General features: G+C 61.6%; 84 protein-coding genes, 2 tRNA genes and 3 pseudogenes. 44 read left to right on the top strand and 45 right to left on the bottom strand.

Going from position 1 to position 91,358, the window contains the following annotated elements:
- Window positions 1-165 precede the first annotated feature (165 nt).
- The 6 genes from DGA31_RS25630 to hemA form a co-directional block, all read right to left on the bottom strand.
- The gene (locus DGA31_RS25630; protein WP_056841702.1) at window positions 166-684 is read right to left on the bottom strand and encodes an acyloxyacyl hydrolase; all 519 of its coding nucleotides are present in this window, start codon (window positions 682-684) and stop codon (window positions 166-168) included.
- 116 nt (window positions 685-800) lie between these two features.
- Window positions 801-1,616: a glutamate racemase gene (gene murI / locus DGA31_RS25625; RefSeq protein WP_056841703.1), complete on the bottom strand. Its 816-nt coding sequence runs from the start codon at window positions 1,614-1,616 to the stop codon at window positions 801-803.
- Window positions 1,617-1,620: 4 nt separating this feature from the next.
- Window positions 1,621-2,373, bottom strand: coding sequence for a molybdopterin-synthase adenylyltransferase MoeB (locus DGA31_RS25620; RefSeq protein WP_109514407.1), 753 nt, complete (start codon window positions 2,371-2,373; stop codon window positions 1,621-1,623).
- Window positions 2,367-3,200, bottom strand: a complete 834-nt coding sequence (prmC, locus tag DGA31_RS25615) for a peptide chain release factor N(5)-glutamine methyltransferase (RefSeq protein ID WP_056841705.1) — start codon at window positions 3,198-3,200, stop codon at window positions 2,367-2,369. The genes DGA31_RS25620 and prmC overlap by 7 nt, the downstream gene beginning before the upstream one ends.
- Window positions 3,201-4,283 (bottom strand): peptide chain release factor 1, encoded by a 1,083-nt coding sequence (prfA, locus tag DGA31_RS25610; protein WP_056841706.1) that lies wholly within the window; start codon window positions 4,281-4,283, stop codon window positions 3,201-3,203.
- A complete protein-coding gene (gene hemA / locus DGA31_RS25605; RefSeq protein WP_056841707.1) occupies window positions 4,280-5,557 on the bottom strand; it encodes a glutamyl-tRNA reductase in 1,278 nt (425 codons plus the stop codon). The genes prfA and hemA overlap by 4 nt, the downstream gene beginning before the upstream one ends.
- A gap of 225 nt (window positions 5,558-5,782) precedes the next feature.
- On the opposite strand from hemA, the gene DGA31_RS25600 reads away from it, so the two are divergent.
- The 8 genes from DGA31_RS25600 (at window position 5,783) to ychF (ending at window position 12,678) form a co-directional block, all read left to right on the top strand.
- Window positions 5,783-7,507 carry a tetratricopeptide repeat protein gene (locus DGA31_RS25600; protein ID WP_082481833.1) on the top strand — a complete coding sequence of 575 codons (1,725 nt, stop codon included), beginning with the start codon at window positions 5,783-5,785 and terminating at the stop codon, window positions 7,505-7,507.
- Between the two features lie 4 nt (window positions 7,508-7,511).
- Window positions 7,512-8,129, top strand: a complete 618-nt coding sequence (gene lolB / locus DGA31_RS25595) for a lipoprotein insertase outer membrane protein LolB (RefSeq protein WP_056841709.1) — start codon at window positions 7,512-7,514, stop codon at window positions 8,127-8,129.
- A 2-nt stretch (window positions 8,130-8,131) separates the two neighbouring features.
- A complete protein-coding gene (ispE, locus tag DGA31_RS25590; protein ID WP_056841710.1) occupies window positions 8,132-8,980 on the top strand; it encodes a 4-(cytidine 5'-diphospho)-2-C-methyl-D-erythritol kinase in 849 nt (282 codons plus the stop codon).
- Between the two features lie 38 nt (window positions 8,981-9,018).
- Window positions 9,019-9,093 (top strand) — tRNA-Gln (locus DGA31_RS25585).
- 47 nt (window positions 9,094-9,140) lie between these two features.
- Window positions 9,141-10,082, top strand: coding sequence for a ribose-phosphate pyrophosphokinase (locus DGA31_RS25580; protein WP_056841711.1), 942 nt, complete (start codon window positions 9,141-9,143; stop codon window positions 10,080-10,082).
- A gap of 138 nt (window positions 10,083-10,220) precedes the next feature.
- Complete coding sequence (locus DGA31_RS25575) at window positions 10,221-10,829, top strand: 50S ribosomal protein L25/general stress protein Ctc (RefSeq protein ID WP_056841712.1); 609 nt, start codon at window positions 10,221-10,223, stop codon at window positions 10,827-10,829.
- Window positions 10,830-10,972: 143 nt separating this feature from the next.
- Window positions 10,973-11,557 carry an aminoacyl-tRNA hydrolase gene (gene pth, locus DGA31_RS25570; protein WP_109514406.1) on the top strand — a complete coding sequence of 195 codons (585 nt, stop codon included), beginning with the start codon at window positions 10,973-10,975 and terminating at the stop codon, window positions 11,555-11,557.
- A gap of 20 nt (window positions 11,558-11,577) precedes the next feature.
- Window positions 11,578-12,678 (top strand): redox-regulated ATPase YchF, encoded by a 1,101-nt coding sequence (gene ychF, locus DGA31_RS25565; RefSeq protein WP_056841714.1) that lies wholly within the window; start codon window positions 11,578-11,580, stop codon window positions 12,676-12,678.
- A 152-nt stretch (window positions 12,679-12,830) separates the two neighbouring features.
- Here ychF and DGA31_RS25560 read toward each other — a convergent pair whose 3' ends face one another.
- Genes DGA31_RS25560 through DGA31_RS25550 form a run of 3 tightly spaced genes read right to left on the bottom strand, consistent with a single transcriptional unit; the run spans window position 12,831 to window position 17,143 of the window.
- A complete protein-coding gene (locus DGA31_RS25560; protein ID WP_109514405.1) occupies window positions 12,831-14,495 on the bottom strand; it encodes a N,N-dimethylformamidase beta subunit family domain-containing protein in 1,665 nt (554 codons plus the stop codon).
- Window positions 14,495-15,841, bottom strand: a complete 1,347-nt coding sequence (locus DGA31_RS25555; RefSeq protein ID WP_109514404.1) for an MFS transporter — start codon at window positions 15,839-15,841, stop codon at window positions 14,495-14,497. The genes DGA31_RS25560 and DGA31_RS25555 overlap by 1 nt, the downstream gene beginning before the upstream one ends.
- Before the next feature lie 45 nt (window positions 15,842-15,886).
- Window positions 15,887-17,143, bottom strand: a complete 1,257-nt coding sequence (locus DGA31_RS25550; RefSeq protein WP_109514403.1) for an MFS transporter — start codon at window positions 17,141-17,143, stop codon at window positions 15,887-15,889.
- Window positions 17,144-17,245: 102 nt separating this feature from the next.
- Between DGA31_RS25550 and DGA31_RS25545 the strand changes: the two genes are divergently transcribed.
- Entirely contained in the window at window positions 17,246-18,214 is a 969-nt protein-coding gene (locus tag DGA31_RS25545; RefSeq protein ID WP_109514402.1) for an AraC family transcriptional regulator, read from the top strand.
- 35 nt (window positions 18,215-18,249) lie between these two features.
- Here DGA31_RS25545 and DGA31_RS25540 read toward each other — a convergent pair whose 3' ends face one another.
- From DGA31_RS25540 to DGA31_RS25530, 3 genes are read right to left on the bottom strand one after another with little or no spacing between them, the layout of a single operon-like run.
- Window positions 18,250-18,969, bottom strand: coding sequence for a type 1 glutamine amidotransferase (locus tag DGA31_RS25540; RefSeq protein WP_109514401.1), 720 nt, complete (start codon window positions 18,967-18,969; stop codon window positions 18,250-18,252).
- A 31-nt stretch (window positions 18,970-19,000) separates the two neighbouring features.
- Window positions 19,001-19,894, bottom strand: a complete 894-nt coding sequence (locus DGA31_RS25535) for a dihydrodipicolinate synthase family protein (protein WP_109514400.1) — start codon at window positions 19,892-19,894, stop codon at window positions 19,001-19,003.
- 40 nt (window positions 19,895-19,934) lie between these two features.
- The gene (locus tag DGA31_RS25530) at window positions 19,935-20,717 is read right to left on the bottom strand and encodes an aldolase (protein ID WP_109514399.1); all 783 of its coding nucleotides are present in this window, start codon (window positions 20,715-20,717) and stop codon (window positions 19,935-19,937) included.
- A 132-nt stretch (window positions 20,718-20,849) separates the two neighbouring features.
- Here DGA31_RS25530 and DGA31_RS25525 point away from each other — a divergent pair, with 132 nt between their 5' ends.
- Window positions 20,850-21,386, top strand: coding sequence for a helix-turn-helix domain-containing protein (locus DGA31_RS25525; protein ID WP_109514398.1), 537 nt, complete (start codon window positions 20,850-20,852; stop codon window positions 21,384-21,386).
- Between the two features lie 48 nt (window positions 21,387-21,434).
- Here the strand turns inward: DGA31_RS25525 and DGA31_RS25520 are convergent, their stop codons facing one another.
- Together DGA31_RS25520 and DGA31_RS25515 are read right to left on the bottom strand one after the other, a co-directional pair.
- Window positions 21,435-22,889 carry a TrkH family potassium uptake protein gene (locus tag DGA31_RS25520; protein ID WP_109514397.1) on the bottom strand — a complete coding sequence of 485 codons (1,455 nt, stop codon included), beginning with the start codon at window positions 22,887-22,889 and terminating at the stop codon, window positions 21,435-21,437.
- A 175-nt stretch (window positions 22,890-23,064) separates the two neighbouring features.
- Window positions 23,065-24,093, bottom strand: a complete 1,029-nt coding sequence (locus DGA31_RS25515) for a hypothetical protein (RefSeq protein ID WP_109514396.1) — start codon at window positions 24,091-24,093, stop codon at window positions 23,065-23,067.
- A 326-nt stretch (window positions 24,094-24,419) separates the two neighbouring features.
- Here DGA31_RS25515 and DGA31_RS25510 point away from each other — a divergent pair, with 326 nt between their 5' ends.
- Complete coding sequence (locus tag DGA31_RS25510; RefSeq protein WP_109514409.1) at window positions 24,420-26,060, top strand: methyl-accepting chemotaxis protein; 1,641 nt, start codon at window positions 24,420-24,422, stop codon at window positions 26,058-26,060.
- A gap of 86 nt (window positions 26,061-26,146) precedes the next feature.
- Window positions 26,147-26,818, top strand: coding sequence for a hypothetical protein (locus DGA31_RS25505; RefSeq protein WP_109514395.1), 672 nt, complete (start codon window positions 26,147-26,149; stop codon window positions 26,816-26,818).
- Between the two features lie 97 nt (window positions 26,819-26,915).
- On the opposite strand, the gene DGA31_RS25500 is transcribed toward DGA31_RS25505, so the two are convergent.
- Window positions 26,916-27,263, bottom strand: a complete 348-nt coding sequence (locus DGA31_RS25500) for a helix-turn-helix domain-containing protein (protein WP_109514394.1) — start codon at window positions 27,261-27,263, stop codon at window positions 26,916-26,918.
- Window positions 27,264-27,402: 139 nt separating this feature from the next.
- Complete coding sequence (locus tag DGA31_RS30395) at window positions 27,403-27,918, bottom strand: helix-turn-helix domain-containing protein (protein ID WP_241509651.1); 516 nt, start codon at window positions 27,916-27,918, stop codon at window positions 27,403-27,405.
- A gap of 134 nt (window positions 27,919-28,052) precedes the next feature.
- Between DGA31_RS30395 and DGA31_RS25490 the strand changes: the two genes are divergently transcribed.
- Window positions 28,053-28,433, top strand: coding sequence for a hypothetical protein (locus DGA31_RS25490; RefSeq protein WP_109514393.1), 381 nt, complete (start codon window positions 28,053-28,055; stop codon window positions 28,431-28,433).
- Between the two features lie 37 nt (window positions 28,434-28,470).
- Here the strand turns inward: DGA31_RS25490 and DGA31_RS25485 are convergent, their stop codons facing one another.
- The 3 genes from DGA31_RS25485 to DGA31_RS25475 form a co-directional block, all read right to left on the bottom strand.
- Entirely contained in the window at window positions 28,471-30,114 is a 1,644-nt protein-coding gene (locus DGA31_RS25485; RefSeq protein ID WP_109514392.1) for an ABC-F family ATP-binding cassette domain-containing protein, read from the bottom strand.
- A 192-nt stretch (window positions 30,115-30,306) separates the two neighbouring features.
- Window positions 30,307-30,591: a hypothetical protein gene (locus tag DGA31_RS25480; protein ID WP_109514391.1), complete on the bottom strand. Its 285-nt coding sequence runs from the start codon at window positions 30,589-30,591 to the stop codon at window positions 30,307-30,309.
- A 22-nt stretch (window positions 30,592-30,613) separates the two neighbouring features.
- Window positions 30,614-30,988, bottom strand: a complete 375-nt coding sequence (locus DGA31_RS25475) for a hypothetical protein (protein WP_056841730.1) — start codon at window positions 30,986-30,988, stop codon at window positions 30,614-30,616.
- Between the two features lie 91 nt (window positions 30,989-31,079).
- On the opposite strand from DGA31_RS25475, the gene DGA31_RS25470 reads away from it, so the two are divergent.
- From DGA31_RS25470 to DGA31_RS25450, 5 genes are all read left to right on the top strand, one after another.
- Entirely contained in the window at window positions 31,080-32,186 is a 1,107-nt protein-coding gene (locus DGA31_RS25470) for a saccharopine dehydrogenase family protein (protein WP_109514390.1), read from the top strand.
- Window positions 32,183-32,665: a DUF2269 family protein gene (locus tag DGA31_RS25465; protein WP_109514389.1), complete on the top strand. Its 483-nt coding sequence runs from the start codon at window positions 32,183-32,185 to the stop codon at window positions 32,663-32,665. The genes DGA31_RS25470 and DGA31_RS25465 overlap by 4 nt, the downstream gene beginning before the upstream one ends.
- Window positions 32,666-32,779: 114 nt before the next feature.
- A complete protein-coding gene (locus tag DGA31_RS25460) occupies window positions 32,780-33,955 on the top strand; it encodes a hypothetical protein (RefSeq protein WP_109514388.1) in 1,176 nt (391 codons plus the stop codon).
- Window positions 33,952-34,677 carry a ferritin family protein gene (locus DGA31_RS25455; protein ID WP_109514387.1) on the top strand — a complete coding sequence of 242 codons (726 nt, stop codon included), beginning with the start codon at window positions 33,952-33,954 and terminating at the stop codon, window positions 34,675-34,677. Before DGA31_RS25460 ends, DGA31_RS25455 begins: the two co-directional genes overlap by 4 nt.
- Window positions 34,678-34,852: 175 nt before the next feature.
- On the top strand, window positions 34,853-35,536 hold the full coding sequence (locus DGA31_RS25450) for a hypothetical protein (protein ID WP_152035080.1): 684 nt from the start codon (window positions 34,853-34,855) through the stop codon (window positions 35,534-35,536).
- A 53-nt stretch (window positions 35,537-35,589) separates the two neighbouring features.
- On the opposite strand, the gene DGA31_RS25445 is transcribed toward DGA31_RS25450, so the two are convergent.
- The 3 genes and pseudogenes from DGA31_RS25445 to DGA31_RS25435 all read right to left on the bottom strand — a co-directional run.
- A complete protein-coding gene (locus DGA31_RS25445) occupies window positions 35,590-36,474 on the bottom strand; it encodes an Ig-like domain-containing protein (RefSeq protein WP_109514385.1) in 885 nt (294 codons plus the stop codon).
- Window positions 36,475-36,746: 272 nt separating this feature from the next.
- The gene (locus tag DGA31_RS25440) at window positions 36,747-38,390 is read right to left on the bottom strand and encodes an acetolactate synthase large subunit (protein ID WP_056841743.1); all 1,644 of its coding nucleotides are present in this window, start codon (window positions 38,388-38,390) and stop codon (window positions 36,747-36,749) included.
- Window positions 38,391-38,607: 217 nt separating this feature from the next.
- Window positions 38,608-38,760, bottom strand: a pseudogene (locus DGA31_RS25435) (aldehyde dehydrogenase family protein); the annotation flags it as partial.
- A 113-nt stretch (window positions 38,761-38,873) separates the two neighbouring features.
- Between DGA31_RS25435 and DGA31_RS30390 the strand changes: the two are divergent.
- From DGA31_RS30390 to DGA31_RS25410, 5 genes and pseudogenes are all read left to right on the top strand, one after another.
- Window positions 38,874-39,203 (top strand): annotated as a pseudogene (locus DGA31_RS30390) (DJ-1/PfpI family protein); the annotation flags it as partial.
- Window positions 39,204-39,409: 206 nt separating this feature from the next.
- Window positions 39,410-39,664 carry a helix-turn-helix domain-containing protein gene (locus tag DGA31_RS30385; protein ID WP_241509653.1) on the top strand — a complete coding sequence of 85 codons (255 nt, stop codon included), beginning with the start codon at window positions 39,410-39,412 and terminating at the stop codon, window positions 39,662-39,664.
- A 225-nt stretch (window positions 39,665-39,889) separates the two neighbouring features.
- Window positions 39,890-40,978: an RHS repeat-associated core domain-containing protein gene (locus DGA31_RS25420; protein WP_109514383.1), complete on the top strand. Its 1,089-nt coding sequence runs from the start codon at window positions 39,890-39,892 to the stop codon at window positions 40,976-40,978.
- A gap of 193 nt (window positions 40,979-41,171) precedes the next feature.
- Window positions 41,172-42,179 carry an RHS repeat-associated core domain-containing protein gene (locus tag DGA31_RS25415; RefSeq protein ID WP_109514382.1) on the top strand — a complete coding sequence of 336 codons (1,008 nt, stop codon included), beginning with the start codon at window positions 41,172-41,174 and terminating at the stop codon, window positions 42,177-42,179.
- Between the two features lie 343 nt (window positions 42,180-42,522).
- Window positions 42,523-43,533, top strand: a complete 1,011-nt coding sequence (locus DGA31_RS25410) for an RHS repeat-associated core domain-containing protein (RefSeq protein ID WP_109514381.1) — start codon at window positions 42,523-42,525, stop codon at window positions 43,531-43,533.
- A gap of 281 nt (window positions 43,534-43,814) precedes the next feature.
- Here the strand turns inward: DGA31_RS25410 and DGA31_RS25405 are convergent, their stop codons facing one another.
- The 4 genes from DGA31_RS25405 to DGA31_RS25390 form a co-directional block, all read right to left on the bottom strand.
- Window positions 43,815-44,771 carry a 2-hydroxyacid dehydrogenase gene (locus tag DGA31_RS25405; protein WP_109514380.1) on the bottom strand — a complete coding sequence of 319 codons (957 nt, stop codon included), beginning with the start codon at window positions 44,769-44,771 and terminating at the stop codon, window positions 43,815-43,817.
- A gap of 136 nt (window positions 44,772-44,907) precedes the next feature.
- Window positions 44,908-45,672 carry an SDR family oxidoreductase gene (locus DGA31_RS25400; protein WP_109514379.1) on the bottom strand — a complete coding sequence of 255 codons (765 nt, stop codon included), beginning with the start codon at window positions 45,670-45,672 and terminating at the stop codon, window positions 44,908-44,910.
- A 38-nt stretch (window positions 45,673-45,710) separates the two neighbouring features.
- Window positions 45,711-46,403: a fumarylacetoacetate hydrolase family protein gene (locus DGA31_RS25395; RefSeq protein WP_056841756.1), complete on the bottom strand. Its 693-nt coding sequence runs from the start codon at window positions 46,401-46,403 to the stop codon at window positions 45,711-45,713.
- 119 nt (window positions 46,404-46,522) lie between these two features.
- A complete protein-coding gene (locus DGA31_RS25390) occupies window positions 46,523-47,875 on the bottom strand; it encodes an MFS transporter (RefSeq protein WP_109514378.1) in 1,353 nt (450 codons plus the stop codon).
- A 555-nt stretch (window positions 47,876-48,430) separates the two neighbouring features.
- Between DGA31_RS25390 and DGA31_RS25385 the strand changes: the two genes are divergently transcribed.
- The gene (locus DGA31_RS25385) at window positions 48,431-49,351 is read left to right on the top strand and encodes a helix-turn-helix transcriptional regulator (protein ID WP_109514377.1); all 921 of its coding nucleotides are present in this window, start codon (window positions 48,431-48,433) and stop codon (window positions 49,349-49,351) included.
- Between the two features lie 183 nt (window positions 49,352-49,534).
- On the opposite strand, the gene DGA31_RS25380 is transcribed toward DGA31_RS25385, so the two are convergent.
- Window positions 49,535-50,431: a LysR family transcriptional regulator gene (locus DGA31_RS25380; RefSeq protein WP_206606850.1), complete on the bottom strand. Its 897-nt coding sequence runs from the start codon at window positions 50,429-50,431 to the stop codon at window positions 49,535-49,537.
- Between the two features lie 114 nt (window positions 50,432-50,545).
- On the opposite strand from DGA31_RS25380, the gene DGA31_RS25375 reads away from it, so the two are divergent.
- Both DGA31_RS25375 and DGA31_RS25370 read left to right on the top strand, forming a co-directional pair.
- On the top strand, window positions 50,546-51,484 hold the full coding sequence (locus DGA31_RS25375) for a 2-hydroxyacid dehydrogenase (protein WP_056841759.1): 939 nt from the start codon (window positions 50,546-50,548) through the stop codon (window positions 51,482-51,484).
- A 57-nt stretch (window positions 51,485-51,541) separates the two neighbouring features.
- Window positions 51,542-52,891 carry an MFS transporter gene (locus tag DGA31_RS25370; protein WP_056841760.1) on the top strand — a complete coding sequence of 450 codons (1,350 nt, stop codon included), beginning with the start codon at window positions 51,542-51,544 and terminating at the stop codon, window positions 52,889-52,891.
- A 220-nt stretch (window positions 52,892-53,111) separates the two neighbouring features.
- Here DGA31_RS25370 and DGA31_RS25365 read toward each other — a convergent pair whose 3' ends face one another.
- Both DGA31_RS25365 and DGA31_RS30950 read right to left on the bottom strand, forming a co-directional pair.
- Window positions 53,112-53,459, bottom strand: coding sequence for a cupin domain-containing protein (locus tag DGA31_RS25365; protein ID WP_109514375.1), 348 nt, complete (start codon window positions 53,457-53,459; stop codon window positions 53,112-53,114).
- A 65-nt stretch (window positions 53,460-53,524) separates the two neighbouring features.
- Window positions 53,525-54,487, bottom strand: coding sequence for a methyl-accepting chemotaxis protein (locus DGA31_RS30950; RefSeq protein ID WP_421958009.1), 963 nt, complete (start codon window positions 54,485-54,487; stop codon window positions 53,525-53,527).
- A 1,527-nt stretch (window positions 54,488-56,014) separates the two neighbouring features.
- Here DGA31_RS30950 and DGA31_RS25355 point away from each other — a divergent pair.
- A tRNA-Met gene (locus tag DGA31_RS25355) sits at window positions 56,015-56,091 on the top strand.
- A 190-nt stretch (window positions 56,092-56,281) separates the two neighbouring features.
- On the opposite strand, the gene DGA31_RS25350 is transcribed toward DGA31_RS25355, so the two are convergent.
- Entirely contained in the window at window positions 56,282-58,228 is a 1,947-nt protein-coding gene (locus DGA31_RS25350; protein WP_109514373.1) for a putative bifunctional diguanylate cyclase/phosphodiesterase, read from the bottom strand.
- A gap of 522 nt (window positions 58,229-58,750) precedes the next feature.
- On the opposite strand from DGA31_RS25350, the gene DGA31_RS25345 reads away from it, so the two are divergent.
- The 4 genes from DGA31_RS25345 (at window position 58,751) to ycaC (ending at window position 61,113) form a co-directional block, all read left to right on the top strand.
- Window positions 58,751-58,978 carry a type II toxin-antitoxin system Phd/YefM family antitoxin gene (locus DGA31_RS25345; protein WP_056841764.1) on the top strand — a complete coding sequence of 76 codons (228 nt, stop codon included), beginning with the start codon at window positions 58,751-58,753 and terminating at the stop codon, window positions 58,976-58,978.
- Complete coding sequence (locus tag DGA31_RS25340) at window positions 58,975-59,349, top strand: type II toxin-antitoxin system VapC family toxin (RefSeq protein ID WP_109514372.1); 375 nt, start codon at window positions 58,975-58,977, stop codon at window positions 59,347-59,349. Before DGA31_RS25345 ends, DGA31_RS25340 begins: the two co-directional genes overlap by 4 nt.
- A 481-nt stretch (window positions 59,350-59,830) precedes the next feature.
- Window positions 59,831-60,337, top strand: coding sequence for a hypothetical protein (locus DGA31_RS25335; protein WP_109514371.1), 507 nt, complete (start codon window positions 59,831-59,833; stop codon window positions 60,335-60,337).
- Window positions 60,338-60,471: 134 nt separating this feature from the next.
- Complete coding sequence (ycaC, locus tag DGA31_RS25330) at window positions 60,472-61,113, top strand: isochorismate family cysteine hydrolase YcaC (protein WP_109513803.1); 642 nt, start codon at window positions 60,472-60,474, stop codon at window positions 61,111-61,113.
- Between the two features lie 329 nt (window positions 61,114-61,442).
- On the opposite strand, the gene DGA31_RS25325 is transcribed toward ycaC, so the two are convergent.
- Window positions 61,443-61,634, bottom strand: coding sequence for a hypothetical protein (locus DGA31_RS25325; protein ID WP_056841768.1), 192 nt, complete (start codon window positions 61,632-61,634; stop codon window positions 61,443-61,445).
- On the bottom strand, window positions 61,631-62,068 hold the full coding sequence (locus DGA31_RS25320) for a helix-turn-helix domain-containing protein (RefSeq protein WP_109514370.1): 438 nt from the start codon (window positions 62,066-62,068) through the stop codon (window positions 61,631-61,633). Before DGA31_RS25320 ends, DGA31_RS25325 begins: the two co-directional genes overlap by 4 nt.
- A gap of 189 nt (window positions 62,069-62,257) precedes the next feature.
- Here DGA31_RS25320 and DGA31_RS25315 point away from each other — a divergent pair, with 189 nt between their 5' ends.
- Both DGA31_RS25315 and DGA31_RS25310 read left to right on the top strand, forming a co-directional pair.
- Window positions 62,258-63,004 (top strand): class I SAM-dependent methyltransferase, encoded by a 747-nt coding sequence (locus DGA31_RS25315; RefSeq protein ID WP_109514369.1) that lies wholly within the window; start codon window positions 62,258-62,260, stop codon window positions 63,002-63,004.
- Between the two features lie 208 nt (window positions 63,005-63,212).
- Window positions 63,213-63,734 (top strand): cysteine hydrolase family protein, encoded by a 522-nt coding sequence (locus tag DGA31_RS25310; RefSeq protein ID WP_109514368.1) that lies wholly within the window; start codon window positions 63,213-63,215, stop codon window positions 63,732-63,734.
- A 3-nt stretch (window positions 63,735-63,737) separates the two neighbouring features.
- On the opposite strand, the gene DGA31_RS25305 is transcribed toward DGA31_RS25310, so the two are convergent.
- Window positions 63,738-64,100 carry a response regulator gene (locus DGA31_RS25305; RefSeq protein WP_109514367.1) on the bottom strand — a complete coding sequence of 121 codons (363 nt, stop codon included), beginning with the start codon at window positions 64,098-64,100 and terminating at the stop codon, window positions 63,738-63,740.
- A 24-nt stretch (window positions 64,101-64,124) separates the two neighbouring features.
- A complete protein-coding gene (locus DGA31_RS25300; RefSeq protein ID WP_109514366.1) occupies window positions 64,125-65,570 on the bottom strand; it encodes an ATPase domain-containing protein in 1,446 nt (481 codons plus the stop codon).
- 473 nt (window positions 65,571-66,043) lie between these two features.
- On the opposite strand from DGA31_RS25300, the gene DGA31_RS25295 reads away from it, so the two are divergent.
- Window positions 66,044-67,450, top strand: a complete 1,407-nt coding sequence (locus DGA31_RS25295) for a diguanylate cyclase domain-containing protein (protein WP_109514365.1) — start codon at window positions 66,044-66,046, stop codon at window positions 67,448-67,450.
- A 45-nt stretch (window positions 67,451-67,495) separates the two neighbouring features.
- Here DGA31_RS25295 and DGA31_RS25290 read toward each other — a convergent pair whose 3' ends face one another.
- Window positions 67,496-69,136 carry a methyl-accepting chemotaxis protein gene (locus DGA31_RS25290; protein WP_109514364.1) on the bottom strand — a complete coding sequence of 547 codons (1,641 nt, stop codon included), beginning with the start codon at window positions 69,134-69,136 and terminating at the stop codon, window positions 67,496-67,498.
- Window positions 69,137-69,347: 211 nt separating this feature from the next.
- Here DGA31_RS25290 and DGA31_RS25285 point away from each other — a divergent pair, with 211 nt between their 5' ends.
- Together DGA31_RS25285 and pcsA are read left to right on the top strand one after the other, a co-directional pair.
- Entirely contained in the window at window positions 69,348-71,342 is a 1,995-nt protein-coding gene (locus DGA31_RS25285; protein ID WP_109514363.1) for a metallophosphoesterase family protein, read from the top strand.
- Window positions 71,343-71,417: 75 nt separating this feature from the next.
- Window positions 71,418-72,137 (top strand): phosphatidylcholine synthase, encoded by a 720-nt coding sequence (gene pcsA / locus DGA31_RS25280; RefSeq protein ID WP_109514362.1) that lies wholly within the window; start codon window positions 71,418-71,420, stop codon window positions 72,135-72,137.
- A 141-nt stretch (window positions 72,138-72,278) separates the two neighbouring features.
- On the opposite strand, the gene DGA31_RS25275 is transcribed toward pcsA, so the two are convergent.
- A complete protein-coding gene (locus DGA31_RS25275) occupies window positions 72,279-73,490 on the bottom strand; it encodes a sugar transporter (RefSeq protein ID WP_056841778.1) in 1,212 nt (403 codons plus the stop codon).
- Between the two features lie 380 nt (window positions 73,491-73,870).
- On the opposite strand from DGA31_RS25275, the gene DGA31_RS25270 reads away from it, so the two are divergent.
- Complete coding sequence (locus DGA31_RS25270; RefSeq protein ID WP_109514361.1) at window positions 73,871-74,305, top strand: universal stress protein; 435 nt, start codon at window positions 73,871-73,873, stop codon at window positions 74,303-74,305.
- A 3-nt stretch (window positions 74,306-74,308) separates the two neighbouring features.
- On the opposite strand, the gene DGA31_RS25265 is transcribed toward DGA31_RS25270, so the two are convergent.
- Window positions 74,309-74,650: a zinc ribbon domain-containing protein YjdM gene (locus DGA31_RS25265; protein ID WP_056841808.1), complete on the bottom strand. Its 342-nt coding sequence runs from the start codon at window positions 74,648-74,650 to the stop codon at window positions 74,309-74,311.
- Window positions 74,651-74,822: 172 nt separating this feature from the next.
- Here DGA31_RS25265 and DGA31_RS25260 point away from each other — a divergent pair, with 172 nt between their 5' ends.
- The 3 genes and pseudogenes from DGA31_RS25260 (at window position 74,823) to DGA31_RS30940 (ending at window position 77,285) form a co-directional block, all read left to right on the top strand.
- Window positions 74,823-75,512: an HD domain-containing protein gene (locus DGA31_RS25260; RefSeq protein WP_109514359.1), complete on the top strand. Its 690-nt coding sequence runs from the start codon at window positions 74,823-74,825 to the stop codon at window positions 75,510-75,512.
- A 99-nt stretch (window positions 75,513-75,611) separates the two neighbouring features.
- Window positions 75,612-76,427 (top strand): annotated as a pseudogene (locus tag DGA31_RS30945) (MCP four helix bundle domain-containing protein); the annotation flags it as partial.
- Window positions 76,422-77,285 (top strand): methyl-accepting chemotaxis protein, encoded by an 864-nt coding sequence (locus tag DGA31_RS30940; RefSeq protein WP_421958008.1) that lies wholly within the window; start codon window positions 76,422-76,424, stop codon window positions 77,283-77,285. The pseudogene DGA31_RS30945 and the gene DGA31_RS30940, both read left to right, overlap by 6 nt.
- A gap of 308 nt (window positions 77,286-77,593) precedes the next feature.
- On the opposite strand, the gene can is transcribed toward DGA31_RS30940, so the two are convergent.
- On the bottom strand, window positions 77,594-78,229 hold the full coding sequence (gene can / locus DGA31_RS25250; RefSeq protein WP_056841782.1) for a carbonate dehydratase: 636 nt from the start codon (window positions 78,227-78,229) through the stop codon (window positions 77,594-77,596).
- A gap of 243 nt (window positions 78,230-78,472) precedes the next feature.
- Between can and DGA31_RS25245 the strand changes: the two genes are divergently transcribed.
- Complete coding sequence (locus tag DGA31_RS25245) at window positions 78,473-78,877, top strand: hypothetical protein (protein ID WP_056841783.1); 405 nt, start codon at window positions 78,473-78,475, stop codon at window positions 78,875-78,877.
- On the opposite strand, the gene rimI is transcribed toward DGA31_RS25245, so the two are convergent.
- Both rimI and DGA31_RS25235 read right to left on the bottom strand, forming a co-directional pair.
- Entirely contained in the window at window positions 78,878-79,330 is a 453-nt protein-coding gene (gene rimI / locus DGA31_RS25240) for a ribosomal protein S18-alanine N-acetyltransferase (RefSeq protein ID WP_109514357.1), read from the bottom strand.
- Window positions 79,323-80,144 carry an energy transducer TonB gene (locus DGA31_RS25235; RefSeq protein WP_109514356.1) on the bottom strand — a complete coding sequence of 274 codons (822 nt, stop codon included), beginning with the start codon at window positions 80,142-80,144 and terminating at the stop codon, window positions 79,323-79,325. Before DGA31_RS25235 ends, rimI begins: the two co-directional genes overlap by 8 nt.
- Before the next feature lie 177 nt (window positions 80,145-80,321).
- Here DGA31_RS25235 and mksB point away from each other — a divergent pair, with 177 nt between their 5' ends.
- The 3 genes from mksB to mksF are packed head-to-tail and all read left to right on the top strand — an operon-like array spanning window position 80,322 to window position 85,076.
- Window positions 80,322-81,599 (top strand): Mks condensin complex protein MksB, encoded by a 1,278-nt coding sequence (gene mksB, locus DGA31_RS25230; protein ID WP_109514355.1) that lies wholly within the window; start codon window positions 80,322-80,324, stop codon window positions 81,597-81,599.
- Entirely contained in the window at window positions 81,589-82,263 is a 675-nt protein-coding gene (mksE, locus tag DGA31_RS25225) for an Mks condensin complex protein MksE (RefSeq protein ID WP_056841787.1), read from the top strand. Before mksB ends, mksE begins: the two co-directional genes overlap by 11 nt.
- Window positions 82,260-85,076: an Mks condensin complex protein MksF gene (gene mksF, locus DGA31_RS25220; protein ID WP_056841788.1), complete on the top strand. Its 2,817-nt coding sequence runs from the start codon at window positions 82,260-82,262 to the stop codon at window positions 85,074-85,076. The genes mksE and mksF overlap by 4 nt, the downstream gene beginning before the upstream one ends.
- A gap of 80 nt (window positions 85,077-85,156) precedes the next feature.
- Here mksF and DGA31_RS25215 read toward each other — a convergent pair whose 3' ends face one another.
- From DGA31_RS25215 to DGA31_RS25195, 5 genes are all read right to left on the bottom strand, one after another.
- A complete protein-coding gene (locus DGA31_RS25215) occupies window positions 85,157-86,074 on the bottom strand; it encodes a ketopantoate reductase family protein (protein ID WP_109514354.1) in 918 nt (305 codons plus the stop codon).
- A 28-nt stretch (window positions 86,075-86,102) separates the two neighbouring features.
- Complete coding sequence (locus DGA31_RS25210; protein ID WP_109514353.1) at window positions 86,103-87,101, bottom strand: 3-hydroxybutyryl-CoA dehydrogenase; 999 nt, start codon at window positions 87,099-87,101, stop codon at window positions 86,103-86,105.
- The gene (locus tag DGA31_RS25205; RefSeq protein ID WP_109514352.1) at window positions 87,101-88,207 is read right to left on the bottom strand and encodes an NAD/NADP-dependent octopine/nopaline dehydrogenase family protein; all 1,107 of its coding nucleotides are present in this window, start codon (window positions 88,205-88,207) and stop codon (window positions 87,101-87,103) included. Before DGA31_RS25205 ends, DGA31_RS25210 begins: the two co-directional genes overlap by 1 nt.
- Window positions 88,208-88,302: 95 nt before the next feature.
- The gene (locus DGA31_RS25200) at window positions 88,303-89,277 is read right to left on the bottom strand and encodes an AraC family transcriptional regulator (protein WP_056841792.1); all 975 of its coding nucleotides are present in this window, start codon (window positions 89,275-89,277) and stop codon (window positions 88,303-88,305) included.
- 84 nt (window positions 89,278-89,361) lie between these two features.
- Entirely contained in the window at window positions 89,362-90,717 is a 1,356-nt protein-coding gene (locus DGA31_RS25195) for a spinster family MFS transporter (RefSeq protein WP_056841793.1), read from the bottom strand.
- Window positions 90,718-91,358: the final 641 nt, after the last annotated feature.

The following is a 91,358-nucleotide window of genomic DNA, read 5'->3' as shown; positions in this document are numbered from 1 at the left end:
GGCGCGGCGCCGTCGCACAGCAAACACCCGATCTGTAGGAGCGCGCTTGCCCGCGACCGGCTGCGTCAGCAGTCGTAAAATTTCAGCGTTTCACACATTTTTGCGAGCGCTACGCACTCGGTCGCGGGCAAGCGCGCTCCTACGGGGATACCTGCAAAAGGTGCTTCAGAACGGCATCTTGTAATGCAGGGCAAAGCTTTCAGCGCCGTCATTGGGCTGCTTGATGCCGGCATTGGAGTAGTGAGTGGCACGGATGCCCACTTCGTGGCCGCCCTTGAAGCGCAGGCCGAAACCGATACGGTCTTCGAAGTTGAACGAGCTGCCCAGCTTGTTATCTTCAAGCTGCGTATTGGCAAAGGCGGATACACCAATACCGGCCTCGATGTAAGGCTTCACGCTGTCACCGGCAAACTCGTAGACAAAGACCGGCGAGAACGACAGCGAATGGTTACTGGAGGTCTTGTCACCTTCCCAGAAGGTATAGGCCGCATCCCAGTAGCCGGTCAGGCGACCCACGTCGCTCTGCAGCCAGCTCTTGTCCCAGTCAAACTGCACGCCCAGACGATACGTCATGGTCGAATCGCTCGTTTGACCTACCGAAAACTCTACACCGTCAGCCTGTGCTGCGGCGACCTGCCCCATCGTTGCGGCCACAAACGCAGCCACGCAAAAAAGTCGCTTCATCAGAAACACCCTGTATCGATCACACCGTTATAGTTTTGAAGCTTGCTCACCACGGATTTATAGAAATCTGTTACAGAACATTAGTTCAAGTTCGTGCAAAGAATTTCACATTTTTTTTACAAATCGAAGCTTCGCACACTGTCAGAACTTTTCCACAGAGTCGGTAGGATTTTTCTGAAATTTTCTACATCGGCGCTCGTCCAGAACAGCGTGTCCCGCGCAGGCCCACTGGCTGCCAGATCACGCTGAGCCAGCAACCGTTGCAGTTGCCGGGCCACAGCGGCACCGGTGTCGATGAGCGTCACGCTGTCGGGCACCATCTGGCGCAGCAGGGGCTTGAGGAAGGGATAGTGGGTACAGCCCAGAATCAGCGTGTCGCAACCTTGGGCCAACAGGGGCTCGACATAGCCCTGGAGCAATTGCCGGATGGCCGGGCTGTGCAGGTCGCCGGTCTCGATCAGTTCGACCAGCCCGGGGCAAGGCTGGGTGATTACCCGGACATCGGCGGCAAACCGGTCGAGCAAGGCGGCAAACCGTGCGCTCTGCAAGGTGCCAGTGGTCGCCAGTACACCGACGATGCCGCTGCGCGTGGCTTCGGCCGCCGGTTTGACCGCAGGTTCCATGGCCACGATCGGCCAATCAGGGTAGCGCTCGCGCAGTGGGGCTGCGGCCGCTGCCGTGGCCGTGTTGCAAGCCAGCACCAGCGCCTTGGCACCCTGGGCATGAAAGAAACCGGCAATGGCCATGCAGCGCTGAATGATGAAATCCGGCGTTTTTTCGCCGTACGGAACATGCCCGCCATCGGAGAGATAGCACAGCGATTCGGCCGGCAGTTGCCGGCCAATCTCGGCCAGCACCGACAACCCGCCGACACCGGAATCGAACACCGCCACCGGCGCTTCGCGGCCATGGCTCATCTGCACGTCGGTCATGAATTCAGGACACTCCGCCACACACTGCACAGGCCGGGTCACGGCGTACTTTCAGTTCCCGGAAACGGGTGCCCAGGGCGTCGATCAGCAACAACCGACCCACCATGGGCTCACCGAATCCGGCCAGTAATTTCAAGGCTTCCAGGGCTTGCAGGCTGCCAACCAGCCCGACCAGCGGCCCCACCACGCCCGCCTCGCTGCAGGTCAATTCAGCCTCGACACCATGCCCGTAGAGGCAGTGATAACAAGGACTGTGCGCCTGCCTGGGGTCGAATACCGACAACTGCCCTTCCAGGCGAATCGCCGCGCCGCTGACCAGAGGCTTGCGTGCCGCGACGCAGGCCGCATTTACCGCCTCACGGGTCGAGAAGTTGTCGCAGCAATCGAGCACCAGGTCGACCGCCGCCACGGCCGCGGCCAGGGAGTCGGCATCCAGCGCTTGCCGGTGCGCCACCAGGCGCACCTGGGGATTGAGCGCCGCCAGCCGGGTCATCGCCGAGTCGACCTTGGGCCGGCCGACGCTGTGGCTGTCATGCACGACCTGGCGTTGCAGGTTGGTCAGGTCGACGCTGTCGAAGTCGGCCAGGTGCAGCTCTCCGACCCCGGCGGCGGCCAGATACAGCGCCACCGGCGAGCCGAGCCCGCCCAGGCCGACGATCAGCACGCGGCTGGCCTTGAGGCGCAACTGGCCGTCGATATCGATGTGTTGCAGCAGGATCTGCCGGCTGTAACGCAGCAGTTCCTCGTCACTCAGCACGGCAGGCTCCCGAAGGTGATGCGCTCGTGATCGCCCAGGTCGCGGCGAGTCTGGATACGCTCATAGCCATGGCGCAACAGCAGCGCTCGCACGGCCGCCCCCTGGTCGTAACCGTGTTCGAGCATCAGCCAGCCGCCGGCCTTCAGGTAGCCGGGCGCCTGCTCGATGATCAGGCGCAGATCGTCCAGGCCATCGCGACCGGCCACCAGCGCACTGCTGGGCTCGAAGCGCACATCGCCCTGGCTCAGGTGCGGATCGGTGTCGGCAATGTACGGCGGGTTGCTCAGGATCAGGTCGAAACGCTCACCTTGCAGGGCGTCGAACCAATGGCTTTGCAGCACCCGGGCATTGTCCAGGCGCAGGCGCTGGCGATTGCGCTCGGCCAGGGCCACCGCTTCCGGCACGCGGTCCACGGCGGTCACCTGCCAGGTGCTTTTCTCATGGGCCAGGGCCAGGGCGATGGCGCCTGTGCCGGTGCCCAGGTCCAGCACCCGCGCTGCGGCAAAGCCCGGCACGTGCTCCAGGGCCGCTTCGACCAGCATTTCGGTCTCGGGGCGCGGAATCAAGGTATGCGGCGCCACTTCCAGGTCAAGCTTCCAGAAGCCTTGCAGGCCCAGAATGTAAGCCACCGGCTCACCGTTGCGCCGCCGCGCCAGGTAGCCGGAAAAGGCCAGGGCCGCCTCGGTGCTGACGATGCGCTCGGGCCAGGTGTGCAGGAAGCTGCGCGGCTTGCCCAGCGCGGCGGCCAGCAGCAGCTCGGCATCCAGGCGCGCGGTCGGTGAATCGGGAAGCTCGGCGCTTCTTAACAGGCTGGCAATGATCGTCATTTATTCACCCAGTGCCGCAAGTTGATCTGCCTGATATTCGGCCAGCAGCGGCTCTATCACTGCATCGACACCACCGCTCAGGACTTCATCCAGCGAATACAGGGTCAGGTTGATGCGGTGATCCGTCACTCGCCCTTGGGAGTAGTTATAGGTACGAATGCGCTCGGAACGGTCGCCCGAGCCCACCAGCAGCTTGCGCTCGGAGGCAATGGCATTGGCCGCCGCACTGGTCTGGATGTCGTTGAGTTTGGCAGACAGCCAGGACATCGCACGGGCGCGGTTCTTGTGTTGTGAACGCTCTTCCTGGCATTCCACGACAATGCCGGTGGGCAAGTGCGTGATGCGGATCGCCGAGTCGGTCTTGTTGATGTGCTGGCCACCGGCGCCCGACGCCCGATAGGTGTCGACCCGCAGGTCGGACGGGTTGATCTCGATGGCCTGCTGTTCATCGGGCTCGGGCAGCACCGCCACGGTGCAGGCCGAGGTGTGCACCCGGCCCTGGGATTCGGTTTCCGGCACACGCTGCACGCGGTGGGCGCCGGACTCGAACTTGAGCTTGCCATAGACACTGTCGCCTTCGACCCGGGCAATGATCTCTTTATAGCCACCGTGCTCGCCTTCGTTCTCCGACAGCACCTCGACCCGCCAGCCCCGTCGCTCGGCGTAGCGCGAGTACATGCGAAACAGGTCACCGGAAAAGATCGCCGCCTCGTCACCGCCGGTGCCGGCACGGATTTCCAGGAACACGTTGCGACCGTCGTTGGGGTCCCTGGGCAGCAGCATGCGTTGCAGATCCGCTTCAAGCGCCTGCAGTTGCTGTCTGGCCTCGCGGACTTCCTCGGCGGCCATCTCGCGCATGTCCGGGTCGTTGTCCTTGAGTAGCGCCTGGGCGCCCTCCAGGTCGGCCTGGACCTTGACGCGTTGCCGGTAGACTTCGATGACCGGCTCGACCTCGGCGTATTCGCGCGAATAGGCACGAAATTTCGTCTGGTCGCTGATCACTTCCGCGTCACCCAACAGCGCGGTCAGTTCCTCGAAGCGGTCGCTGAGCACATCCAGTTTATTGAGCAGTGAAGCTTTCATTGCGGGGGTTTATCCGTCGAGCCCTCACCGAGGGCAAATAGTTCCTGGGCCATGGCCAGCGCATCGACGCGGCCCTCGGCAGACAGTTTCTTGAGCTGCACGCTGGGGGCATGCAGCAATTTGTTGGTCAGGCCACGCGCCAGCTGGACCAGCACATCCTCGGCATTGGCGCCGTTGGCCAGCAGGCGCTGGGCCTTGCTCAGCTCATCGTCGCGCAGCCGTTCGCTCTGTTGGCGGTAGGCCTTGAGGACATCCACCGCAGCCAGTTCGCGCAGGCGCGACATGAACTCGCCGGCACCGACCTCGACCAGCGCCTCGGCGGCCAGGGCAGCGCCCTGGCGGGACTTGAGGTTCTCGGCGACCACTTCATGCAGGTCGTCGACGGTGTACAGGTAAACGTCGTCCAGCTCGCCGACTTCGGACTCGATATCGCGCGGTACGGCAATGTCGACCATGAAAATGGGCTTGTGCTTGCGCAGCTTGAGCGCGCTCTCGACCGCGCCCTTGCCCAGGATCGGCAACTGGCTGGCCGTGGAGCTGATCACGATATCGCTGTTGACCAGCTCGGCCGGAATATCCGACAGCAGCACCGCATGGGCACCGAACTCGGCCGCCAGGATGCTGGCGCGTTCGAGCGTGCGGTTGGCGACCACGATGCGCTTGACCCCCAGGTCGTGCAGGTGCCGCGCCACCAGCGTGATGGTTTCACCGGCCCCGATCAGCAGCGCCTGGCTGCGTTGCAGGTCGCTGAAGATCTGCTTGGCCAGGCTGACGGCGGCAAACGCCACCGACACCGGGTTCTCGCCAATGGCCGTGTCCGTGCGCACCTGCTTGGCCGAACTGAACGTGGCCTGGAACAGACGCCCCAGCAAGGGTCCCACCGTACCGGCCTCACGGGCAACCGCATAGGCCGATTTCATCTGCCCCAGGATCTGCGGTTCGCCCAGCACCAGCGAGTCGAGCCCCGAGGCCACGCGCATCATGTGCCGCACGGCGGCGTCGTCTTCATGCACGTAGGCACTGGCGCGCAACTCTTCGAGGCTGAGCTGGTGATAATCGGCCAGCCAGGCCAGGATCGCATCAGGGGCCAGGTGCTCGTGCTCGATATACAATTCGCTGCGGTTGCAGGTCGACAGGATCGCCGCTTCCCGGCTGTGGGTGCGGCGGCAAAGCTGTTGCAGAGCCTCAACCAACTGCTCGGGCGTAAAAGCCACGCGCTCGCGGACGTCTACCGAGGCAGTCTTATGGTTGATACCAAGTGCAAGGAAGGCCATTCAGGGTCGCTGGTTGTGACATGAAGCCGGCAATTGTCCTACTTCGATAGACTTAGAACAACCACCGCATATTATTGTCCCACTAGAATCGGGGCCGGATGGCACAGCTGATGGCACCCGCAACGCCGCTCGCCGGCCCCACCAGCAGATTTTCAGGCGGCTGTGGGTTTTGCCGACAGCCTTGTGTCATGATGCGCCAAACCGCAGGTAGCCGCTCCTCCTTATATGACTAGATCTTCAGCGCTGTTCCTCGCCCTCGTTCTGCTCGGCGGTTGCCAGTCCATGGCCACGCCCGAAACGCCGGCGCAGGCCCAGAAAGACTCGACTCCAGCGCCCGAAGCCAAGCCGACGGTCTACGGCTCGTTCACCCAGGAGGCCATGTTCAGCCTGCTGAGTGCGGAGCTGGCCGGCCAACGCAATCGTTTTGACATCGCCCTGGACAATTACGTGACCCAGGCGGTCAATACGCAAGACCCGGCGGTCTCCGAGCGGGCCTTTCGCATTGCCGAATACCTGGGCGCCGACCAGGCCGCACTCGACACCGCCCTGATCTGGGCCCGCAACGATCCGGGTAACCTCGAGTCGCAGCGCGCGGCTGCCATCCAGCTGGCCCGTGCCGGCCGCTACGACGACTCGATGCTGTACATGGAGCGCGTCCTGCAAGGCCAGGGCGACACGCACTTCGACTTTCTCGCCCTGGCGGCCGCCGAAACCGACACCGGCACCCGCAACGGCCTGATCAAGAGCTTCGACCGCCTGCTGGCCAAGTACCCCAGTAACGGCCAGTTGATTTTCGGCAAGGCTCTGTTGCTGCAACAGAACGGCGAGTCCGAGCAATCGCTCAAGCTGCTGGAAGACAACCCGCCCAAAGAGGGCGAGATCGCACCGATCCTGCTGCGCACCCGCCTGCTGCAAAGCCTGGGGCGCGGTGACGAAGGCTTGCCGATCCTGGAAAAAAGCATCAGGAAATACCCCGACGACAAGCGCTTGCGCCTGACATATGCACGCATGCTGGTCGAACAGGACCGCATGAATGACGCCAAGATCCAGTTCGCCAACCTGCTCAAGCAATACCCGGACGACGATGACCTGCGCCTGTCGCTGGCCCTGGTCTGCCTGGAAGCCAGGGCCTGGGACGAGGCCGCCGGCTATCTTGAGGAACTGGTGGCACGCGATGCGCATGTCGACACCGCGCACCTGAACCTTGGCCGCATCCAGGAAGAGCGCAATGATCCGCAGGGCGCGCTGAACGAGTACGAGCAGGTCGGCCCTGGCACGGACTTCCTGCCGGCACAACTGCGTCAGAGCGATATCCTGATCAGTAATGGCAACGCCGCCGAAGCCTCGCGCCGCCTGGGCGAAGCCCGTGACGCACAGCCGGAGTTCGCCATTCAGCTGTACCTGATCGAAGCCGAGACCCTGACTGCCAACAACCTTGCCGACCGTGGCTGGCAAGTGCTGAACAAGGCGCTCAAGCAGTACCCGGACGACCTGAACCTGCTGTACACCCGCGCCATGCTGGCGGAAAAGCGCGACGACCTGAAGCAGATGGAGACCGACCTGCGCGCGATCCTGGCGCGTGAGCCGGAAAACGCCATGGCCCTCAACGCCCTGGGCTATACCCTGTCCGATCGCACCACCCGCTATGCCGAAGCCCGCGACCTGATCGAAAAGGCCCATCAGCTCAACCCCGATGACCCGGCCGTGCTCGACAGCCTGGGCTGGGTCAACTACCGGCTGGGCAACCTGGACGAAGCCGAACGCCTGCTGCGCATGGCGCTGGAACGTTTCCCCGACCATGAAGTGGCCGCCCACCTGGGTGAAGTACTGTGGGCCAAAGGTCAACAGCGCGAAGCCCGCAAGGTCTGGGCCAAGGCCCTTGAAGAACAACCCGACAGCCCGATCCTGCGCAGTACCCTACTGCGCCTGACCGGCTCAGAGACCCTTTGAATCCATGTATTTGCGCCACTTCATCGTTGTCACCCTCATTGCCCTGCTCGCCGGCTGTACCGGCCTGGGCTCTCGCGAAGCCCTGCAAGGCAAGGGCGACCCCGCGCAATGGCGGGTGCACAAACAGCAACTGACAGGCCTGGACGGCTGGCAGATCAACGGCAAGGTCGGCATCCGTGCGCCGAAAGACTCCGGCAGCGGCACGCTGTTCTGGCTGCAGCGCCAGGAGTACTACGATATTCGCCTGTCCGGCCCCCTGGGTCGCGGCGCCGCCCGGCTCACCGGCCGTGAAGGCGCAGTGAGCCTGGAAGTGGCCAACCAGGGCCGCTTTGAAGCCACCACCCCGGAAAGCCTGCTTGAAGCGCAACTGGGCTGGAAACTGCCCGTCTCGCACCTGGTGTGGTGGATTCGCGGGCTGCCGGCCCCCGACAGCAAGAGCCGCCTGACGCTGGACGACGACAGTCGCCTGGCCAGCCTTGAGCAGGATGGCTGGCAGGTCGAATACCTGAGCTATATCGAGCAGAACGGCTACTGGCTGCCCGAACGGGTCAAGCTGCATGGCCAGGACCTGGACGTGACCCTGGTGGTCAAGGACTGGCAACCGCGCAAGCTGGGGCAATGAGCATGGCTGCACCGCAACTGATCCTGCCGGCCCCGGCCAAGCTGAACCTGATGCTGCACATCCTCGGCCGTCGTACCGACGGTTACCACGAGCTGCAGACGATCTTCCAGTTTCTCGACCATGGCGACGAACTGGGCTTTGCCCTGCGTGAAGACGACCAGGTGGTCCTGCACAGCGACATCGCAGGCGTAGCCCACGACAGCAACCTGATCGTGCGCGCCGCCCGTGCCCTGCAACAGCAATCGGGCTGCACACAGGGCATCGACATCTGGCTCGACAAGCGCCTGCCCATGGGCGGCGGCATCGGTGGCGGCAGCTCGGATGCCGCCACTACCCTGCTCGCCCTCAATCATCTGTGGCAACTGGGCTGGGATGAAAACCGCCTCGCTGCACTGGGCCTGAGCCTGGGAGCAGACGTGCCGGTGTTCATTCGCGGGCAGGCCGCCTTTGCCGAAGGCGTGGGCGAAATCCTGACCCCGGTAACCCCCGAAGAACCCTGGTATCTGGTACTGGTGCCACAAGTGGCTGTAAGTACTGCAGAAATATTTTCAGATCCTTTGTTGACACGTGATTCCAAGCCCATTAAAGTGCGCCCCGTTCCCGAGGGAAACGGTCGAAATGACTGTCAGGCAGTGGTTGAAAGGCGTTATCCAGAAGTCTCTAACGCATTGAAACAGCTCGGTAAATATACCGATGCAAAACTGACTGGAACTGGAAGTTGTGTGTTTGGGGCCTTCCCAAACAAAGCTGAAGCTGATAAAGTCTCGGCCCTTCTTGCAGATACCCTTACAGGGTTTGTAGCCAAAGGCAGCAATACTTCGTTATTGCACCGAACACTGCAAAATTTGTAACAGGAACAGAGTGCCAGGCACTCATCAGCATCACCTACAGGGGCGTCGCCAAGCGGTAAGGCAGCAGGTTTTGATCCTGCCATGCGTTGGTTCGAATCCAGCCGCCCCTGCCATTTTCTCTATACTCATCCAGGTTACCCTCAGCCTCCAGGTACTGCGCGTGTCCAAGATGATGGTCTTTACGGGGAATGCCAACCCCGATCTGGCTCGGCGTGTAGTACGTCAGCTGCATATCCCTCTGGGTGATGTCTCCGTCAGCAAGTTCTCCGACGGCGAAATCAGCGCTGAGATCAATGAAAACGTTCGCGGTAAAGACGTCTTCATCATCCAGCCGACTTGCGCACCGACCAACGATAACCTGATGGAACTCGTCGTGATGGCAGATGCCTTCCGCCGTTCCTCAGCGTCCCGGATCACTGCTGTGATTCCCTATTTCGGTTATGCCCGCCAGGATCGCCGCCCGCGTTCCGCACGTGTTGCCATCAGCGCCAAAGTGGTTGCTGACATGCTCACCGTGGTGGGGATCGATCGTGTGCTCACGGTTGATCTGCACGCTGACCAGATCCAGGGTTTCTTCGATATCCCCGTCGACAACATCTACGGTTCGCCCGTGCTGGTCGACGACATCGAGGACCAGCGCTTTGAAAACCTGATGATCGTCTCTCCGGACATTGGTGGCGTCGTGCGTGCACGTGCCGTTGCCAAGTCGCTGGGTGTCGATCTCGGGATCATCGACAAACGCCGTGAGAAAGCCAATCACTCCGAAGTGATGCATATCATCGGCGACGTCGAAGGGCGCACCTGTATTCTGGTCGACGACATGGTCGACACTGCCGGTACCCTGTGCCATGCCGCCAAGGCTCTGAAAGAGCATGGCGCGGCCAAGGTCTTCGCCTACTGCACACACCCTGTGCTGTCGGGCCGTGCGATCGAGAACATCGAAAATTCCGTGCTCGACGAACTGGTGGTGACCAACACCATCCCGTTGTCCGCCGCCGCACAAGCCTGCAGCCGTATCCGTCAACTGGATATCGCGCCGGTAGTCGCTGAAGCGGTTCGCCGCATCAGCAACGAAGAATCGATCAGCGCGATGTTCCGCTAAGGGCCCTGCCCGAAGCCTGCATCCCGCCTCGAAAAGCGCCCCGCCCTGACATTCGGTCAGGGCGGGGCTTTTTTGCCCGTATCGCCCTGGCGCTGGTCGCAAACGCCAGGGTGAATATGGCTATTTTGGAGATACAACATGAACGATTTTACTCTGAATGCTGAAGTGCGTTCCGACCTGGGGAAAGGTGCGAGCCGCCGCCTGCGTCGTCTCGCCAGCCAGGTTCCTGCCGTTATCTACGGTGGTGACAAGGCCCCTGAGTCCATCAGCCTGCTGGCCAAGGAACTCGCCAAACTGATCGAAAACGAAGCTGCTTTCAGCCACGTTATCTCGCTGAACGTCGGCGGCAAGAAGCAGGACATCGTGATCAAGGCCCTGCAGCGTCACCCGGCCAAGGGTCACGTACTGCACGCTGACTTCGTCCGCGTCGTTGCCGGTCAGAAACTGACCGCTCTGGTTCCGGTTCACTTCATCAACGAAGAAGCCCCGGTCAAGAAAGGCGGCGAGATCTCGCACACTACCACCGAGCTGGAAGTGAGCGTTCTGCCGAAAGACCTGCCTGAGTTCATCGAAGTTGACCTGGGCAACGCTGAAATCGGCACCATCATTCACCTGTCCGACCTCAAGGCCCCTAAAGGCGTCGAGTTCGTAGCACTGGCACACGGCACCGACCTGGCAATCGCCAACGTTCACGCGCCACGTGTTGCTGCTGAAGAAGAAGCAGGTGAAGAAGGCGCTGCCGAGTAATTTTCATTACCTGGTAACGCCGAGTTGCTCTGATAACATCGCGGGCCTGAATCGCAGCGTTTACACCGGTAAATGAGCCATTTTTGTCCACCGCCGCCCCGCGCGGCCGATGTTATCCACAACTCCAAGGAAGAGCCCCTGTCGTGAGCGCCATAAAACTGATCGTTGGCCTGGGAAATCCAGGCGCCGAATACGAACAGACCCGGCATAACGCAGGGGCTTTTTTCGTTGAGCGTATCGCTGCGGCTGAACGGGTCAATCTCGTCGCCGAGCGCAAATTCTTTGGCCTGACCGGGCGCTTCTCGCACCAGGGTCAGGATGTTCGTCTGCTGATCCCCACCACCTACATGAACCGCAGCGGCCAGGCCGTGGCAGCCCTTGCCGGCTTCTACCGCATCGGTCTCGATGAAATCCTGGTGGCCCACGACGAACTCGATCTCCCCCCAGGCGTTGCCAAACTGAAGGTTGGCGGCGGTCATGGCGGCCACAACGGCCTGCGCGACATCATCGCGCAGCTCGGTAACCAGAATACTTTCCATCGCTTGCGGGTCGGCATCGGCCACCCGGGCGATGCGAGCAAGGTGTCCGGTTTTGTCCTGGGTCGTGCGCCACGCGCCGAACAGGAAAAAATTGACGCCAGTATCGACTTTGCCCTCGGCGTGCTGCCGGACATCCTCGCCGGTGAATGGAACCGCGCGATGAAAAACCTGCACAGCCAGAAGGCCTGACATCACACGAGGGGAACACCATGGGATTCAATTGCGGCATCGTCGGCCTGCCTAACGTCGGCAAGTCCACCCTGTTCAATGCCCTGACCAAATCCGGCATCGCGGCAGAGAACTTTCCCTTCTGCACCATCGAACCGAACAGCGGCATCGTGCCCATGCCGGACCCACGCCTGGCGGCCCTGGCGGCGATCGTCAACCCCAAGCGCATCCTGCCGACCACCATGGAATTCGTCGACATCGCAGGTCTTGTGGCTGGCGCGTCCAAAGGTGAAGGCCTGGGCAACAAGTTTCTGGCCAACATCCGCGAAACCGATGCCATCGCCCACGTGGTGCGCTGCTTCGAAGACGAGAACGTGATTCACGTTTCCAACAGCGTCGACCCCAAGCGCGACATCGAGATCATCGACCTTGAGCTGATCTTCGCCGACCTCGACAGCTGCGAGAAGCAACTGCAGAAAGTCACGCGCAACGCCAAGGGCGGCGACAAGGAAGCCGTGGTCCAGAAAGGCCTGCTGGAACAGTTGATTGCCCACTTCACCGAAGGCAAGCCTGCGCGCAGCCTGATGAAGCACATGAGCGCTGACGAGAAAGCGGTCATCCGTGGCTTCCACCTGCTGACCACCAAGCCGGTCATGTACATCGCCAACGTCGCCGAAGACGGTTTCGAGAACAACCCGCTGCTGGACGTGGTTCGCGCCATCGCCGAAGAAGAAGGCGCGATGCTGGTGCCGGTGTGCAACAAGATCGAGGCGGAAATCGCCGAACTCGATGACGGTGAAGAAAAGGACATGTTCCTGGAGGCCCTGGGCCTGGAAGAGCCTGGCCTGAACCGGGTGATTCGTGCCGGTTACGAAATGCTCAACCTGCAGACCTACTTCACCGCTGGCGTTGAAGAAGTGCGCGCCTGGACCGTCAAGGTGGGCGCTACCGCGCCACAGGCAGCCGGTGTGATCCACACCGACTTCGAAAAAGGCTTTATCCGCGCCGAATGCGTGGCGTACAACGACTTCATCCAGTTCAAGGGTGAGGCCGGGGCCAAGGAAGCCGGTAAATGGCGTCTGGAAGGCAAGGACTACATCGTCAAGGACGGTGATGTGCTGCACTTCCGTTTCAACGTCTGATCGGCCCATCAAGTGTCAGGATGTGTTCTGAAACACTGAGAAACCCAAGTAAAACCGCGCCTTTGCGCGGTTTTACTGTTTCAGGGCAGCGCCTTTCGTTTAGGGCCCAGGCCGCTCACCCATTCAGGCCCCGTGGCTCGGATTCAAGGCGTTCAGCGGACCTCCTGTGCAGTGCGCAAGAAACGCTCAAGCACATTTTTTGTGATCGTCACCGTGTAAACGTCTGCCTGCTTGAGCCCATGTACCCATTCGCACGTGGCGGCGGTGAAGACTTCACCTCGACCTTTTTGAAAGTGCACCACCATGCCGGCCCCGCGGCTATGCACATCGATGCTGGCGTCGCTCAGGTCGGGCGCCAGGATGGACGCACGAAACCGGGCATCGCCATCGCCGAGCATGAATGAATAGACATCCTCGGACCGGCCATGCTCGGCATTGGTCGCCCAGCCCATGGCGAGAATTTGCAACCCGCAGGGCGCCCCATCCGTGCCGAGCGGTTCCGGGAGGCCGTTGATGAAGGTGTATTCCAGGCCATCCACCTCGTAGCCAAAAATGTTGGCTTCGTCTCCGAACATGTCCGCGTAGCCGAGGCCCGTCCCCATGAACGCCCAGTGCCCAGGCCTGAAGACCGTGTACCCGCGCGGGTTGCGCGGTGCCATGCCCCCAAAGCTGCCGTATATCCCGCGCAGCGCATTCACCCCGAAAGTCGTTGCCCCGGGGTCATTGACCCTCGGATCTTCCCAGGCCCCCGTCAACCGGTGAGGGTCGGTAGCCGCCACAGGATCGAGCGCACCGGCATCGTACTTGTAGGCCACCTGCCGGCGCCCCTCATCCTCCAGGCGAATCTGCCACATGAAATTGCCGGCGAAGCGCGCGACCTTGCCGCCCTCCTCGACAAAGGCGTCGACATGGTCGCGCATTTCCCGCGTCCAGTACTCATCGTGCCCGACGAAAACGGCACAGGCGTAGCCCTCAAGCGCATGCGGGTCATGATGCAAGTCGTCCTGGGTCAGGATATGCACCGGATAACCTTGCTGTTCGGCCCAGATCAAAAAGGGCCTCTCATAAGACGCCCACCCCGCCAGCGCGTAGTACTTGGCGTAGCCGTTAAGGCCCGCCCACTCGATGAACTCATAGCGCGCCGGGCCTGGCTGGCGGGGCCGGTTCGCGTTGACGCAACGTGGTGCATCCTCCGGCAGCCACACCTGCCCTCGCGCCCAGGGACGCTGTGCCGACAGCAAGGGTGAGCGGCCGCGCGGCGTACCGGGGTGAAGGCCAAAGTAATGATTGGCACCGCCCCAGTCGTTATAAGCGGCCCACGTCGATGTGGCCGCGACGAGCACCAAGGCATCGATACGCTTGCGCAGCGCCTTGACGATAAACAGATGATGCCCCAGGACGCTGCCAGTACCGTCCTGAACTTCCACTATATAGCCGCCCTGCTCGGCATCCGCCGGGATTGACCATTGCATGAAGACGGGCCATTGGCAGCCATGCTCATAGGCACGTTCAGGCAGAGGATGAAATCGCGCATCAAGGCTGTCGGTGGTGTGCAGCGTGCGGGCAATGGCGCCATCGCGATAGATCCTGAGCCTCACTTGCGGGCAGTTCGACGACAGATACAGGCAAACCGAATCACCCGGGCTGTAGGCGCGGCGATCCGAGTAGCACCAGGCGGCCGCCGGGCCGGACGCTGAAGGGACTTCAACCCAGGTCTCGCGTGCGGCCTGGCGCGGTCCTGAAATCTGGCTGACCGTCACGCCGGCGCCCGGTCGCTCACCTCGCGCAGCGGCTTTTTTCAGGTCTGTTGCGTTCATTAATGTGCACTCCCTTGATCGGCTGATTCTGCGGCTCGACAAGCCAATGGGTTTACGCTGAGTCGAGCACCAGGCGCCTTGATCTGCGCAAGATCGATGCCCGCCGTTTCGTCGATCAGCAACCCCGCCAGGACGGTGACTACGCCTAACCCGATGACATAGCTGACGTACAGATAGCCAAGGTCGGCGCCACCCAGATAGTTGTGCAGATAGGGGGCCGTGCCGCCAAAGATCGCCACGGACACCGACGAGACCAAGCCGACGCCCTGGGCCCGTGCCTGGGTGGGAACCTGCTCGGACAGCACCGCGGGGAAAATCGCCGCGATCAACGACCAGGCACCGAGCCCCAGCACCTGGGCCAGGAACAGCGTCCAGGGCTCAGTGGTCACCAGGATCGAGAGCGGATAGGTCAGCACGATCACGCCCACGCCCCAGGCAATGACCATGGGTCGGCGGCCTACCCGATCGGACAACATGCCGCAGACCGGCAACCAGCACACACAGAGGATCTGTGCGAGAAGACTGGCGACATAAGCGCCCGTAGCGTCCATACCTTGCGCAATCGCCGTCGAAGCGCCGAACGTGACCCAGGCGTAGTAAGTGACATTGGCTGCGGCTGCCAGCATGACGATGTTACGCGCGACGCGTAGCACCTCTGCGGTGGTCAGCTTGCGCGACGGCTGCGCTTGCCCCTGCTGCGCGACGAACACATCGGACTCCTGCGCGCTGCGGCGCAGAAACAGCGCATAAATGCCAAGTACGCCACCGATGGCGAAGCCAATCCTCCAGCCGTAGTCACCCATGGCCTGCGCCCCCAGCAGCCAGGTGAGTGTCGCCGCCACAGCCGTGGCCGCCATCACCCCGAGCGTCACCCCCACATAGACCGAACTCGACCATAATCCACGGTGTTTACTTGGGGCGATCTCGGCGACATAGGTGTAGGAGACGCCGGTCTCGCCACCATGGGCGAGCCCCTGCATAAGCCGGAAAAACAGCAACGCGACCGAGGCATACAGGCCGATGCTTTGATAGTCAGGGATCAGCGCGATGCCCAGGCTGCTGATCGCAAGCAGCAGCATGGTGAGCACCATGATGGTCCGGCGCCCCAGTCGGTCGCTCAGTCGGCCAAACAACCATCCGCCGACAGGGCGTGCGACAAAGCCAACCGCAAACACCGCAAGCGTCGCGAGCATCGCCGAGCGCGCATCGGTCTTGTCGAACAGATTGCGGGCCAGGTACACCGAAAAGGTGGCGTACAGGGTCCAGTCGAACCATTCAAGCGCATTGCCGATACCGGCTGCGCGCAACGACTTGAGGCGTCCTTGATGAGACGTCGTATTGTTCATGGAGTATCTCCTGGTGACGGGATCGAAGCGGTTGGACCAACCGGATCAAAGGTGCAACGCGGGCTTGGGCGGGTGAGCCCCCTGGACAGAAGGGGCCGGGACGCGGACACGCAGCGCAATCAGCAACGCGGCCAGCAGCATCAGCACAGCCGCCGCTATAAATACGCCTGCACTGCCACCGAGGCTGAACAGTGCACCGCCTGCGGCGGCGCCCGTGGCGATGGCCGACTGCACCGATGCCACCACCATGCCTCCGGCACTTTCCGCCTGATCAGGTACCGCGCTGGCGACCCAGTTCGACCACGCGACCGGCACACCACCAAAGGCCAGGCCCCAGATCGCCAGCAGGAGCGCCTGCCCTGGCAGCGAGGCCGGCAACAGCACCAGCGCCAGGGCTGCAACGCCGACCAGGGCGGGCATCAACACCAGCGTGGCCAGCGGGTGGCGCTCCAGCAGCTTCCCGGCCAACAGCGTACCGACGAAGTTCGCCACCCCGAACCCCAGCAACATCAGTGACAGTCCTTGCGGGCCAATGCCGGTAGTCCCTTCAAGGAAGGGCCGAACATAGGTGAACATCGCGAAGTGCCCGCTGTGCACCAGCACACAACCGAACATCCCCATGGCGATGCCTGGGCGCTGCAACACCTCAAAAACAGTGCGCAGTCTTGCCGGGCGGCGCGGCGCCAGGCGCGGCAGCGTGAGCGACTGGAACACCAGGGTCACCATGCCTACCGCCGCCGCTGCAAAGAATGCGCTGCGCCAGCCATACAGCCCGCCCAGATAGCTGCCCAGCGGCACTGCCACGACCGTCCCGACGGCAATGCCGCTGAAAATGATCGATAGCGCCCGGGGCAATAGAGCACTCGGCACCAAGCGCATCGCGACCGCCGCCGCCATGCTCCAGAACCCGCCAAGGGCGATACCCAGCAAGATGCGCATCAGCAACAGCACCGCGAAGCTGGAGGACATGGCGACCAACAGATTGGACGCGACCATCAACATGGAAAATCCCAGCAACACCCAACGTCGGTCGATGCCGCGGGTCAGGCCTGGCACCAACAAGCCGGCGAACAGCGCTACCACTGCCGTTACCGTTACCGCCTGGCCAGCCAGCGCTTCGGACACACCCAGGTCAGTCGCCATCAGCGTCAACAAACTGGCCGGCAGGTACTCAGCGGTCAGTAATCCGAACACCCCCAAGGCCAACGAGAAGACGGCCATCCACGCGGGGGTTGCAGGCTCTACATCCGAATCGATGCCGGGATGGCGGTCGGGTACGGCATTACATACACAATCGGTCATTGCACGAATCTCCCAATCTTCATTGCGAACCGAAGTCTAGGCGCCGAAAGCTGGATGATCTATGATCGAAAATCTCTGGTTTTTGACTGAAACACCTGACCGATGCCTGCTGATCAATTTGCTCTCTCCTCGGATCTCATCAACGAACTGTTGCGCGGCATGCGCCTGCGTGGTGTCCAGTACCGGCGTATCCAGGCGGGCCCTGCCTTCGGTCTGGGCTTCACGGAAAAGCCCGGGCATGCCTGGTTCCACTTCATGGCCGTCGGCAATGCGGTGCTGCGAATGGAGGACGACACCACCTACGCGCTGTCTGCCGGCAACGCCGTGTTTATCTCTCACGGCGCGGCCCATCAGCTGTTTTCTCATGCAGACCAGCCCGTTCAAGACATCGACGATCTGGACGGCGCGCCCCTCGGTGATACCGTCAGCGCAGTGGAAACCGGAACCGATGCCAGCGCCACGCCGAGTACCCTTTTGTTCAGTGCTTGTATGGAATTTGAACTGGGCAGTATCCACGGCCTTGGCAGGCTGATGCCGGGCCTGATGCTGATTGATGCCGGTGGCCAGCGTTACCCCGGCCTGGTGCCGATCCTGACTACCATGGAACGCGAGGTAAGCGCTGCACGTGTCGGCTTCGCCGGTATCCTTGCGCGTCTGGCCGACGTGGTGGCCGCCATGGTCGTGCGCGGCTGGGTGGAGTGCGCCTGCGGGAATGCTTCTGGCCTGGTCGCCGCCTTGCGCGATCCACGCCTGGCCGGTGCCCTGCTGGCGCTCCATCAACAACCGGGCCGCGACTGGACCGTTGCGCAGTTGGCAGAGCACTGCAATACCTCACGCTCGGCCTTCGCGGACCGCTTCCAGATGACGATTGGCATGGCCCCGCTGCGCTATGTCACCGAACTTCGAATGCGGCTTGCAAGCCAGTGGCTGACCCTCGAAAGGCTGCCGATCGAAGAGGTAGCGCAGCGTTTGGGCTATACCTCCCAGGCCGCTTTCAGCCGTGCATTCAAGCGTATTACGGGCAACACGCCCGGCTTGAGTCGCAAGGTGAGGCAGCACGCTGTGACTTGAAACCGGGCACACGCCGTCGAGAGGTGCCGGTCGCTTCATACCGCCCGGGACTGCTCGACCAGCCTGTCGAGAAAGACAAACAGCTTCTGATTCATTTGCACGTAATCATTGGCCCGCAGTGCCTCTGGCTGCTGTACGAAACGCGTGTGCCTTGATGTCAGCCATTCGTGGCCAGACGCCTGGATCAACCGTTCCACGACAGGCCGGGTGAGCTCCATATGGCACTGAAAACCGTACACCCGATCACTGTAAGCGATGATCTGGCGCGGACACCCCTCACTGTATGCAATGATCCTGGCGTCCGGCGTAAGCCCTGGCATGTCGCTGTGCCAGTGGCCGACGTCCAGGGTCTTCCCGAAGTGTGAACACTTCGGGTCAGCCAGGCCCTCCTCGGTCAGGAAGATCGGGAACTTGCCAATCTCCTTTTCAGGGCTGTGGCTGAACGCGGCCCCCAGTGCCTCACCGATCAATTGCGCTCCCAGGCAGACCCCGATAACGATCCGGCCTGCCGCGATGGCCTTGTTGATCAGTTCACGTTCGGCAAAGGCATTGAAGTGCGGGCACTGCGCCTGCGTCGTGGCCGGGCTTTGCGGACCGCCCAGCACCACCAGCCAATCAAACGAGCCGGCATCACCGGGCAGTGCATCGCCCTGATAAACACGCGAATAACTCGCCTGGAAGCCTCGGGCACTGACCCAGTCTGCAAAAGCACCGGGCGCTTCAAACGATTCATGCATCACGAAATGGACGTTCACGGTTTTACCCTCGCTTGCCGATTCAGGTTCATCAGACTTGCGACGCCAACTCGTCCAGCAACCCCTTGAGCAAGGCACACCCTTGAGCATCGAGCGGTTGCAGTGGCAGGCGCGGAGCACCGACCTCAAGGCCCTGCATCTTCAGACCGGCCTTGATCGTGGTCGGCAAACCGCGGCGCGTGATGTACTCCAGCATGTCGTACTGGCGATAGAACAGCGTCCGCGCCTGTTCCATCTGGCCGCTCTGAACCGCCTCCCACAGTGCCAGGTTCAACTCGGGGATAAGGTTGGGCGCCGCCGTGCACCACCCGGTCGCGCCGGCCACCAGCGCTTCGAGCGTCAACGGGTTGCAACCGTTATAAAAGGCCACCTCACCGTTCGTAGCCTTGAACAGGCGGTGCATGCGCTGAATGTCGCCTGTGCTTTCCTTGACCATGGTGACATTGCTCACTTCACGCACAATGCGCAGGATCAGGTCCACCGACAGGTCAGTGCCGCTGGTGCCAGGGTTGTTGTAGAGCATGATCGGAAGCTCGATGGCCGCGCCGATGGCCTTGTAATGATCGATGATTTCCGCGTCGGTCAGTTTCCAGTACGACACCGGCAGCACCATGACCGCTGTGGCACCACAGGATTCGGCCAAGCGGGCGCGCTGTACGGTGCGCGCCGTGGTCAGGTCTGAAACGCTGACGACGGTCGGGACGCGGCCGGCCACGATCTCCAGGCTGAAACGCACCACCGATTCCCATTCGGCGTCCGACAGGTAAGCCCCCTCCCCGGTGCTGCCCAAAGGCGCAATGGCATGCACGCCAGAAGCGATCAGTGTGTCGATGGACAGCCCCAGGGCAGGCAAATCAAGTGAACCATCGGCCTTGAACGGGGTGATGGTGTAGCCGACAACGCCACGAATTACGGAAGTAGACATGCAGGCACCTTGGTCATTTTGGTGAGTGAGTAGAGAGGAATCAGGCCAGGCAATCGCCGTGGGCACGCAGTGCGCGCCGCGCGTAGTAGTTGAAGGCGGCGCCGTGACGTTTGGCGGTGGAGATCCAGTCGTGAGCTTCCTGGCCCAATGCCTCGGGGATGGGACGGATCTCCCCGGCGCCCATGGCCAGCAACTGCATTCTGGCGGCGCGCTCGAACAACAAGGCCAGCACACAGGCTTCCTCCACCGAGCCGCCCGCAATCAGCAAACCGTGGTGAGCCAGCAGGATGGCGCGCTTGTCGCCGATGGCCCTGGAAATGATTTCGCCCTCTTCGTTACCCACCGGAATGCCCGGCCAGTCCTTGAGAAAGGCGCAGTCATCGAACAGCGGGCAGGTGTCCATGTGGGAAATGGCGAGCGGCACCTCCAGCATCGACAGCGTGGCGCTGTGCAGCGGATGCGTGTGGATAATGCAGTTCACGTCCGGGCGGGCGCGGTACAGCCAGCTGTGAAAGCGATTGGCCGGGTTGGCCATGCCCTGACCCTTGAGCACCTTGAGGTCTTCATCGACCACCAACAGACTGGAGCCTGAAATCTCGTCAAAGCCCAGGCCCAGGCGCTGCGTATAATAGGTCCCGGCCGTCTCGGCCCGTGCAGTAATCTGGCCGGCCAGTCCCGAATCATGGCCGCCGTCGAACAGAATCCGACAAGTCAGTGCAAGCTTTTGTCTTACGCTGTAATCGTTGTCGACCAGCGCGCTCTGCATCTGGTGTTCTGCGTGTTTGACGAGTTGGTCTTTTGGGGTGTGCAAGGTCGTGGACATGGTCAGTACCTGATCGAGGCAAGTCACAATTTCCGGGCAGTCGCGGCAACGACTGTTCAGGACACAAAACAATCATAATGACACTTTGTGTCATATACAACCCTTGTGTCATTTTTCAAGGAACAGCGTTGGATGGCGGTACAGCTGAGAATCTTGCGTAAGAAGATGGGCATGACCCTGGAGCAACTGGCCGAGCAGACCGGGCTGACCAAGAGTTACCTGTCCAAGGTGGAGAGAGGCTTGAGCTCGCCGTCCATTGCGGTGGCGCTCAGGCTGGCCAAGGCGCTGAACGCTCAGGCCGAGGAACTGTTCAGCACCGAAGCCTTGCCGGCCGAAGGTTACAGCCTGGTGCGTCGCCAGCAGCGTGAGCCCAATGATGCGGGGGTATCACCGGCTCATGTACCGCTGGCGCGCCATATCAGCCATCGGGCGCTGTTGCCGTTTCTGGTCTATCCGCCCCGCTCGTTTGGCCATTCGGCGTTCAAGGAACACCTCGGCGAGGAATTCATTTACGTGGTCAAAGGCCGTGTCGAAATCGACTTTGGTCACGAGCGACAGACGCTGGATGAGGGCGACGCACTGCATTTCAATGCGCAGAAATCCCACCGGCTGCGCACCGTTTCAGACGAACAGGCCGAGTTGCTGGTGGTGGTGCACAGCGCGCAGTAGCGGCCTGGACGGGCCGTCGCCGGACGCGCCTGCATGCGACAAGCAGGCTCAATACCTCCAGAAAACCGGGGTGATGAGCACCAGCACCGTCAGGATTTCCAGCCGCCCCAGCAACATGCCCACGGTCAGCAGCCATTTGGCTGCATCGGGCAGTGTCGAGAAATTGCCGGCCGGCCCGATGATCGTCCCAAGCCCCGGCCCGACGTTACACACCGCCGTGGCGGCACCGCTCAAGGCGGTGGTCCAGTCGAGCCCGATGAGGGCCAGGCCCAGGGCAATGACGGCAATGGTGATGGTAAAGAAAAACGAGAAGGTCAAAAGCGAGCGCAAGACCTCCTCGTCGATGGGATGACCGTTATATTTTTTCTGAATCACCGCACGGGGGTGGATCAATTGCTTCAAGCTGCTGACCAGCAGCGCGCCAGCAAGCTGAAAGCGAAAGATTTTCAGACCGCCCGCCGTAGAGCCGGAACAGCCTCCCACGAAGGTCAGATAGAAAAACAGCAAGACCGAGAAGCTGCCCCATAAGGTGTAGTCGCCAACAGCAATGCCCGTGGTGGTGACGACCGAGGTCACATTGACAGCCACGATACGAAACGCATCCCACCATCCGTAATCGCTATGGACACACAGCCAGGTTCCCACCGCCAGCGACGTAACGAGCAAGAACCCGAGGAACCCGCGCACCTGGTGATCGTTGATCAGCGCGCGCCGATGGCCGCGCAAGGTCGCGACGTACAAGGTGAATGGCAGGCTGCCCAGGATCATGATTGCCACGGCCACCCAGTGAATCGAGGGTTGCGTCCAATGCCCAAGCGAGGCGTCCGAGGTCGAGAAGCCCCCGGTCGAGATCAACGACATGGCGTGGTTGACCGCCTCAAACGGCGTCATGCCCGCGAGCCACAGCGCCAGGGTACCGATACCGGTCAGCCCCAGATACAGCAGCAGGATGTACTTGGCGGCCACATGCGAGCGCGGCGTCACTTTCTCGGACCAGTCAGAAGACTCTGTCTGGAACAGACGCATGCCGCCCACCCGCAACAGGGGAAGGATCGCGACCGCCATGCCGATAAAACCGATGCCTCCCAACCAATGCAGCATGGAGCGCCAGATCAACAAGCCCGGAGAAGCGCTATCCAGGCCGGTGAGCACCGTCGAGCCGGTGGTGGTGATGCCGGACATGGTTTCAAAGAATGCATCGGTGTAGCTGATATCACTGATGAACACCATGGGTAATGCCGCGAAGGTGCACACCACCACCCAACTGCCAGTGGTCAGCAGGTACATATCCCGCGGACGAAGCTGGCCGCTCTGCGGGCGCCCCCGCACGATCAGCAGGAGCCCACAGATGAGCGTAATCAGACCGGACCAGAGAAAGGCCGACACGTCGTCGCTACGCGCATGGACCACAAGCGTGATCAGGGGAACGACCATGCTGATGGCCAGCGTGATCAGAAAAATACCCAGGATAAAACCGATAAGCCGAAGTGCGGCGAAGGACATAACAGAGCATTCCAGATCATGACCGCGCAGTATCGGATGCCTGCTCCGGAGACGCTGTAAATTCGGCGTAAAATGTTACCGGCAATCCGCCATTTGCCGCAGGTCAGCAGGCGGCCTGGGGCTGTGCCGGGCCGGGCGGGCCTGCATCAGCTGGCGAGTCGTGGTGCAAACAGGCTCAGGCAGGGCCGAACACCGGCCTGGGGATACCGAGTGCGTTCTGCCGGGCCATGATCTGCTCGTCGAGCTTGCGCTTGCCTGAGATCAGTTTGAGCGACGCCAGTGCGGGCAGCGGACCGTTCAGCAGCCCCAGCAGATCCAGTGCCGGTGTCTTGTAGACCTCAAGGTGTGCCAGCGACGACTGGCCCAGGCCCTGCAGGTTCGACAAAGCCTTGAGATTGGACAGTTTCAGCGTGTGCAAGCCAGGGGTGTGCTCGATCACCAGGTCCTGAAGGTGCGGCTGGTCTTCGATCTCCAGTGCCTGCAGCCCGGGAAACCGGCCAGGGTCGAACTGGCCCAGGCCGCGAACCCGCAGCAGCGACATCCGCTCAACGCTGTCACTGCACAGTTCCGGCATGGCTTTGCGGCTGCCGAAACCGATCGACAGGTCTTTGAGACCGGCCAGGGTCGATACCCCCTCGAATGTCATGGTCGCGGGCTGGCGATACAGGCTCAGCGTGGCCAGGGCGGCATGCTGGCGCAGCGGCTCAAGCCCTTGCGCAGGCGCGCTCAGGTGCAAGGCATGCAGGCGTGACATAGTGCTGACCGGCGCAAGGTCCAGTTTGGGACCGGTGAATTGCGAAAGCCTGAGCTCACACAGCGTTTGCAGGTTCTCGAAAGCCACGACAGGGTTCAGGTCGAATTTCTCGACGCCGATGGCCAGGCAGCTCAGGTGCGCAAGGTCCTTGATCGCCTCAAGCCCGGTGAACTGATACAGGCAGTCGAGCGTCAGGACGCGCACATGCGGCAACGCCTGCAAGGTGTGGCCGTCAAAGCAGGCATCCGCATAGTGCCCGTAGAAACGCACATCGATACGTTCGGCGTAACGTGCACACAGATCATCCAGCAGCTGCAGCACATCCGCCGGGTACTGCTCTGGCGAAGAAAACTGAACGATAAAGGTCGTGCCGGCCTCGTTGGCCAGTCGATGCGCGAGGGTCTCCAGCTCATCCCGATCCGGTGCGTTGAGCCGATGGGGCACAGTCATGGGTCTTTCCTGTCGGGCAGTCATCGAGGGGGCCACGATACGGCCCGGCGCAGGCGCGTACAAGCCGCTCTCCGCAAGATGCCAACACCGGGCAGGCCCGGAAACTTCAGCGCACAGGCCATCCATGGATACGGTGGCCAGGTTCGCCATGCTCACACCGACATGATCGGCAGCATCAGGAAACTGTCGCAAACAATGCTGATTCTCACTCAAAACGACACGACAATCGGATATTGGCAAAGTGCCATTAAAGTTTCCGATCAACGGCACGACACAATGACAATTGCCCAGCTCGGACTGCCAGGCACCCATTGGATCTCACCGCCATGTTTTTGCGTAACGTTCGTTTGCAAACCAAGCTGTTGCTCGCGCTTACCGTGGTCAATCTGATCAGCATTGCCTCCTTCATCAGTTACGCCCAGTACGCCAAGTCCCAGGATATCCGCCAGCAGATCGATAGCCGCTTGCGCACCGCCGCCTATGCGGTGCCACGTCTGCTGGGAGAGGATTACCTTGAGCGTACGCGCAAGACCGCAGGGCTGAAGGAAGGTGAATACCTGGCCCAGGTGCGCAACCTGGGCGCCTATGCAGCCGAGGTGGACCTGAAGTTCGCCTACAGCCTGATGGTCGATGATCAGGACCGGGTGTTTTACCTGGCCGACGGTGCCAGTGCACAGGACATTGCCAGCGGCACCTATTCAAAGCACATGGAGCATTACAAGGACGCCAGCCCCGCTGTGGTCAAGGCCGCACGCAGTGGCCAAGTGCAATTCGATGAATACACCGACAGCTACGGCAGCTTCCGCTCGATTTTCCTGCCACTGCGCAGCGCCAGCGGCCAGCCTTATGTCGTGGGCGTGGATGTGACGCTTGCGGCGCTGGCGCAGGCGATCAGTGCCAGCCTCAATAGCCTGCTGCTGATCGGTGCGGCCACCTTTATCGTCGGTTTGCTGCTGTCGTGGCTGGCAGCGCGCATGCTGGTGTATGGCATCAACCATCTCACCGGCCAGCTCAACCACATCGCCGAGCAGCGCGACTTGTCCACCACAGTGACAGTGCTCACCGGTGACGAAATGGGCCGCATGGGCCAGCACCTCTCCAGCCTGTTGCAGGACCTGCGCCAGACCCTGGGCAGTGCCTCGGGCATGGCTGACAACAATCAACAGTTGGCCGACACCTTCCTGCAACTGGCCGATGCCACTGCCCGGCGCATCCAGCAGGCCGGTGGCCAACTGGCCGAAATCAACCAGGATGGCCACTCGATCCGCCAGTCCGCCGAACAATCCTCCAGCCTGGCCGGTACGGTACGGGTCGACCTGGAGTCGGCGATCGGCGAACTGAGCCGTACCCACAAGGAACTGCAGCGGTTGATCAGCGATGTGCATCAAAGCACCTCGGCCAACATCGAACTGGCCGGCGACCTGAATCGCCTGAGCGGTGAAGCCGAGCAGATCAGCAAGGTGCTGCAGATGGTCGCGGCCATTTCCGACCAGACCAACCTGCTGGCCCTCAACGCGGCCATCGAAGCCGCTCGCGCCGGCGAAGCCGGACGTGGTTTTGCCGTGGTCGCCGACGAGGTGCGCACGCTGGCCGCACAAACCCAGCGCGTGCTCAACGATGCCAATCAGGTGATCAATGCCGTCACCAACGGTATCCGCCAGATCGCCCAGCGCATGGGCAGCACGGCCGAACAGTCGCGCGCCCTGGCGGTGACGTCCGATGGCGCCCTGGATGTGATCGACGGACTGGTGCAGCAGATGGGCCAGGTCAGCGACACGATGGACCGCGCCCTGGCCAGCAGCGAAGAGATCCAGCACGCCGTCACTGATATCTCGGGCCGCCTGGGCGGCATGCACGAAACCTTCGAGCACACCCATCAGGGCATTGCCGCAATCCATGACTCGGCCACGGCGCTGGGCAGTACCGCGCGGGCGCTCAAGGGCGGGTTGAGTGTGTTCAGGACGTAAGGACAAGGTCCGGAAAACACCCGGCCAGTGGTGTTTCCGAGGCCGGCAGAATTTCTTCTCGAGGCGATGAAACAAGGATATTGCTCATGAACACGATGTTCGTCAGTCCCTGGCTGCTGGTTTCACCCGAAGGCCCCACCACCTGTGCCGCAGAAGGCTCAGGGCTGGTACACATGCGCCAGGGCGATGCCGATGGGGCCTGCGGTCCTTACGCCCTGATGATGGGGCTGATCACCCTGGGAGCGCTGGAGCGCGAAGAGGTCGCCAGTATGGGCAGCTCGGATGGGCGTAGCCGTGTGGGCCGTTTCCGCAATGCGCTGCTGGAACACGGCGCGCTGATTTCTCAAGGCACCTCTACAGAAGACCTGATCAACCTGAGCTGGCACTTTCGTGCCGAAGGCATTGCGCCAGAGCTGGTCAAGGGCAACAAGCGCGAACTGGTGACCGCCATACAGGAGGCCATCGAGAACCATGCCGTTCCCTTGCTCAGCGTGAGCTGGTCAAAGCTTGAGGGACACTGGTTGATGGTCGTCGGGCATCAGGGTTATGAGCTTGAAGGCGTCTACCAGCCCACTCACCTGCTCTGCCTTGACCCGGCAAGCGAAGCGCCGAAAGCCTCATTGTGGAATGCCGTGATCGCGGTCTATGACGACGAAGGCAAGGCACTGCGCAGCGGCACCTATACCTGTGATCACTGGGGCCTGGACGGGCAGGTTTCCTCGTGCAAACTTGATCAGGTGTTGATGCTGACGCATTGAAGCGACATGGCCGGGGGATCAGGCAGTGCCTGATCCCCCTGTGTGATGCGGTCAACATCCGGAGCAGAACACGGCGCCCGGTGCGAGGGCATTGTCTTCAAGGCCAGTAAATGCTCAACGCCAGATCAATCCTGCAACGTTGCAGCAAGCAACGCCGATGAATCTGGAAAGGGCCCTGTAACAGCACACGGATCCGGCACAGTTTCAGCGCTTGTGTCGCCGCCAGGATGTCGCCCCGGGCATAACAGGCCACCAGCAATTCCAGCGGATGAATACCGATGTGCCTGGCCAGTTGATCGAGTTTTTCAAGGGTCGGGCTTTTCAGCCCCCGTTCGATTTCAGACAGGTAGGTCCGGCCGCTGACGCCGACAAAATCTTCCTGGGTGAGGTACTTGCCTTTCCGGGCTTCTCTGAGCGCAATGCCTGTCGCTTTTTTAAGCTCCACGGTGCGGCCCTTTGGATAAAGGGGGTCACTTGAGCAAGTGGCTGAGCCCTGCACACCATAGCACCGTTAAACGGCAACGACGGCGTTCCTGTAGCGTTCACACCGAGATCAATCTTGAACGCGTCAGGAACGCATCTGTTCAGGCACCGCCGCCATGGCCGTCGAGCACAATGACCTTGGCGCCGGCATGACCGTCCAGCGCCTTGCCTGGCGCCACACCATGGCCATCAAGCAAACTGTCGGGCGAAGGCGCATGGCCATCGAGAAAACCATCGGGTGCGGCATGACCGTCCAGCGGACTGATCGCAGGACCGGCATGGCCATCAACCCCCTGAAGCGGCACAGGGGCATGACCATCGACTTCAAGGCGTACAAATTTTACGTCCTGCCCCAGCATCCTTGCCTGTATAAGTTGCAGTATGTCTGTCGCGCTCATCGCATCGCGCTTTGAGTAGCACGCCACCAGCAACTCCAATGGGTGCATGCCCATGCGGGTGGCAATCTGGTCGAGCTTTTCCAGTGTCGGTTTTTTCAGTCCACGTTCGATTTCAGACAAATAGGTTCTGCCACTGACGCCGACAAAGTCTTCCTGGGTGAGCTTGTTGGTATCTCTGGCCTCTTTGAGCGCCATACCAATTGCCTTGCTCAGCTCCATGACGCGACCCTTTACAAAACAAAGGGTTTTCACTTGAATGGGTACAATCGCACTACACGCTATAGCATTCACTTGAATGCAGGCGTTTATCCCATGCTGCATCAACGGCACCGTCGCAAGGACTGGATACGCTCATGATTCGCAAGCCTCCCCCGACCAACCGGCACAAGCGCCCTCTTGCACCGCTGAAAACGCTGTGCCGGAAATGTCGCCTGATCCAACGCCGTCGTCTTCCCCATTCACGCCTCATCAACAGTGCCCAGGCACGTGAGGCGCAGGACAAGCAGTTCATGGCCAATGCGCTATACGCCGGCGTCATGCGCAGTTGGGAAGCCCTGTCCGAGCGTAACCGGCGTACACAGGCCATCGACCTGGCCGCCGTGAACAAAGGCGATGAGGTCGCGCTGGGTGATCTGGCGCGGCTGTTGATGGAATGCGCCGATGCGCTGTTCAAACAGGCGCTGACGGCCAGGCACCAGCGACTCGGCGAACATGACGGGCTGCCTCAGGGTTGAGCCCGTGCAGCAGTATCCGGGATCACGCTCTTTTACCTCACTCTTCATGCCATGCGGTCGACGCTCCCTGCCACGCGTCAAGCCGCCACCCTTGTTCGCTCGCCAGCAAGCAATGGGTCAACCCGAGGTTGTCCAGCAGCGCCTGATCATGGGACACCACCACCAACGCGCCCTGATAGCCGCGCAGCAGGATTTCCAGCGCCTGGATCGAAGGCAGGTCCAGGTGATTGCCCGGCTCATCCAGCAACACCAGTTGTGGCACCGGGTCGGCATACAGCACGCAGGCCAGCGCAGCTTTCAGTCGCTCCCCGCCACTGAGCCGGCCGCTGGGCGACTCGGCCTTACGCGCACCCAGGCCAAGCTGCGCCAGGCGGGTGCGCAGTTCACTGACACTTGCCTGGCGGTTGACGCTCTGTAATTGCTCCAGCACCGTGCGCGCCGGGTCCAGCGGGGTCAGTTGCTGGTCCAGATAAACAGTGTCGGGTGTGACATGGCATGTACCGGCCAAGGGCATGAGGTGGCCGGCCAGTACCTTGAGCAGGGTGGATTTGCCACAACCATTGGCGCCGACCACACCGATCCGCTGCTGGCCGCCCAGCAGCAGGTCAATGCGCTGCAGGGCGAGACTGACAAAGGGCAGCGTCACAGCCTCGAGTGTCGCCACACACCGACGGGTCACCAGAGGGGTCGGCAACGCCTGCAAGGCAATCAGGGCAGAGTCCTCGACCTGTAGCGCCGCTTCGCGCACCTGCTGGTCGAGACGGTGTTGCGCCACCGTGTGCTGCTGGCGCAACCGGCCGGCCGAGCCCTCGCTGCGCTCTTTCTGTCGGCCCTGGATAATGGCCGCCTGATTGGCGTGCCGGCCTTGTTGCCGGCCATGCGCCTGGCGCCGCTCCTGGCGTTCATGCTGCTGGCGCATGGCCTGTTCATCGCGCCGTCGTTGCAGTTTGCTGTGCTCGAGCGCCAGCACCGCGCTGTGCTGCTCCTGCGCTTTGCACTGGGCATAAAAACGGTAGGGGCCGCCATAGCTGCGCAAGCCCAGCGATGACAGCTCGACCGTGCGTTGCATCACCTCCAGCAATGCGCGGTCGTGGCTGATGACCAGCAACCCGTGTGGCCAGGCCTGCAATTGCTCGATCAGCGCCTGGCGGGCAGGTTGATCCAGGTGATTGCTGGGCTCATCGAGAATCAGAAAGTCCGCCTGCGCCAGCGCCGCACCGATCAGGGCCACGCGCATGGCCTGCCCGCCGCTCAGGGTACTGGCCGGCCTGTCAGCGTCAAGATGGCCCAGGCCATGGGCATGCAGGGCCTGTTGCAATCGCTGGCGGATGTCCCAGGCGTCGCCTACGGCCTCGAAATCCTCGACCGCGCAGCTGCCTTGTTCGATACGTGCCAAGGCGTCCAGTGTGTGCTGCACACCGGCCAGACTGGACACGCTGGCATCCGCTGCCGGGGTGATCTGCTGCGCCAGGTAATGCACACGCCCCTGGCGGGTGCAGTGGCCACGGGTAGGCTGCACCAGGCCGGCGAGAATGCGCGCCAGCACACTTTTGCCCACGCCATTGCGCCCCACCAGGCCGGTGTGGCGTGAGTCGAACTGTTCGTTGAGGTCGGAAAACAAAGGCGTGCCGTCCGGCAGCGCCCAGCCAACGCCTTGCAGCGTGATGCAGGAATGGGTCATGCGTGACTCCAGTGATGCCAATGACTCGCCCGCGCCGGTACAGCCAGGTGGGGGGCGGTGGAAATTGGCCGTCCATGCGGACGGCGGCATCAATGGCGCATCGGACCAATACCTCGGTGATGGGATCAGGCCGAAACTATAGAAGGCTTATGGCGATCATGCAAAGTGGCCGTGGACCGGCAGTCTGTGTGCTCAATCAGGGCCAGGCATGTTGCCAGTGGCCAACCACACCTGCCCCGCCGCCAGGGCCGCCTCACGGCTGGACCAGGTGGTACTCGGCCCGCTGATGATGCGCGGCGAGGTCTGGCCATCGCCTTGCGCGGTCCACAATTGCCAACGGCCATCGCCCTGGCAGCCAGGCACGGCGGTGTAGGGCTGTTGTTCGAGCTCGCGCAGGGCCTGATCAAGTTCGGGGCGCAGCCTGAGTTCGCCGCTGTAGACATAAGGCGTGCCGCAACGGGCATCGGAAGAACGCATGGGTCAGGCTCCAGGGCTGGGTTCAGGGCTGCAGTTGCATGCGCACCAGGTAACGGGTCAGCTTTTCAATGAGCTCGATGTCCTGTGCATTGTCAGTATTGCTGTATTGCCCGGCGTCACGGTTGACCTCGGCATGCGTGGCCCGCCAGCCGCCTTCATGGGGCGCGAAATGCACCTGATAGATACAGTTGCCGGTCCAGCTGCGGTGTTGGTAAAGAGTGTCGTCGATGAAATAGAAGAACCACTTGTCTTCCATCTGCTGCGGGATCAGGCCCCGGCGGGCGGCCACCGTTTCTTCGGCGGTCAAGGTGAAGTCCAGTGGCAGGGTGACGTACAGGGCCGGCAAAGGCTGTGTCTTCCAGTCGCTGGGGACGGTCGTGCGGGAGTGCTCGGTCATGGCCTGTTCCGTATGGCGTGCGTGATTGGTCAAGATACCTCGTTGCCCTCCCCTGCTACCATCCGCACAAACCCTTTACACGGAGTCAGTCATGTCATTGAAGGTACTGGTGGTTGGCGGCTATGGCAATTTCGGCTTTATCGTATGTCGGCACCTGGCCGGTGTCGCCGGTATCGAACTGATTGCTGCCGGGCGCGATGCTGCGCGACTCGAATCACTGGCCAGGCAGTTGCCGCTGGCCACCTGGTGCGGGGATGCCCAAGGGCCCGGCTTCAGCGAGGCATTGCGCCAGTTGCAGGTCGACCTGGTCGTGCACACCGGCGGCCCTTTCCAGCAGCAGTCGTACCGCGTGGCCGAGCAATGCATCGAGGCCGGCGTGCATTACTGCGACCTGGCCGACTGCCGCACCTTCGTCAACGGTATCCATGTGCTCGATGAGCAGGCCCGGGCCGCCGGGGTGGCGGTGCTCAGCGGCTGCAGTTCAGTGCCAAGCCTGTCGGCGGCGCTGCTCGACGAACAGCGCGCACGCTTCAAGCGCATTGATCGCATCGAACACGGTATTTCCTCGTCAGCGAAAATGCCCGGCCTGGCCACGGTCGAAGGGGTACTGGCCTATGCCGGCAAGCCCATCCTCCAGCGGCGCCACGGCCAACCCCGCGCCGTGCCCGGCTGGCTGGGCCTGCAGCGGCGTCATCTGCCGGGGCTGGGCTGGCGCTGGCTGGCCGATGTCGACGTCCCGGACATGGACCTGTTCGGCGAGCGTTACGGCGCCAGCGAACTGGTATTCAAGGCCGGCCCCGGCCTGATGCCCGGCGCCCTGGCCACCGCTGCGCTGGCCCAGGCCGTGCGCATCGGCCTGATCACTGACCCCGCACCTTGGGCCAAACGCCTGCATCGGCTGGGCGTGGCCTGCGAACGCCTGGGCGACGGGCTCAGCGCGCTGTATGTCGAAGCCACCGGTATCGACCACAACGACCTGCCCCTGCGCCTGAACATCCAGCTGACCGCCGAGCGCGACAAGGGCCCGGAAATCCCCAGCTGCGCCTCGGTGGCCCTGGCGCTGAAGATGGCCGCCGGCTACCGGCCGGCGCCCGGGGCGCGACCGTGCGTGGGTGAAATCAGCGTGGCCGAGTACCTGGCGGCCATCGATGCGCCGCACGATATCGAACTCAGCGTGCGTTATCAGGGCCGCCCATGACCTACCTCTACCTCAAATACCTGCATGTCATTGCGGCGGTGTTTCTGTTCGGGTTCGGCATGGGCTCGTACCTGTACCTGATCGCCGCGCGCAACACCCGCGACCCGCAGGTGATCGCCCAGGTGGCGCGCATGGTGGTGCGCTATGACACCTGGATCACCACACCGGCGGGCGTCCTGCAAGTGGGCACCGGGCTTGGCATGCTGCACCTGACCGGAATGTCGCCGGCCAGTCCCTGGCTGCGCGATGCCTTGATCCTCTTCGTTGCTGTGGGGCTGTTGTGGCTGCCGGTGCTGATCCTGCAAAAACGCATGCAGCGCCTGGCCGAACAAACCGCCCGCCAGGGCCAGCCCCTGCCCGCTAGCTGGGACGCCCTGTTTCGGCCCTGGTTCTGGCTGGGCGTGGCCGGCTTTGCCGGAATGTTCGTGATCGTGCTGCTGATGGTGACCAAGCGCGGACTGTTCGGCTTCATTCAGTAAGCGGCCATTCGTCGTTGCACAAGGAATGTCTCCGATACCCCGTCGTCGACCCTTTACGCAGAGCCTGAGCCGTTCAAGGCCTGTGTAAACACCACTGATGATGGAGATCATTCGATGGACAAGATCGATAACCTCTTGGATAACAAAGGCGTTCCGCTGGAGAAACAGACCTTTACCTGGCGTGAGCTGGCCGGCAAGCCGATCAGCAAACTGGACGACGATGCCTTCACCCGCGTGCGGGTGATCCTGATGAACGGCGTAGAGGCCGACACCCTGCGCCTCAAGCATTTCGGTAACCGCTTTCACAAGGCACTGCGCCTGCCGCTGGCGCAGATCCGCCGGGTCGAGCAGCACCAGATGACCACGGTCAACTGGCTGCTGTCAGCCGACCACTCGCCGCTGGAAACCACCGTGGCCTACGAACAGGTGGCCATCGAAGTCACCGCCGCGGTGGCACAGAACGAACCGGATCCCTACCAGGCCCAGACCTACCGCTTCGGCCTGCTCGAAGACTTCGACCACCTGTACCGCTACGCCGCCATGCTCGACCGGCTGGAAGGCAAGGACGCACGCACCATCACCCAGGGCTACACCGACATTGTGCCCGGCCGGCCGACCCGCGAGCACCATCGCGCACCGCAAGACGACCTGCGCGAGCATTACCAGAAGGACGACGCGCAACTGATCACCAAGCTGCATGCCGCGCTGATCACCGCCGCCGAGTACCAGACCCACGATTACTACATGAACATCGGCCCGGTGTTTGCCGACCCGCTGGCGCGGGCGTTGTACGCCGAGATCGCCTCGGTCGAAGAACAGCACGTCACTCAGTACGGCTCGCTGCAGGACCCCGGCGAAACCTTTATCGAAAAATGGATGATCCACGAGGCAATGGAAGTCTATGCCTACGCCAGTTGCGCCGAGCAGGAGGACAATCCGCGCATCAAGGCGCTGTGGGAGCGCTTTGTCGACTACGAGCTGGGCCACCTGAACCTGGCCTGCGAGCTGTTCAAGCAGCATGAGCGGCGCGATCCGGCCGAAGTGCTCGCCGGCCCATTGCCACGCATGATCGACTTCAAGAGCCAGCGCGACTTCGTGCGCGAGACCCTGCGCCAGGAACGCGACCTGCGCACCCGTGGCAGCGCCTTTGTTGCCAAGGAGCAGGAAAGCCAGCGGTCACTGGATTATCGGGCTCGTATCAACAGCCAGGGCGTGCCGGCCGACATCGTCTCGGCCGGCTACAACTGGCAACCCGGTTCTGAACTCAACACCCAGGGAGCACGCTCATGAGCACACCTCAGGTTGAAATCGGCATGAACAAGACCGGTGCACAAAAGGCGCCGCACGACACCAAACGCCAGCTTGAAGCGACCCGCCTGTTCCCGGCCGACGTGCCGGGCAATGCCGAGGCCTACACACACGCACGCCAGCACGCCATTCGTGAAGCGGACCCGGTGGGCACGGTGCCGGCGCCCGACTCGGTCAAGGGCAAGCTCAAGACCACCTTCGACAAGGCGATCGGCAAGAACCCGCAGGTGCTGCTGGACAAGCTCGGCGAGCGCCTGGCCTTCGAGCGTACCGGCGTAAGGCTGTACGAGGCCATGATCGCCAAGGCCCTGGCCGCACCGGAGGCCAATCCGGAGCTGGTCGAGACCCTGCGCGAAATCCAGGCACAGGAACTGGAGCACATGCACCTGCTGCACGACACCATCGCAACCCTGGGCGGCGACCCGACGGCGGTCACTCCCTGTGCCGACGTGGCCGGGGTCAAGGCCACCGGCGTGCTGCAGGTGCTGACCGACCCGCGCACCACCGTGTCGCAATCGATGAGCGCCATCCTCACCATCGAACTGGAAGACAACGCCGCCTGGGAGTTGTTGATCGAACTGGCCGACAAGGGCGGCCACCCCATGATCGCCAACAGCTTCGCTCGCGCCTTTGTGCAGGAAGAAGAGCATCTGTCCAGGATCCGCAGTGCGGTCAGGCAGGATTTGCTTGATCAAGTGAGCTAAGGGGGTGTGGCCACACTCGTCGTCACGGGTGTGGCCAACGGGCTTATGTGTGCCCGATTTGAGACACCGCTCACAACCAGGTTCATCTTCGGAATAGTCCTACACCATGATCAGGCACAGTTCTTGGCGCGATGGCCGTTAGCAATAACGAATCCACCCGCCAGAGAACATCGACATGAACATCACCGGTATCGCCTCGACACCAATACCCACTCACGTGCTGCCCAGGCCTTCTGGGCCGGGTGCTGAAAAGGCTTTATCCAGCACGCCGAAAATCAACGAAGACCCCAGGGAGGCGCGGGCAAAAGCGTTTTATACCCGAGAGGCAGAGCCGTGGAAGGGGAAAACCTACACGTATCATGAGACCGGAAAACCTGAAGAAAAGCGTCCTTTAACCAAAGAAATGTACCTGAATGACCTTAAGTCGTTTTCAACTATAGAACTCCAGATCCAGCAGTGCTTCTACGCCGAGATCAGAAACGAACTGGGTGTTTTCAGGCCTGATCTTGCCAGTAAGAACTTCAGCTACACACTGGGTGATGATGAGCAAATAAAGATACTCAACCAAGACCTGTTACTGACTGAAGAGGATGTGCAATACCTGACAAAAATATTCAATGACAGAAGTGAATTCAAGTGGAGTGTTCACCGGCACGCCAAAATGGCAATGGCCCTGGTTGATCACGAGGACACTGCATTCGGCAGTCAATACACACTGAGTCTTTTGAATATTCAGAACACGCTTGATTATGGAAAGCTCGTCCTGCTGAAGCCCGAAAGGATGCATGAAGCTTTTGTACGCCAGATCATTGAGAATGGCGAAAGCCGTGAACAGCCCTGGGTTGATACTAACGTCTGATGGCGCGCAACGGCACCCTGCCGAAAAACGCCTGCAGGGTGCCCGCTAAATCGTCAGTTCCTGGACCAGTTAATCAACCATCGATTACAAATGTGCCCAAAATTATAGTGATGCGGTTTATCTGCATGAACACCAGGAAGTAAGTTCAGCGCCTCATAATCGCCCACCTCGTAGCGAGTAGCCCATGTATTCCTGCCATTATTGACATGAATGAATGGCTTAGCATAAAAACCACCTTTACAGCCACTGAACTTGATGAGCTCCACCACTTTTCCGTCACTGCCAGAGGTGTAGACAGTGGTCTTACGGTCAGCGACACCGCTAGGCTTGAAAGTAAATGCAACTACGCCCCCCTCCAGCGGATGCCCTTTACTGTCGGTGAAACTGACCTCCAGCAACGCCTCGGTCAACGCCTGGGTGGCGAGAAAAGCAGGCTTGGTCAGCCCATGAGGAATAGGCATGAAGCCCTTTTCGTGATGGAAGTCATAACGCATGTGTGGGTACGAACCAAACGCCAGTTCATAAGGCGCCTTGTCAAACTGAACCCCCTCGGCGGCCATCACCCGCACTTCAACTGTTGTCCCTGGCGCCAGCCGTTCCATCTTTTCAGGCCCGCTCCAGCGCTTGGCTTTCCATTCGCCGCCATCGGTCCGGTATTCCAGCCGCCATTGCTTGCCGTAGGACCTGACGTCCGGAATGGCCAATAGAACAGTCTGGCCACGCACGGCCGTAAAGGTGTAGTGGTGAACCGCCGTGACGCTTTCCAGCTCATGCTTGAGCAGATGAACACGGTCCTCCAGCACCATTGTCATCGATGCCTGGACCGGCGGCTGATTGGCCGGGTTCAACGAATCGGTCTGGGCGAATGCCGGCAAGGCCGTAGCGGTCAATACACCCGCCAGCCATAGGTTCAGACGCTTTTTATTTTTATCCATCATTGTCAGAATTCCATTTGATTATTTGAGTCGACCCGTGAGCCCTCTGGCATTAATTCCAGAACACGGCCGACGTAATCACTCGAAAATCAAATGTTCAATGACAATCAATAAAAATCAGAAACGTCCTACAGTTCAGGAATAAATCTGTATCAGCCGCGAAAAGGTCGGCAATGTGCAGACCCCTTCGCGGCTGAAGCCGCTCCTACGGCATACGGGCACCTCTGAAAATTACGTTTTCAAAGGCACCCATGCAGCGTCAGGCAAACGGCCGGTTACACCGCCAGGCTGCGCTCGCGCAGTTCGGTGTTGAGGATGCGGTCGTTTTCGCTGTAATCGACCGGGCAGTCGATCACGTGCACGCCCGGGGTGCTGATGCATTTTTCCAGCAGCGGCAGGAAGCCTTCGGCGCTTTCGACGCGGTGACCGTTGGCACCGTAGGCTTCGGCGTATTTGACGAAGTCAGGGTTGCCGTAGTCCAGGCCGAAATCGGTGAAGCCCATGTTGGCCTGCTTCCAGCGGATCATGCCGTAGCCATCGTCGCGCAGGATCACCACGGTCAGGTTCATCTTCAGGCGCACGGCCGTTTCCAGTTCCTGGCTGTTCATCATGAAGCCGCCATCGCCGCACACCGAGATCACCGGACGGTCCGGGTACACCAGGTGCGAAGCCATGGCCGACGGCAAGCCTGCGCCCATGGTTGCCAGGGCGTTGTCGAGCAGTACGGTGTTGGGCTTGTGCGCCTTGTAGTTACGGGCGAACCAGATCTTGTAGATGCCGTTGTCCAGCGCCACGATGCCTTCGGACGGCAGCGCGCGACGGATGTCGGCGACCAGGCGCTGTGGGTAAACCGGGAAACGGTTGTCGTCGGCGCCTTCGGCGATCTGCGCTTCGTTGGCTTCACGGATGGCCAGCAGGCGGGTGAAGTCCCAGTGCGAAACGCCTTCTAGCGCTTCGCCGATCTGCCATACGGCGTTGGCGATGTCGCCGATCACTTCGATCTGCGGGAAATACACCGCATCGACTTCAGCGGAGCGGAAGCTGATGTGGATCACTTCGGTGCCGCCCCGGACCATGAAGAACGGCGGCTTCTCGATCACATCGTGGCCGATGTTGATGATCAGGTCGGCGGCCTCGACGGCGCGGTGTACGAAGTCGCCGGACGACAGTGCGGCGTTGCCCAGGAAGCGCGGGTGGCGCTCGTCGACCACACCCTTGCCCATTTGCGTGGTGACAAACGGAATGCCGGTCTGGTCGATCAGTTGCTTGAGGACCTTGGCGGTCATCTTGCGGTTGGCACCGGCGCCGATCACCAGAATCGGGCTGCGAGCATTCTTGAGCTTGGCGACAGCGGCCTCGATCGACTTGTGCTCGGCCAGCGGACGACGGTGCAGGCTGCGAGGAATCGGCAGTGCGTCGGTCTGTTCGGCGGCGATGTCTTCAGGCAGCTCCAGGTGCACGGCACCGGGCTTTTCTTCTTCGGCAAGGCGGAAGGCCTCACGCACACGGGACGGGATGTTGTCCGCGGAAGCCAACTGATGGGTGTACTTGGTCAGTGGCTGCATCATGCCGACCACATCCAGGATCTGGAAGCGGCCCTGCTTGGATTTCTTGATCGGCTTCTGGCCGGTGATCATCAGCATCGGCATGCCGCCCAGGTAGGCATAGGCGCCGGCGGTGACCAGGTTGGTGGCACCCGGGCCCAGGGTCGACAGGCTGACGCCGGTCTTGCCGGTCAGACGGCCATAGGTGGCGGCCATGAAGCCGGCGGACTGCTCGTGGCGAGTCAGCACCAGCTTGATCTGCGACTTGCGCAGCGACTCGAGCAGGTCGAGGTTCTCTTCACCTGGAATACCGAACACGTACTCGACGCCTTCATTTTCCAGACATTGCACTACCACGTCGGCGGCCTTGGCCATGATGCTCCTCATCATTGGTTGGTTGTAAAAAGCAGACACCCCCGTAGGAGCGCGCTTGCCCGCGACCGAGTGCGCTAGCGCTCGCAAAATGTGTGAAACGCCACAAATTTACGACTGCTGACGCAGCCGGTCGCGGGCAGAGCGCGCTCCTACCGAGGTTAGGTGTCATAAAGCACATGGAGCGTAGACGCGCCCCCGACATAGAAAGTAACAGTGCTCAGGCCAACTGATAAGCGGTTTTGACCCGGGTGAATAAATGCCGTGCGTGGGTGCCCTGCTCGCGTGCGCCCAGGCTGGAAGCGCCGTTGCCGCCGAACGGCACGTGATAGTCGACGCCGGCGGTGGGCAAATTGATCATTACCATGCCGCTCGTGACGATCACTCGTGAACACCCTGGTGCCGGTGGCGGGCCTGGTCGACTCGCTGCGCTTTGCCGCCGACAAGTCATTCCGCAGCCAGCAGGTGCATTGCCAGTGGGACTGGATGACCTGCCTGGACGAGCCGGTGACCGCCAGTTGCGGCATGCCGATCTCGCCCACCAAGCCGCTCAATGTCTGGGCGCAGTACGACTACATCGTGATCGCCGGCGGCCTGATGGGCGAAACCCGCAACCCGCCGCAATGGCTGCTCGACGCATTGCGTGACCTGCATGCGGCCAAGGTGCCGATCATCGCCCTGTGCTCGGCCTCGTTCGTGCTGGGCAAGGCCGGGCTGCTCGACGGCAAGCGCTGCGCGGTGCACTTCACCATCCTCGACGAATTCAAGACGCTGTTCCCGGGCGCCACGGCGGTGCTGGACAAGAGCTATGTCGACGACGGCGGCATCATCACCTGCCCTGGCGGCACCGCCATCGACCTGGCCGCCAGCCTGATCAGCCGCCACTGCGGCGCGGTACGAACGCAGAAAGGCCTGGAATACCTGCTGGTCGAGGCCCAGACCGACACCCGGGAGCAGGCCGGCGCCCCGCCGAGCATCTACGAAAACGACCGGGTCAGCCGCGCCAGTTGCACCGTGAGTTCGTGGCCAACACCCAGGAACCGCCGGCCAATTACTGGCGCAAACTGCGCCTGGACCACGCCCGGCGCCTGCTGGTCAACACCAGCCAGAACATCACCACCATTGCCCTGGGCTGCGGCTTTTCCGATGCCTCGCACTTCATCCTGTGGTTTCGCAAGCAATACGGCGAGACCCCCTACTCCTACCGCAAGCGCCGGCATGAAGTGGAACGGTTCAAGGCCGACTGGCAGGCGGAGCCGGTGGGGCTGGATCTTTAGGCTCTGTACGAAAAGTCGGTGAGCGAAGGTCAGGCAAGGCAAAAAACGGCGAGCAAGCACAGTTGACACGTGTCAATGAGCATTGCGAGTCGATTTTTAACGCAGCATGGCCGAGCGCAGCCACTTTACGTACAGAGCCTAGGGCCTGGCAGTTCTGACAGGTAGGCAAGGCCGGGATAACGGGTGAACCTGAGGGCATCTGCCCCACGCCCATGACCGCTGCCTATGACCCATCTAACGCCTGAATGGCTGTGCCGTTATCACTACGACCCGATTGACCGGCTGGCCGGGTGTTCGCCGGTTGGCCAGCGCGATGTGCATTGCTTCTATCGCCTGAACCGCCTGAGCACGGAAATCCAGAGGGCGGTGCAGACTTCATGCCTACGGGCACTCGATCTGTTACTGGCTCAACAGCGGCTGGCGGCAGGACAAGGTGAAAGCCTATTGCTTGCCACTGATCCGCCAGGTTCGGTGATGCATGCCTTGAATGCAGGACAGCAACACCGGTTTGCCTATCTGCCTTACGGCATGCGCCATCCAGACTCCGCGTCTCTGCCAGGGTTCAATGGCGAGCGGCTTGATCCGGTGACCGGGCATTATCTGCTGGGCAATGGCTACCGGGCCTTCAACCCGGTATTGATGCGGTTCAACAGCCCGGACAGCTTGAGTCCGTTTGGGGAGGGTGGATTGAATGCGTATGCGTATTGCGTGGGGGATCCGGTGAACCGGGTGGATCCGACGGGACATTTACCAAGTTTTTTCAAACGGATCAGGGCATGGATTAATCCTGTAAAAGCCACCCAGCCCGCTACCAATATCAGAAAAATTGCAGACGGTATTTTCAGCTTTGAGAAAAGCGCTTCCAAAACCAAAGTCATAGGGTTTCTCGGTCATGGCACCGCTGAGCCGCCAGCGGGCTTCGAGCCCATGCACCTTGCCATGTCAGGGGGTAACGCATTAACCCCACGCGCACTTTATAATCGGGCAATGCAAGCGGGTGTAGAAGTCCACAGCGCAGACAAAGTCAAACTACTCCTGTGCTTCTCTGGCGCCGGGGCAGAAAACTCCTTTGCCAGTGAGTTCTCAAAAGTGAGTGGCCGCCTGACCAAAGGCTATGACGGTCTTGTTCATACAAATCTAAGTCCGGTCGACATTGAAAATCTCATTGCGACGCAGTCAGACAGTATTCGAAAACTTTCCAGCGGCGCCTATGAGTACCAAGAAGGCATAACAGCTTACAAAAAAGAACCTTTCAGGTCTTTATTTTCACGCAGAAAAAACATTTACAGGCCTGTTACTTTCAGCCCCCTTTGAACACATACATGCCTTGCCTGCTGGCGCCACCGTCTTTCGACCATTCATTCTGATTGCACGGACTTACGATGCTGCGATGTGCTGTCAACATCTGTTTAAAAGCGACGGAGTGGAACTATCATTTTATCAGGTGGGCAAGGGCCAAGAGAACGTGAAAACTGAGTGCACCTGTTCGCGCTCAAGGCCGCTGCCCATGACCCGCCCAAAACCCGAACTGCAGTGCCGTTATCACTACGACCCGATTGACCGGCTGGCAGGGTGTTCGCCGCTCGGCCAGCACGATACGCATTGCTTCTATCGCCTCAACCGCCTGAGCACAGAAATCCAGGGGGCGTTACAGACTTCATGGCTACAGACGCCCGATCTGTTACTGGCGCAACGGCGAGTGGCGGCAGACCAAGATGAAAGCCTGTTGCTCGCCACGAACGCGCCAGGCTCGGTGATACATGCCTTGAGTGCGGGGCAGCAACACGGGTTTGCCTATCTGCCTTATGGCATGCGCCATCCAGACTCAGGGTCCTTGCCCCTGCCAGGTTTCAATGGCGAACGGCTTGACCCGGTGACCGGGCATTACCTGCTGGGCAATGGCTATCGGGCCTTCAATCCGGTATTGATGCGGTTCAACAGCCCGGACAGCTTGAGTCCGTTTGGGGAAGGTGGGGTGAATGCGTATGCGTATTGCGCGGGGGATCCGGTAAATCGGGTGGATCCGACGGGGCATGCGGGGTTATTCAGCTCTATCAAAGCGGCCCTTGGCCTCAGTGCCCATCGTTCAAACAACGTGATGCTTACCAAGCTCAAAATCTATTCATTTGATGAGCCGCTGAGCAGGCCAACGATAATTGAAAATCAACGATCATTGACGCCCTCATTGAGTAGCAGGCTCGACTTAAGCCGCGCTCAACCCCTACTTGCGAGCAGAAAAAACTCCAGCATGAACAATCTGTTCAAGCCCAGCTATGAAAGCACGAGGCCCGTCCCTCAGCGCTTTATCGACCATTACAAAAAGGCATTAATAAAGGCTTTACCCTCGGGCAGTAGCCCCCCTTCAAGTTCTTTTGACACAGCGTCTTATGCCAGTAGCTCGATAAGCAGCTTGAATTCAAACGTTTCCCTCCTCTCAGGCAAGCAGGTAAGACGCGTCGCATCAACCTCATCGCGCAGCGACGCCGGGCCTCATCTCCGTCACAGGCAGCGCTGACGTCCAGGAAAACTTCAGACACGCAAGAGACTGTCGGACGACACAGACGAATACAACGGCCCGTTCAGAATGATAAAAATGCGTTGGCCGGACCGATTCAACGACAGGTTGCCCTTCTCTTATAAGCCCGTTATTTTCAATCCCTGACATATTCACGCACAGCAAACGTTAACACTCACGTTCCTGCGCCCGCAGCAGGCATCGGTGTGCACTGCAAGTTTGATACAAGGCGATGAGCTGGCTGATCAGGATCTGCTTTACAAACTATCATTTTTGTCAGGTAGGCAAGGGTCAGGAGAACGTGAAAACTGAGTACACCTGTTCGCGCTCAAGGCCACTGCCCATGACCCGCCCAAAACCCGAGCTGCTGTGCCGTTATCACTACGATCCGATTGACCGGCTGGTCGGGTGTTCGCCGCTCGGCCAGCAAGATACGCATGGCTTCTATCGCCTGAACCGCCTGAGCACAGAAATCCAGGGCGCAGTGCAGACTTCATGGCTGCAGACGCCCGACCTGTTACTGGCGCAGCGGCGGCTGGCGTCAGGCCAAGGTGAAGGGATGCTGCTCGCCACTGACGCGCCAGGTTCGGTGATACATGCCCTGAGTGCAGGGCAGCCACAAGGATTTGCCTATCTGCCTTACGGCCTGCGCCATCCGCTGCATGCGTCTTTGCCCTTGCCAGGGTTCAATGGTGAACGGCTTGACCCGGTGACCGGGCATTATCTGCTGGGCAATGGCTATCGAGCGTTCAATCCGGTGCTGATGCGGTTCAACAGCCCGGACAGCTTGAGCCCGTTTTGGGAGGGTGGTCTGAATGCGTATGGGTATTGCATGGGGGATCCGACTAATTACTTCGACCCTACAGGTCACATTCCCCTGATGGCAAGACTATGGCGCTCATTTAGAGCACGCCTGAACATCAGAAGCCGTCTTCAACAAAACACACAACAGCTCTCGACTCGTGCGCCAGCCGTCAACGACATGAATGGTAACATTGTAAAAATAGGCAACAGAACAACGCTCGTAGACACATCACCTATGTCGACGCTTCCGCCCAAACAAGGCCCTTTGACGCCCCAGCAAGTGAATACTGTTGAAATGGCTGCAGACTATCTGAAAATCAACGCCCCAAAATCCCTCGCTGAAATGGCCGCTTCTGCGCTTCCAACTGCTAGACACTGGCCAAAGCTGCCCGACAATCACCCCCTCTTCACCGATAAAAAGCTCAGTGCATTGGTGCGCAACCCCAAGACAACGCTGAGTCGTCGATTTTTCAGGGCTCGGAGTGAGCATGAAAAATTGATTGTCATTACCCAAACCTTGCGCCAGTACCCTAATGGATTCAGTTCGTAATGTATTTTTAACCGCTATTCAGCGTTTCGGCTGTTTGAAGTCGCGCCAGACACAAGACTATAGATTTTATTGAATCTGAAGCGGCTCTACTGGCCATGATAGGGACGGTAGAACCCTACAAGTATGCTGCCTATATGGCTTTGTCGCCGGCAAGCCGCCTCCCACAAGGACCTGGGAAATCAGTGAGTTATTTCATTTTTTGATAAGCGCTCGCCTTGAGTCACTGACACAGCACCGCCTTGGCGCACCTTCCACAAGGCGGTGTCGGGCAAAAAACGCTTTCAGCCGGTCACGCAGGCATTGGGTTTGCGCCCGGCAAAGGTGTCGACCAGGCTGGCGATGACCATTTCGCCCATGCGTGTGCGGGTCTGGACCGTGGCGCTGGCGCGGTGCGGTTGCAGCACGACGGTTTCGTTGTTGAACAACACCTCGGGCACGCGGGGTTCGTCAACGAAGACGTCCAGCCCGGCGCCGGCGATGCGGCCGGCCTTGAGGGCGGCCACCAGGTCGTCTTCATTGATCAGCTTGCCGCGGGCGACGTTGATCAGGTAGCCCTCCTCGCCCAGGGCGTCCAGTACCCGGGCATCGACGATGGCCTTGCCGCTGTCGGCAGCGGCGGCCAGGATCAGCGCGTCGCTGTCACGGGCCAGCTCGGTAAGGTCGGCCACAAACCGGTAATCCACATCCGCCAGCGGTTGCAGGTCGGTGTAGCTGATCGGGCAACCGAAAGCCGCCGCCCGGGTCGCCACCGCACGGCCGACCCGGCCCAGGCCGACGATGCCGATGCGCATGCCGCTGAATTGCCGGGCCAGCGGCAGCGGTGCCAACGGCGTCGGGCTGTGTTGCCACTGGCCGGTGCGTACATAACGGTCGCTGGTGCACAGGCCACGGCAGGCCGAGATCAACAGGCCGATGGCCAGGTCGGCAACATCGTCGGTCAGTGCACCGATGGTCGCGGTCACGTGAATGCCCAGGTCGCGGCAATAGGCCAGGTCGACGGCATCGGTGCCCACGCCATTGACCGCCACCACTTCCACGCGCGGCAGTTGCGAGAGCACCGCACGGGTGATGCCGGTGTGGCCGCCGGTGATGACGCCACGGATATTGGGGCCATGTTCGGCCAGGTAGGCGGCCTTGTCGGCCTGCTGGTAATAGGGGCGGATCACGAACAGTTCGGCGAGGCGCTCGCGGATTTCGGGGATCAGGATCGGGCTCAGTTGCAGGACTTCGGGTTTCATGGCGTACCTCGCAGACAATGGGATGCATCCTCGTAGAACCGCTCGGGCAGCTCACCGCCCTGCCCGTCCATGGTGCGAACGGGCGGTATCTGCATTCCCGGCTGAAGCCGGTCCTACGGGATCGATTTGGGGTGGGTCAGCCGCGGCCGACGAAGGGCATCTTGGTGGCCATGACGGTCATGTTCAGGACGTTGGCCGACAGCGGCAGGCTAGCGATGTAGCGCACGGCATCAGCGATGTGCTGCACATCCACCATTGGCTCCACGGCAATTTCACCATTGGCCTGGCGCACGCCACGGGTCATGCGCTCGGACAGCTCGGTCAGGGCGTTGCCGATGTCGATCTGGCTGACGGCGATGTCGAACTCGCGACCGTCCAGCGCCAGGGCTTTGGTCAGGCCCAGCACCGCATGTTTGCTGGCGGTGTAGGGCGAAGTGAACGGGCGTGGCGAGTGCGCGGAAATCGAGCCGTTGTTGATGATCCGTCCGCCTTGTGGCTGCTGGCGGCGCATCAGGCCGAAGGCCTCGCGGCAGCACAGGAACACGCCGTTGACGTTGGTGGCGATGACGTTGTCCCAGTTCTCCAGCGGCAGTTCGTCAACCGGCACGGCCGGGGCGTTGACGCCCGCGTTGTTGAAGATCACATCGAGGCGGCCAAAGCGCTCCTCGACCGTGGCGAACAGCGCCTTGACGCTGGCCGGGTCGCGCACATCGGTGACCACCGGCAGCGCCTGCCAGCCCTGGGCGGCGGCCTGTTCGGCGACGCCCAGCAAAGGCTCCAGGCGGCGCCCGGCCAGGACCACGGTGTAGCCGTCCTGCAGCAGGCCCAGGGCCACGGCCTTGCCGATGCCACTGCCGGCCCCGGTGACCAGGGCAATTTTCAAAGAGGGGTTATTGGACATTGTTGTTCTCCTGGTGATGCGCTGTCTGATCGAGCGTTTCAGGCCGCTCGTTGGCCCACGCGAACTTCAAGGCTGCCGACCCCTTCAATGCCGGCGCTGATCACGTCGCCCGGCTCCAGGGCTGCCACGCCTTCCGGGGTGCCGGTCATGATCAGGTCACCCGGCAACAGGGTGACGCTGCGCGACAGGTGGCTGACGATTTCCGCCACCGACCACAGCTGGCTTTGCAGGTGCGAGCGCTGGCGTTCGGTGCCGTTGACCTTGAGCCACACTGCGCCCTGCTCGGCATGGCCCTGGGCGCTGACCGGCTGAATGGCGGTGATCGGGGCCGAGGCATCGAAGGCCTTGGCGCCTTCCCACGGCAGACCGGCCTGTTTGGCAACGCGCTGCTGATCGCGACGGGTCAGGTCCAGGCCGGCGGCATAGCCCCAGACGTGTTCCAGCGCCAGGCTTTCAGGGATGTCGGCGCCGCCGGTGCCGATGGCCACGACCAGTTCGATCTCGTGGCAGAACTCTTCGGTCTGCACCGGGTAGGCGATCTCGCTGCCGACCTCGACCACTGAACTGGCCGGTTTCATGAAGAACAACGGCACACCGCGAGCCTGGCCCTGGGCGTCGCTCCAAGGGTAGTTGCGGCCCAGGCAGAACACCCGGCTGACCGGAAAGCGCTGCGTGCTGCCGGCAATCGGCAGGCTGGGTTGTGCAACGGGGGTAAAGACAAAATCGCTCATGGTCGGCACGCTCAGGTCTTGTTGGGTAGGTTCAGGCTAAAGCGGTCTGGTCCTGTAAAGTTGGACGAAAACCGCTTTGCCTTGGAGTAAACGAGCCGATTGAGCCCGGTGACGCCGACTCAGCGCGCCTTGAGCTGGATGCGATACAACCGGCCCAGCAGCAGCGAGTAAGACAAGGTGCCCATCAAGGCCACCGCACCGATGAACCAGAACGCCAGGGAGAAGTTGCCGGTGGACTGCACGATGGCGCCGATCACGATCGGGGTGACGATGCCACCGATATTGGCCGCCAGGCTGGTGACCCCGCCAGTCAGGCCGATCAGTTCCTTGGGCGCGATTTCCGACACCGCCGCCCACGACGATGAAGCGATGCCCTGGGCGAAGAAGGCAATGGTCAGGATGGCGATGCAGATCAGGTTGGAGTCGGTGAAATTGACCAGCACGATGGACATGCCCAGCATCGATCCGACCACCAGCGGCAGCTTGCGGGCGAACGACATGCTGTAGCCGCGACGGATCAGCAGGTCCGAAATAGCGCCGGCCAGCAGGATGCCGATGGTCGCGCCAATGAACGGCATGATGGCGAAGATGCCGACCTTGATGGTGGTCAACTGACGCTCTTCGATCAGGTAGGTCGGGAACCAGGTCAGGAAGAAATACAGCGCCGAGGTGCTGGCGAACTTGCCGATGCAAATTGCCCAGACCTGCCGATAGCGAAACAGCTCGGCAATCTGGCGCCAGTTGAACCTGGTGCGCTCCTGGCTGCTCTTGACCAGGCCGCCGCCGTCTTCGATGTACTTGAGTTCTTCCTTGCTGACCTTCTTGCAGTTGAGCGGGTCACGGTACAGGAACAGCCAGATCACCCCGAACACGATGCCGACGGCGCCGGTGCTGTAGAACACATGACGCCAGTCGTAGGTGGTTGCCAGCCACAGCAAGGCGCCGGTGAACAGGGCCGTGCCCAGGTACTGGCCGCACACGTAGATGCTGCTGGCCATGCCGCGCTCGCGGGCCGGAAACCACACCGTCACCGCACGGCTATTGGCCGGAAACGCCGGCGCTTCCATGGCACCGACCGCCAGGCGCAGGCCGAACAAGGAGCTGAAGCCGGTGGCCAGGCCCTGGCAGACAGTGACCGCCGACCAACTGATCAGCGACACGCCGTAGGTGAGCTTGGAGCCGAAGCGGTCGGCGACGAAACCGGCCGGCACCAGCGCCAGGGCGTAGGTCCAGGCAAAGGCGGAGAAGATCAGGCCCATCTCGATCTTGTCCAGCCCCAGGTCCTTGGCCATGAACGGTGCGGCGATGGAGATGTTCACCCGGTCGACATAGTTGATGATCGTGGCGATCAGCAGCAGGCTCAGCATGAACCAGCGACGGCGGGTGGGCAGGCGCACGGAGGAACCTGCAGCTTCAAGGGGGGCGGCGCCGGTGGCGACAGACGCAGCCTGGGAGTTGGGGAGACTCGACATGATTTGACCTCTTTGTTCTTGGGCTATCGAGGTTTTCAGGCAAAACAGGACCGGCCCTCCCGCAGGCGGAAGGCGTGTGCTGTACTGGATCGGGTGGGGGTCATTCAGCCCTTGGGGGGCGGACTCGTCGGGCACCGGTCGGGCGGTCTGGGCGAGCGAAGAAGGGTTGTCATTGTGCGAGCACCTTTGATTATTGTTGGTCGATGTCTTCTGCAACGCCTATCAAGGTGGTCGTACAACCATTAAAAATCAACGGATGGATTAGAACGTTTTTTCACCAATGACCGGGATTAATCCTTGTTGTCCAAAAAAGCCGATTCTCCAGAAGACCACCAAACCAGCCACTCAAAACCATGAAATGTACGTTCTAGAGCCTTTTCGACATGAAAATGCTGGACCGCGTTTTTTGCACACAGGCCTTGCATCGTCCAAATGCCGGTGAAGGCACATCCATACAAGGTCATCGTACATCGCTTGCCACATCATGCCGCGCTGGACAAAAATCCTCCTACGATCCCAGGCCCTGGTGGCCGTTTATCAACAAGGGAGATGAACATGCAGTCAGCCAGCCGGGTACCGACCTACGGCATGCAGCAGCGCAGCGAGCGCGCCGACTTCTACATCCGTGACGAGAAGGCGCGCCGCGCCGAGACCGGCCTGCATCGCCACGAGTACTTCCAGATCCAGGTCAACCTGGGCGGCGATACGGTGCAGCACATCGGTCATGTGCAGCGCCCTTTCCCGCGCAATGCCCTGGCCTTCATACTGCCGCACCGCATGCACCTGATCGAGCACCCGGCCGATAACCACTTCATGGTCATCAACTTCTCTCAGACCTTCTTGCTGCCGCATTTGCAGTGCGACCCGATGGACCTGGAGGAAGTGTCGATCCTGCTGGCGCCGGAGCTGTCGCCGTTTCGCTTCCAGGAGCACATGGACTTCATTCTGGAGCAGGACGACTTCGAGCATGTGTGTACGCTGGTGCGGCAGATGCGCGACCTGGACCCGCAGCGCCAGTTCGGCACCCGGGAAATCATCAAGGGCCTGCTGCTGCAGATGATCGGCACGGTGTGCCGGCTGTACGCCGAACCTCTCAAGCAACTGGCCGAGAACAACGCCGCCCAGGCCAGCCGCCGCGATGCCTTGACGCGGATGTCCGAGTACGTGCGCAAACACCTGGACGACCCGGACCTGAGCCTGACCAAGGCTGCGGCGGCCACCTACCTGTCACCGACCTACCTGACCCACTGGTTGCGCAAGGAGATCGGCAAGACCTTCAGCGAACTGGTGCTGGAGCGACGCATGCACGCGGCACGCAACCACCTGCTCAACGGCACCCGGCCGGTAGGTGAAGTGGCCCGATTGTGCGGCTTTGCCGATGAGGCCTATTTCTCCAGGCGCTTCCGCCAGATCCACGGCCTGCCGCCCGGACAGTTCAGGCGCCAGCAACTGGAAGTGGAGCCAGTGTCCCCGTAGGAGCGCGCTCTGCCCGCGACCGGCTGCGCAGCAGTCGTAAAATTGCAGCGTTCTCGAGATTTCTGCGAGCGCTACGCACTCGGTCGCGGGCAAGCGCGCTCCTACAAGGGTTGAATTTAATAGCAATAAAATCAGTGCCGTTCCCGGCTGAAGCCGGTCCTACGGTCCTACGGTCGTGCGGGTTTATAGATTTTCGGCGCTGGCAAAGAACCGCGCGGCCAGGTCGATGAAGCGGGGCAGCGCCGGGTTGTCGTTGTCGTCGCGGTAGACCATGTACATGTCGGCGGTCGGCGAGGCATCGACCAGCGGGCGAAATTGCAGGTGGCCCATATACAGCTCGCGGCCCGAGGCCGGGACAATGGCGATGCCCAGGCCGGCGCGCACCAGGCCCAGAATCGAGTGGGTCTGCTTGAGATAGTACAGGTAGCGCGGCGATACACCGGCCGTGGCGAACAGGCCAACGATGCAGTCGTAGAAATAGCGCCCTTCCTTGGCCGAATACATGATGAACGGGTGATGCACCAGGTCGCTGACCGACAACTGCGCCCGCTCCGCCAACGGATGCCCGGTGGGCATCACCACCATCAGCGGCTCGCGGCTGGCCAGTTGGTAGCTCCAGCCCTGGCGCGGGTCTGCACTGCGCACGAAACCGATGTCGATCATGTTGGCGGCCAGGGCTTCGGTCTGGTCGCTGGAGACCATCTCGTGCAGCTCGAAGCCGATGTCCGGCAGCGCCTGCCCGGCCTGGCTGAGCAGTTCGGGAATCAGGTTGTAGCCGCTGACCGCCGTAAACCCGAGCACCAGTTGCCCGGCCTCGCCACTGGCCAGGCGCCGGGCGCTGTCGCTGGCCTGCTCAGTGTAGGCCAGCAGGTGCTGGGCATCGCGCAGAAATTGCCGACCGGCCACGGTCAGGCGCACCTGGCGGTTGTTGCGGTCGAGCAACTGCACGCCCAGTGATCGCTCCAGCAACTGGATCTGTCGGCTCAGCGGTGGCTGGGTCATGAACAGCCGTTGTGCGGCCCGACCGAAGTGCAACTCCTCGGCAACCATCACAAAGCAACGCAATTGGTGCAATTCCACGATTCAATTCTTGTATCGATACATTCACTATGGATGTTAGACGTGAATCGATGTTTTTCCTAGGCTGTCGTCACTCTCAGAGTCCTTTACAACGACAATTCAAAGGAAGTGACGATGACCCAGGATATCCTGCTCACCCAACCCGTTCCGGCGCCCATCGACGCCCGGCTCCTGCACAGCTACACCGTCCACCGCCTGTACCTGGCCGACGATCAGGACGCCCTGCTCAATGCGGTCGGCCCGCGCATTCGCGGCGTGGTCACCGGGGGCGCCAAGGGTTTGTCCAATGCGCTGATGGACCGTTTGCCCAACCTGCAGATCATTGCCATCAGCGGCATCGGCACCGACGCGGTCGACCTGGACCACGCTGCCGAACGCGGCGTGCGGGTCACCACCACGCCGGGCGTCTTGACCGATGACGTGGCCGACATGGCCATGGGTCTGCTGATCATGACCCTGCGCGACCTGGCCGTCGGCGAGCGCATCGTGCGCACCGGCCAGTGGGGCCGGGTCAACCAGCCGCTGGCGCGCAAGGTCAGCGGCACGCGCATCGGCATCGTCGGCCTGGGCCAGGTCGGCCACGCCATTGCTCGTCGCGCCCAGGCGTTCGGCATGAGCATCCAGTACAACGACTTGCGCGAGCAGCCACAGACCGGCTACCGCTTTTTCCCCGACCTGCTGGAGCTGGCGCGCCACAGCGATGTGGTGGTGCTGGCCGCCTCGGCTGACCTGGGCCGGGCGATCATGACCCGCGAGGTATTCGAGGCGCTGGGCCCCAAGGGCTATTTCATCAATGTCGCGCGCGGCAAGCTGGTCGATGAAGACGCACTGATCGCCGCCCTGCAAGACGGCACCATCGCCGGTGCCGGGCTGGACGTGTTTGTCGACGAACCCAACGTCCCCGAGGCCCTGCGCACGCTGGACAACGTGGTGCTGCAACCGCACCGCGCCAGCGCCACCGAACAGACCCGCCTGGCCATGGGCGAAATCGTCCTGTCGCACCTGCAGGCCTGCTTTGCCGAAACCCAACGCAAGGCCGCCCTGCCGGCCTGACGCGCTTTCTCCTTCCAAGAACAACAGGGCCCCTCGAGGGCCTGCGGAGAACACCCAATGAACAGCAAAACCGTCCCGCTGGACGCCGCGGCGTCCGAGGCTCGCGTCGGTCGTCATCGCTTCGTCATCCTGGCACTGATTTTCGTCGTCACCGTGCTCAACTACGCTGACCGCGCCACCATGTCGATTGCCGGCACCGAGGTGGTCAAGGAACTGGGCCTGGACCCGATGATGCTCGGCATGATCTTTTCGGCCTTTGCCTGGGCCTATGCGCTGGGGCAGATTCCCGGCGGCTGGCTGCTTGACCGCTACGGCGCCCGTCGGGTGTACGGTTGCAGCCTGTTCCTGTGGTCGGTGTTCACCCTGCTGCAAGGCACAGTGGGCTGGATCGGCCTGGTGGGTTCCACGGCGGCGGTGGCGCTGTTCGGCATGCGCTTCATGCTCGGGCTGGTGGAGTCGCCGGCGTTCCCGGCCAACAACCGTATCGTGTCCAGCTGGTTTCCGACCAAGGAACGCGGCACGGCCTCGGCGCTGTTCAACTCGGCGCAGTACATGGCCGTGGTGGTGTTCGCGCCATTGATGGCCTGGCTGACCCACAGCATGGGCTGGGAACATGTGTTCCTGTGGATGGGCGGGCTGGGCATCGTCGCGACTTTCTTCTGGTTCGCCCTGTACCACGACCCGGCCAGCCACCCGCGCCTGGAAAAGGCCGAGATGGATTACCTCCGCGAAGGCGGCGCGCTGGTCGACCTGGAAGCCCGGCGCAAGAGCGAAAAACCCAAGACCCAATGGCGTGAAGTGGCGCAACTGTTCACCAGCCGCACCCTGTGGGGCGTGTACCTGGGCCAGTACTGCATCACCGCGCTGACCTATTTTTTCATCACCTGGTTTCCGATCTACCTGATCAAGGGCCGGGGCATGACCATCATGGAAGCGGGTTGGGTCGCGGCCTTGCCAGCGATCTGCGGGTTCTCCGGTGGCGTGCTGGGCGGCGTGGTCTCCGACTGGCTGATCCGCCGTGGCGTGCACCCGTCCCGGGCGCGCAAGACACCCTTCGTGATCGGCATGGCCTTGGCGGCCACCCTGGTGTCGGCCAACTACGTGGACGCCAACTGGATGGTCATTGCGCTGATGGCCCTGGCGTTCTTCGGCAAGGGCCTGGCGGCCGTCGGCTGGGCCGTGCTGTCGGACACCGCACCGCAAGGCATGGTGGGCCTGAGTGGCGGCGTGTTCAACGGCATCGGCAACACCGCCGGCATCATCACCCCGGTGGTGATCGGTTACTTCGTCGCCACCACCGGCTCGTTCGACTCGGCGCTGTGGTTCGTGGCCGCGCATGGCCTGGTGGCGATCTTTGCCTACACCGTACTGGCCGGGCGGTTCGAGCGGGTGGTGATTCGCAAGTAAATGCACGCCTCACCGCTGAACCGGTGGGAGGCGGCCGGCCTCTTCGCGGGCAAGCCCCCTCCCACAAGCGCTATGCAACGCTCAACACCGCGGCCAGCGTCTGCATCGTTCATACGCAAATGGACGCCTCACCGCAGAGCCGGTGGGAGGCGGCTTGCCGGCGATGGCTGCCTCACAGGCACAGCAGAGGCTGCGGCCTTGCCGGCCTCTGCGACCGGGCTCAGGCCCCCGCCGGATTGATGTCCGCTTCGCCGATGTGAACCGCCAGCCACACCGTGGGCTGGTCAGGGTCGGTAAAGGTCACGAGGTGCTCGGTGTCGGCCGGGATCAGCAGGTGGTCGCCGGGCGCCAGGACGGTTTCAGCGCCGTCCATCATCACCCGGGCGGCGCCGCTGACCACCATCACCCATTCGACATGCGGCTGACGATAAGGCCGGTCAAGGGGTGTGGTCTGACCGTGGGAGACGATGCGCTCGATGCGACAGCCGGGCGTGACCAGCAGGTCGGTGAACACCTCGGCGGTGCGGGCGTCGGGCAAGGGGGCGAACAGGTTGACGGGTGTGCTCATGAGGGTGGGTCCGTTGCCGCAGGGCGGGCAGGCACACATTGCATGTATGCCTGCCCGCTGCTGCTTCAGCTCAGATGAAACCGTGCCGTATTGTCGTTCAGGGCACGGCTGCCTTTGCTCAGCGTATCAGCTGCCTGGTTGACTGCACGCGCGCCGTCCAGCAGGCGCCCGGCGGCCTGGTCGACCTGCTGGATATTGCCGCTGACTTCGTCGGCGGTGGTGGCCTGTTCTTCTACGGCGGTGAGGATCTGCGCCAGGGTGTCGGTGACGCCTTGTACGGCCGTGGCGATTTCGCCCAGGCGCACGCCCAGCCCGGTCACCGATTGCGCATCGTTGACGGCCTGGCCGCAGGCGGCCTCCATCAGATTCACCGCCTGGGTCACGGTGGCACGCAGACTGTCGACCGTGCCGGCAATCTGCGCGGTCGAAGCCTGGGTGCGCTGCGACAGGCTGCGCACCTCGTCGGCAACCACGGCAAAGCCCCTGCCCTGCTCGCCGGCGCGCGCGGCCTCGATCGCGGCGTTGAGCGCCAGCAGGTTGGTCTGCTCGGCAATGCCACGAATGGCATCGACCACCGACTGGATCTGTTGGCCCTGCTCGCTGACCCGGCCCAGTGCTTCGGCCGTTTCGGTCAGGCGACGGTTGAGTTGCTGGATGCTGTCGGTGGTGCGCTGGCTGTCGCGGCTGCTTTCTTCGGCGATGCGCCGGGTCTGCCGGGCGCTGTCGGACGCCTGCTCGCAGCTCTTGGCCACGCCTTGGGAGGTGGCGGCCAGTTGCGTGGCGGCGGCAGCGATCTGGCTGATCTGCTGTTGCTGTTCCTCCACCTCGTACAGTGTGTCGTTGGCCTGAGTATTGAGGGTCTGCACCGCCGAGCCCAGTTGCTGGGTTTCGTGGTTGACCCCTAACAGGCTGGTGCGCAATTGCACCACGGCCACGTTCAAGGCCCGGCTGATGGCCGCCAGTTCATCACGGCCCTGCACCGAAACCTCGACGCACAGGTTACCGTCACGCAGCGATTCGGCCAGCATAGTGATGCCGCTGGCGCTGCGCCGGATCGACGCCTGCAAACAGGCGAACAGGTACAGGGCGGCGAGCAGCAGCACGCCAATGGTCACGCCCACCGGGATGAATTCGCGGTTGGATTTGTCGTGGTAGTAATCGAGTCGCTCGTTGAGCGACTGCAACGATTGCTGGCGCAGCGTGGCCATCTCGTCCAGCAAGCGGTCGACACTGCGCTCGAAGTCGACCGGCTTGAGCTTGATCGTGCCGCCAAACACCCCGTCGTCGAGCACCTTCAGTTCTTCATTGAGCACTTGCATGGTCGCCACGTAACGGCCGGCCCAGCCTTGCAACTCCGGCGGCAGGCGGCTTTGCAGGGAGCTGCCCGTTTTGAGCATCTGTTCGCGGGCGTCGTCAATGCGGCTGCGCAGGTCGCGCATCTGCAAGCGGCTCTGCAGGCTGAACTGGCCGGTGACCACCGAGGTCTGGCCAATACTGGCCATGCGGCCGATACGTTCGACCAGTTCAGGGGTCTGCTGGGTCGACAACTGCATCAACAGGTAGGTTTCCAGCCACGGATCGAGAATCAGCCCGGTGTCCATGGTGATCTGGTCACGCACCGCTTGCAGATGGCTGATCGCCGTCGTAAAGCGATCATAACCGTCCGGCCACCAGCCCACGCTGCGCAAGGATTCAGTGTCCAGCCCCTTGACCGACGCTTGCAGGGTCTTGTAGCGCGCCTGCGTGTCGGCCCCGACCTTTTCACTGGCCAGTGCGGCCTCCAGGTTTTGCAGCGCCTGGTTGATGCGCGGCACGGCGGCGTCGATCTGGCTCATCACCTGACGCGCTTCGGGCGTAGGCTCACGCAGGATATCGATCGCCTTCCAGCGTGCGGCGCGATCACGCTGCGCCGACAGTTCGCGATCCAGCTCATCCATGGCCAGCAACTGGCGCACTCCCGATTGCTCCTGGGCAATCACCGCCAGCTTGGCGCGGTACTCCACGCCAATCATCCACACACTGCCCAGCAACGGCAGCATGAACAGCAGGAACAGCAGCTGAAACTTGCGAGCAAAGCCAAAACGTCCCAACAGACGCATACCCGGCGACAACAGGCTGTTCATGTCCCACTCCTGCACGTGAATACCCGGCTGCCGGGCGATGCCGGCAGGGGTATCTTCTTGCTACAAAGGTAAACGGCAAAATGCCATGAAAATGTTTCCGAATTGCCGTGTCGCGCGGTATCCCTGAAAAAGCCGGGGTGAACATTCCTGTAAGCGACACGGGCTCATCGGCCAACGTCATGGCGTTTAGCTAGCAAGAAGCGGACCGTACCGTTATCGGGCAATGCCCGCTGTCTCGTGCGCTGTTGTCGGGCGCTTTTCTGCACCATTTTTGTGCGGCGCGGCGACCTGAGCGTCACTGGAAGAAACAGCAGTGGGAACAAAACAGACGCCCGTTCTGTGGACCTGCGCTAAGCGATTGATCGCATGGAGATATTTTTTAAAATAAATGCTTGACGAGATTTCGTTTCGAGCGAATAATGCGCGCCACTTGGCTACATAGCTCAGTTGGTTAGAGCATAGCATTCATAATGCTGGGGTCCGGGGTTCAAGTCCCTGTGTAGCCACCAAGTACCGACCTAGAGACCCGCAAGTGTCTTCAGGTCAATCAAGAAGCCCGCCTCGTGCGGGCTTTCTTGTTTCTGGCGTTCCCATCCGGCCACTCTCCATACCCACCACCGTGTATGCCCTTGTGCCTGCGCTGAATCAGGGGTTACTGCCGGGGCATGAGCGCATATTGCGCCCTGCCCTGTCAGCGGATCAGACCGCCTGCACCCTGGCCAGTTGTTCGCCTTCAAGCCAGGCGCTGACGTCACTGGCGCGCATGGGCCTGGAGAACAGGTAGCCCTGGGCCCAGGCGCAGCCGAGGCTTTTCAGGGCGTCGAGTTCGGCGGCGGTTTCCACGCCTTCGACGATGCATTCCAGTTGCATGTCCTGGCACAGGGCAACCAGCGACTTGACGATCTTGAAACTGGCCGGGTCGAGGTGGATGTTGGTGATGAAGGTACGGTCCACCTTCAGCTTGGTCAGCGACAGCGCGTGGATCTGGCTCAAGCTGGAATAGCCGGTGCCGAAGTCGTCGAGGGAAATGCCGCAGCCCAGTTCGCGAAACCGGCTGATCGCTCGCTGGGTCTGCGGCAGGTCCTGGATGGCCGCGGTTTCGGTGATTTCCAGATCGAGACAGGCCGGGTCAAAACGGCTGCTCTTGATCAGCTCGACGATCTGCTGGGCTGCATCTTGCGAACCGCAGTCGTGGGCGGACAAGTTGAATGACAGGCGGATACCCTCAGGCCAGCTGGCAGCCGCGTCCAGCGCCTTGCTCAGCAATGGCAGCGTGAGGCGGTTGATCATGCCGACGCGCTCGGCAATCGGGATGAAATCACAAGGCGGCACGTTACCCAGCTCCGGGCTCTCCCAGCGGGCCAGGGCCTCGAATGCGACGGTGTGCTCACTGTGAATATCCACGATGGGCTGGAACACCACATGAAACTCACGCTCCAGATCGGCCCTGCGCAGGGCCTGTTCGGTCAGCCCTTCGCGATTGAGCTGCTGGCGATGGGCGGCGCTGAACAGGCAGACCGTGCCGGGGCGGTGGCGCTTGCTCTGATACAAGGCATAGTCGGCGTATTCATACACCTGCGTGGCGCAGGAGGCCTGGTCCGGGAAGGTCGCGATGCCCAGTGACGCACTGATCTGAATAGGGATGTCCACCAGCAGAAACGGCTCGCGCATGCGGGCGCAGATTTTCTCGCCAAACACCCCCAGTTGGTCGTCGCTCATGACCTGCGTGATGATCAGGCCGAACTCGTCACCTCCCAGCCGGGCCAGGTGCACCTGTTCGTCGAGCAGCCCGGTCAGGCGCTGGCCAACCTGATAGAGCAGCTTGTCACCAATGCTATGGCCATACAGATCGTTGACCGGCTTGAAGCCATCCAGGTCGATCAGTCCCACGGCCAGGCGAATCTCCTGCTCGCGGGCGCGGGACAGCAGCGTATCGAGGCGGGAAAAGAACTGCCGCCGATTGGCCAGCCCGGTCAGGCTGTCCTGATTGGCCAGGTGAAGGTTTTCCTCGCTGAGTTTTGCCGTCTGCGCCTGCATGTTCACCAGCCGGGTGAAGTCGGCGTACTGCGCCTTGAGAATGATCAGCATGGCGATGGACACCAGCAGGACGTCAATCGCCGTGGCAATGAAGGTCATGATATTGGTGGACGCGAAGAACACCACGAACGCCGTGTTGACCACCGCCGTGGTAGCCAGGGCAGCTGGCAGCAGGTGCATCATGCAGAAAATGCAGCCAATGACGGTGATCGCCATATAAAAGGCGACATGCGCCTGGGTGTAGCTGTCGCCATAGGGAAACAGCGCCAGCGACCAGGCGGTGAACGCCACGGCGACAAACGGCGCGAGCATGTTGGTGCGCTTAAGCGCCGTGAGCATCTGCGCCGGGCTGCGCGCCTGCCTGCGCGTGCGTATCCATTCCGCCGTACGAATCACACCGAACAACGTCATGAGCAATGGGCAATACACCACCAGCCAGCGCGGCGCGACCGCAAAGTGGGTGCCCGCCAGCATCAGGGTGTTGATCAGCAGGATGAAATACATCATGGGCAATTGGCGAGAAAGCGCGATGTATTGCGCCTTGACCAGACCCGGGTTGTCCCTGGGCACGGACATCAACGCTCGCACGCCGAGCAGTGTTTTCTTCATCAGGCGGTGCTCTGAAAATACAACCGGATAAATAACCGAACGGATTATCCAGTCAGGGCCGAGCAGGGCTAAACACTGCTCTCATGGGATCGTGTCGGCCGATCCTCTTGTTTCTGCACCCTTTACGACTAGTGGCACTTTGATTGCGTTCCATCTACCGGTCGTAATGATTGCAAGCGAAGCAAGCCCCCTCGAACAGCCTTGACGGTTAACAGCCGATGGGCTGTCATCTGCGACGATTGACGCTTGCAAAGGGATCAGGTGATTGTAGCCAATCGACCGGTGGCTGCTTCGCAATCTCAGCGAGCATCGATTGCCCCACTCTGGCCAGCCAGATGTCGAACTCACTTACTGGCGCTAATAGAGAAGAAGATCCATTGCGCCTACGAACCGGGTTTACAGCAGGATCTGCAGGCATCGATTGCCCTCTGCCCTGCAAAGTAGCTCTCCTCGTTTGTGAGCACTTTACTTAGTCCACCACATGGACCAAGCTGCTTGATACCGACCTGAAGGAGGCCAATCATGCAGACCCATAATATCCACGCCGCTAAAACGCACTTCTCGCAATTGGTCGATGCCGCCGCAAGCGGCGAAACAATCATCATTGCCAAAGCCGGCATTCCCGTTGCCAAGCTGGTGCCGATTACAGCGCCAAGGCGGCGAGGAATGATGAGCCACGTCACATTCAACGCCGAGGCATCGGACGCCATGGATGCTGAGATTGCGGCGTTGTTCGAGGGCCGGGAATGAAGCTGCTGCTCGATACCCATGTGCTGGTCTGGGCCGCCACCAGCGATGCCAGGCTTTCACAGGCGGCAGCCCGTCTGATTGATGATGAGGCCAATACCTTGTATTTCAGCGCTGCCAGTATCTGGGAGCTGACCATCAAGGGTGCCGAGCAAACCGGGATCAACCCTGCGTTGCTGCGTAAGGAACTGCTCGATGCAGGCTATCTTGAACTGCCTATTACCTCTGCCCATGGTCTTACCGTGGGCAGCCTGCCAAACCATCATCGCAATCCGTTTGACCGCATCATGGTGGCCCAGGCGCTGGCAGAGGGGATCAGCCTGTTGACGCACGACAGCGCCATGCATGCTTACCCCCATACCCTCATTATCTGACTTCAGGTGCCGACATCCGTCTGGTTGCGCACCGGCAGGATGCCGGGTATCGTTGGTCCCGTCACATTGCTGACAACGACCTTGGCGGGTCGAATGACTTATGGCGCAGCAGCGCCCCCATTGCGGTTTCAGGCGCTTTTTTTGTGCCTGCAATTTCGTGTTATGGCGGGTTGCGCAGGAGCACCTTCGGGTGCGCCGGTTTCCTAAGTCACCGGTCCGCCAATCCTGTGCAATTCGCCACCCTTCTCTGCTTGGCGGCAGACAGCGGTGGTTCTTATGACTTGGGAACTACAACCATGCAAACCCTCACTTCATCCCTGCCCTTCCCCCATCACGACATGGCCACCCTTGCCATGCCTGCAAGCATGCCTCCTCCCACGTAAGCACATCATCTTCTGAATCAATAAATGATCGCGCAGGCCATTGGCGCCGTCGCGAGGGTGCACAGCATTCCAGGGCCACAGGCCGGGTGGAAACCATCATGAAACAGCAAAACGGCGCCGTGGCGCCCACGGGATCGGCTTGCCCGAAAAAAGCCATTCAGGGTCAGGACACTCATCGTCATGCGAGCGACTCCAGAACGTTCGATCATCTGCCCGACCTGTCGCCGCGCCCCGTGCAGGCGGTCGATCACACCGGCAAGCGACGCGGGAAAATGACGGCCATCGCCTGGGTCCGCGCCAGTCGTTCGGGCAAGGGCACGGTGTGGCTGTGCCGCTGCGAATGCGGCCGCTATGAATACCGGCGACCGGGCACTTGGGTGAGCAAGCCGCTTCCTGACGACAGGTGCAAGATCTGCCTGCAGGCCAGGGGGCCGAACGCCCGGCAGACCGCGCCCAGGCGCTTGCAGCAGTGGCAGCAGGACATGCGCGACCTTGGCTTGACCGATGAGGAGATTGGCCTGTTGCAGGCACCCGGCATGAACGTGGATACACGCGGCAGGACAGTGGCACAGATACGCGAACAGCTCGCCAAGGGCCCGACCTGATTGTCCACTTTGGATGGACAGTAAAACCCGTTTCAGCCGATTTATCCGCTCACAGCAAGCCATTAATCTGTACCCATGTTGAGCGATACCCCTGATTACCGAACCTCAAAACTCTCAGATAAAGGATCTACGCCATGACCACTCAAGCCACCAACGCCCCAACCTACAGCCGCCTGAACAAGGACGATGCCATCGTACTGCTGGTCGACCACCAGACCGGCCTGATCTCACTGGTGCAGGACTTCTCGCCCAACGAGTTCAAGAACAACGTGCTGGCCCTGGCCGACCTGGCCAAGTTCTTCGAGCTGCCGACCATCCTCACCACCAGCTTCGAGCAAGGCCCCAATGGCCCGCTGGTGCCAGAGTTGAAAGAGATGTTCCCGGACGCGCCGTACATCGCCCGCCCTGGCCAGATCAATGCCTGGGACAACGAAGACTTCGTCAAGGCAATCAAGGCCACCGGCCGCAAGCAGATCATCATTGCCGGTGTGGTCACCGATGTCTGCGTAGCCTTCCCGACCCTGTCGGCGCTGGCTGAAGGCTTTGAAGTGTTCGTGGTCACCGATGCCTCGGGCACCTTCAACGAAACCGTGCAGCAGGCCGCGTGGAACCGCATGAGCCAGGCCGGCGCGCAACTGATGAACTGGTTCTCGGTGGCTTGCGAGCTGCACCGCGACTGGCGCAACGACATTGAAGGCCTTGGCAACCTGCTGTCGCAGCGGATTCCGAACTACCGCAACCTGATGAATGGCTACGCGGCGCTGACCGCACGTTAAGCGGGCGGCCCGGTGTAGGAGCGCGCTTGCCCGCGACCGGCTGCGTAGCAGTCGTAAAATTGTGGCGTTTCATCTATTTCTGCGAGCGCTGCGCACTCGGTCGCGGGCAAGCGCGCTCCTACCGGGTCCATGTTAGCAGTCGTAAACTTTCAGCGTTTTCGAGATTTTTGCGAGCGCTGCGCACTCGGTCGCGGTGGTCCGGCATTCCGGCAAACGCGCTCCTACCGGGTCCATGCTTGCTGAGCGAAAGCGCTGTGCCAGTGGCACAGGATGATCTCCTGCGCAGATGCAGTGCTGGCTGGGGGATGGCGGGGCATGGAGGCCAACGTTTATTCCAGCAACCAACTGGCGATGGCAAAGATCAGCGCCACGCCTATGACCAGCAACAGCACCAGCCAGGTCAGGCGCCAGATAAAGCTGCAGACACGACGCCAGAGCGGCCGGTTGGGATTTGATCGGGAGGGGCCGATGTCGAGCAGGTCAAGCAGGCCATCGCCCAGATCACCAATGTCGCCGCTCATGGACGCCCTCTTCCGGTCTTGAGGTGGTTCGGGCGCGAGCGGCGTGTCGGGGTGCCTTGTGCAGCGGCCTTGAGCAACCGCTGAAACGTAGGACACTGGGCATGGTCCGGGGCCGGGCACACCGCCGCATGGCGCAAGCCGTTGCTCATGGCCTTGAGCGTGCGAATGGTGGCGTCCAGCTCATCGGCCTTGGCCAGCAAGGCTTGCCGGTCGATGTTCATCTGGCCATTGGCCGTGAACATCAAGCCGATTTCATCCAGGCTGAACCCGGCCGACTGGCCCAGGCCGATCAGCGCCAGTTGCTCCAGCACCTGTGGCGCAAACCGGCGCCGTTCGCCCTGCTGCCCGAGCGAGGCGATCAGGCCCTTTTCTTCGTAGAAACGCAGTGTCGAAGCGGGCAGCCCCGATCGTTTGACCACCTCGGAAATATCCATCGCCCTGCCCCTTCACCTCAAGTTCACTTGAACACACAGGCTGACCCCAAATCGTTTTCGGGTCAATCCGACAGAACATTTGCGAAGAGATCCCGAACAAGGTATCGGCCTGGCCATCTGCACGCTTTACACTCTTTCGACTGGCGCTGAGCGTCCATGGGCCAACCTTGCAGACAGAGGAGACCAACGATGACCAGAAACTGGTTCGACCAGGGCGGGCAAGCCTACGCGCAGTTTCGTCCCGAGTACCCACCCGAGCTGTCCGCCTGGCTGGCGTCGATTGCGCCTGACACGGCCCTGGCGGTGGATGTCGGCTGCGGCAACGGGCAACTTACCGAGCCACTGGCCGCGCATTTCACCCAGGTGCTGGGGTTTGATCCCAGCGCCAGCCAGATTGCGCAGAGCAGTGCCCGCAGCAACGTGGCCTACCAGTGCGCGCCGGCCGAATGCCTGCCGGTCGCTGAAGGTTGTGCCAGCCTGATCACCGCCGCCCAGGCCGCGCACTGGTTCGACCTGCCGGCGTTCTATGCCGAGGCCCGGCGCATTGCGGCACCTGGTGCGGTGCTGGCGTTGATCTGCTATGGCGTCTTGAATCTGGATGCAGAGCTGGATGAACGCTTCCAACGGTTCTACTGGCAAGAAATCGGTCCGTTCTGGCCAGCCGGACGTGCCCTGGTAGACAAAGGCTACGCCACGCTGGCATTTCCGTTCGAGCCCTTGCCGGTCCCGCCTTTGCAGATTCGCCTGGAATGGGACCTGCCAGCCTTCCTCGGTTATGTCTCGACCTGGTCGGCGGTGCGTCAGGCGCGCGAAGCGGGGCAGGAAGCGGTGTTGCAACGCTTTGCCGAAGACCTTTCGGCACACTGGGGTAACCCTGGCGACAGGCGCACGGTGGTCTGGCCGATCAAGATGCGCGTGGGCACAATCGGGCCATAAGCCATTTGCCAGTGCGCATCCGGCGCGGTAATCTCGATGCCATGACCTTGTTATCGCTGACCTCGACCCTCACCAGCACGACCGCCACAGGCGGGTCGGGTGCGGCGTCGTGAGTCGATAACAGCACGATTCCCCCAAGGCCCCGCCAGCGATGACGGGGCCTTTTTTGTGGCTGCGCGTCGCCGGCTTTCAAGCAAGGAAACGCGACATGCACGCACTATTGATTCTGGATATGCAGGCCGGCCTGTTTCATGGCCCGGAGCCGATCTGGCGCGGCGAGCAGTTACTGGCCACCATCAACCGCCTGCTGGACAAGGCACACATGGCCGGCGCACCGGTATTCCTGGCCCGGCATGTCGGCCCACCCGGCTCGCCCATCGAACCGGGCAGCGCGCTGACGCGGTTGATCGATGGGTTGCATGTGCACGGTGATGAAACGGTATTCGAGAAGACGCGCCCCAATGCCTTTGCCGGCACCGGCCTGATGGCGTGGCTCAAGGCGCAGGAGCTGCAGGGGGTGGTGATTGCGGGCCTGAAAACCCAGTATTGCGTCGACAGCACATGCCGTGCCGCCAGGGATCTGGGCCTGGACGCGGTGTTGATCGAGGACGGTCACAGCTGCTCGGACACCCCGGTCCTGAATGCCGGGCACATCGTTGCCCATCACAATGCGACCCTGAGCGGGGCGTTCTGCCGGGTGATGCCTGCCGATGACTGGCAGTTTGCCTGAAGCCTAAAGCCCGCCGAGCAGCCGCTTGACGTTCTGGACCATCAGTCCGATGTCGAACGGCTTTTCATAGACGGCTGCAAACAGGTCGGGACGCGAGACCCCCAGGTGTGCCTGGGCGCCGCTCATCAGGATGATCGGCACGGTCTCGAACTGCTTGTTGCACCGTGCCGCTTCCGCAAACTCGATGCCGTTCATTCCCGGCATCATGTAATCGGTAATGATCAGATGAGGCCGCTCCCGGTCCAGGATGGTCAATGCCCGGGAGCCACTGCCGGCCGTAACGGTGAGGTAGCCTTCATCCTCCAGCGCAAAGCTGAGGATCTCGGCAATCAGATATTCATCATCGACGATTAAAATCGTGCTCATATCAAGCCCACCCCACCCGATAAGTCATGAGCGAGATGACGGTCGAGCAATTGCGCTACTTTCGTCGTCAGATACATGAGAAAAAGCCTTACGAACGCCTACGCCCTGATGATCTATCACGAGCTCTAGAAGGGCAGGATCATAATTACTGTCCCTGACTTTAAGGATGGACAGGTGCCGCTTAAGTTCAGCCTCTGTCTCTGCGAATCGGACCAGCAGCAGGTTATCGACGATGCCGGACAGGTCGGAAGCCGGTGCATCGATGACCTCGCCCAGAATGCTGCGTACCTCCCAGGAAGCCAGGACCGTGACATTTCGGCTGCGCAGCTCGCTCATCAGGGCCGTATACAGATCAAGGAGCCGCGATTTGTCGGCGGCTGTTCTGGCCATGCCACCGAGGCTGTCGATGAACACCCGCTTGATGGACTTCTGCTCGACCAGGCGCAGTAATTCAAGCGCCAGCTTGTCGACCTTCTCGGTGGCGATCGAGCGCCATACCAGGGTCAACGCACCGGACTCTTCCAGCGCTTCGAAATCACGCCCCAAGGCCTTGGCTTTCAAACGCAAGCGCTGGGGGGATTCGTAGAAGCCGAAATACAGCCCTGGCTCTTCGGCTGTCGACTCGGAAAGAAAATTGATTCCGAACGACGTCTTGCCCGAACCGGACGGCCCCATGATCAGCGACACCGAGGACGACATCAGGCCGCCGCTGATGAAGGGGTCGAGCGAGGCAATGCCGCTGGGGATAAGCGAAATTTCAGCACTGTCGCGCATGGCCGAATGGGTAATGGTGCTTTCCAGGCGCGGATAGATGACCAGGCCGTCATCGGTGATCTCGCACTCATGATCGCCCGCCAGCGCGGCGCTGCCACGGGTCTTGCGCATGCGGATGCGACGCATCTGGCGGGCACCGACCTGTTCTTCGCCCAGTTCCAGCACACCGTCGACCATGGTGTGTTCCGGACTGCCGTCGTCGAGCTGGGAGCTGGTCAGGAAAAATACGGTGCAACCGGCAAAGGCGGCATGGCCTTGCAGTTCGGAGATAAAGCGCTTGGTGTTGAGGGGCGAATCAGCCTTGGAGCGGGCATTGAGCAGCCCGTCGAGAATCATGACCGTGGACTTCTGGCGGGAAATTTCCCGGCGCAGCAGCTTGACCACTTCATCGAGTCCTTCGTTTTCCATGGTGTCGAACGCGCTGATGAACTGGATCTCTTCACCGATGCGGGTCTTGTCGAAAAAGCTCAGTGTCGAGAGAAACTGAAACAGTCGCTCGTGGGGTTCGGCCAGCAGCGTGGCGAACAACACGCGACCACCATCGCGTACATGATTGAAACCGATCTGGTTGGCCAGAATGGTTTTACCCGAGCCAGGGCGCCCTTGAATGATGTAGGAGGATCCTGAAACGAACCCTCCCTTCAGCAGCTCGTCAAGTCCTTCGACTCCGCTCTGAAGGCGTTTTAGCTGGTTCAAGATTACATTTCCCCCGGGATTCGGCTGCGTAAAAACGGTAATTCGCCGCACGCACAAAATGCGCATTCTGGCCTTGTTACCAGTGCTTCTCAAGCCTGATCGACATTTGATGAACCGCCTGCACGATCATGGCAGGTTGTCGTCTGGACAATGACGATGTTAAGCAATGCTTGGACAGGCAACATAATAGAACAGCAGGAGAAGAACTAAGTTTCGGCCCAATGGCACCGGCCCATGACCTGGACAGCAAAGATAGGATCCAATAATTCAGACAGTCGTTGGAATAACCTGTTCTGCATGAAGATCGCTGACATTCGATTGACGGCAAAAAGCCGCATGATAACGGGTGGTCCCTCTGCAGTCAGGCGATTATGATAGCTCATCGCTATCAATTTTTTTCATTCAAGGCCGATTAAAGAACCTGCAAGGAAAGGAGTCCTGCCGATGTTTGTCATTGTCTTTCAGGTGTCCTCATGCTCAAACCCATTCTGGCTCGATGGTTCGCGCTGCGTCACAGCCACCCGCTGATCTGGCGCCTGCTCCCGGCGATCATGGCCTTGTCGCTGCTGATCGTGCTGGGCTGCTACCTGTTGGTAAAGACCGCCCTGAGCCAGGACGCCGACGTGCAGCAACGCTCGCGCATGTTCATTGCCCGTACGGTGGAGCAGGTGCGCAACGAAGTGGGCCTGAATATCATCAACTACAGCAAATGGGGCGAGGCCTACAAAAACCTGCACCTGGAGGTGGACAAGGTCTGGGCCGACGAGCAACGCAATGTCGGCGACATTCCCTACGAGCTATATGGCTATAACGGCGTGTTCGTGGTCAATGCCCAGGACCGCACGGTGTACACGGTGATCGACGGCAAGGCCGCCAGCGTGCAGGCCGGCGACTGGCTGCAAGGTGACCTGCACGCCCTGTTGGTGGCCGCGCGTGAGGCCGACCGCAACGATACCAGCGTCGTGCAGGCGTTCAGGGTCGGGGGGGTGGCGGCGCTGGCAGCCGCCTCGGCCATTACACCAGGCTGGGATCCGGCCCTGCAAAGAACGCCCGGCCCGGCCTCGGTCATGATTCTGGTCTCGGTCCTGAGCCAGGACAAACTGGAACGTCTGAGCGAAACCTATGGCCTGCCAGAGCTGACGGTGTCGCCACGGCCGCTGCCCCGCCTGCAATCGATGCGGTTGCTGGATTCGGACATTCATCTGAACTGGACACCGCCGACCCCCGGCATGCATTTGCTTGGCCAGACACTGCCGGTGTTCATCGCTGGCGTCCTGGCGCTGATCGGGGTCCTGACGGTGCTGGTGCGCCATGCCATGGCGTCGGCGCGCCAATTGGAGGCGCAGTTCGCTGAAATCCGGCACTTGTCGCAGCATGACTTTCTGACCGGATTGCCCAACCGCTACCAGCTCGATCAGTTCCTGACCCGCCACCTGGAGCGTGATGGCCTGCAACGGCTGGCGGTACTGAGTCTGGACCTGGACGGTTTCAAGCCGATCAATGATGCGCTGGGCCACGCCGCAGGCGACCGGGTATTACAAGACGTGGCACAGCGACTGCGCGACATGACGCCGGCACACGGCATGATGGCGCGCTTCGGTGGCGACGAGTTCATCATGGTCTGGCCGGACGCACCCGGCTTGCCGGACATTGAGCGCCTCTGTGCACAGATCATCGACGCCCTGCGCGCCCCTGTCGAGCTGCCCACCGGCAACGTGAGGCTGGGTACCAGCATTGGCATCGCTCTGGCGCCGCAGCACGCCAGCAGCGCCCTTGAGCTGTTACGCATGAGCGATACGGCGTTGTACCAGGCAAAATCGGCGGGGCGCTGTACCTGGCGGGTTTACAGGGTGGCGATGGAAACCCGTCAGGAGGGCTAGGCGGCGTCTGTCCGGTAACCGGATATAACGCCGCCCCGGTCACGCCTACAGGCGGAACTGGCTCACCAGCCCGTTGAACGACACGGCCAGGCGTGACAGTTCCTGGCTGGAGGCGCTGGTCTGGTTGGCACCGGCGGCGGTCTGGGTCGAGAGGTCCTGGATATTGACCAGGTTACGGTCCACTTCACGGGCGACGTGGGCCTGCTCTTCGGAAGCGGTGGCGATCAGCATGTTGCGGTCGTTGATCTGCGCGATGCTGTGCGCGATGCGTTCCAGGGACTGACCGGTGGCCTGGGCCAGGGACTGGGTGTCGCTGGCCAGGCTGCGGCTGTTGCCCATGGCCCGCACGGCCTGGTCGGCACTGCTCTGCACCGAGCTGATCATGGCTTCGATCTCGCCGGTGGACGCCTGGGTACGGGCCGCCAGGGCACGGACCTCATCGGCGACCACGGCAAAACCACGGCCTTGCTCGCCGGCACGGGCCGCTTCGATGGCGGCGTTGAGGGCCAGCAGGTTGGTCTGCTCGGCAATGCCGCGAATCACGTCCAGCACCTTGCCGATCTCACGCACCTGACCGGCCAGTTCTTCGACCTGAACGGTGGAGCTGGAAATCTCGTTGCTGACCGTATCGATGGCCTTGACCGCCTCTCGGGCCTGATCACGACCACTGGCCGCTTCGGCGCTGGTGACCCTGGAGGCGTCAGAGGTGGAGATGGCATTGCGGGCCACTTCTTCGACGGCCGCCGTCATCTCGTTCACGGCAGTGGCCGCCAGCTGGATTTCGTCGTTCTGGCGGGTCAGGCCACGGCTGCTTTCTTCGGTGACGGCATTGAGCTCTTCGGCGGCAGAGGCCAGTTGGTCAGCAGCACTGGCGATCTGCTGGATGGTGCCTTTCAGGCCGCTCTGCATGCTGCCCAGCGCCGTCAGCAACTGACCGGCTTCGTCGAGACGGGTGCTGGTGATCGGCTGGGTCAGGTCACCGCTGGCCACGCGCTGGGCGCTGGCCACCGCGGTGGCGATCGGCGTGCTGATCAGGCGGCTGATGAACATGCCAAGGCCAAAGGCGGCCAGGAAGGCCACGGCGATGCCGATGTACAGGTTGCGCTTGGCCGCCGTTTCCTGCGCCTCGGCGTCTGCGGCACCTTCACTGGCCTGGCGGTTGTTGGAGTCGACCATGAGGGTCAGCTCATCGCTGATGCGCGTGAACGCCTGGAGCACTTCGCCGTCGATCAGTGCCCGTGCAGCATTAAGGTCACCACTGGACACCAGGTTCAGGGCACGGTCGATCATGGCCTGATACGCCGGCCAGTCCACTTCCATCTTGGCGGCAGCCGCACGCTCGTCGTCGGCCAGCGGTGTAATGCGGTACTGGGCAAACGCTTTTTCGGCCGAGGCGCGGTTATCACGCAGACGCGTGATGATGCGCTCGCGATCGGCCGGCGGGGCATTGACGGCCACGGCCGACAGCAGGCGATACAGGTCGCGGTTCTGCGCCACGGTGCTGGTCTTGGTCTCGTTGGTCTTGCTGACCGACACCAGGTTGTTGGCGAACACCTGCTTGAGGCTTGAGGAAAGCTCACTGATACCGCGACTGCCGATCAGCCCCACAGCCAGCGTAATGAATGCGCACAGCGCAAAGGATATGAGGAGCTTGGTCGAGAGTTTGGCGTTGTAAAACCAGTTCATGCTTGAATCCTTCAAAGACCGGCGTAGGTAAATGCGCTTGGGGTTAAAAGCGGTAATGGCCTTATCGGCTGCCATGGCGCGGAATACAGGCCATTCGGAAATTTTTATAGAATTTTCACGTAATCGGATCGTTGCGCCCACAATCGCCTAGGAAATTTTCACACCACTCGGGTTAAGATCGCGGGCCTTGAACACCCGAGACCACAACCGGATGTCCGCCACGCCCAGTCCTTCAAGCCCTGCCCTGCCAACCGTCCTGGCCGGCCCTATCCTGCGTCGTCAGGAAAGCGGACGCCTGGTGTTCTGGCTGGCGGGCTCACGCAGCATCGACCTGACCTTGCGCCTGACCTACACCGATGCCCAGGGCCAGGTGCAGCAGCTTGACCATGCGCTGGACGGCGACCGCTGCAAGGTCATTGCCGTCGGCCAGCATGCATTCGTGCACCTGATCGACCTGACGCTGGACACGCCGTTGCCCTGCGACACGCAGATCGACTACGACCTGCTGACCGACGATGCTCGGCCATCGATCACCGACTGGGCACCGCACCTGTTGTATGCCGGCGCGAAACTGCCCAACTTCGTGATTCGCAGCCGCATCGACCATATGTTGCATGGCTCTTGCCGCAAGCCGCACCATCCTTCTCTGGATGGTCTGCTGTGCGCTGACCGGCTGCTGGCCGAGACGCCCATCCCCTCGCAGCGCCCGGCCCTGTTGATGATGAGCGGCGACCAGGTGTATGCCGATGACGTCGCAGGCCCTACGCTGAGGGCCATCCATGCGCTGATCGAACGCCTGGGGCTGTTCGATGAAAAGCTTGATGGCGCGATCGTCGAAGACAGCGTCGCGCTCTACGCCCACGAGGCCAGTTATTACGAGCGCGCCGAGCTGCTGCCGGCGCTCAAGAGCAACGAGACCCTGCGCGACCGGTTCTTTGGCGGCGTCAGCAAACCGGTGTTCACCAGCAGCAATGCCGGCAATCACCTGGTGACCCTGGGCGAGATCATGGCCATGTACCTGCTGGTCTGGTCGCCGGTGCCCTGGACGCTGATCGACCCGGACCTGCCTGAGCTGACGCCTGACGAACACACGTGCTACGTCCAGGAGCAGGAGGTCATTGATGCCTTTCGCGACAACCTGGGCGATGTGGCACGGGTCATGGCGCACCTGCAATGCCTGATGATCTTCGACGACCATGATGTGACCGACGACTGGAACCTGTCGGCCAGCTGGGAAGAAACCGCCTACGGGCATCCGTTCTCGCGGCGCATCATCGGCAATGCGCTGGTGGCCTACCTGTTGTGCCAGGGCTGGGGCAACAACCCCGACGCCTTCGACGAGCCGCTGCAACAGCTACAGACCTTGAGCCGTGATGCCGTCGACAACGGTGGCCTGCTCGACAGCGCGGCGCTGGATGCCTTGATCAATGATCTGCTGCGTTTCGAGCGCTGGCACTATGTGATGCCGACCGAGCCTGCGCTGGTGGTGCTCGACACCCGTACCCGGCGCTGGCGCAGCGAGTTCAATCTGAGCCAGCCGTCGGGGCTGATGGACTGGGAAGCCTTGTGCGAGCTGCAACAGGAACTGCTCGACCACAAGAGCGCCATTATCGTATCGCCGGCACCGGTGTTCGGCGTCAAGCTGATCGAGGCCATCCAGCGGGTGTTCAGTTGGTGCGGCTATCCCTTGCTGGTGGACGCCGAGAACTGGATGGCGCATCGCGGGGCGGCACCGGCGATCCTGAATATCTTTCGCCATTCGCGCACGCCGGGCAATTACGTGATCCTGTCGGGGGACGTGCATTATTCGTTCGTCTACGAAGTGCTGATCCGCGAACGCAAGGGCACGCCGCACATCTGGCAGATCACCAGCAGCGGCATCAAGAACGAATTTCCAAGGCGCCTGCTCGATACCTTTGACCGCCTCAACCGCTGGCTATACTCTCCGCGTTCACCGCTGAACTGGTTCACCAAGCGCCGCCTGATGAAGGTGATCCCGCGGGTGCCCGAGCACAGCAAGGCCGGTGAGCGGTTGTGGAACTCGGCCGGGCTCGGCCAGGTGTTCTTCGACACCACGGGGCAGCCGACCAGAATCTACCAGCTCAATGCCAATGGCATGCCACCGACCCGTTTCGTGGAGCTGGAGCAAGACCGGGAAAGCCCGGATGGCCAATGGTCAAACGCATCCGGGCAACCCCATCGCTGAACCTTATGGCCCCTTGCCCGGTCGATAACTGCTGACTGGCCAGGATTTCTGGCACCGTTTCTGGAGACCACCCCCGTGCTATCGCATCCACGTATCGCCAGGCTCAATGCCTGGGGCGCCCACGGTTTTACTGCTACTGGCGTGGTCCTGGCCTTTCTGGCCACCATCGCCCTGTTCGAAAACCAACCCAAGGCCTGCCTGCTCTGGCTGGGCATCGCCCTGATCGTCGACGGCGTGGACGGCTCGCTGGCGCGCAAGGTCAACACCCATTCGGTGCTGCCGCATTTCGACGGCTCGACGCTGGACCTGGTGATCGACTACCTGACCTATGTGTTCATTCCGGCGCTGTTCATCTATCGCTACATTCCCTTGCCGGACTACACGCTGCTGCTGAGCATCTCGACGATCCTGGTGTCGTCGCTGTTCTGTTTCTGCAACGTCGACATGAAGAGCAAGGACAACTATTTCCAGGGCTTTCCGGCTGCGTGGAACGTGGTGGCGCTGTGTATGTTCATTCTCTCACCGTCGCCGTGGATGAGCTTCCTGACCATCGTCGGCCTGGCCCTGCTGACATTGACGCGCATGAAGTTCCTGCATCCGTTTCGCGTGCGTCGCTTCATGCCGATCAACATTGCCGTGACCACCGTGTGGCTGGTCAGCAGTGGCTGGCTGATTGTCAGCCACCCTCATGAAAGCCCGCTGGTGCTGGGGGTCTGGGCGCTGATGTCGGCGTATTTCCTGGGGATCTGCATCTGGCGCACATCGCTGGAATGGCTGGGCCGGCTCAAGGGCTGAGCCTGCAGGACCGACTTCGGGCCGCACTCGGACGACCGAGTGCGAAGCGCTCGCAGAAATCTGTGAAACGCTGCAATTTTACGACTGCTACGCAGCCGGTCGTCCAAGTGCGGCACACGCCAAGCGGGCTCCTACCAGCATTCAGGCATCGCGCAGGTTCGTAGCTGAAGCCGCTCCTGCGTCTTGCTTGCCGAAGTGGTAGGTGGCCAGGCAGCACAGCAGCAGGCCGGCCACGGCCAGCATGCCGCCGATGATGCCGACATTGGCCACACCCAGCTGGCTGCTGACCACGCTGCCCAACAGGGCACCGCCGCCGATACCGATATTGAAGATTCCCGAGAACAGCGACATCGCCACGTCGGTGGCGTCTGGCGCCAGGGTCAGTACCCGCGATTGCTGGACCAGCCCGAAACACATCATCGCCACGCCCCACACCACGCTCAGCGTGCCGATCGCGCCGGCACTGCCGGACATGGGCAGCATCAGCATCAGGCACAGCGCCAGCACGCTGATGGTGCCGATCAGCAGGCCATTGGGGTAGCGGCTGCTGAACAGGCTGAAAATGATCGAGCCGACAATACCGGCGCCACCGAACAGCAACAGCAGCAAGGTGGTCATCTCGCCGGGCAGCCGGGCGACGTTCTGGGCGAACGGCTCGATGTAGGTGTAGGCGGTGAAGTGCGCGGTCACCACCGTGGCGGTCAGTGCATAGAGCACCATCAGCCGTGGCCGCTTGAACAGCATCGGCAGGCTGCGCAAGGAGCCGGAATTCTGACTGGGCAGTGCCGGCAGCGCGCGCCAGATCATCAGCAGGGTCAGGGCCGAGACCCCGGCAATGGCCATGAAGGTGGTGCGCCAGCCCAGGGCTTCGCCAAGAATCCGCCCCAGCGGAATGCCCAGCACCATCGCCAGCGAAGTGCCGGTCGCCAGCAGGCCCAGCGCCTGGACCTGTTTGCCAGGCGGCGCAATGCGCACGGCCAGCGAGGCGGTGATCGACCAGAACACCGCATGCGCAAAGGCAATGCCGACCCGGCTGGCCAGCAATACACCAAAGCTGTTGGCGGTGGCCGAGACCATGTGGCTGAGGATGAACAACACGAACAGGGCAATCAGCAGCTTGCGCCGCTCGATATTGCGGGTGATGAGCATCATTGGCAGTGACATCAGCGACACCACCCAGGCATAGATGGTCAGCATCAGGCCGACTTGCGCGGTGCTCATGTCGAAGCTCTGGCCGATATTGCTCAGCAGGCCGATGGGCACAAATTCAGTGGTGTTGAAGATAAAGGCTGCCAGCGCCAGCGCAATCACGCCAAGCCAGCTACCGGATTGCGCGGTCGAAGGGGTATTCATCAGGTAGGCAACGCCTCTGGTTGGACTGCGACCCGAAGGTCGACTGCCAGACGCTGCAAAGCGCCTGGCACCGGTGTGCAAAAGCCGATGCCGCCGACCACGATACAAAACCGCCAACGCACAAAAGCCCCGTTCGTGGCCTGTGCCTGAACGTGGCGTGCATGGAGGTAATTATTGTGGGTATGGGAGAGACAACCGGATGCGGCGAATTCTACGTCTGCTTCAACGACGGTACAACCGGTGCATTGGCCAGATGATGGCCGGGGTGACCATCGGTCTTCGATTGCGCGCGGCACAATGCAGAGTTGCAGGGCGCGGCATTTACCGGCATTTCCTGGCAGGCCAGACTACCGGCCGTTCTGTCCAAGGAAACAATTGCCATGTATCGCTCGATCCTGGTGGCCCTCGATGGCAGCGCACAAAGCGCCAAGGTGCTGGAACTCGCGGGCTCATTGAGCACCGCCGGCACCACGTTGCATCTGGTGTGTGTGGTCGATGCCGCCTATGCCCTGCCGGACCCGGATGATGGCTTTGATCAGGAACAGTACCCGGCCGCCGCGCACGAACAGCACCATGCGCAGGCGCTGCTTGAACAGGCGCGGTGCGAGCTGCTCAGCCGCGACCTCACCTGCACCTGCAACACCCTGACCGGGCAGCCGGCCCAGGCGATCTGCACCGAAGCCGCCCGGCTCGGGAGCGACCTGATCGTGATCGGCCATCGCCACCTGTCACGCCTGGAGCGGCTGTTTTCACCGTCGGTGGGCAATCAGATCCTGAATACCGCGCCGTGCCCGGTACTGGTCGAGGTGCGCTAGGCGTCAGACCTTCTTGACGAACTCGGACTTGAGTTTCATGGCGCCAATGCCGTCGATCTTGCAGTCGATGTCGTGATCGCCGTCGACCAGACGGATGTTCTTGACCTTGGTGCCGACCTTGACCACCAGGGAGGAACCCTTGACCTTGAGGTCCTTAATCACGGTCACGGTGTCGCCGTCCTGCAAGACGTTGCCAGTGGCGTCCTTGATGACCTTGACGTCGTCCGCCTCGCCGGTATCACCCGCAGCAGACCATTCGTGGGCGCACTCCGGACAGATCAGCATCTCGCCGTCTTCGTAGGTGTACTCGGAGTTGCATTTCGGGCAGGACGGTAAACTCACAATCGCTCTCGCATCAGGGGGGTGGGGAAAAACCACGCAATTATAAAGGTTTTTTACCCGGACCGGGCAATGCCCTGTGCCGGGCCCTGCTGGCCGGGCGGATCAGCCAGGCGCTTGCGCAATAACCACACGGGCGGCAAGCTGGCGACCTGCCCGCCCGTAGAGAAGCCGCCCGATGCCCCTTGAACACTTTGCACCGTTCCAGGACCTGGCCAACCGGTTGTTACCGCACACCAAGGCCACGCAGGACGATGGCGCGCACGACTTTTCGCACCTGTTGCGGGTCTGGAAGAACGTCTGCGCCATTCGTAACCATGAGGGCGGCGAGCCACAGATTCTGGTGGCCGCTACCCTGCTGCACGATTGCGTGGCGGTCGAGAAGAACTCGCCGTTCCGCGCCAGCGCCTCGCGCCTGGCCGCTGCCAGGGCGCGCGAGCTGCTGACCGACATGGGCTGGGACGAGGAAATGATCGAGGCGGTGGCGCATGCCATCGAGGCGCACAGTTTTTCGGCGGCCATTGCACCGCGCAGTCTTGAAGCGCGGATTCTGCAGGATGCCGACCGTCTGGATGCACTGGGCATGATCGGGGTGGCGCGGTTGTTTCATGTATCCGGGCGCATGGGCAGCAGCCTGTACGACCCGCTGGACCCGCACGCCTGCGCCCGGACGCTGGACGACAAGCGCTTTGCCCTCGACCATTTCAAGACCAAGATCCTGTCGCTGGCCCAGGGCTTTCAGACAACCACAGGCGCGCGGTTGGCGCAGACACGGCATCAACGGGTCGAGCGCTTCCTGCGTGAGTGGCTGGAAGAAATCGATCCGCCGCCGCTCGTCGCAAAAGATCGGCCAGACGCCGATTTTTGACGCCAGACAACGGCACGGCCAGGCAATGTCACAAAGCTATCACACAACAGCCTTATAACCGGATGCCTCGACATCTGCGTTCATAATGGGTTGTGTGCTGTGAAAACATTTCTGGCTCGTGCATCGCGTCGTTCATCCCACACGGCCTTTTTGCGCCGCTTCAGGATTACGCCCAGGCTGGTGCTGTGTTTCGGACTTTCTTCGGCGCTGATGGTCGCCCTTGGCGCATTCTGCCTGCTGCAAATGCAGCAGATCCGCGACCAGGGCGAGGCGGTGCAAAGCGGCGCGCTGCCCAGCATTGCCATGGCCGATGCGCTGGCCATCGCGCTGGTCAAGCTGCGCAGCGAGTCGAGCCGGCTGATTGCCAACGCCGATGACCCGGGAGCGGTCATCAACGGCAAGATCAACGTCGAGCAACTGCGCAACGAGGTGGAAAAAGGCTTCCAGGATTACCTGGCACACGCCAAGGCGGTGGCTGAACGCGACTCTATCGTGGCCTTGCAAGATGCCTACAAGGCGTTCATGCCGGCCTTGCAGGACCAGATGCGCCTGATCGAGCAGAACGACCTGGCGCAGGCCCGTATGCTGGCCAACACCACGCTGTCGATCCAGGGCGACCTGATGGACATGCAGGTGCAACTGCTGCGTGAACTCAACCGGCAGAGCGCTGCGTCGGCCGTGCAGATTGCCGCCGAGCGCTACGAGCAGACGCGTATCATCGCCCTGAGCGCCATCGTTGGTGTACTGATCATGACCCTGCTGCTGGCCTGGCGCCTGAGCGTGAGCATCATTCATCCGATGCGCAATGCGCTGCACATTGCCAATACCATTGCCGAGGGCGACCTGAGCGAGCACGCCATCGCGCCGGGCAAGGACGAGACCGCACAGTTGCTGCACACCCTGGAGCGCATGCGCGGCAACCTGCACGGCACCATTGATCAGATCTATGCGGCAGCCACGCAACTGTCGCAGGCGGTGCAGGAAATGGGCAGCATCGCCGAGTCCAGCGCCAGCAACCTGAAATTGCAGAACACTGAAATCGAACAGGCGGCCGTGGCGATCAATCAGATGAGCCAGGCGGCAGTGCAGGTGGCCGATAACGCCAGCAACACCGTGTCCGAGTCCAGGGCATCAAGCCAGGCGGCCGTGCAGGGCCAGCAGCGCCTGTCGGCCACCATCGGCTCGATCAAGGATTTGACCGACAACGTGCTGGACTCTTCGCATCAGGCCGAGGGCCTGGCCGAACAGACCCAGAGCATCAGCAGCATCCTGGATGTGATTCGCTCGATCGCCAACCAGACCAACCTGCTGGCCCTCAATGCCGCCATCGAGGCGGCGCGCGCCGGTGAGGCCGGGCGGGGGTTTGCCGTGGTGGCCGACGAGGTGCGCTCGCTGGCGCAACGCACCAGTGCCTCGACCACGGAAATCGAAGGCTTGATCAGTGGCGTGCAGCGCAGCACCCAGGAAACTGCCGAATCCTTGCGCCACACCGCCAGCCAGGCCAACCAGACCCTGGAGCAGGCCGCCGCGACCGGCGAGGCGTTGACGGTGATCATCAGCTCGACCACCACCATCAACGACCGCAACCTGCAGATCGCCAGCGCCGCCGAACAACAGGCCCAGGTCGCCAATGAGGTGGACCGCAACCTGAGCAGCATCCGCGACCTGTCGACCCAGACCGCCTCCGGCGCCCAGCAGACCACGGTGGCCAGCAACGCACTGTCGATGCTGGCCACCGACCTGAACATGGTGGTTCAGCGGTTTGTGTTGTAACGCCGCCTGACCCGCGCAGAGGCCGACGCACGGGGTGCGTCGGCCATACCGCCATCGCCAGACAGTTGCTGCGGGCGGCGATCCGACGATGAGGCCGGCAAGGCCCATACACCTGCTGTGCCTGTCACACAGCTATCGCCAGCAGAGCTGCCTCCCACAGTCCGGTGCCAGGCACGAGACCTTGGGCGACATTAATCCTGTGGGAGGCGGCTTGCTGCGGGCGGCGATCCGGCGATGAGGCCAGCGAGGCCCATACACCTGCTGCGCCTGTGCCATAGCTATCGCCAGCAGAGCTGCCTTCCACAGGTTCAGATCGGGCGCAGGCGGTATTGCGGGGGAAGCTGGTCCAGGCCGCTGATGGTGGTGTCCAGGCTTTTCCAGCGACCGTCCTTGATGCCGTAGATGCAGCCGTGCACCGACAGGCTCTGGCCACGGTGCCAGGCGTTCTGGACGATGGTGGTGTGGCTGACGTTGGCCACCTGCTGGATGACGTTGAGCTCGCACATGCGGTCGACGCGCTCTTCTTCAGTAGGCAGTTTGCCGAGGTCGGCGCGGTGCTCGTAGTAGAGGTCGCGGATCGAGCGCAGCCAGCCATCGATCAGGCCGTACTGGCGGTCCTGCATGGAGGCACGCACGCCGCCGCAGCCGTAGTGGCCGGTCACCAGGATGTGTTTGACCTTGAGCACATCGACCGCGTACTGGATCACCGACAGGCAGTTGAGGTCGGTGTGCAGCACGACGTTGGCCACGTTGCGGTGCACGAACAGGTCACCCGGCAGCATGCCGACGATCTCGTTGGCGGGCACGCGAGCGTCCGAACAGCCGATCCACAGGTATTCCGGCGTCTGCTGACGCGCCAGCTTGGCGAAGAACTCGGGGTCTTCCCGGTTGATCGCTTCGGCCCAGCGGGCGTTGTTGTCGATCAGGTCTTGTAATGCGTTCATGCGGTGCTACCTCAGGGACGATGCTCGGTTATGACGGGGGCTGTCTCGTTGGGGTCACTACATTGATAGCCTGTAGCCAGCGGTAATCGCTGATCCCGATTCAGGCGCACAGACGGGACGACTGGTCCTGTCGCCGGCAAGCCGCCTCCGACATGGGCCGCGTCGCCGTTGACCGATTTAAACGGAATCTTCGCCAGCGTGGCCGGTCCACCGCACAGACCCCGGAAATAAAAGGATTGTGTCATGAGCGAAGAACGTCGCCCCTTCAATGCCGAACAACCCGAGCCGATCGACGACAACGAGGATCGCATGGGTGCGGTACGTGAACTGGACTTCGACGATGAAGATACCGCGCGCATCGGCGATGAAATGCCTGAACAGGCGCTGCGCCAAGAGCTTCCCGACCAGCGGGAGCGCGAAGCCGGCCTGACCGGGGCATCGACCGCCGACCATCACGGCACCGACGATGATCTGCAGCCCGATACGCTGATTCGCGAAGACGGCGCCCGCTCGCCCGACGAGCCAGGCTCAAACCGCCCTGCCGATCAGGAACTGAGCCTGACCGACCAGGCCGACATCGGTGCCGGCCACGGCCTGGATGAAGAAGAACTGGCGCACCTGGACCCGCTCGATGGCAAGCCCGAATGATCAGTCCAGCAAGGTGCAGGCCATGACCACGGCGTCTTCGCGACCGTCGGCGGCCGGGTAGTAGTCGCGACGGCGACCAATCTCGTTGAAGCCGTATTGTTCATACAGGCGATACGCGGGGCGGTTGCTGTCGCGCAGTTCCAGAAAGCACTCGCGGGCATTGAGTTCGTAGGCACGCTTCATCAGGTGGTCGAGCAACCGGTAGCCCAGGCCACGGCCCTGGCTTTCAGGCTTGATGGTGATGTTGAGCAGGTGTGCTTCATCGATGATGACCTGGATGACGCCGTGGCCGACCTGCTGGGCGCCCTCGAACATCAACCAGACTTCGTAGGATTTCAGGGCATCGGTAAAGATGCCCCGGGTCCAGGGGTGGCTGAAGGCGGCGTACTCGATTTTCAGCACGGCATCGAGGTCCGCTTCGGTCATGCGGCGAAAGGTGGTGGTTTCACTCATCTTGGGTTTTCCAGCGCGCCATCAGTTGGCGCATGGCCTTCCAGACGTCGGCCTTGCGCTGCGGCTCGTCCATCAATGATTCAAGGCCCGGCAGCGCCCAGACAGTTCCCAGGCCAGGGACCTGGCGTTCCTGGTAAAACGCTTCGCTGTCGGCTTCGCCGGCAAAGCGCACGGCCGGCAGGCCGACCAGCCAGAGGCAGGTGCACGGGTGTTCTTCGAGGCGTGCCGCGACAAACCCCTGGACGAAATCGCGGGCCGCTTCCGGGCCCTGATCCATGCGGCTGCGCACCAGCAGCGGCCAGCGTACCGGCTCGCCAACGATTTGCGGACTGTCAGGCAGGCCGGCGGCACGCAACATGTCCTTGAGCAACAGGTAGGTCGGGTCGCGGCTCTGGAATGGCTGGCCGGTGGATAACTCGACCAGCAACAGGCAGCGACCGGCCCGCAGCAATTGCAAGGCAAAGCGCGGCGGTGGCACGACGACGACCTTGGGCGCAGATTCCACGTCGGGCGCTTCGCTACCGGCCACCTTGCGCGCAGCGGCAGGCGTCGGGCGCGGCACTTCGATCTTCGGCCGTGGCACCGGCGTGCGCAGTGGCGCGGGCGGCGCAGTCGCCGGCGCCATGTCGGGCGCCGCAGGACGGGCCTGGGATGCCGAGGCGACGGGCGCTGTCACGGCAGGCGCCTCGGGCACCGGTACAGGCGCCAACAGTTCCGGCCGCGACGGGGCTGCAAAAGGCAGTTCGGTACGCGGCAGCCAGCTTTCCACCTGCATGGCGGTCAGATAAGCACGGCGACGGGACTCGGTCAGCAAAAGATCAGCCACTTGTGGATAAGTCAGGCGCGCAATTCTAGGGGGTGCGCCGGTTTACTGCCAGTGCTGTTCAGCCCACCGTTCATCCTCGATCACCGGGGTTGAAGGCGTGAGGTGAAACGCAGGGCGGACGATGCAGTACAATCGCTGCCTTTCATTTGCCACGGTCGACTTGTCATGATCGAACCCAAGCGCGTCCTGCGCGCCCTGGCCGAACACTGGGCCTTGCTGGAGCCTTTGTGCGAGCACTTTGACCAGGGCACCCTGAGCCTGAGCGAGCTGCGCCTGCAGTTGGCCGCCCGCCAGCCAGACAGCACCGCGCAGGACATCACCCAACTGCTGGACGTGTGGATCCGCCTGGACATTCTGGTGCCGGTGGCCAAGAGTCCGAACCGCTTCGAGCTCAATGCGCAGATCCACGACTTTCTGTCTTACCTGCGGCATGAGCATCGCCTGGGGCTGTGCCTGGAAATCGAGGCGTACCTGCGCCACCTGGAGCGCCTGGCCGGGTATATCCAGGATGCCTTCGACATTCATGATGCCAATGACCTGGCGCGGCAGCTGCGCCTGCTCGACATGCGCGTGCGCGATGTGCTGAAAAAGCTCGCCAACGACGAACAGGCCCTGGTGGCGGTGGCCGAGCGGGCCAAGACCCAGGACCGGCAGATTCCGCTGCGTCAGCGCTACGCCGAGGTGCTGGCGACCTGGGACGAATACGTCGAACCCATGATCCAGCTGGTCAACGCTGACGGTGCTTTTGAACAGGGCGTGCGCAAGGTCGAAAAGGTGCTGCTGCACCTGCTGACCGAGCAGCAGCGCCTTGGCCACCTGGTCGACGACGACATGCTGCTGCGCACCCACGCACGCATTCTGGAAATGCAGACCAACGCACAGCTGACCCTGCGCCATGCCCGCGAACTGCTGCTGCCACTGCGCGAAGAAGCGCGCCGGCATAACGCCGTGACCCGGGGGGCGGCGCTGGCGCTGTCGGCGATCCGCCGCAAAGGCCTGGACGCCCTGCCGCAGGCGGCCATGCCGCTGTTCACCCGACCGCAAAGCACATTTCTGGGCAGCGCCAGCCAGGTCGAGGCGTATGTCTATGCGCTGGCGCACTTCGAGCCCAAGCCGACGAAGTTTCCCAAGGCCAGCGCCACGCGCAACGGCGAACAACCGCGGGCGCCGCGCACGGTCAAGGAAATGCTTGAGCGCTGCGAAGACGCCCTGCCCTTGCCCGACCTGATGGACTGGCTGCTGGAGCAGGAGCCAGAGGGCGCCACCGATGAGCTGCTGTACTGGTTCTCGCGCCTGTCACGCGACAAGCGCTTTGCCCGCCAACGCCTGGAGCGCCGTGACTACCTGACCCTGGAGCATCGGGTCAGCCTGCGCTCCTTCGCCCTGCTCAGTGCTGGCAACGAGCAGCCAGAGAATTCCGAGAGCGTCCTACATGCAACTTGATTTGTCTGAAATGTCTCAACTGGCTCCGATCTTTCGCGAGCTGTTCAAGGGCTATCACATCAGCCGCCGCGACCCGGAACTGTACGCGCAGTTATCCAACTCGCAGGACCAGTACCGCACGCTGTTCAAGGCACTGGGGTTCGAGCTGGTGTGTGACACCCGCGGCTTTTATTACTTCGTGCCAGAGCTGGCCGCCGCCCAGGTCAACAAGACGGCCCAGCGCCTGGCGCTGTTCACCTTCATTCTGGTCGAGCACCTGGCCGATCAGGGCCGCGACCCGGTCAACGTGCTCGACGGCGGCAGCCTGGGCCGTGACGAATTGCCTTCGCTGCTGGACAAGTACCGCGACCTGTTCGTGCAGGCCGAGGTCCAGACCCAGGAAGAGCTGGAAGAAAAGATCATGCGCCGCATGACCCAGCTGGGCTTTGCCAGTGAAGAGGTGGGCATCTATCGCTTCCTGCCGCCGATGCACCGTTTTCTGGATGTGTGCCTGTCGGTGCAACAGGACCGCGACCTGGCCGCTGCGCTGCACAGTGATCTGCCGCTGCCGACACCGGTGCTGGTGGATGACGGACTGGAAGACGACGATTTCGAAGTGCAGGAAACCGAGGAGCAGGCCCTGGCCCGCGCCATCGCCGACGAGCAACAGGAGATCAATGCATGAGCCAGGAACGTTATGGCATTCGCCGCTTTGCCCTGCTCAACACCGCCGGCTACAGCCTGGGGCTGTTTCCGCTGGAGTATCCCCTGTCGGTCTATGGCGCAAACAACCTGGGCAAGAGTGCGTCGATCAATGCCCTGCAATTTCCCATCCTGGCGCGCATGTCGGACATGAGTTTCGGCAAGTACAGCCTGGAGCAATCACGGCGTTTCTATTTTGCCTCCGACACCAGCTACATTCTGGTCGAGGTCAACCTGGCCCACGGCCCGCATGTGATTGGCGTGGTCGGGCGCGGACCGGGGGGCGGCTTTGGTCACCAGTTCTTTGCCTATGCGGGCGAGCTGGACCTGGGGCACTACCAGAAGAACGACACCTGCCTGCGCCAGAAAGAACTGTTCAACAACCTGGCCAGCCACGGCCTGAAAGCCTATGAGCTCAAGCCCGATGAGCTGCGCCGCCTGTTGGTCGGCGGACACACCTCGATCCCGCTGGACCTGACGCTGATTCCGCTGCGCTCGACCAGCGAACAGAGCCTCAAGACCTTCCGTGCGCTGTTCATCAACCTGCTGCACATGCGTGAAATCACCGCCGCCAAGCTCAAGCAGCTGTTTCTCGATGCCTTTGAGCACAGCTTGCGCTCGGGCAGCGTCGATTACATTGCCGCCTGTGAAGAGGCGTTCCGCGATGTGCGGCGCATGGAGCAGGACTACAACTCGCTGGTGCAGGCCGGGGCGCTGGTCGAGGCGCTGGCCTCGGGCGTTCGCCAGCGCGAAGTGCTGCGCGGCAAGCTGCACCGTATCTCGCCCTTGCTCGATGCGCTGCTCGGCACCTGGTCGGACTATTCCGGCGCACGCAAGGAAGAGCTGGTCATCCAGGCCGAGCACTACCGGGCCCAGCAGGATGTGATGCAGAACGACCAGCGCAACAGCACCCAGGAGCTGATGCGCCTGGAACGTGAGATCAGCAGCCTGCAACGCTGGCTGGGCGAACTGTCGGTGCTGCGCAACCGCTTTGCCCTGGTCGATGATGCCAGGGTGCTGGAACAGCAACTGCTCAGCGCCAAGGACGCCCACGATGAACTGGCCGGTGCCCTGGCGCAGTCGCGGCAATTCAGTGCCGAGGACCTGGAGGAGCGGCTGCGTGATCTGGAGCGCCGCCTGAAGTCGGTGAAGCAGCAACTGGACCATGCCGACAACAACAGTTATGCGCGCTTGTGCGAGGAGTTTTCCCAGGGCGATGTCGAGCGGCTGATGCGCCTGTTCAATGGTGCGCTGTTCAGCCTGCCACTGGGTGAAGATGGCATTGCGCTGGACGATGGCCAGGCCTGGGTCAGCTCGCTGCAAACGTTGCTGGACCGGTTCAAGGGTGATCAATTCCAGGTGCCGGGGTTGTCGATCAACCTGTCGAGCATCGAACCCCCGACCTTGCAGGCCCTGGCGGATCGCGCCGTGCTGCGCGACCAGAAGGACCGTCTGGAAAAAGAACTCAAGCAGCTCAAGACCCAACAGGCCGTGGCCTCCGACCGCATTGCCAGCAAGAGCCAGACCGAGGCGCTGTACAAGCAGGTGCTGGATGCCCAGAAGGCGCTGGAAGACTTCCGTCGTTGCCAGACCCTGAGCGCTGAAGAGCCGGGCAAGCTGGCGGAACTGGCGCAACTGGAAGCGGCGCAGGATGAGCTCAAGCGCTCCAGCGACGCCTTTACCGAACGCGTTCAGCAGTTGTCGGCCAAGTTACAACTGGTGGCGCGGCAGATCGGTGATCTGGAAGCCAAGCAGCGCACGCTGGACGATGCCTTGCGCCGTCGACAGCTGCTGCCGGCCGACCTGCCTCATGGCGTGCCGTTCATGGAGGATGTCGACGACTCTGTGGATAACTTGCTGCCCCTGCTCAATGATTATCAGGACAGCTGGCAGGCGCTGCAGCGTTGCGACGGTCAGATCGATGCCTTGTATGCGCAGGTGCGCCTTAAAGGTGTCGCCAAGTTCGACAGCGAAGAAGATGTCGAGCGGCGCCTGCAATTGTTGATCAATGCGTATGCCCACCGCACCGATGAAGCGTTGACCCTGGGCAAGGCACGTCGTGCGGCGGTGACCGACATTGCCCGTACCTTGCGCAATATACGCAGCGACTATGAAAGCCTTGAGCATCAGTTGGCGCTGTTCAACCGCGAAATCAACAAGCGGCAGGTGTCCAACCTGGCGAGCTTCCGGATTGTGCTGGCGCCCAACAAGGAGGCACTCAAACACATCGACCAGATTATCCACAGCGCCGGCCAGTACGAAGAAGGCGAGACGCTGTCGGTCTTCGACCTCAGTCAGAGTGCCGAGCAGGATTCGAAGAATGAAGAGGCCAAGGAGTATCTGGCGCGCCTGGTGGCCGCCAATCATAACCAGTTGGGTCTGAAGGACCTGTTCGAGCTGGCGTTCGAGATCACCAAGGTCAATGGCCAGCCGGTGATTCACACGGACATCGACGGCGCAGCGTCCAACGGTACGACAATGACCATCAAGGCGCTGACCAACATGTACTTGCTATTGCACTTGATGGACCGCGACCTGGCCGGGCGTGTGCGCCTGCCCTATTACCTCGACGAGGCCGCGGACATCGACGAGAAGAACCAGTCGGCATTGCTCGAAACCAGTCAGCAACTGGGCTTTGTACCCATCCTGGCGAGCGTGAAGCCGCAGGTGTCGGCCCATGTGGCGATTGACCTGGAGGCCGGCAGCGGGCCTAACGGTATTTATATCGATGAGGCCGACTGGAAGTATATTCATCGTCGTGAAGAAGCGGCCAAGCCGGAAGAAGAAGTGGCTTAGGTTGATCGGTTGTACCGGGACCGCCTCTTGAGGCGGTCTTTTTTATAGGCCAGGCCCGGCCCCTCCATCAAGCCATTGGCTTACGTGTAGCCCGCTTCAATGAGCTTTACCAGGCGGTGGAGGGACTGCAAAACCGGGGTAGGAACGCCATTCTGTCGACCCAGTTCCACCACCGCGCCCTGGATGAAGTCGATCTCGGTCTTTCGGCCAGACTCCACGTCCTGCAGCATCGAGGGTTTGTGCCGGGCCTGATGCTCGAATGCATAGGCGACGGCTTGCCTGACCCGGTCTTTCTGCACCGCAATGCCCATTGCGCCAGCCACCTGAAGCGTTTCGTCAATGACGCTGTCCGCCAGCAAGCGTCCATGTTCGCAGTGCCCGATGCAGCCCACTGCCTGGCGAGTAATCGCACACACGCCGTTGAGGGCCGCGTTGAAGGCAACCTTCTCCCAGATGGCGATCTGCACGTGCGGATCAGCCTGGCAGGGCAAGCCTGAGGCTTGAAATACCCTGGCGATGTCCAGGACTGCAGGGGTTTCCCGGCCGTCCCACGACCAGAGAGTGATATGGCCATCACCATGGCTGTGAACGACACCTGGCTCAAGCAGGTCGGCAGGCAGGTTTGTCATCCCGACCAGGATGTGATCGGCCGGCACGACCTTGGCAATAAGCGGCGCATTACCCAAGCCATTCTGTACCGAAAGCACCCATGTCGCCGGCCCGACAAGGTGCCGTACCGATTCGATCGCGACCTCGGTATGGAACCCCTTGGTGAGGATGATCAGCAGGTCAAAGGTGCCCGAATACGCGTCAGCCCTGGCAATGGGCAGCTTGACCTTTTCACTTGAAGCAGGGGTCACCAGCCTCAGTCCTTGATGCTGGATGGCTTCGACAGTCCTCTGGCAAACCTCTATCAAAGAGACATCCTGCCCGCCCACGGCCAGTCGAACAGCGAACAGCCCGCCCATGGCGCCGGCGCCCACAATGGCTATTTTCATGGTTGCTCCAACGGGTGAACACGCACCATCAGGCCTGCTTCAAGGCGCCATCGAACGCCGGCGTCAGCCCTGACAGTTCCAGCTTGCGGACAAATTCGCCGAGACGTTGCTGCTTGTAGGCTTCCACGTCCAGGTGGCGATAGTCGTAGAAGCCCTGGCCATCTCGCAAGCCATTACGGCCGTTTTGCATATTGTCGGCAATCACCTGGGGCGACTCGAAACGCGGTGCCAGCGCGCCGCTCAAGTAACGCGAGGCGTAGTAGAGAATGTCGCCTCCCCCCCAGTCAATGAACTCAAGCAGCCCCAGCACCGAGAAGCGCAAACCGAAGCCGACGCGTATTGCCGTGTCGATATCCTCGGCACTGGCCACGCCTTCTTCGACCATTCGTGCGGCTTCATTCATCGCCAGCGCCTGGATGCGCGGGACGATGTAGCCGGCCACCGGATTGCACACCACCGGCACCTTGCCGATGCGCTTGAGCAATTGCAGCAGCCGCTCGACCACCTGTGGGCAGGTCGCCTCGCTGCGGCTGACTTCCACCAATGGCATCAGGTACGCCGGATTCAGCCAGTGCGCATTCACGAAGCGCTTCGGCTCACTGACCATTTCGCTCAGCTCGGTGACCAGAAAGGTCGATGTCGTGGAAGCGATGATGGTCGACGCCGGAACGTGCTCGCTGACCCAGGCGAACGTCTTCTGCTTGACCGCAATGACCTCCGGCACCGCTTCGAACACCAGGTCGCACTGGGGCAAGGTCATCGCGGCCTGGGCTCTGGATTGCACCGTCACCCGGGACAGGGCGATGTCCGCCTGTTCCACCTGAAGCACGCCGAGGCGTACCAGCCTGTGCAGCTCGCTGCGGATGTTGTTGCGCACGCGCTCGAAGTAGGCTCGTTGCTCGTCTTCGTCACGCTCCTTGATGTCGACCAGGTTGACTGGCAGGCCCGCATGGATGAACGCCAGGGCAATCCCCTCGCCCATCCTGCCGGCACCGACCACGCTGACATGAAACCGCTCGGCGCTCATCAGTTGTAGCCCCTGGTCAACAACTCGGTCATCTGCGCCCGGCTCAGATCCGCCAGGCCGAGGTTTTCCAGGGTGCGGCCTTCGGCGTAGAGGTCACGGGCCGCGACGGCCGAAGCAATGCTCAGCAGGCCTTGCGCAACCGGGGTCGGCACACCGGCCCAGCGGCCGACGGAAACCAGGAAGGACAGGCCCAGGCGGGTGTCTTCGAGCATGTAGCGATGGGTCTGCAAGTCGATGTCTTCACGCCAGTCGCCACTGTCGGTCAGCTTGCCATGGGCACCGCGACCGTACATCCACTCGTCGCCTTCGTCGGTGTTGTAGTGATCGCTCAATGGAAAATGGGGTGCGCCGTAGGACAGCGCTTCGCGCACAGCCATGCGCTCGGCGTCGAGCTGGTTGGTCACGCGGCGGATGGACGGCTGGGTGCCCTCGTTATGAATGTCCCATGCCTCGAAATGCTCCAGCGGCCCGGCATTCATGATGATAAGCGGCGGGTGAATGATGGGGCCTGCGTTCATCAACGCCCCGCTCAGGGCGTCCTCGATCGGCTCGACGCTCGGGTAGGCCTTGCGCAACACAGCGAAGGCGTGCCCGGACAGGCTGCTCGGAAACACACCGGTCGGCAGCCGGGTGGCGTAGCCACTGATCACCAGGTTACTGGCACCGTGCTTGCGCACCAGGTACGGCAGCGTGCCGGTTTCAGCAAACGCGACCTGGCTCGGGTTGCCTGCATCGGTCATGGCCTTGGCGAATACGTAGCTGCCGAAGGTGCCCGGCGGCAAGAACACGACCTGGCCGTCGCGCAGGTGCGGGGCGACGTGCCGGGCCAGGTCTTCGTGGGCGGTCGATGGCAGCGCAATGATCACCAGGTGTGCGTCACGCAAGGCTTCGGCCAGGTTGTCGGTCAGGGACAGCGTGTCGTCTGGTTTGCCAACGGATAACTGGCGAGTCCCCTGGTAGTCCCTGATCGTCAGGCCACCGATCTCCAGCAACGCCTTGAGTGCTGCGCCGTCACGGCGCCACAGGCGGGTCGTGTGCCCCTTTTCAGCCATTTCGACAGCAGCGGCGTAGCAGCCGTGGCCGCCGCCCAGCACGGTAATATTCATGGACAGGCTCCTTTTATAAGAGCCTTGATGCTACTGATCCCTACCGCCGCACACTTACCCGATTGCGCAGCCGAGTGACGAATTACGCAGGCGTTTCAATGCTTCTGTCGCCGCAGGGTGTCTGACGGCAGGCAGCCATAGCGTTGCCGGTAGGCACTGGAGAAATGCCCGAAGCTGTTGATGCCGTGACGCAACAGGATGTCGGTGACGGTTTCGCCGGACCTGCCCTGCTTCAGTGATTCGTGGATTACCGCCAGGCGACGATCACGGATGTACTCGACCGGTGCCTGCTGGAGAAACTGGTTGAAACCGTTCTGCAAGGTGCGGACCGAGACACCACTCAGCTCGCTCAGGGTCGCCAGGCTGATCGGTTCATCAAGGTGTTCCTCGATGTAGTCACGGGCCTTTTTCACATGGTGCGGTAGCGGCGCGTGCGAATCGTTCAAGAGATCCGCCGAGTAGTTATGCGGCAGTTGTGTAAGCAACAGTTGCATCAGGTATTCGGACAGGCCACTGGCGATGCGCGAACCGTCCACACCGCTGCCGTAAAGCCGACAGATATAGTCCAGGGTGTGATAGAGGCTGACGACACCAACGCCCAGAGGGTCGACGCTGACATCGAAGATCACCGACTGGCGCAGGCTACGACCGAGCAGGCGTTGCAGTTGTGCTTCCAGGGCATCACGGTCGACGCGCAGGATCAGGTTGCGGCATTGGCCATCGGTGATGATGCGGCTGGTCGCGAACGGCGAGGAGATGCTCAGGTAGCCCGACTGCATGGCCGCGCTGCGCTGCCCGTGGGCCACTTCGCACTGGCCCTGCAAGGTGATGCGAAACAGGTATTGATCGGCAATGTCGCCGATGCTGATCTCGACCGGCGCTCCATAGCACAGGTCCAGCAGCGCCGAGTCGCCGAAAAACACGCCATTGAGTCGGGTGTGAATAGGCTCGTCGCGCAATAGCCTGAAGCTGTGCGGGCACAGATAATGGCTGACCTTGTTCTTGATCTCGCGATAATCGGCCGAGTTGAGCAGGCTGTGCTTTTCCAGCAGGTGTACATCATTCAACATCAGAGGCTCTCCCGCACTGGAGCAGAAAGGCCCCGAGCCGTTCAAACGGAGCGAGGCCGAGGTGCCAATCATGGATTATCCGGGTCAAGCCTGGGTCGGGTACTCCCGGGCATAGCTCTCTCGGAAACAGCGGCAACCCCACCATAGCAGAAGCACTGTCAAGGTCGATGCACCGGCGATCACCAGCGACATGGATGAGCCCACGGCCGCCGGCGAACCGAAGTAACGGTCGGTCAACAACGCCACCAGTGTGGTACCCAGGCCCAGCCCCAACAGGTTGCTGATCAGCAGAAACATTGCCGATACCTGTGCGCGCACCTGATTCGGCGCCAGGACCTGCATCGCCGCCGTGGACGCCGGCAGCGGGAACGAAGCGAAGAACATCGCCGGCACCAACAGGGTGACCGACAGCCATAGCTGATCGGCCTGGGGGAACAGTACGGCCGGCACCGCCATGCCGAGCGCACCGATGACGCCGGTGCGCATGGCGGCGTCCTGATGACCTTTCCTGGCCAGGTAATCGGTGAGCCATCCACCGAAAAACACCCCCGTGGTATTGGCCAGCAACAGCACACTACCCAGCATGTAGCCCGCGTCCATTGGCGACAGGCCGAACTTGCGGATATACAGCGCCGGGCTCCAGCTCATCATGCAGAAAAGCGCCATGGCGTAAAACGAAAAGCCCAGGTAATGGTAGGTGAAGGTGGCGCGATGGCGGCCGAGGAAGCGCACGCCATCGCTCAGCGCAACCTGGCGGGCCTTGCCCTGCGCATCGACCTGCAGGCCCTTGCGCATCGGGTCACGGACGGTAAGCCAGATCAGCAGGCCTACCAGCACGCCGGGCAGGCCGACAATGAAGAACGCCAGCTGCCAGGCCTTCATCTCGCCGAGAAAGGCGACTTCGATGGCGTTCATGTCCTTGAGCAGGGCAATCACATAGCCGCCGACCAGGAAGGCTACACCGCCACCGACGAACGAGCCAATCGAGTAGATGCCCACTACGCGACCGAGTTTTTCCTTGGGAAACATATCGCTGAACATCGAGTAGGCCGAAGGCGACAGGGCCGCTTCGCCGACACCGACGCCTATGCGGGCGAGGAACATGTGCAGGAAGTTCTTGCTGATGCCGCACGCGGCCGTTGCCAGGCTCCAGAACACCACGCCGACGGCGATGATCTTCGGGCGGGAGAAGCGGTCCGCCAAATACGCAATGGGCATGCCCATGAACGCGTAGAACAACGAAAAGGCCAGCCCATGCAGCAAGCTGAACTGGGTATCGCTGATTTGAAGATCGGCCTTGATGGGCTCGATCATCAACGCCAGGATCTGCCGATCTATAAATGAAAATATGTAGGCGATCATGCACAGGGTGACCACGTACCACTCATAAACATATGTCTTTTTCTTGTGCAGGACCGCTTCATTGACCTGGATATTCACTCGTGTTTGCTCCTCGTTGAATCCGCTCAAGCGCATGGCGCGCCGGGTGACAGTGCGCAGGATCGCGACTGGGAAGTGGCTGGGCAGATGCATGCCGCCGGTGAGCGGGTCGCATGAGAGCTGTAACAAAAGATGGGGTCGAGCATGGTCAGGTCTCTTTTTATTGTTATGAGGTCATCATGCGCCGGGCTATGCAGGCGCTGGAACCGGGACGGTCAGCGCCTCGGTGCGTGTCAGGCAAGGCGCAGCCGTGCCTGCGACAACACTTAACAACAGTGTGGTTACCGGCCTCGACGTCGCGCCTAAACTAGCGATTGCACGGCCTGCCAGCCTCCCCGATTGCGCAGGTGACTCTCCAATTGCGCAGCCTTGTGCAGGCAACCTGAGCGTTGTTGTCGCTGGGGCATGCGCATGCCTGTCTCGGGCAGAGGCTTGCCGAGAGCATGGCGCGGTATGAGCAGCTTTATATGGCTGGCGGGGAGGCCATGTTGCCTGAGTGAGGGTTGGTCGCAGCGGCCAGGGAATGTTTTATTCCGCGCAAAGCAAAACCCCCGATCGCAAGGCGATCAGGGGTTCTGGGTTTGAATCTTGACGATGACCTACTCTCACATGGAGAAGCTCCACACTACCATCGGCGATGC

Source organism: Pseudomonas ovata, from assembly GCF_003131185.1.
Classification (GTDB): Bacteria; Pseudomonadota; Gammaproteobacteria; order Pseudomonadales; family Pseudomonadaceae; genus Aquipseudomonas; species Aquipseudomonas ovata.
Note: the sequence above shows the minus strand (reverse complement) of the source record. Positions and strands in the feature narration are given on the sequence as shown.

Excerpts from the sequence above, each read along its gene's own strand:
- DGA31_RS25630 (WP_056841702.1), bottom strand. The coding sequence starts at position 684 with ATGAAGCGACTTTTTTGCGTGGCTGCGTTTGTGGCCGCAACGATGGGG.
- murI (WP_056841703.1), bottom strand. The coding sequence starts at position 1,616 with ATGACCGACGTGCAGATGAGCCATGGCCGCGAAGCGCCGGTGGCGGTG.
- prmC (WP_056841705.1), bottom strand. The coding sequence starts at position 3,200 with ATGACGATCATTGCCAGCCTGTTAAGAAGCGCCGAGCTTCCCGATTCA.
- prfA (WP_056841706.1), bottom strand. The coding sequence starts at position 4,283 with ATGAAAGCTTCACTGCTCAATAAACTGGATGTGCTCAGCGACCGCTTC.
- hemA (WP_056841707.1), bottom strand. The coding sequence starts at position 5,557 with ATGGCCTTCCTTGCACTTGGTATCAACCATAAGACTGCCTCGGTAGAC.
- DGA31_RS25600 (WP_082481833.1), top strand. The coding sequence starts at position 5,783 with ATGACTAGATCTTCAGCGCTGTTCCTCGCCCTCGTTCTGCTCGGCGGT.
- lolB (WP_056841709.1), top strand. The coding sequence starts at position 7,512 with ATGTATTTGCGCCACTTCATCGTTGTCACCCTCATTGCCCTGCTCGCC.
- ispE (WP_056841710.1), top strand. The coding sequence starts at position 8,132 with ATGGCTGCACCGCAACTGATCCTGCCGGCCCCGGCCAAGCTGAACCTG.
- DGA31_RS25575 (WP_056841712.1), top strand. The coding sequence starts at position 10,221 with ATGAACGATTTTACTCTGAATGCTGAAGTGCGTTCCGACCTGGGGAAA.
- ychF (WP_056841714.1), top strand. The coding sequence starts at position 11,578 with ATGGGATTCAATTGCGGCATCGTCGGCCTGCCTAACGTCGGCAAGTCC.
- DGA31_RS25560 (WP_109514405.1), bottom strand. The coding sequence starts at position 14,495 with ATGAACGCAACAGACCTGAAAAAAGCCGCTGCGCGAGGTGAGCGACCG.
- DGA31_RS25555 (WP_109514404.1), bottom strand. The coding sequence starts at position 15,841 with ATGAACAATACGACGTCTCATCAAGGACGCCTCAAGTCGTTGCGCGCA.
- DGA31_RS25550 (WP_109514403.1), bottom strand. The coding sequence starts at position 17,143 with ATGACCGATTGTGTATGTAATGCCGTACCCGACCGCCATCCCGGCATC.
- DGA31_RS25545 (WP_109514402.1), top strand. The coding sequence starts at position 17,246 with ATGCCTGCTGATCAATTTGCTCTCTCCTCGGATCTCATCAACGAACTG.
- DGA31_RS25535 (WP_109514400.1), bottom strand. The coding sequence starts at position 19,894 with ATGTCTACTTCCGTAATTCGTGGCGTTGTCGGCTACACCATCACCCCG.
- DGA31_RS25530 (WP_109514399.1), bottom strand. The coding sequence starts at position 20,717 with ATGTCCACGACCTTGCACACCCCAAAAGACCAACTCGTCAAACACGCA.
- DGA31_RS25525 (WP_109514398.1), top strand. The coding sequence starts at position 20,850 with ATGGCGGTACAGCTGAGAATCTTGCGTAAGAAGATGGGCATGACCCTG.
- DGA31_RS25520 (WP_109514397.1), bottom strand. The coding sequence starts at position 22,889 with ATGTCCTTCGCCGCACTTCGGCTTATCGGTTTTATCCTGGGTATTTTT.
- DGA31_RS25515 (WP_109514396.1), bottom strand. The coding sequence starts at position 24,093 with ATGACTGTGCCCCATCGGCTCAACGCACCGGATCGGGATGAGCTGGAG.
- DGA31_RS25510 (WP_109514409.1), top strand. The coding sequence starts at position 24,420 with ATGTTTTTGCGTAACGTTCGTTTGCAAACCAAGCTGTTGCTCGCGCTT.
- DGA31_RS25505 (WP_109514395.1), top strand. The coding sequence starts at position 26,147 with ATGAACACGATGTTCGTCAGTCCCTGGCTGCTGGTTTCACCCGAAGGC.
- DGA31_RS30395 (WP_241509651.1), bottom strand. The coding sequence starts at position 27,918 with ATGGAGCTGAGCAAGGCAATTGGTATGGCGCTCAAAGAGGCCAGAGAT.
- DGA31_RS25490 (WP_109514393.1), top strand. The coding sequence starts at position 28,053 with ATGATTCGCAAGCCTCCCCCGACCAACCGGCACAAGCGCCCTCTTGCA.
- DGA31_RS25485 (WP_109514392.1), bottom strand. The coding sequence starts at position 30,114 with ATGACCCATTCCTGCATCACGCTGCAAGGCGTTGGCTGGGCGCTGCCG.
- DGA31_RS25480 (WP_109514391.1), bottom strand. The coding sequence starts at position 30,591 with ATGCGTTCTTCCGATGCCCGTTGCGGCACGCCTTATGTCTACAGCGGC.
- DGA31_RS25475 (WP_056841730.1), bottom strand. The coding sequence starts at position 30,988 with ATGACCGAGCACTCCCGCACGACCGTCCCCAGCGACTGGAAGACACAG.
- DGA31_RS25470 (WP_109514390.1), top strand. The coding sequence starts at position 31,080 with ATGTCATTGAAGGTACTGGTGGTTGGCGGCTATGGCAATTTCGGCTTT.
- DGA31_RS25465 (WP_109514389.1), top strand. The coding sequence starts at position 32,183 with ATGACCTACCTCTACCTCAAATACCTGCATGTCATTGCGGCGGTGTTT.
- DGA31_RS25460 (WP_109514388.1), top strand. The coding sequence starts at position 32,780 with ATGGACAAGATCGATAACCTCTTGGATAACAAAGGCGTTCCGCTGGAG.
- DGA31_RS25455 (WP_109514387.1), top strand. The coding sequence starts at position 33,952 with ATGAGCACACCTCAGGTTGAAATCGGCATGAACAAGACCGGTGCACAA.
- DGA31_RS25450 (WP_152035080.1), top strand. The coding sequence starts at position 34,853 with ATGAACATCACCGGTATCGCCTCGACACCAATACCCACTCACGTGCTG.
- DGA31_RS25445 (WP_109514385.1), bottom strand. The coding sequence starts at position 36,474 with ATGATGGATAAAAATAAAAAGCGTCTGAACCTATGGCTGGCGGGTGTA.
- DGA31_RS25440 (WP_056841743.1), bottom strand. The coding sequence starts at position 38,390 with ATGGCCAAGGCCGCCGACGTGGTAGTGCAATGTCTGGAAAATGAAGGC.
- DGA31_RS25420 (WP_109514383.1), top strand. The coding sequence starts at position 39,890 with ATGACCCATCTAACGCCTGAATGGCTGTGCCGTTATCACTACGACCCG.
- DGA31_RS25415 (WP_109514382.1), top strand. The coding sequence starts at position 41,172 with ATGACCCGCCCAAAACCCGAACTGCAGTGCCGTTATCACTACGACCCG.
- DGA31_RS25410 (WP_109514381.1), top strand. The coding sequence starts at position 42,523 with ATGACCCGCCCAAAACCCGAGCTGCTGTGCCGTTATCACTACGATCCG.
- DGA31_RS25405 (WP_109514380.1), bottom strand. The coding sequence starts at position 44,771 with ATGAAACCCGAAGTCCTGCAACTGAGCCCGATCCTGATCCCCGAAATC.
- DGA31_RS25400 (WP_109514379.1), bottom strand. The coding sequence starts at position 45,672 with ATGTCCAATAACCCCTCTTTGAAAATTGCCCTGGTCACCGGGGCCGGC.
- DGA31_RS25395 (WP_056841756.1), bottom strand. The coding sequence starts at position 46,403 with ATGAGCGATTTTGTCTTTACCCCCGTTGCACAACCCAGCCTGCCGATT.
- DGA31_RS25390 (WP_109514378.1), bottom strand. The coding sequence starts at position 47,875 with ATGTCGAGTCTCCCCAACTCCCAGGCTGCGTCTGTCGCCACCGGCGCC.
- DGA31_RS25385 (WP_109514377.1), top strand. The coding sequence starts at position 48,431 with ATGCAGTCAGCCAGCCGGGTACCGACCTACGGCATGCAGCAGCGCAGC.
- DGA31_RS25375 (WP_056841759.1), top strand. The coding sequence starts at position 50,546 with ATGACCCAGGATATCCTGCTCACCCAACCCGTTCCGGCGCCCATCGAC.
- DGA31_RS25370 (WP_056841760.1), top strand. The coding sequence starts at position 51,542 with ATGAACAGCAAAACCGTCCCGCTGGACGCCGCGGCGTCCGAGGCTCGC.
- DGA31_RS25365 (WP_109514375.1), bottom strand. The coding sequence starts at position 53,459 with ATGAGCACACCCGTCAACCTGTTCGCCCCCTTGCCCGACGCCCGCACC.
- DGA31_RS30950 (WP_421958009.1), bottom strand. The coding sequence starts at position 54,487 with ATGCTGGCCGAATCGCTGCGTGACGGTAACCTGTGCGTCGAGGTTTCG.
- DGA31_RS25350 (WP_109514373.1), bottom strand. The coding sequence starts at position 58,228 with ATGAAGAAAACACTGCTCGGCGTGCGAGCGTTGATGTCCGTGCCCAGG.
- DGA31_RS25345 (WP_056841764.1), top strand. The coding sequence starts at position 58,751 with ATGCAGACCCATAATATCCACGCCGCTAAAACGCACTTCTCGCAATTG.
- DGA31_RS25340 (WP_109514372.1), top strand. The coding sequence starts at position 58,975 with ATGAAGCTGCTGCTCGATACCCATGTGCTGGTCTGGGCCGCCACCAGC.
- DGA31_RS25335 (WP_109514371.1), top strand. The coding sequence starts at position 59,831 with ATGAAACAGCAAAACGGCGCCGTGGCGCCCACGGGATCGGCTTGCCCG.
- ycaC (WP_109513803.1), top strand. The coding sequence starts at position 60,472 with ATGACCACTCAAGCCACCAACGCCCCAACCTACAGCCGCCTGAACAAG.
- DGA31_RS25325 (WP_056841768.1), bottom strand. The coding sequence starts at position 61,634 with ATGAGCGGCGACATTGGTGATCTGGGCGATGGCCTGCTTGACCTGCTC.
- DGA31_RS25320 (WP_109514370.1), bottom strand. The coding sequence starts at position 62,068 with ATGGATATTTCCGAGGTGGTCAAACGATCGGGGCTGCCCGCTTCGACA.
- DGA31_RS25315 (WP_109514369.1), top strand. The coding sequence starts at position 62,258 with ATGACCAGAAACTGGTTCGACCAGGGCGGGCAAGCCTACGCGCAGTTT.
- DGA31_RS25310 (WP_109514368.1), top strand. The coding sequence starts at position 63,213 with ATGCACGCACTATTGATTCTGGATATGCAGGCCGGCCTGTTTCATGGC.
- DGA31_RS25305 (WP_109514367.1), bottom strand. The coding sequence starts at position 64,100 with ATGAGCACGATTTTAATCGTCGATGATGAATATCTGATTGCCGAGATC.
- DGA31_RS25295 (WP_109514365.1), top strand. The coding sequence starts at position 66,044 with ATGCTCAAACCCATTCTGGCTCGATGGTTCGCGCTGCGTCACAGCCAC.
- DGA31_RS25290 (WP_109514364.1), bottom strand. The coding sequence starts at position 69,136 with ATGAACTGGTTTTACAACGCCAAACTCTCGACCAAGCTCCTCATATCC.
- DGA31_RS25285 (WP_109514363.1), top strand. The coding sequence starts at position 69,348 with ATGTCCGCCACGCCCAGTCCTTCAAGCCCTGCCCTGCCAACCGTCCTG.
- DGA31_RS25275 (WP_056841778.1), bottom strand. The coding sequence starts at position 73,490 with ATGAATACCCCTTCGACCGCGCAATCCGGTAGCTGGCTTGGCGTGATT.
- DGA31_RS25270 (WP_109514361.1), top strand. The coding sequence starts at position 73,871 with ATGTATCGCTCGATCCTGGTGGCCCTCGATGGCAGCGCACAAAGCGCC.
- DGA31_RS25260 (WP_109514359.1), top strand. The coding sequence starts at position 74,823 with ATGCCCCTTGAACACTTTGCACCGTTCCAGGACCTGGCCAACCGGTTG.
- DGA31_RS30940 (WP_421958008.1), top strand. The coding sequence starts at position 76,422 with ATGCGCGGCAACCTGCACGGCACCATTGATCAGATCTATGCGGCAGCC.
- can (WP_056841782.1), bottom strand. The coding sequence starts at position 78,229 with ATGAACGCATTACAAGACCTGATCGACAACAACGCCCGCTGGGCCGAA.
- DGA31_RS25245 (WP_056841783.1), top strand. The coding sequence starts at position 78,473 with ATGAGCGAAGAACGTCGCCCCTTCAATGCCGAACAACCCGAGCCGATC.
- rimI (WP_109514357.1), bottom strand. The coding sequence starts at position 79,330 with ATGAGTGAAACCACCACCTTTCGCCGCATGACCGAAGCGGACCTCGAT.
- mksB (WP_109514355.1), top strand. The coding sequence starts at position 80,322 with ATGATCGAACCCAAGCGCGTCCTGCGCGCCCTGGCCGAACACTGGGCC.
- mksE (WP_056841787.1), top strand. The coding sequence starts at position 81,589 with ATGCAACTTGATTTGTCTGAAATGTCTCAACTGGCTCCGATCTTTCGC.
- mksF (WP_056841788.1), top strand. The coding sequence starts at position 82,260 with ATGAGCCAGGAACGTTATGGCATTCGCCGCTTTGCCCTGCTCAACACC.
- DGA31_RS25215 (WP_109514354.1), bottom strand. The coding sequence starts at position 86,074 with ATGAAAATAGCCATTGTGGGCGCCGGCGCCATGGGCGGGCTGTTCGCT.
- DGA31_RS25210 (WP_109514353.1), bottom strand. The coding sequence starts at position 87,101 with ATGAGCGCCGAGCGGTTTCATGTCAGCGTGGTCGGTGCCGGCAGGATG.
- DGA31_RS25205 (WP_109514352.1), bottom strand. The coding sequence starts at position 88,207 with ATGAATATTACCGTGCTGGGCGGCGGCCACGGCTGCTACGCCGCTGCT.
- DGA31_RS25200 (WP_056841792.1), bottom strand. The coding sequence starts at position 89,277 with ATGTTGAATGATGTACACCTGCTGGAAAAGCACAGCCTGCTCAACTCG.